This window comes from Cupriavidus sp. GW823-FHT07A04, from assembly GCF_058794615.1.
Genome location: NZ_JBXAHA010000017.1, coordinates 113989 through 213627 on the forward strand (window position 1 = coordinate 113989; position 99639 = coordinate 213627).

Below are 99639 nucleotides of genomic sequence, written 5' to 3' on the forward strand. Positions count from 1 at the left end.
CACCTGCACCACGTCCTTGCCGAGCTGACGGCTCACGTCGACCTGGTTGATCACCAGCATATGGCCCAGGTAATCGGGCCGGCCCTCGCAATAGGTGCGGATCAGGTCTTCCATCAGGGGCATGGTGGCGTAGGACGCGGCGTCCGGCAGCGACACCATCAGGCACAGCAGCGCGCATGACAGTGCCTGGCGCATGTATGGCGACGGGCCCGGCGGCGTATCAATCACAACGACATCGTCGCGGCCCAGGCCAAGTCCGGCAAGCTGGGCGCGCAGCCATCCCGGATGGGTAGAGAGGTGCGCTTCAAACGCAGAGCGGTCCGTCTCGTTGAGCGAGCCGAACGGCATGACCAGCACACGGGAGCGGCCCTTGTACATGCTCTGCTGCCATGCTTCTCCGGCCAGCGTGGCGCGCGCATGCCCGGCAACTTCCTGCGGCGGCATGCCGAAATGCAGGCGCAGCGCATTCTGCGGATCCAGGTCCACGGCGAGTACGTTCTCGCCGGCAACCGCCAGCGCTTCAGCCAGGTTGGCCGACAGCGTGGTCTTGCCCACGCCGCCTTTGGCCGAGACAACAGCAATGATCTTCACGAGCGATTCAGCCGATCTAGAAAGGAGCGGCGCGCGGGTGCGCGCTCGCTGGTGGTGGCCGGCTCCTGGCGGCCTTCGAGGCGGGCGAACACCTTGGATAATTCGGTGTCGGCGGCGCGGGCTGGCTCAGCCGCCGACACCGCGGGCGCCGCCGGGGACCAAATGCGGGCCGGCTCGGGCTCGGGGGCAGCGACCGGGTTCGCTACGGCTGCGGGTTGGGGCGACGCTGCGGCAACTTCCGGCGTTGATCGCGGCATCGAGGCCGACGCCACCGGCGCCATGCCTTCCGGCGTGCGGAAACGCGGCATCATCGCCGAGGCGGCCGCGCCCGTTGCCGCCGGTGCGGCCGGGGGAGCAACCTGAGCGGCAGGAGCCTCGGCGGCGCGAGCCGGCTCCGCGGCAGGTGGAAGCTCGCCTGCCGGCAGGGCCGCGCGCCACAATGGCGCAGGCGGCGCGGCCGGCGCCGCTGCCGTGCCGGCAACGTCATGCGCAGGCGGCGCGGCGGGCTGCACAGGTGGCACCACGGCAGCGCGGTCGACCCGCACGGACGTCAGCAGCGGCCAGCGCTCGCGCGCCTGCGTCGCCGCGTCTTCGCGCACGATCTCTTTATATGACTCCGCCTTGCCGCCGAAACGCTGGAACAGCTTGGACAAATCGTCGGATTGACTCATGGGATCTCACTCACGCAAGGCAGTACGCCGGCGCGAAAACTGCCGCAAACGGCGGACGGCACTTCAACGCCCGAACCGGAACTCCACGCATCCGGTAGCATCGATCGGTGTACTTTGGCTGACCCGCAGGGTCTCGGACGAGCCGAGCATACGGAACCAGTGCTGGTACGCCCCCTCCAGAAATGCCGGCGACCAGGTGTCGGCTCCGTCTCCAAGCGCCGCGTTCAGCGGCGCGCAGAAATGCCGGACCACCAGGGCCCCCCCCACATCCTCGATGCTGGTCCAGCCCCAGTCCACATCCAGCCAGATCTGGGCGACGGCGCGCTCCAGCTCGGCAAGCGTCGCGCAGGCGCCAGGATCGAAACGCTTGGCAAAACGCGCGCCAACGCGCCACATCACGGCGCGCAGGCCGGCCACGTCCATGGACTCGGATAGTTCTTCGGCGAGCGCCGACAGTACATCACGCCATTGCGACGAGCAATGCCGCTCAGTGAGATATTGCAGAATTGCTTGATTCACCCCGAGATCCTGTTTTAATTGCTTACAGTCAATACTCTTCTTATTGTTGGAGCGCCATTTTCTTACCAACCCGGCGATCTGGGCAAATGCTTTGCGAGCGACAATGGCTATGTCCCATCCTCGCAACATCCACAACGGCAGCCCCCATGCCCCGATCCGGACGATTTCCCGCGCGGGTAGGCGCCACGGCCTTTCGCGGGCAGCCCAAGCCTGACAGTTTCCACGTCATGAGGGAACCCACCCCCTTCTGAAGCGGGGAACACTTCACATTGCCAGCCAAATGTCTCTACATTATCCGGTAAGGCGCTGTTGCCGGGCAGCGATGACCGCTCGCAGTGCCATTCTGGCGCGATAAATTGCAGACCAGTGCATGTTCTCCCAGCGGGGATATCGCGCGGCTTAGGGCGAGAAACGATAGGACAGGGCCCGAGGCAGTAAAGCAGGCGGCTGCGGACTAGTCCGGCATGACCTGCGCGCCAGGGCGGGCCGCGGCGACGAATGCATCGATCAGGCGCGCGCCGCGCCGTTCGCGCAAAAAATAAAGATACTCACTCATTTCCTCGCTACTATCCTCAAAATCCAGCATTTTCAGGTGTGGATGGCTTGGCACCTCGTGGCGGGCAATGACGGATACGCCGAGTCCGCGAATGACCGCCTCCCGGATCGATTCCCGGCTGCCGATTTCCATCGGCGTGGCAGGCACCACGCCCGCCCGACGCCGTAGGCCTCCTCCAGCGCACGGATCTGGGCGGTGATGGTCGGCTGCGGCAGGCCGAGCCGCTTGGCAGCCTGGGTCACGCTGCCGATGCGGGCGACCATGAAGAAGGACTTGAGCTGGGCAATGAGCATGCTGGAGACGCGTGGTGATAGCGCAGGTGAATCGGGCGCTGGGCCTCGGTGGCCGCGCCCGGCGCCAGGGATGACGCCGTTGCGGCCGGGGGCGTATTCTAAGGCGCGGGGATCTGTTGCCACGCCGCTTTCGACCGAACAGGAGAATGCCATGCCCGAGCGCAAGCAGGACGCCACCCGGATCGAGACCGACAGCCTGGGCGACATACCAGTATCAGCCCGGCACCTGTGGGGCGCGCAGACCGAGCGCTCGCGCCAGAACTTCCGCATCGGCAGCGAGACGATGCCGCCCGCGCTGATCGAAGCATTCGCCATCCTCAAGCTCTGTGCCGCGCGTGCCAACCGAGAGTTGCGCGTGCTCACGCCGGAACTGGCCCACGCCATCGAGGCGGCGGCGCAGGAGATCATCGCCGGCAAGTGGCCCGGGGAGTTCCCGCTCTCGGTCTGGCAGACCGGCTCGGGCACGCAGACCAATATGAACCTGAACGAGGTAATTGCCAACCGCGCGATCCAACTGCTGGGCGGCGAGCCGGGCGCGAAGCAGCCGGTGCATCCCAACGATCACGTCAACGCCAGCCAGTCTTCAAACGACAGCTTTCCCACGGCGATGCATATCGCCGCCACCCGGGCGATCCAGCTGCAACTGCTGCCCGCGCTGGAGCGCTTGCAGCAGGCGCTCGGGCGCAAGGTGGACGCGTTCAGCGACATCGTCAAGGTGGGCCGCACGCACTTGCAGGACGCCGTGCCGCTGACGCTCGGCCAGGAGTTCTCCGGCTACGAAGCCCAGGTGGGAGATGCCCAGTCGCGCCTGCGCCAGGCCATGCTGCGCGCCATGCCGGTGCCGCAGGGCGGCACCGCGGTGGGCACCGGGCTGAATGCGCCGCATGGTTTTGCCGCGGCCTTCGCGCGCGCGCTGTCGGACTACACGGGCCTGCCGTTCGAGCCCGCGCCGAACCGCTATGCGCTGCAAGCCTCGCACGATGCGCTGGCCGACCTGTCGGGCGCGCTCAATACCACGGCATCGTCCTTCCTGAAAATAGCGCGCGATTTCATGCTGCTCGGCTCCGGCCCGCGCGCGGGCCTTGCCGAACTGATCCTGCCGGCCAACGAACCTGGCTCTTCGATCATGCCGGGCAAGGTCAATCCCACCCAGGCCGAGGCGCTGGCCATGGTGTGCTGCCGGGTGATCGGCAACCACACCACCGTCACGCTGGCCAATGGTCTCGGCACGCTCGAGCTCAACGCGTACAAGCCCGTGATCATCTACAGCCTGCTGCAATCGGTCACGCTGCTTGCCGATGCCGCCGCGAGCTTTGCCGAACGCATGGTGCAAGGGGTACAGGCGGATCGCGAGCGCATCGCCGAGATGCTCGGGCGCTCGCTGATGCCCGTGACGGCACTCAACCCGTACATCGGCTACGACCGCGCCGCCGAAATCTCCAAGCTGGCGGTCACGCGAGGCCTACCGCTGCGCGAGGCGGCGCTTGCCTCCGGACATGTCACGGCGGCCCAGTTCGATGCATGGATCGACCTGAAGGGAATGACCAAGGAAATATGAGGCGCCGCTTAGCGCTGGCCCATCTCGCACACGGCGCAGACGGTAACGGCCGCACCACAGGTGAAGACCAGCATCACCAGCACCATCAAGGCGTCGACAAAGCTCATGCTGCCCGGCGCAATCACGCTGACCAGCCGCCAGCAGATCCAGGCGATCCATCCCAGCGCCGCGATGGCACTGCAGACCGCCAGGGTTGCACAGGCACGGTGCGTCAACCGGCGCCAGGAGGCAGCAGGAGCGGGAGCGCTTTCGTTATCGGATATGACAGTCTGCATCCGGATTCTCCTTAGCCAAGCCTTGCGGCCTTGGCAGAAAACGCCGGGGCCCGCATCGTATGCGCCTAAGAAGAGCCCAGCGCGGCGAGGCGCGCACGGAGCTATGAGGACGCATTGGGCCGCATTCGACAATCAGCGTGAGTGCCGCCAGAGTGCCGCCCGGACTGAGTATGGTTCGGCGAAAGCCGGTTGCCTATCGGTGGCCGTCTGACAAGGTGTCCGGGCCGGCTTTTGTTGCCGAAAGGCAAAAGCGTACCCGTTTCTGCGTGCCGTCAAACCCACCTGCAACGGCCAGGAAGGGGCTCGCGCCTACTTGCCCGCAGCCTTCTGCCGATAGCGCGCCAGTTCGGCGCCTAGCCACGGTGCGCTCTGCACCGGCTGGGCCTGGCCGCACTTGACCAGGTAAGGCTTGCCGCTGACGCTGCTCTTGCTCGCGCCCAGTTCGATAAAGCTCTCGCTGGTGCTGATGACGCCCTTGTCGGCCAGGTAGTCGTACTTCTTCTTGAGGTGGGCGGCCGCATCTGGCGCCGAATACCAGCTGCCATTGCGGTTGAACTGGCAATTCGAGCCCGCCAGGTAGCCAAAGAGATGGGTGACCTCGGCCTGCGTGGCGGCGGGCGGTGGCGCGGCGGCGGCGGGGGCCATGGGGGCCGCCAGCGCAGTGGCTAGCAGCAGGACGGACAGGAAGGCAGGCTTCATTTTCACGGAGTCGATAAGTCGCATCCGCTGCATTAGAGCGGTATTCCCGCTCCGGTTCAAGGCTTGACAAGCGGCCAGAGCGCCCGCCGCGCGGGCGGAACCAACTGCCGGCGCGGCAAAGCGTACCCGTTTCTGCGTAGCAATCCGGAGCGTCAGCCGATCGCGCCGCCGCCATCGAGCAGCACCGTCGAACCCGTGGCAAAGCCCGTCCCGGCCAGGTAAAGGATGGCCTGCGCCACGTCTTCTGGCTGGCCGATGCGCTGCGCCGGGAGCCGCGCGGCCACGTTTTCGAACATGGCCTTGCGCGCGGCGCCGTCCAGCTTGTCCCACAGCGGCGTGGCGATCAGGCCCGGAGAGACGGTGTTGACGCGCACCGGCGACAGTTCCAGCGCCAGCCCGCGGCTGAGCGCGTCCAGCGCGGCATTGATGGCGCCCTGCAGCACGGATGCCTTGCTCGGCCGCACGCCCAGGAAGCCCGAAACCAGCGTCAGCGAGCCATGCGCGCTGATCGGCACCAGGCGCGCCACGCGATAGGCGCCCCAGAACTTGCTGTTCATCGCGGCGTAAGCATCGGCCAACGGCAACTGGCGCACCGGACCGGTGGGCGTCTGCGCGGCGGAGATCACAACGTGGTCCCACGGGGTGGCGCCGTCCATGAACTGCGCCACGCTGGCGTCGTCGGTGATATCGACCGTGGCGCCGCTGACCGTGCCGGCGCTGGCCAGCGTGCGTACAGCGGCATCGACTTTTTCCTGCGAGCGCGAGGCGATCGTGACGCTGGCGCCGCGCTCGGCAAAGGCAGCCGCGGTGGCCAGGCCGATGCCGGAACTGCCGCCAACCACCAGCACCCTGGCGTTCTTGAAATCGGGAAACATGGCAAGACTCCTTGAATTTCCTTCAATGGCCAATCCATGCGGCAGGAAGGAAGGCCGCATGCTTGCCAGCCATTATGGTCACGGCGCGCCGGCGGATCATCCACCCAGGATTGGAAGCACTCTTGGCAAGCATTTGATAATCGATGGCGCGCCGGAGCACGCCAGCAAGCCCGGCGCGCCGCCGCTACAATGCTGCGGTGCAGCTTAGGCCTCGTCCCGGGGCCGCTCACCCTCCTCCCAGCCGTCGCCAACGGCCCCGAAACAATCTCCTGCCCATCATGAAGCCGCTCCTGCTCGTCCTCAGCCACGTCAGCGCACAGCATCTGTCCTCGATTGCCGAACAATACGAGGTGCTCTACGCGCCCGACAGCGCGGCCCGTGCCACGCAGGTCCGGGAGGCCGGCGCCCGCGTGCGCGCGGTGCTGACGATCGGCACGGTCGGCCTCACCGCCGCGGAGATCGACGCCATGCCCGCGCTGGAGCTGGTGTGCGCGCTGGGCGCGGGGTACGAGAACATTGCCGTGGCCCACGCCCGCGCGCGCGGCATCGTCGTGGCCAACGGTGCCGGCACCAACGACAGCTGCGTGGCGGACCACGCCATGGCGCTGCTGCTAGCCACCGTGCGCGCCATCCCGGCGCTGGACCAGGCCACGCGCGCCGGCAAGTGGCGCACCGCGCTGCCGCTGCAGCCCAATGTGTCGGGCAAGCGCATGGGGATTCTCGGCCTCGGCACCATCGGCCAGCGCATTGCGCAGCGCGGCCTGGGCTTCGACCTGGAGGTGGGGTATCACAACCGGGCCCCGCGCGACGACGCGCCGTATCGCTATTTCGACAGCCTTGGCGCGCTGGCCGAATGGGCCGACTACCTGATCATCGCCACGCCCGGCGGCGCGGGCACCCGCCACCTGGTCGACGCCAAGGTGCTGGCCCAGCTGGGCCCGGGCGGCTTCGTGGTCAATATCGCGCGCGGCAGCGTGCTTGACACCGCGGCGCTGGCGGATGCCCTGCGCGCCGGCAAGCTCGGCGGCGCCGGACTTGACGTGTACGAGACCGAGCCCGAGCCACCCGCCGAGCTGTTCGACTGCCCCAATGTGGTCCTGACCCCGCACGTGGCAGGCAGGTCGCCGGAAGCCATCGACGCTTCAGTGCGGCAGTTCCAGGAGAACAGCCGGCTGCATTTTGCCGGCGAGCCTGTGCTTACACCGGTCGGCTGACGAGAGGCCCCGCCGCGCGCTCAGGCGACGGGAAACGCCACCCGCACGCGCAGCCCGGGCGCGGCGTCTTCCAGCGAGACGCGCGCGCCGTGCGATTGCGCGATCTCCGCCACGATGGCCAGGCCCAGCCCGCTGCCCCCGGTGGGCGCTTCCGGCACCCGGTAGAAGCGGTCGAACACGCGCGCGCGCTCGGCGGCGGGAATTCCCGGCCCGTCGTCCTGCACGATCAGTTCCGCGCTCTGCGTATCCGATTCTCCTCCGCCCGTCATGGCCCGTCCCCGGCCAACCAGCACATCGACCCTGCCGCCTGCCGGCACATAGCGCAGCGCATTGTCGACCAGGTTGGTCAACAGGATGCGCAGCGCATCGACGTCGCCGCGCACCATGGCCGGCCCGGCCGCGGCGTCGAGCCCCAGGTCGATGTGGCGGTCGAGCGCGGCCTGGGTCATCTCCGCCACCACGCTTTGCGCCAGCGCGCGCAGGTCCACCGGCTCATGCGGGGGCGCTGCCGCGCCGGGCTCCTGGCGCGCCAGCGTGAGCAACTGGGCCACCATGTGCGTGAGCCGCTCCAGCCCCTGGCGCAGCTTGCCCACGGCCTCCTGCCGCTCCTCGGCCGTATCGGCGCGCTCCACCAGCTGGGCCTGCAACTGCAGCGCGGCCAGCGGCGTGCGCAGCGCGTGCGCGGCGTCAGCCACGAAGGCGCGCTGGGTATCGATGGCGTGGGACAACCGCGCCAGTAGCTGGTTGAGCGCCTCGGTCAACGGCGCGATCTCGTCCGGCATGCTGCTGACCGCCAGCGGGGCCAGGGCGTTGGCGTCACGCTGGCGCACCCCGGCGGCGATCTCGCGCAAGGGCCGCAGGCCACGTCCCACGGCCACCCACACCAGCCAGCCGATCAGCGGCAGCAGCAATAGCAGGGGCGCCACGGTGCGCAGCGCCATGCGCGCGGCTACCTCGCTGCGCGCCGACATCGGCTGGGCAATCTGCACCACGCCGAGCCCGAGCTGCACGCTGTAGATCCGCCATTCGCCCTGCGCGGTCTTGACGTTGGAAAATCCCAGCTCGGCGCGCGGCGGCAACGCGGGATGCGCGTGCGACAGATACAGGCTGCGGCCGGAGCCATCCCAGATATGGATCACGACGTCTTCATCGGCATGGAACAGGCTGTCGCTAGGCGAGCCCGGCGCGCCGGGCGACTGCTGCGCAACGAACGGCGGCATCACCGGATCGGCAAACTGGCTGGGCAGCGCGGCGGCCACCTGCTTCATCTGGTAGTCGAACAGTGCGTTGGCTTCCTGCCGGGCCTGCCCGTAGATCAGCGCAGTGGCAATGGCGATGCCGGCCAGCAGGCCCAGGGCAAGCCACCACAGCAGGGTTCTCTGGATGGAACGCATCAGCCCGCGCCCCCGGCTTCGAGCTTGGGCACCACATAGCCCACGCCACGGATATTGCGGATCAGCCCCGCGCCGAATTTCTTGCGCAGCGCGTGGATGTAGACTTCCACCGTGTTGCTGCCCACTTCATCGCCCCAGCCGTACAAGCGCTCCTCCAGCTGCGCCACCGACCACACCTTGCCGGGCCGCGCCAGCAGCGCCGAGAGCAAGCCGAACTCGCGCGCCGACAAACGCACCGCCTCACCGTCAAGGGTGGCCTCGCGGGTCACGGGATTGATCACGATGCCGCCGTAGCGCAGCAGCGGCTCCGCCCGGCCTTCGGCGCGGCGCACCAGCGCGTGCATGCGCGCGGCCAGTTCCTGCAGGTCGAAGGGCTTGACGAGGTAGTCGTCGGCGCCGGCGTTCAGCCCCGCCACGCGATCGGCCACGGCGTCGCGCGCGGTCAGGATCAGCACCGGCGTATTCACGCCACGCGCGCGCAGCGCGGCGAGCACCTCCAGCCCGGAGCGGCGCGGCAGGCCCAGGTCGAGCAGGATCAGCGCATAGCAGGCCTCGCCCTCGGGGCCGCCCGACTGGGTGGCCGCGGCCAGGCCGGCCTCGCCGTCCTGCACCCAGTCCACCGCGAAGCCTTCCTGGCGCAGTGCCAGCTTCACGCTATCGCCGATCATGGCGTCGTCTTCCACCAGCAACACTCGCATGGTCAGGTCCGGATCAGGCAGGGTTAGGTTGGTTGGCCGGGTTGGCTTGGCTGGCACCATCGCCATCGCCGTCGACGCCATGCGTGATCGCTTCGTCCAGCGCCTGCGCCAGTCCGGGCAGCGCCGGGTATTGCGCGTTGATGACGTAAACCGGCAGGCTTTCCAGGTACGCGCTCAGCCGCCCCTTGGCGGTAAAGCGCGCGTTGAACGCGGAGTTGCGCAGCGCGGGCACGAAGCGCGGCACGATGCCGCCACCCAGGTAAACACCGCCACGCGCACCCAGTACCAGCGCAATATCAGCCGCCACGGAACCCAGCAAGCCGCAAAACACGGCAAGCGCGCGCTCGCAGAGCGGGTCGTGCCGGTGGATCGCGCCTTCGGTTACCTCTGCCGGCTCGAGCTGGCGCGCCAGGGGCGTACCCGTTTCTGCGTGCAACGCGGCATGTATCAGCGACAGCCCCATGCCCGACAAAAGACGCTCGGCGGAGACACGGCCGAAGGCCTGGCGGGCCGCGCGCCACGCGGTCCATTCGTCTTCGGTCTCAGGCATCAGCTCGATATGGCCGCCCTCGCCGGCCAGCGCCACGGCCGGCCCGGAGCGCGCGGGCACCAGCCCGGACACGCCCAGCCCGGTGCCCGGGCCCACCAGCGCGAGCGGCGCACCGGCCACGGCCACGCCCTGGCGCATCAGCGTCAGGTCCTGCGCGCCAAGGTGTGGCAAACCCAGTGCCAACGCGGTGAAATCGTTGATGGCCAGCAGCAGGTCCAGGCCCAGCGAGCGCTGCATCTGCGAGATGGAAAACGCCCAGGCGTGATTGGTCAGCTTGACGCGATCGCCGGTCACCGGGTTGGCGAGGCCAACGGCCGCGTGGCGCGGCCTGGCGCTACCGGCCGGCAAGCCGCCGAGGTAATGCTGCATGGCAGCCTCGAGCGAGGGGAAATCGGCCACTTTGAGCGCGGTCACCGGGCCGATGCGCTGCGGCGCGGTTTCCAGCGCAAAGCGCACATTGGTGCCGCCGACATCGCCCAGCAGGCGTGGAAAGTTCTGCATGGCATCAAGCCGAGAAGACATCGGTGCCATGCCGGTGCCGGCTCAGCACCAGGCTGATGGGCAGCGCCGGGATGGGTCCCTTGCAGGCGCGTGCGAACACGGCTGTCTTGACGGGTCCCGCGAACGACAGGAAGACGCGCTCGGCGGCCAGTAGCGCCGCCAGGTTCAGCGTGATGCGCGCGTGCGGCGCCTCGCGCGGATGCGTCACCATATAGCCCGGCTGCGGCTCGGCAAGAGCCTGCTGCAACTCGGGCGCCTCGGGAAACAGCGAGGCGGTGTGGCCATCCTCACCCATGCCCAGCACGATCACGTCGGGCTGGCGCCAGGCCGCGTTCAGCCGGGCCACCGCGCTGGCCGGGTCGGCCGCTTCGGCGGCGTCGGCCACCAGCGGCACGAAGGCCGCCTTGCCAGCCGCCTCGCGCAGCAGGTGGCGGCGCACCAGCGCGCCATTGCTGTCGTCATGGTCGGGCGGCACCACGCGCTCGTCGACCAGCGTGATGGTGACCGCGTCCCAGCGGATGGTGCGATGGCGCAGGCGCTCGAACATCGCCACCGGCGAGCGGCCGCCGGACACCGCCAGCACCGCCCAGCCGTTCACGCCGATGGCGATCTCCAGCGCGTGGGCTACCGAGATCGCCATTGCTTCGGCCAGGTCCGCCTCGGAGGTATGTTCGTAGCGTCGCATGGGCAGTGTCTCCTGTTCGAATGAGGGTCTATCAATGATCAACGGGCGCGGCTCACACCTCTTCGTGCCAGAGCGAGCCGTCGCGCGACATCAGTGCGGACGAGGAAGCCGGGCCCCACGTGCCGGCGGTATACGCCTTGGGCGGCACGGTGCTGCCTGCCCACGTATCGATGATGGGCTCGACCCAGCGCCAGGCCTGCGCCTGTTCGTCGCGCCGCACGAACAATCCGAGGCGGCCGCGAATGACATCGAGCAGCAAGCGCTCGTAGGCGCCCGCGCGGCGCACCTTGAAGGAGTTGGCGAAGTCCAGGTCGAGCGAGGTGCCCGTGAGCGCCACCGTATCGCCGGGCTGCTTGACCAGGAAATACAGGCGGATGCTTTCCTCCGGTTGCAGCCGGATCACCAGCCGGTTCTGCGGCGACAAGGTCAGCGGGCGCGGGAAGATGGCATGTGGCACATCGCGGAAGTGGATGACGATCTCCGCCACGCGCGACTGCATGCGCTTGCCGGTGCGCAGGTAGAACGGCACGCCGGACCAGCGCCAGTTGGCGATCTCGGCCTTGATGGCGACAAAGGTCTCGGTATGGCTGTCGGGCGCGATGCCCTTCTCGTCGAGGTAGCCCACCACCGGCTTGCCGCCCACGGCGCCGGCCCGGTACTGCCCGCGCACGGTTTTCTCGGCCACGTCCTGCGGCGTGATGGGCTTGAGCGCCTTGAGGATCTTGATCTTTTCGTCGCGGATCGCATCCTCGGACAGGCTGGAGGGCGGCTCCATCGCCACCATGCACAGCAGTTGCAGCAGGTGGTTCTGCACCATGTCGCGCAGCGCGCCGGTGTTGTCGTAGAACTCGCCGCGCGTTTCCACGCCAAGCTCCTCGGCGATGGTGATCTGCACGTCCTGCACCCATTCGCGGCGCCACAGCGGCTCGAACAGCGCGTTGCCGAAACGGATCGCCATCAGGTTCTGCACCGACTCCTTGCCCAGGTAGTGGTCGATCCGGTAGATCTGGTCTTCGGCGAAGTACTGCGCCACGGCCGAGTTGATCGCATCGGACGAATGCAGGTCGTGCCCGAGCGGCTTCTCCAGGACGATGCGGACATTGGGATGATTGAGCCCGGTGCGCGCGAGCTGCTCGCAGATGGGGACAAAGATATGCGGCCCGGTGGCGAGATAGCACACCACCACCTCTGGCGAGCGCTGCAGCACCTTGGCCGCCAGCGCGTCGAAGTGCTCGGGCACGCGGGCGTCGGCCTGCACATAGCTGATGCGCGCAAGGAAGGTGGCCCAGGCTTCGGGCGGTGCATGCTCAAGACCCGGCCGCACGCTCTGCTCCAGCGAGCCGACGTAGTCTTCGGTGGAAAGGGGATGGCTGCCGGTGGCAAGAATGCGGGCGTTGGGATGAAGCAAACCCGCGCGGTGTGCATCGAACAGCGCCGGCAGCAGCTTGCGCCGCGCCAGGTCCCCGGTGCCGCCGAACAGCACCATGTCGAAATCGGGCATGCTCACCCTGTACTCCTTGTCTTGGCCAACGTGGGTGCGGCGCAAGAGCCCGGCGGGGCCTGCGGGGTTCCAGGAACACCAGCGCGCGTCACTTTACTGAGTGCCGCGGTGCGCCGCATAAGTTCCGGCCAGTTTAGTTGAGTCGCTGCCGCTTGGCGAGGCGTGGAACGCTTGCGCCACCCGGCGCGGAACCCGAGATTTGCCGCCTGCGCGCACTAGCCGGCCAGCAGATCCACCCACAGGCCGCGAGCCTGGAGTTGGTAGGCGCGCGTGGCCTCGATCAGGGCGCGGCGGGGCGCCGGGTCCATGATGGCCTCGGGCAATAGCGGATCGCGCACGATGGCGCGGATGATGGCACGGCCCACCAGCATGGCTTCGCGCGCGCCGGCATCCGGCGCCATGCGCGCCAGCTTGGCCCGGCTGCGCTCAAGTTGCGCCAGCGCGCGGCGATAGGCGGATTGCAGTGCCGGCACGTCCCACAACTGGGGCATGCGCGCGGCGGCATCGGCATCGAACTCGCGGCCCACGAATAGCAGGCCGGCGCTGGCCATCCCGAGGCGGGACAGCGCGGCGCGCATGGCCGGGGCACCGCCCGCGAGATTGTCCGGGCGCACGTTGATGCCGGCGGCCAGCACCCGAAAGCCGGACAACGACAGCGCGCGCGCATGGTGGCGCCAGGCGGTCTTCTCGCTGCGCGCCACGGCGGCGTCCTGCACCACCAGCCAGTCGCCGCCCCAGTGCCCCAGCCGGCTCTCTTTTTCAAACCAGTGCTCGACCTCATCGTAGACCGGGTTGCCTTCCGGCAACACCGCGTAGCAGCCGCGCTCCGTCTTGACGATGCGGCCCTGGCGCTGCAGGCGCGTCAGCGCCACCCGCACGCTAGGCGTGCCGATGCCCATCACCTCAGCGCCGCGCGCCAGCGCCTGCACCGGCAGGGTACGCTCCGGATGGCCGTAGAGCAGGTCCAGGACCAGGTCGGTCGCCGAGGGCTCGCGGATTTCTATTTCATGCATGGGTCGAAAGCGGGAGCAACGTGGGCGGTAAAGGATGCCGCGAAGGGTAAACCAGAAATATTTCTTTTCTTGGCATAAATATATCATTCGGCGAAATATTTATGCATGTGGAAAAACACCTAGAAAGTACCCGATTCGTACAATTCACCCTTGCCAGGCGCAGGCACCGAGGATACGAGCATGGATAGTAAGCCCAGTCAGCCCAACCAGTATGTCAGGACCGAAACGTCCGGCCCGGTCCTCACCATCATTCTGGACCGCGCCGACAAGCGCAACGCCGTGGACGGCCCGATGGCGCTGGCGCTGCGCGAGGCATTCACCCGGTTCGAATCCGACCCGGCGCTGCGCGTGGCCGTGCTGTGGGGCGCGGGCGGCCATTTCTGCGGCGGCGCCGACCTGTCGGCGGTGAGCGACCCGGCGCGCCGTCACGAACTGGATCCACAAGGCGGTGGCTCGGGCCCGATGGGCCCGAGCCGGATGGCGCTGTCCAAGCCGCTGGTGGCCGCGGTCAGCGGCTATGCGGTAGCGGGCGGGCTCGAGCTGGCGCTGCTGGCGGACCTGCGCGTGGCGGAGCGCGATGCGGTCTTCGGCGTGTTCTGCCGGCGCTGGGGCGTACCGCTGATCGACGGCGGCACGGTGCGCTTGCCGCGCATCGTCGGCATGGGCCGCGCGCTCGACATGATCCTGACCGGCCGCCCGGTGCCCGCCGAGGAAGCGCTCGCCATGGGGCTGGCCAACCGCGTGGTCGAGCCAGGCCAGGCCCGCGCCGCGGCCGAGGCGCTGGCGCATGCGCTCGCCGCCTTCCCGCAGCGCTGCATGCTGGCGGACCGGGCCTCCGCCTACGGGCAATGGGACCTGCCGCTAGCCGACGCACTGCGGGCCGAAGGCGCCAACGGCACGCCGATCGTGTTCGAGGAGGGCATCCCGGGCGCCGCCCGCTTTGTCGGGGGTGCCGGCCGCCACGGCAATTTCTCCGGCTAGGCAGGCATCGGGAACGGGGACGGGAACGGGCCAAACACGCCCCGGCTCGACAAAGCGTACCCGTTTCTGCGTAGCTGAACCGGGACGCAATGGCCATGGAATCAGCCCTGTGCCGCCAGCGCCGAACTCAGCCCACCATGCATGGCCGGCCCGGCAGCCACGATCCCCTGGCACCCCCAGGTAAACGGCTTGCCATCCAGCGCGGTCACCACACCACCCGCCTCGGTTACCAGCAACGCGCCTGGCAACCAGTCGTAGTAGTCCTGCCCGCACTCCCAGTAGCCATCTAACGCGCCACCGGCAACCAGCGCCAGCAACAACGATGTGGGACCGTATACGCGCTGCCCAAACACCTGCGGCAACAAACGGCCAAAGCGATCCAGAAAGGCCGCGGTATCGCTACGCACCTGCCCTGGCCAGTTGGGATGCGCCGTGGAGATCAGCGCCGAGGCCAGATCTCCACGCGCATTGGCCCGCAATGGCGCCCCGTCGCAATCGGCGCCCTGGCCGGCCACCGCCCGATACGTCCGCCCGGTGGCCGGGTCATGCACCAGCGCCAGTGCTGGCACCCCCTCTATCACCAGGCACAGCGCAATGGTCCAGCCCGGCATGCCGCTCAAGTAGTGCAGGGCACCATCGATGGGGTCGCAAACCCAGTAAGCGTCGGCATGCTCCGGTGCCTGCTGCTCGCCGCTCTCCAGTTCCTGGTCGGAGAACGGGATCTGCGGCCAGCGCTCCAGCAAGGCCCTTTTCAGCGCCGAGCCGACGGCGCCGCTGTGCTGGTCGAACGCCGCCCGCAGGGCCTGGAAGTCAGCGGGGGCGCTGCGTGGCTGCTGCGTGCGCAGCCGCCGGCCTTGCTGGGCAAGCAAGGTGCTCAGGCTATCGAGCACAGCCACCACGGGCTGGCCGAGACGTTCGGAAAGGGGCTGAGTGTTGATGTTGGTGTTGGTGTTGGTGTTGACGTTGGCATTCACGATGCATCGCTCCTGGCTGGGTTGGAGCAGCCAGTCTAGGCAGTTGCCGCGTTGCCATCTAACGATAGAATGCCAACTTATATTCGAAACGGGCCAAACCGATGTCGCTACGAGAAATCCGGCCGATCGCGCATGAAGCCGCCCGGGAACAGGTGCCGCATGCGCATGCCGAGGGCCAGCTGTTCACCGTGAAGTCCGGCGTGGTCAGCATCGAGGCCGGTGGCGGGCGCTGGCTGATGCCAACCGGCTGCATCGGCTGGGTGCCGCCGTATACATCGCACGGTGCGCGCATCCATGGCGCGATGACCGGAATGAGCCTGTATTTCAACGAGGCATGGAGCCGCGCCGCCATGCCGGAAACCCTCAAAGTGGTACGCCTGTCGCCGCTGCTGGCCGCGCTGCTCGACACGCTGGCGCAAGCCGAGCCGCCGTCCGGGCCGGTGCGCGAGCACTACCTGGCGGTCTTTGCCGATGACTTCATCCGCCAGCCGGCGCAAACACTGTTCCTGCCCATGCCCCAGGAGCCGCGCCTGCTGCGCATGGCCACCGCCTTGCTGGCCAGCCCGGACGACAACACCGGCCTGGATGGTTGGGCGGCGCGCATCGGCATGGCCCGCCGCACGCTCACCCGCCACTTTCAGGCCGACACCGGCTGGAGTCTGGCGCAATGGCGACAGCAGTTGCGCATGCTGGCGGCCATGGAGCGGCTGGTGGCAGGCGAAAGCGTCACTACGGTCGCGCTCGGCCTGGGCTACGCCAGCGTCAGCAGCTTCATTGCCCTGTTCCGCCGTTACACCGGCACCACGCCGCGTGCCTACCTGGCACTGGGCAAGGACTAAGGTACGACAGGCACGGAGCGCCTCTCGCGGGTGCAGCAAGCGCCAACCCACCCGCTCTTGTATGCTACGGCTATTGCCGCCGAAGAAGCCTGACCGCGCCATGAGCCACAAATCCCGCAGCCTCCTGCAGTCGATCTTCAGTCACCCGCTCAGCAACAACATCCACTGGCGCGAGGTGGAGTCGCTGCTGCAACAACTCGGCGCGAAGGTCGAGCCGATCCAGGGCGCCCGCTTCAGGGTGGTGCTCAACGAGTATGAGTTCTACCTTCATCACCCGCACCATGGCAATGTCTGCGCCAAGCAGGAGATCAAGCACCTGCGCGATTGCCTGGTCGCCGCCGGCGTCAGCCCTCCCGACGGCGACGACAAGCCGAAGTGACCCGGCGCTTGACCGGGCAGGCCCCGCGGCAAACCCCGGCACGGCCATCCTCTTCGGCCGCCAAGGCCAACCATTGCCCCAGCCCATCCATTCCTACGGATTTCCATGACCAATCTTTCCGCCTTCCTCGTTACCAATAAGTGGCCCGCCTTGCGCCCGGAGCGAATCCAGCTCTATTCGCTGCCCACGCCCAATGGCGTCAAGGTCTCGATCATGCTCGAGGAAACCGGCCTGCCGTACGAACCGCACCTGGTGCGCTTCGACACCAATGACCAGTACACGCCGGAATTCCTCTCGATCAGCCCCAACAACAAGATTCCCGCCATCCTCGACCCGAACGGCCCCGGCGACCAGCCGCTGGCCCTGTTCGAATCCGGCGCGATCCTGCTCTATCTCGCCGACAAGAGCGGCAAGTTCATCCCGCAAGATCCCGCCGGCCGCTACGAGACCATCCAGTGGCTGATGTTCCAGATGGGGGGCATCGGGCCGATGTTCGGGCAACTGGGATTCTTCAACAAGTTCGCCGGCAAGGAATACGAGGACAAGCGCCCGCGCGACCGCTATGTCGCGGAAGCCAAGCGCCTGCTGGCCGTGCTCAACGGACGCCTCGCGGACCGCGCCTGGATCATGGGCGACACCTACACCATTGCCGACATCGCGACCTTCCCCTGGGTGCGCAACCTGATCGGGTTCTACGAGGCCGGCGAGTTGGTCGGCATCCAGGACTTCCCCCACGTCACGCGCGCGCTCGAAGCCTTCCTGGCGCGTCCCGCGGTGGCAAAGGGCCTGGATATCCCGAAGCGCGTCTAAACCAACCCGGAGCCACACCAGTGCCGCTGATTCAGCTTGACGACCTTGCCGCCGCGCTGCCCAGCGCATGGAAGTCCACAGTCTTGGGCCAGGTCGGCCCCGCCCGCATCAAGGTTCTGCGCATGGATGAACAAGCGTATGAAGCGGAGACGCACGACTACAACGAAGGCCTGCTCGTGGTGAGCGGACGGCTCATGTTGCAAGTGCAAGGCGAAGCCGGCACGGTTGTCGTCGAGCCCGGGCAGATGTACCTCGCCCTTGCCGGCATCCCCCATGCCGTGCTGCCCGGCAGCCACGGCACGCTGGTGATCGTCGACATCTGAGCGAGCCTGTGCGCCCCGGCGGATGATGCCGCGCCGGTGGCCAAGGGGCGGGCACCCACGCGGCGCCCGCCCGATTGCAGCTGCCGTCAGACTCAGCCAGCCATCTCCACCACCGCCGCGGCTGGTGCCGCGGCATAGTGATCGAGCTGCATGGCAAAGCTGGCGCGGCCCGAGGTCAGCGCGCGCAGGCTGCCGATGTAGCCGAACAGGCTGGCCAGCGGCACATGCGCCTCCACCACCGTGGTGTTGCCGCCACCGCGTTGCGATTGCCCGCGCACCATGCCCCGGCGCCGGTGGATATCGCCGATGACGTCGCCCACATGATCGGCGGGCGTCACCACTTCCATGCACATCACCGGCTCCAGCACTACGGGCGCAGCCTGCCGCGCGGCTTCGCGGAAGGCGGACGCGGCCGCGGTCTCGAAGGCCAGGGCCGAGGAGTCGCGCTCGTGATAACTGCCGTCCAGCAAGATGGCCTGGACATCCACCACCGGGTAGCCCGCGAGCACGCCCTGCGCGGCCGCGCGCCGGATGCCGGCCTCCACCGCCGGCACGAACTCGCGCGGCACCGCGCCACCGCTGATGCGGCTCTCGAACCGGACGCCCTCGCCACGCGCCAGCGGCTCGAAGCGCAGCACCACTTCCGCGTACTGTCCCGGGCCACCGCTTTGCTTGCGATGCAGGTAGCGCGCGTCGGCGGCGCGGGTCAGCGTTTCGCGATACGCCACCTGCGGGCGGCCTACCGTGACCTCCACATGAAAGCGCGTGCGCAGCTTCTCCAGCGTGACCTCCAGCTGCAGCTCGCCCATGCCGGACAGCAACGTCTGCCCGCTCTCCGGATCCTGGCGCAGGCGCAGGCTCGGATCTTCCTGCAGCAGCACTTGCAGGCCGCGCGACAAGCCGGCCTGGTCGGACTGGCTCTTCGGCTCGATGGCCACGTCGATCACCGGCTCGGGCGCGTCGATCGTCTCCAGCACCATGGGGTGCGCGGGATCCGTCAGCGTGTCGCCGGTGATGGTGGCCTTGAGGCCCGCTATCGCCACAATATCGCCGGCCACGGCGACCCGCAGTTCCTGCTTGCGGTCCGCGTGCATCTCGTACAGCCTTGCCACCCGCTCGCGCTTGCCATTGCCCGCGTTGAGCACGATGTCGCCGGCAGCGAGCCGTCCGCGATACACGCGCACGAACGTCAGCGTGCCGTGCGCGTCGTGCACGACCTTGAAGGCGAGCGCCACCAGCGGCTGGTCCGCGTGCGCGCTCACTGCATGACGGCCCGCTTCGCCAGGTGCAGGCAGGTACGCTGTCACCGTATCGAGCAGCGGCTCCACGCCCTTGTTCTTGAAGGCGGAACCCGCCAGCACGGGCACCACGGCGCCGCTGATGGTCGCGCGCCGGATGGCTGCGCGCAAGGCGTCACTGGCTGGCTCGCGGCCCGCCAGGTAGTCTTCCAGCAAGGTATCGTCCTGCTCGGCCAGCGTTTCCAGCAAACGCTGGCGCCAAGCCGCGGCCTGCTCCGCCAGCGCCTGCGGCACGGCATCGGTCACGTAGCCCGTGCCGCCTTGCCATAGCAGGGCCTGCATGGTGACGAGATCGACCACGCCGTGGAAATCGCCTTCGCGGCCGATCGGCAACTGCAGCACGAGCGGCACCACGCCGAGGCGTTCCTCGATCATGGCGACCACGCGCAGGAAATCCGCACCGGTGCGATCCAGCTTGTTGATGAAGGCCAGGCGCGGCACGCGGTAGTGGTCCGCCAGGCGCCAGTTGGTCTCCGTCTGCGGCTCCACGCCGGCCACGCCGTCGAACACCACCACGGCGCCGTCGAGCACGCGCAGCGAGCGGTTCACCTCGATGTTGAAATCGATGTGGCCCGGGGTATCGATCAGGTTGATCTGGTGTCCGCGCCAGAACACGGTGGTGGCCGCGCTGTTGATGGTGATGCCGCGCGCCTGCTCCTGTGGATCGAAATCCATGGTGGCGGCGCCGTCATGCACCTCGCCCAGCCGGTGGCTGGCACCGGTGTAGAACAGGATGCGTTCCGACGTGGTGGTCTTGCCCGCGTCCACGTGGGCAATGATGCCGATGTTCCTGAGATTCCTGCTTTCCTTCCTGCTTTCGTTTCTGCTTTCCATGATGGGCTGCCTGAATGCAAACACCCTGGCGGGTGCGTGCCTGCCAGGGTGCTTGTGGTCCCTGGGAGGCGATCTACGAGGCCTCCCGGACTGCATGTGCAGCCAGGAGGCTATGGGATCGCTTGCGAGGCGGCGCCAGCATGCCGCATGCGGCACGCAATGGTCTCGGTGACTACGCCAGACGACGCCGTTACCGCACCAAGGGACGAGCGCAAGCCCCCGTTCCCTTGGCCGGTTTGAATCGTGGCAATCAACTTGTCGTAGGTACGCATGGCGTGTCAGATGGTGGCGAAACAAAAAAACAAAACCCCGGCGGGCCTGCGGGCCGTCCGGGGTTGGCGATGATCGGTTTCGTCGTTCCCGGAACTGGCCTTGCAGCCTTCCGGGCGGGACGCTCGGAAGACTAGACGTGAATAGCCAGCAGCACGCGTTCACCGTGAGGTGCCGCGGCAAACGCTGCGATGGCGGGGCGTTGCGCTGCTTGCTTCATGTCGTTTGAACTCCAGAGAATGCGGCGGAGTCTAGCACTTGTGGAGAAAACGTGCAGCGGCTCATACTGGCGCCAAGCACGCACCAACCGCGCACCAACCGTGCGCCCCTCCCCAAAGTGCACTAGGCTAAAAAAGGCACCCACGCAGGAGATCCCCATGCCAAGTCACCCAGTCCTGGAACGGGTCACCGCCCGCATCGTCGCGCGCAGCGCCGCCACCCGCCAGACCTACATGGATCGCACCCGCGCCATGGCGGGACAGAAGGTGGAGCGCGCGCACCTCTCGTGTACCAACCTGGCGCACGCCGTGGCGGCCATGCCTGAGCAGGCCAAGATCCGCCTGAAAGCGCAGGAGCGCCCCAACCTCGCCATCGTCTCCTCCTACAACGACATGCTGTCGGCGCACCAGCCCCTGGCGGAGTATCCGCAATGGCTCAAGGAAGCCGCGCTGGAGGCGGGCGGCACCGCGCAATTCGCCGGCGGCACGCCCGCCATGTGCGATGGCGTGACGCAGGGCCAGGACGGCATGGATCTCTCGCTGTTCTCGCGTGACGTGATCGCGCTATCCACCGCGGTGGCGCTGTCGCACCAGATGTTCGACGCCGCGCTGTACCTCGGCGTGTGCGACAAGATCGTGCCGGGGCTGGTGATGGGCGCGCTGTCGTTCGGCCACCTGCCCGCCATCTTCGTGCCAGGCGGCCCCATGACCACCGGCATCGGCAACGAGGAAAAGGCGCGCGTGCGCCAGCGCTATGCCGAGGGCAAGCTCAGCCGCGCGGAGTTGCTGGAGGCAGAGAGCCAGTCGTATCACGGCCCGGGCACCTGCACCTTCTACGGCACCGCCAACTCCAACCAGATGCTGATGGAGATCATGGGCCTGCACCTGCCCGGCACTGCCTTCGTCAATCCCAACACGCCGCTGCGTGAAGCCCTCACGCGCGAATCCGCGCGTCAGGCGCTACGCCTTGTGCATGGCGGCGATCGCTATACGCCGGTGGCGGACGTGCTCGACGAGCGCGCCTTCGTCAATGGCATCGTCGGCCTGCTGGCCACTGGTGGCTCCACCAACCATACGTTGCACCTGGTGGCAATGGCGCGCACTGCGGGCATCGTGCTGGGCTGGGACGATTTTGCCGAGCTATCGGAAGTGGTACCGCTGCTGGCGCGCGTGTATCCGAACGGCAGCGCGGATGTGAACCAGTTCCAGGCCGCCGGCGGACTCGGGCTGGTGATTCGCGGCTTGCTGCAGCTTGGCCTGCTGCACGACAACGTGACCACCGTGGTCGGCAAGGGCCTGGCCGACTACACGCGCGAGCCGGTGCTGCGCGATGGCCAGCTCACCTGGATCGACGGGCCCGAAGCGCCGCTGGACGACACCATCGTGCGCGCCGCCGGCCAGCCATTCGCGCCGGAAGGCGGCATCAAGCTGCTCGACGGCAATATCGGCCGCGCCGTGCTGAAGATCTCGGCGGTCAAGCCCGAGCACCACATCGTGCAAGCCCCGGCAATGGTGTTCCACACGCAAGACGCGCTGATCGAAGCGTTCAAGCGCGGCGAGCTGGAGCGTGACTTTATCGCGGTGCTGCCATGGCAAGGGCCAGCCGCCTGCGGCATGCCGGAGCTGCACAAGCTCACACCCACGCTGACCGTGCTACAAGACCGCGGCTTCCACGTGGCGCTGGTGACGGACGGACGCATGTCCGGCGCGTCGGGCAAGGTGCCTGCCGCCATCCATGTGTGCCCCGAGGCATTGAGTGGTGGCGGCATCGCCCGTGTGCGCGATGGCGACCCCATGCGCGTGGACGCGCATGCGGGCGTGCTCACGGTGCTGGTGCCCGAAGCGCAATGGGCCGCGCGCTCGGTGACGCCGCCCGACCTCTCGGCCAACCGGCACGGCGTGGGACGCGACCTGTTCGCCAATTTCCGGCGTCATGTGAGCACGGCGGAGGCGGGGGCCTGCTCGCTGTTTGCCGAGGAAGGCTGACGGGAGGTAGCTTGTGCGCGGCTTAGAAGCCATGGCTGATGCCGGCACCGAATCCGGTGCCGCCAGCTGCGTAGCGACTGTGGCGATACGACACCGCGCCATACAGCGTGGTGCGCTTCGATAGCGCATAGTCCACGCCGCTGGTGACGTAGTCGGTCCCGCCCGCCGTGCCATAGCCCTGGAAATCGCGCGCGCCCGAGAGCTTCAGCGTATAGGCGCCCACGCGCCAGTTCACGCCAAGCGTGGCGGCGCTGCGCCTGGCGCTGGCGTCGCCGAGGAAGGCTTGGCTCGCGGCGCTTAGACGGGTCTGGCTGTACGAGGCCATCAGCCGCACCTTGGTGAACGCGTAGGCCAGCCCCGCGAACCACGTGTTGTCATCAGCCGAATTGCGCTCCGCCGTCAGCATGGCCGACCAGGGCCCGGCATCGTAGTTGAGCGAGGCCGCCAGCGGCCGCGTGCGGTCCCGGTTGCCGGCGGCGTCCGGCGTTTCGTTCTTCTCCACGCCGGCGGATACGTGCACGTGCATCCCGCCCCATTTCGGCGAGTCGTAGAACACGCCGTTGTTCAGGCGCGAGTATTCGCCCGCGGGGCCATTGTGATACGGATCGGTGCGATAGGACGGGTGGTACACGTACCACGCCACGGAACTCACGCGATTGAAATTGTCCCAGCTGTCGTACTGCCAGTCGTATTGCCACATCGGCGTCAGCGCACGGCCAACGCGCAGATCGCCGTAGGGCGACTGGATGCCAATAGTGGATTCGCCCTGGAAATACGGCGTGGCGCCGCTGGCTTCGAGCCGGCCATTGCCCATGTCGAAGCGCGTTTGCAGGTTCAGGGTGGCGGCCCAGCCGGGGGCCAGGGTCTCGCTGCCGCGCAGGCCGATGAAGCTGCGCTGCATGGTGCCGAGCTGAATGGGCTGGCCGGGCGCGGGGCGGAAGATGCCGACGTCGGCAAACCCATACAGCGTGAGGCCGCCCTGCGCATGCGCCGCCGGCGCGGCGGGAGCAAGCACGGCGGCGCAGGCCAGCGCAGGCAGGCACCGCGCGAGGCTTGCGCGCGGCGCACAGAGCGAGACGCCTTTGTTTGCGGGAGAGACTTTGCGCAAGCTGAATGGCTTCCGGGCGATGGGGTTCAGTTCGAGCTTGTGTGCAGACAGCAAATCCAATTCCAGAGATTGAAGGCATGCCGTGTTCCGCCGCGTGGCGCAACGAAACGCGGATGCCGGTGAAGAACCCAAAGGGACGAGAGAAATGGATTGGCCAATGGCGGCGCAAGCGCTCGCCACCAGACAGGATCGCCGCCGGGGTGCTTGCGCACTGCGGCGGCGGGAGCTGAAGAGGTTGGTTCGTCAGCTCAGGCGATGCGAGGGACTTGGCGCGACGGGCGCGGCCGCTTGCGCGTCCTCGGACACGCGCCACTCCTGCACCGGCACGGCGATGGCGCAACCGGCAGCTTCGAGGACCAGCTTGATGCGGTGGTAGAAAGCGAAGCGCACGTTCCAGTAATCCCCGGCGGCAACCCAGCAACGCACGTTGAGCGTCACGCCCTGCGCAGCGTAGTTGATCACCATGGCCTCGGAGGCCGGGTCCGCCAGGATGCGCGCCTCAGCCGCAAGCATGGCGCGCAGCGCATCGAGTGCGGCCTGGATGTCGGCGCCAAAGGTGATGGTGACTTCGATATCGAGCCGGCGGGTGGGATTCTCGCTGTAGTTGGTGATGGCGCTGCCCCAGATCTTGCCGTTGGGCACGCGCAGGCAAACCCCGTCGAAGGTGGTCAGCTCGGTCATGAACAAACCCGTCTCGCGCACCGTGCCGGCCACGCCCTGCGCATCGATGTACTGGCCCACGCGAAACGGCCGCAGCAGGACCAGCATGATGCCCGCGGCAATGTTCTGCAGCGTGCCCTGCAACGCCAGTCCGATGGCCAGGCCGGCGGCGCCGAGCATGGCGATGATGCTGGCGGTCTGCACGCCAAATTGCGACAGCACCAGCACCACCGTGATCACGCGCACGATCCACTGCGTGACGCTGGCCAGCATCGGGCGCAAGGTGGCGTCCACGCGCGGGCGGTCAAACGCGCGCAGCACCGCGGCGCGGGCGCGCCCGGAGAGCCACCAGCCCAGGATCAGGATCAGCATGGCGGCGATGCAGTTCAGGCCTTGCTGCACCACCAGTTGCAGCAGGTACGCCCAGGCTGCTTCCAGCTTGTGGGGCTCGATGAAGTTCAGGTTCATGGATTCGACTCCGGCGATCAGTGTGGAAAAGCTGGACATGCGCGGCTCAGGATGCATCGTCGTTGCGGCGGCGGTGCGCCGGTCCTCCGGCGTCCGGCAGCGGCGTTTCGCTGCGCGCAAGCTGGCCCGGATCGAGCTGGTGCGAGAAGCCGGCCACCGAGCCGATGCGGCGCTGGCGGTCCTCCGGGAAGGTCGGCCCGCTCTGAATATAGACGGTGAGCCATTCCGCAAGGGGCGCCGGCACGGACATGCGTGTGCGCTCGTAGCCATGCGAGGCGTCGGCGCCAAAACAGAGCAACGCGGTACGCACATCGTGCTCGGCACTCACCGCCGCGCCTGCGTCGGAATGATAGAAGCGGAACACGTCCCGATGGCTGGGAATGCCGTGCTTGTCGCACAGGCGCGGCAAGCACAGCGGCAACTCCGCCTTGTTGTCGAGATGGCGCGAGACGATAAGGCCGTTGTCGACGATCTCGGGGTTGGCATCGAAGGCGACGAAATCGCCCACCTGTATGCCGATTTTGCGCGGCGCCTGCGGCGTGGTCTTGAGGTAAAGCGGGTCGATCTTCAGTGTCTGCATGCGGGCGGATTCATGGTTCGGTTCGAAGAATTTCAGGAAGAGGTTGGTACGCTATTGGTCGCGAAGAGGTTGGTACGCACGAGCGTGGCATCACGTGGCATCAGGCCGTGAACGGGAACAGCAGGTCAACAAAGCGCTCGGCAGTCGGCTGCGGTCGAAGAAGCCGCGCCGGTGAGTGATGACGGCGCCGCCAGCATCCGTGTTCGCGGCCAGCGGCGAGTACCAGTGGTGGCCGCCCACGGTTTCGAAGCCGAAGGCGTAGGTGCGCAGGTCGGGCGTACCCGTTTCTGCGAGCAATCCGGTGATCAGGCTGGAGTCCGTGCCGCCCGACAACAGCACGCTCATCGGCACCTCCGCCACGGTGCGGCGATGGCCGAACACGCGCGCGCCCAAGCCGAACAGGCCCTCTGCGTCGGGGCCACGCCTGGCCTGATCGCGGTTCATATCGGCAACGGCGTGCAGGTCGGCCATGACCCGATCAAAGCGTAGTTCTCCAGCAATGCCACACATGTTTGTGTCACTCTCCTGTCACTGGCAGTGTCCGGCCTGCCAGAGCCGGCGATGGCCTGACTTGATGTCACACGATTGCCGGCATTTGATTGAAATTGAGGATACTTTCAGGACAAATGACAGGGGAATTGGTTTCCCCCGGGTGCGCGGGAACAGCTGGGCGAATCGGCGCCAGCCCTGCGTGGGCAAGGGCTGGCCCCGAATGAAAAAATTTCGCCCGAGTAGGCTTGGGAGTACTTTCTATGAGGGGAGAATCGTGCGGCACCCCTGCGTGGGAGCACGCAGAATTGGGTACGCTTTGGTGCGCAGGAAGAACGGGTGCCGCACCCGGCCGGTGCTCGGACCGGCCGGTTTGGACCTTATTTCAGGCCGTGACGGGGTGATCGTGCAAGCGGTCGCGCGCGGCTAGCGAGGGGAACAGGCGCATCCATACCGCCACCACCACCAGCGTGCCGATGCCGCCAAGCAGCACCGCGCCAACCGGCCCGAACAGCGCGGCCGTCACGCCGGACTCGAACTCGCCAAGCTGGTTGGACGCGCCGATGAAGACCGAATTGACCGCGCCCACGCGCCCGCGCATATCGTCGGGTGTATCGAGCTGGACCAGCGTGGAGCGCACCACCACGCTGATCATGTCGGAGGCGCCAAGCATGACCAGCGCCGCCATCGACAGCGGCAGCCAGTGCGAGATGCCGAACACCATCGTCGCCACGCCGAAAACGGCCACTGCGCCGAACATCACGCGGCCCACGCGGCGATTCATCGGATGGTGGGCGAGCCACAGCGCGGTCGCCAGCGCGCCGATGGCGGGCGACGAGCGCAGCAGGCCCAGGCCCCAGGGGCCGGTATGCAGGATGTCGCGTGCGTAGATGGGCAGCAACGCGGTGGCGCCGCCCAGCAGCACGGCAAAGAGATCCAGCGAAATCGCGCCAAGCAGCACAGGCCGGCCGCGGATATACGAAAACCCCGCAAACAGCGTAGCGATGCTGACCGGCGTGGTCAGCCGCTGCGCGGCCTGGCGCAGCTTGAGCGCGGTGACCAGGCAAGCAGCCACGGCGAACAGCGTGGCGCTGATGGCGTAGACGACGCCCGGGCCGGCCACGTAGGCGAAACCGCCCAGGGCGGGGCCGATGATGATGGCGGTCTGCGTGGCGGAGCTGGACAGCGCCACCGCGCGCGGAAACATGCGTGGCGTGACCACGCTGGGCAGCAGCGCCTGCAACGTCGGCGTCTCGAAGGCGCGGGTGGCGCCGATCAGGGCCACGAACACGAAGATGTGATCGCGCGTGATCCAGCCCGACAAGCTCGCCACCGCCATCGACACCGCGATCAGCGCTTCCAGCGTCTGGCAGGTGCGCACGATCAGGCGCCGGTCGAAGCGGTCGGCCACATGGCCGGACATCAGTAGCAGCATCACCGAAGGCAGGAACTGCACCAGCCCCACCATGCCAAGCATGAACGGGTCGCGGGTGAGATCGTAGATCTGCCAGCCTACCGCCACAGTAAAGATCTGGTAGCCGATGGTGGTGCATAGGCGAGCAAACCAGAACAGCCGAAATGAAGGGTCGCGAAAGACTGAGTCCGGCTCGGGGGCCGGAACGGAAGCAGGGGTCGACATGGATGGCGGTGATGACAGGACGGGCGGCGGGGCAAAGCTGGCACGAATTCTATCCGAGCCGCGGCGTGCATGCAGGCGCATGCATCACGTTCCACCCCGTTCCATGTATCAACAATGATGCATTGTCGCAACAGGCAAGACACACACAGTGAAATCGAGAATGATTCGCATTTATAATGCGAGCCCTCGATGCGGCGGACGCACGGATCCCCGCCAGCGCTTCCCAGGAATTCCATTTTGCAGCCCACCTTCAAGCTCTCCAGCGCCGCCATCGGCGCTGCCCTGCTTTGCCTGACCCTGTGCGTGCATGCGGCCGGCCCGCAGCCCGCGGCCGCGCCGGCAACCGCCCCTGACGCGCCAACCCCAGGTGCTTTCAGCGCCGAAAGCACCCTTAACGCCGTCACGGTGGTCGGCAACTGGCTGGAGAGCCCGAACGAGGCCAAGGTGCTGGAGCACCCCGGCGCGCGGACCATCGTCGACCGCGAGACCATGGTGGAAAGTGGCGCGAGCAATGTGCGCGATGTGCTGCGCCGGGTACCTGGCGTGCAGGTCCAGGACAGCAACGGCACCGGTGGCAGCGACATTTCGCTGAACGTGGGCGTGCGCGGGCTGGCCTCGCGCCTGTCGCCGCGCTCCACCATCCTGCTCGATGGCGTGCCGCTGGCCGTTGCGCCCTATGGCCAGCCGCAGTTGTCGATGGCCCCGGTGTCACTGGGCAACCTGGAAGCGGTGGACGTGGTGCGCGGCGCGGGCTCGGTGCGCTATGGCCCGCAGAACGTGGGTGGGATCATCAACTTCGTCACGCGGCCGATCCCCAAGACCTTCGCGGCAAGCGCCTCGGTGGAGTCCGACATCTACAGCCATGGCGGCGGCGTGAAGACCATTCCGAGTGCTTTCATCGGCGGCACCAACGAGCAGGGGCTGGGCGGCGCGCTGCTGTACTCGGGCGTGCACGGCAACGGCTACCGGGCCAGCAACGACCACGTCAACATCGACGACCTGATACTCAAGGGCGCCTACCGCATCACGCCGGCGGACGAGCTCACCGGCAGCCTGCACTACTACGATGCCACCGCCGGCATGCCCGGCGGCCTGACCTCGGCGCAGTACGCGGCCGACCCATTCCAGTCGGTGCGCCCCTTCGACAACTTCAGCGGACGCCGCAAGGACATCACGCTCAAGTACGCGCACAACGACAACAACCGCAAGTTCGAGGTGCTGACCTACTACACCGAGAGCTTCCGCGGCAGCAATATCGAAAGCGAATCCGGCAACCAGCGTCGCCTGGTCTCGTACCCGCGCAACTACCACACCTTCGCCGTCGAGCCGCGCTACTCGCAGCTGTTCCGGGGCGAGAACGTGAGCCACGAAGTGGGCGTGGGCTATCGCTTCCTGCGCGAGGCCAGCGACGAGCAAGCCTCGCGCACGGCCTTCTATCGGCCAGGCACCGGCTTTGACGCACCCAACGCGCCGTCCACGCTGTACCAGTCACGCACCGGCGGCACCACCGCCAATGCGGTGTACATCGACGACACCATCAACGTGGGCAACTGGACCATCACCCCGGGCCTGCGCTACGAAATGATCCGCTCCTACGTCACGGACAACCTCACCAGGCTGCGCAACGACGTGAAGTCCGAGGAGCCGCTGCCCTCGCTGGCGGTGATGTACCACGTGACCGACCAGTGGAAGCTGTTCGCCAACGCTGGCGTGTCCTTTGGCCCGCTGCAGTATTTCCAGATCGCGCAGACCACCAACGGGCTGACCCCGGAAAAGGCCAAGACCTATGAGATCGGCACGCACTTCGACAACGTCAATGGCTGGGGCGGCGAACTGACCCTGTTCAACATCGACTTCGATGACGAACTGCAACTGCGCGGCGGCACCAGCGGCAGCCCGGACGCCTGGACCAACCTTGGCGCGACCACGCACCGCGGGGTCGAATCCTCGTTGCGCTACGACTTCGCCAAGCTGACGCCGACGCTCGCCGGACTCTCGGCTTACGCTACCTACACCTTCACCGACGCCACCTATAACCAGGGCAACTTCGCCGGGCGCGACCTGCCGTTCTATTCGCGCCACGTCGCCACGCTAGGCATGCGCTACCTGCGCAACCGCTGGATGCTGAACGTGGATGCCTTCGCGCAATCGAAGCAGCGCTCGCCGGGCGACCCGGCAGTCGCCAATGCGCAATACCAGACCGCGGAAAGCGCCAACGGCGCGCTGGGCGATATCCCCGGCTATGCACTGATGAACCTGCGCCTGGGCTACGACTTCGGCAAGGCGGCGCAAAACCTGAAGATCGCGGTGGGCGTGAAGAACCTGTTCGACCGCCGCTACTTCACCCGCTCCACCGACAACAACGCGGGCAAGTACGTGGGCATGCCGCGCACGTTCTACGTCCAGGCCTCGCTGGCCTACTAGGGCACTAAGGCTGCTAAGGCCACTAAGGCGACCAAGGCGACTACCGAGGCGACAGCGCCGCGCGCAGGCTCTGCGCCAGCGCCGCGGAGGCTGGCGCGGCGTCGCGGCGCGACAGCAGCAGCACGCGCGTATCACAACGCGTATCACCGCCGGCATCGGCCAGCGGTACGCACCGCACGCCCGGCGGTGCCAGGCGACTGAGCGAAGCCGGCACCAAGGCCACGCCAAACCCTGCCTCCACCAGCGCCAGCTGCGACAGCTTGCGCGAGATCGCCGCCGCCGCGCGCGGATAGAAACCGCGCTCCAGGCAGCACTGCGCCACGCGATGGCTCAGGCCGCCCCGGTCCGGATGCGGCAGCGACACGAAGGGCTCTTCCCGCAACCTCTCCAACGCCACGCTTTCCTCGTGCGCGAGCGGATGCGCGCTACATACCGCCAGCACCAGGCGCTCTTCATAGAGCGAGTCCACCTCGACGCCGGGAAGCCGGCGCAGCAGCGGCTCGCGCGCCAGGCCCAGGTCGGCGCGGCCCTCCTCGATCTCCATCGCCTGCTGTTCGCTGGATGCCTGCGAGATCTCGAAACGGATCCCGGGGTGCTCTGCCTGGTACTCGCGTAGCACCGCCGTGCAGGCCGGCGTCAGCGGCACCGAGCTGGAATGCAGCAGGCGCACCGTGCCTTGCTCGCCGCGCTCGACCTGACGCGCCTGCGCCGAGGCCTCGGTCAGCTCGGCCAGGATGCGGCGTGCCGCCTCCAGGAAAGCGCGGCCGGCCGGCGTGGTCTCTACATGGCGCGGCTTGCGCACCAGCAGCACCACCTGCAGCATGCCCTCCATCTCCTTGATCTGCCGGCTCAGCGCCGACTGCGCGATAAAGAGCCGCTCCGCGGCCAGGCTGAAGCTGCCGGCATCGACAATTTCAACGAAGTAGCGCAACTGCTTGAGGGACGGACTCATTGAATGGGCGGGCTCATGGGACGCACGGGCTGACATCGGCCTGGATCGTGCGCGCAAGTGTGCCATGGCGCGCGCGCCGCGCCCAGCACGCTGCCATGCCGCTTTGCGATGGATCGCGGGGCGCTTTGATATTGGTCCGCGCACGCGCGCGTGCCTATGCTGTGGGGCACGCAACCCTGATGCCAATGCCCGTGGACCTGACCGCCCTGCTGCCCGATGTTTCCCTGCCTGCCTACCTCGCCATGTGCGTGGCGATCGCCGGCGCCTATGTGATCTTCGGCATGGCGGGCTTCGGCACCGCGTTGGTAGCGGGGCCGCTTCTGGCTTACCTGATGCCAGTGAGCCAGATCGTGCCGCTGCTGGCGCTGATGGACTGCACAGCCGCAGCCTTTGCCCTGCTGCGCGATGGCCGCACCGCCGACCGCGCAGAGCTTGGGCGGTTGCTGCCCTGCATGCTGGCCGGCAGCCTGGTAGGTGCCGCACTGCTGCTCAAGCTGCAGTCGGACCTGCTGCCGCTGCTGCTTGGGGTGTTCGCCATGGGGTATGCGATCTGGGCGCTTGGCGGCAAGCGACCCACCGGCTTTACGCCACGCGCGGCGCTGCCCTTTGGCCTGGGCGGCGGCGTGTGCTCGGCCATGTTCGGCAGCGGCGGCTTTCTCTATGCGATCTACCTGTCCGGCCGGCTGGGCAAGGACGCCATGCGCATGACGCAGTCCACGCTGATCGGCGTGAGTACGCTGACGCGGCTGGTGCTATTTGCCCTGGCGGGAGTCTATGCGGGTGCGGCCATCATCAAGCTGGCGCTGCTGCTGGCGCCAGCGATGGCGCTGGGCCTGTGGGCCGGGCGCAGGATCACGCTGCGCTTGTCGCGCGAGCAGTTCCTGCGCATGGTCAATGCGGTGGTGCTGTGCTCCGGCGGCGCGCTGGCCCTGCACTACCTGCTGCGCCTGGATTAAACGCGCCGCCCGAACGGGCGGCGCTTGCGCCAGATCGCTCCGGCAGCGCGAAAATCAAACGATTTCGCGCGTCTCCATGAACTGCAGCTTGGGGAAGCGCTCCTGCGTCAGGCGCAGGTTGACCATGCTGGGCGCCAGGTAGACGTGGTCGCCGGCGCCGTCGAGCGCCACATTGTGGCCCGCCTTCTCGATCAGCTTCTCGATCTCCGCGGGGTCGCCCTTGAGCCAGCGCGCAGTGGCGCAGTCGTGCGACTCGAAGATCGCGTCGACACCGTACTCGTGCTCCAGGCGGTGCGCCACCACGTCGAACTGCAGGATGCCGACGGCGCCCAGCACCAGGTCATTGGAGGCGATCGGGCGGAACATCTGCGTCGCGCCCTCTTCCGCCAGCTGCTGCAGGCCCTTTTGCAACTGCTTGACCTTGAGCGGGTTGTTCAGCCGCGCGCGGCGGAAGAACTCAGGCGCGAACGACGGGATGCCGGTGAACTTGAGCGCCTCGCCCTCGCTGAACGCATCGCCCAGCCGGATGGTGCCGTGGTTGGGCACGCCAATGATGTCGCCGGCGTAAGCCTCTTCGGTCGTATTGCGGTCCTGCGACATGAAGGTGATGGCGTTATTGATGGCCATGGTCTTGCCGGTGGACACATGCTGCACCTTCATGCCGCGCTCGAAGCGGCCCGAGCAGACGCGCACGAACGCGATGCGGTCGCGGTGGCGCGGGTCCATGTTGGCCTGGATCTTGAACACGAAGCCAGTGAACCTGGGCTCCTGCGGCTCCACCGCGCGCGACTCGGCATTGCGGCCCTGCGGCGGCGGCGCCAGCTCGCACAAGGCGTCGAGCAGAGATTGCACGCCAAAGTTGTTGACGGCCGAGCCGAAGTACACAGGCGTCTGCTTGCCGCTGAGGAACGCGTCCTTGTCGAAGGCATGCGATGCGCCGCGCACGAGTTCGATCTCGATGCGCAGCTCTTCCGCCTGGGTGCCCAGCACGCGGTCCAGCTCCGGGTTGTCCAGGCCCTGGACCATGGCCGAGGTGCCCTTCTCGCCGTGCGGGTCGAACAGCTGCACGCGGTCGTCGATCAGGTGGTACACACCGCGGAAGGCCTTGCCCATGCCGATCGGCCAGGTCATCGGCGCGCACTGCATCTTCAGCACGTCCTCGATTTCGTCGAGCAGCTCGATGGGCGAGCGGCCTTCGCGGTCGAGCTTGTTGATAAAGGTGATGATGGGCGTATCGCGCAGGCGGCAGACGTTGAGCAGCTTGATGGTCTGCGCTTCCACGCCGTTGACCGAGTCGATCACCATCACCGCGGAGTCCACCGCGGTCAGCGTGCGGTAGGTGTCTTCGGAGAAGTCCTCGTGGCCCGGGGTGTCGAGCAGGTTGATGATGTTCTCTCGGTACGGGAACTGCATCACCGACGAGGTCACCGAGATGCCGCGCTGCTTTTCCAGCTCCATCCAGTCGGAGGTGGCGTGGCGGTCGGCCTTGCGCGCGCGCACTTCGCCCGCGACCTGGATGGCGCCACCGAACCACAGCAGTTTTTCGGTCAGGGTCGTCTTACCCGCGTCAGGGTGCGAAATGATGGCAAAGGTGCGACGACGCGCAATTTCGGATACGAGCGAGCTCACGGCAGTGGATTCGGCAAACAGAAGATGGAAAAGGGGCCCGGGGCGCAGCGGACCGGCGCCAGGGGCCGGCGCGACCATCAGCTTGCGGTCGGGGGCCGGGCACTGCGGGCATGCACGAAGGGAATCGGGCCGTATTTTACCGGTTCGCGGGACCGGCCGCGCGCGGATCGGGCGGCGGGCTGATGCTTTGCCCTTGCAAGCTGCCGAATTGCAGCGCGTATTGGCGGGTCAGCTCGGCACCGAAGAAGAAAATTTGTGCCGAATAGTACACCCATAACATCAGTGCGACCACAGAACCCGCAGCCCCATAGGACGAAGCCACAGCGCTATTGCCCAGGTAAAGGCCGATCAGCCGCTTGCCCACCGAAAACAGCAGGGCGGTGATGATGGCGCCCATGACCACGTCACGCCAGGCGATGCGGGCATTGGGCAGCATCTTGAAGATCACGGCGAACAGCAGGGTCACCACGCCAAATGAAAATGCTGTTTAAAGCACGTCCGCCACCGGCGCAAACCACGATTGCGTCCACATCTGACCCCAAAACCGGTCGACTACCGCCAACGCGGCATTGACGATCAGCGACACCAGCAACATGAAGGCCAGCACCAGCACCAGGCTGAACGAGAGCAAGCGGGCGCGCAGCAATTGCTGCCAGCCGGCGCCCTGTGGCGCCGGTGTCTCCCAGATCTCGTCGAGGCTGCCTTTGAGTTCCGCGAAGGCGCTGGTTGCGCCGACAAACAAGATACCGGTGGCGATGGCCGCGGCCAGCCCGCCACCACCCGAGCGGTGCGTGGCGGCAAGGATTTCCTGGATGGCAGCCGCGCCCTGGGCACCGACGAGGCCGTCGATCTGAGCGAAGATCTCGCCCCGTGCCGCTTCCGCGCCAAAAAAGATGCCGGCAATCGAGATCACCAGCACCAGCACTGGCGCCAGCGAGAAGAGCATATAGAAGGACAGCGCCGCGCCCTTGCTGGCGGCTCGGTGCGCCAGCCATGCGCTGACCGCGGCCAGCACCACCCTGGCCGTGCGCGTAGCGGTATGGCGATCGGGCAGCCAATGGCCGATGCCGCGAGCGCGTTGCTTGGGCGGCGTGCGGTCCAGGGACTGGTCGGGGGAATCGGCCGGATTCAAGCGTGGATCCCGTTGTTGGCTGGGCGACTAAAGGGTCCGGCGACCTGCCCTAGCCCCGGTCTTTGCTCAGGCCCCAAATCAACGACACCGCGCACAGCACGAGGAAGATGATGAAGAGGATCTTGGCGAACTCCGCCGCCGCGGCGGAGATGCCGCCGAAGCCAAACACGGCCGCGATCAAGGCGATGACGAAGAAAACCACGGCGTAGCGCAACATGATGGGACTCCAATGAAGCCTTCTCCCGTTTTGTTATCCGTTCCAAGGTTCATGATACAGCCCATCCCGCGCTTTTCCCAAGCCGCCCGGGCGCGGCTCGCGCCCCGGGTTCCGGCCCTGTCCGGGCGGTGACCGGCTAGACTGAAGACGGGCTACGCGCCGTCTCGCTGCGGGTGACCGGCGCCACCGGGGCGGTTGGCCGCAAGCACCAGCCGTCCAGGTACCGTCCTCCCGCACACAACCTTTCGACAACCAGAAGGAGGCACCATGAACCGGAAATCCCTCCGCCGCCTTGGCACCGCCGTCTTCCTGGCGCTCGGCCTGCTCGCCGCCGCCGGCTGCGAACGCAGCCAGCCGGGACCCAAGCCCATCTCCGGTGCACTGGCCGAGCAAGCCTCCGGCACCGCGCAGGCACCCCTCGCTCCATCAGCCTTGCCCGTGCTGCCGGCCTGAGCGCCAACAGCTTCGCAACGGCGCGCCCAGGCCAATGCCGCCGACCCAGGCATCACGCTCCTGCAAGCCCGGAGCGTACCCGTTTCTGCGTACAGAGCCGCGCGCCGGGCGACGCGCGTAAAGCGGCGCAGACGAGACGCAAACGGCCTGGGCCGCCCGCCTTGCCGCCGATACCAAAGACGGGGCGGCACACTTGCCGGCCCCTGCCCTGTTTCAGCGATGCAACCAGCACCGGCCTGCCCTTGCGGGCGCTCATGGCGCGTCATCGTGCCTGACTGAGCATGGCCGCGCGCCCAATCGGCGATCGCTTTCATCCAGCGCCATCGGCAATGCCGCGTTACAGCGCTGCAACCAAAATGTTCTTCCTCTATCAGGGAACTTCCGCGCGCTCTTGCGCACCACCCGCAAACCGTTGACAGCGCTCAATTGCAGGGTATTGGCACGCTTGTCGCTCTGTTCGCCACAGGGAGACATGAAAAAATGACGCGACGAGTCCTACAACGCGGGAGTGAGTTCAGCCATGCGTCAGCCGCCAGCGCGAATGACGGCACGGAGGCGTTCGTATCGACTGGCGCGGCCTGCGCCATCGGTCTTGCAGCTTTTGTCGCCGCCCTTGCTTCCTTCCCCGCGATTGCAGACCCAGGCGATATCGTCGTTCTGCGCAGCGTCGAGCCGCGTATTGCCTATCGCGGCATACCGCAGGGGGACATGCCGATAGCCGCCGCTGTCGAGCCGTTTCCGTCCGCACGTTTCCAGCAGTCCACCGCCGCCATCGCCAGCGACCTGACCGACAGCGATCTCGCTGCCGCGGTAGGCCGCAGCGCGGCCGGCGCCGCCGTGTCCGGTGCCAGCCAGTCCGCCACCGGGCGGCTGGCCCTGGCGCCCAGCCAGATCGAGGGCCTGGCTAGTGGCAGTGGCGCTGGGAGCGTTTCGGGCGGCATCGCCGGCCAGGTCGCGCAGGCTACCGGCAACATGACTGGCGCCTTGATGCACGGACTGGCGCCGCTCGCGGTGGGAGGCCGGCCATGACATGCGTCCACACCACACGCGGCAACCACGCTGCCTGGCTTGCCGGCCTGATGCTTGCCTGCCTGCCGCTCCACGCGCAGGTCCAGGGTGCGGCCACCGACAGCACCCGCATCGATGCCGGCGCGCTCACCGGCGTTGCCGGTCGCGCCGCCGTGAACCTGGCCGCTGGCAGCGGCAACGCGCAAAGCAACCAGGCCGCCATCGCGAGTGGCAGCGCGGACGTGCAATCGCTGCAGCGTGCCGGCGCCACCGCGCCCGCGACAGGCGCCGTCAGCCAGATCGGCGGCGGTGCCTTCGCCAATGGCAGCGGGCTGCTTTCGGCAAACGTGGCCAGCGGCAACGGCAACGTGCAAATCAATGCGGCAGTGCTGGCGCCGGCCGCCAGCGTAAAGATCGAAGCCATCTCCGACGGCTTGCTAGCCGCGGAATCGGCCGGAGGAAGTCGCCCGGGTTCAGCGGGCCACGCAACGGGTCCGCGCGAGGCAGTCATCCAGCCAGATGCCTACCGCAACGCAACGGGCCTGGTGCAGCTGAACCAGACGGCAGGATCGGGGAATGTCTCGTCCAACGTTTTTGTGCTCCGTCCCCCGGCGGGCACTTTTTTCTAAGCAGGGAAGGAGAAAATCATGAGAACGAAAATCCTCGCCATCGCAGCGGGCATTGCGCTTTCAAGCAGCGCATTCGCGGGCGGCTTCAGTTACTTCGACCGGCCGGACGACGCCGATATCTACAGCCAGACAGCGATCAGCAACGACATCTATGTCCGTGGCTTCGGCTTTGCCTGGGGAGATATCCACTTCAGGTCCGAATCGGGCGCGGTGGTCAACAGCCAGCAAAGCGCGCGTGACAATAGCGTGCGTATCGGCCCGTCCACCAACAGTGCATTCGGCGGCGGCAACGCGCTGGTCAATGCGCAAGGCAATATCGGCGTGAACATATCCGCGGGCGTGGGCAACGGCCAGTCCAACCAGGCCGCGCTGGCCAGCATCGATGCGTCGGATGTCTTCGCCTCGGCGCAGGTGTTCTCCAGCCAGAAGACCGGGGATAACGGCATGCACATGGTCGGCGCCGCAAACAGCGCCAGCATGGGCGATAACATGCTGGCCGGTGCCAAGGGCAACGTCGGCGTGAACATCGCGGCAGGCGCCGGCAACCTGCAGAGCAACGCGCTGGCGGCCTCGGTCAACATGGGCAGCGGCCGCGACGGCAGGCAGCCCGTCGGCGCGCTGGCCAAGGCAACCGCTTCCAATGACCAGACCACCTACGGCAATGACCTGTCGATGTGCGGCTGCAGGCCGAACAATGCCGCCACGCTCAACGGGGGCGCCCTGGCCAATGCGGTCGGCAACATCGGCGTGAACATCGCCGTCGGGGCCGGCAACGCACAGAGCAACGGGCTCGCCATTTCCACGGCGACCCACTGAGCATTGCGGCAACAGCACGAACGCGGCAGGAGAGCCGGGACCCGGGGGTCGCCGGCTCAACCCGCCCAAGGGGGAGTGTCATGCGCGCGCTATTCCGCGTGACCGGGGCATGCATGCTGCTGGCAGCGGCATTCAGTGCCAATGGTCAGAGCACGATGACGATCGACATCGACGGACAGCCGATGCTCAGGAAGCCCGTCAAGAGCATGCTCGAGATGCGCTACCAGAACATGATGCGCCAGCAGCTTGACTTCAGTTGCGGCGCGGCCGCGGTCGGCACGCTGTTGCGCTACGGCTACGGCTATGACCTGGCGGAGCCCAGGATCGTCGAGGACATGTTGCGCATCTCCGACGCCGACACCGTGGTCAAGAACGGCTTCTCCATGCTCGACATGCGCAATTACGTCGAAACGCTGGGCTTGCGCGGGCGAGGGTTCCGCGTGGACTACAGCGCCCTGCGGCAACTCAAGATCCCGGTCATCACCTTGCTCGACGTCAACGGCTACCTGCATTTCGTGGTGGTGCGCAAGGCCATCGACGGGCGCGTGTTCGTAGCCGATCCGGCGCTGGGCAACCGCATCATCAAGGAGGAGGATTTCGCGGCGAACTGGAACGGGCTGGTGTTCGCCATCGTCGGCCGGCCGTTCGATCCGAACTCGCCCCTGCTCGATATCGCCGCGCCCGCCTTGCGCGACCGGACCAACGCCGCGCTGGCCGGGGGCATGGTGCCCGCGGCGCTTGACTTTGGCCTGATACGGATGGACTACTTCTGACATGGACACCGCACAGCGCCTCCTCTGCCTGAGCTGCACCGCCGGCATGGCGCTGGTCACGCCAACGCTTGCGCTAGCATCCGCCGTGGCTGACGATGCCAGCGACGTGATGGCCTCGCCAGCAATGGCGGAGCTCGTCTCCGACGCGGAGATGGCCGGCGTGCGCGGCAAGTACCTGGGCGCGAGCCTGGTCAGCGGCTTTGTGGTGGAGATGGTTTCACGCTGGCAGAACGATACGGCGATCGCCACCGCAACCGCCCGCGTCGCCGCCGCCAACCTCGCCGCCAACAGTGCGGTGGCGCAGGCCACGGCGAGCCTGTCGGCTCGCGTCCAGAGCCTTGCCCCGGGCAATGTGCAAGGCAATGGCGGCACTGCCAGCTCCGCGGTGCAGGTGGCGGGCGTGGGCCAGGTCGCGCAGATCGCCGGCGATGGCAATTCGGCCAGCAACGTCAGCACCATCACGACCCAGACCACACCCATCGCGGCGGCGCCCACGGCAAGCGTGGCAAGCAGCAACCCGGCAGCACAAGTGGCACACGGCAACGGCATCACCGCCAGCGCCACGGTCGCGCCAGGCGGCGGCGTGTCGCTGGCCATCCAGTCGGCCGCGGGCAGCGCCACGCAGAATGCGCAAGGCGGCAGCCTGATGCAGGCGGCACGCATCACGGGCGATGCGCAGCAAGTGCTCAACCTCACCAACATTACGCTGCAGGTGCAGCAACTGACGATCCGGCAACTGACGCAATCCAGCATGCGGGACGCACTAGCGGCGATCGCCACGATGCGACGATAATCCAGCATACGCAGGGCTGGCGCACCCGCTTCGCGCCCATTCAGATTTCCGGGGGGAAAGATGAAGACCGAACTCGCTCTGATGGGTACCCTGGCGGGTACGCTGATCTCGGCCGGCGCGTGGGCGCAGGTCAGCGTCCAGCCCAGCGCCGACGAGCGGATCGAACGGCTGACAAAACTGGTCGAGCAACAAGACAAGACCATCAAGGCTCTCGAACAGCGCCTGAACGACCTGGAAATGGTCGGGGCGCGCGGGCGGGGGGTAGTAGCAGGAACGGGGAGCAGTGCCAACGGGAACGCCGGTGGCGGAATGACCGCCGCCGGCGTTCCCTCCTTGGCACAAAGCGCAAGCCCTGCCGCGGGCAGCACGGCCACCGCAGCGCCCGCCGGCGACACGCCGGTGGTGGGCTCGGACGCGCGCGAGACACAACAACAGGCGCGCGTGCAGAGCAAAGACCTGGTCTACCAGAGCGAGCATGCGCCACTGTTCGAGCGGCGCCTGACCATCGACAGCGGCTTCATCTACAGCTACTACGACCGGCGCGCGCTGTCGCTGTCCGGCTTCCTGGCGCTGGACGCCATCTTCCTCGGCACCATCAACCTCAACCAGACCAAGTCGCACACGCTCACGTACGACACCATCGCACGCTACGGCCTGTCCGACCGCCTGTCGATGGACTTCGATCTGCCGGTGATGTACCGCAACACCAACTTCATCTCCGGCGGTGCGGGCGGCTCCGCTTCGAGCCTGTCCGATGCCACGCTGAGCACGACGGCGCCGGGCGATATCAGCATGGGCCTGTACTACCAGTTCCTGCGCGAAAGCGGCGCCGCGCCCGATGTGGTCGGCAGCATCCGCGTGCGCGCGCCCACCGGGCGCTCGCCGTTCGGCATCAAGCTGGTGTCGGCGAATGCCAATAACAACAACCTGAATATCGCCGACCAGTTGCCCACGGGCAACGGCGTATGGGCCGTGACGGCCGGGTTGTCGCTGCTCAAGACCTATGACCCAGTGGTGTTGTTCGTCAATGCCAGCTACACCTACAACATCAAGCGCTCGGTGAGCGATATCTCCTCGGTGCAGGGACAAGTCACGCCGGCCGATGTGAAACTGGGCGACACCATTGGGTTCGGCGGCGGCCTCGCGCTCGCGCTCAACGACCGCACGTCGATGTCGATGGCCTTCAATGCTGCCATCTCATCGAGCACGCAAGTCACCACTGCGGGTGTCACGCAGACTGTGATCGGCAGCCGGGCCAACGTAGCCACCATGACATTCGGCTTCAATCACGTGATCACCAAAGGCTTGTCTGTGAGCACCGCGATCGGCCTCGGACTCACCCCGGATGCGCCGAACTACACGGTGACGCTGCGTTTTCCCTATACATTCTGAGCGCCCCAAGGCCGGACAAGAAAAGCGGGCCGCAGCCCGCCTGTCCTTCGCTGGCCGGCTATTCGCCGGCGCCGGGATGCGCTTCAATCCGGATATTGTGCTTGTGCATCAGCCGGTACAAGGTGACACGCGAGACGTTGAGCTCGCGCGCGGCGGGCACCACGTGAAAGCCGTGGCTCGCCATCACGGTACGGATCGCCTCGCGTTCCGCCTCCTCGCGGATCGCGTCCAGGGTCTTGCGTGGCGAGTCGCTGCCGCCGTGCAATTGCAGGTCCTCCGCGGTGATCTTGCGGTTATCGGTCATCACGATCGCGCGCCGTACCCGGTTGATCAGCTCACGTACATTGCCCGGCCACTCGTATTGCATCATGGCCTGCGTGGAACATGGCGAGAATCCGCGAATGCGCCGATGGGCCTCGTGGCCATGCTCGGCAAGCACCGAGTTGGCCAGCAGCAGGATGTCCTCGCCGCGCTCGCGCAATGGCGGGATCGACAGGGTCAGAACGCATAGCCGGTGGAACAGGTCGGCACGGAAGCGTCCGTCGGATTGCGCCGCCACCAGGTCCACGTGCGTCGCCGAGATGATGCGCAGATCCAGCGGAATCGACTGGTGCCCGCCGAGCCGGGTGATGGTGCCTTGCTGCAAGAAGCGCAACAGGGCGACCTGGCTTTCCAGCGGCAGGTCGCCGATTTCATCGAGAAACAACGTACCACCCTGCGCCTGCTCGATCCAGCCGATCTTGCGCTGGTTGGCCCCGGTGAACGCCCCCTTTTCATAGCCGAACAGCTCGGATTGCACCAGGTGCGGGGGAATGGCGCCGCAGTTGATCGCCACGAACGGGCCTTTGCGCCGGCTCGAGGCTTCATGGATGGCTTGCGCCGCCAGCTCCTTGCCGGTGCCGGACTCGCCGGAGATAAAGACGGGCGCCTCGTTGTGCGCGACCTTGGCGAGCGAGCGGAACATGCTACGCATCACCGCGCACTCGCCGATCATGGGGCCGTGGCCGACCAGTTCGTGGCTGCGCGCGCCATGCAGGCAGGCCATGCCGTGGGCATGTTTAAGCGTGTAGAGCAGTTCGCTGAACGAAAACGGCGTGCGCACGTAGTCCACGCAGTAGTCGCGTATCAGCCGCCTCACGCGTTCGTCCTCCAGCATGCGCGACGACGTGATCGCCACCCACATCACGTGCAGGTACTGCAAGCTCTGCTCGAGCTGCATCAGCTCGGCATCGCTGTATTCGGTCTCGAGATCGAGCACGCCAGCCATTGGCGCGCTGCCCCGCACCACCCGGCTAAGGTCCCGGATCTGCTGGATGTGGCGAATCTCCCAGCCGGAGCCGAACTGGGCCGGATCAAATCCATAGGGTTCGTGGCGAGATACGACCAACACCTGTGCGGTGCGTGTCGCCGCCTTGCACAGTCGGTCCATAACGTTCTCCCTGACATTGAGCATCTTGACCATTCCGGCTTGCACCGCGGTCCCGCTCTCGTGCGGGCGCTGTGCGCGGTCAAGCTGAGTCGGTTGGGGGAGTTCCCCCACGCGCAACGTCGGCATTACGGCTTGGACAGACTGCGGGACTGCTCGCCAAGAATGGCGGTGTGGTCGCTGCCGGCATGGAGCTGGTCGCGAATACGCCGGCGCACCTGGTCTTTTTCGCGCATCAACTCAGTGCGTGGCGCTTCGGGCGATTGCCCCGAATACCGGTAATAGAGCGCCTTGTAGGTCAACTGGCTGAGAATCCATTCCTGCAGCAGCGCGCGCTGGCGGGACAGCTCGCCATCCATCGATCGCTGCCGCTGCAGCAACTGTTCGATCGCGGCACGCACGTAGGCCGGCAACGCCTGGTCCTGGCTCAGGAACGCTTCGACGGTAGTGGCGGCAGGGTCGCCGCGCTCGCTGACGCGGCTTCGGCGCGGTGGCTCGGCTGCGGCTTCTCCCAAAGCCGCCCAGGCACGGTGAATGGAAAGACTGGCGGACTCGCTGATGGGCCCCATGGCGGGTCGCCGGATTTCTCCTGCAGTCATGATTGATCCCCGTTGAACAACACCCCCGGCACTACACGTTCGCGATTACCACTTTTGTTTAGTCTTATTGTTTGCTCTTGTCGGGCGGGCGTGTCTCCGCGCGCTCCTTTCGTGGTGGCGAAGCCATCTTGGCGATGGTCTGCTCATTCAGTCCCTGCCCTCTTACTTGAGGTGGACTTGTTGTTGTCGCTATTGCAGGCCTGAAGGCGCTGAGCCAGCTGGCGCGGCCCCGGAGTGCCGGAGTCAAGAAGGGGCGCCCTGAAGCGCCCCGCAATCTGCCACGCCTCTAGTTCAGTGCATTTAGGCCAGTTTGTCCAGCCCTCAGTATGGGTACTCAGCCGAATATCATCCTTTAGTATGAGCATCTTGGCACACACATTCTGCCACACGAGGTAATTGGTCACTTACATTCCGCGCAGAAATGGGTACGCGAGTCTTATCCCGCGGTGTGCGCCGGCTACGCAGAAACAGGTACGCCGCCGTCCGGAGGGAAGGACAGGAGGGCCACGCCTGGACGCGCAGAAACGGGTACGCTTTTCTCGTCACCCGGCAGACGCTCGCCATTGCGGTCCCTCAAGCGGGCGCCAGGCTCAATGCCCCGGCAGGTAATAGAACTTGAAGATGAAGACCGCCGCGATGATCCAGACCATGAGCGGGACGCTCCTGGCACGTCCGGTCAGGAGCTTGAGCCCTGCATAAGTGATGAAGCCGAAGGCCACGCCGTTGGCCACCGAATAGGTGAAAGGCATGCCAAGCGCCGTCAGCACGGCCGGCACCACCTCGGTCGCATCGCTCCAGTCCAGTTCCACCAGTTCGCGCAGCATCAAGCAGGACACGTAAAGCAGGGCCGGCGCCGTGGCATAGCCCGGGACGGTCCCCGCGAGCGGCGAAATGAACAGGCATGCGAGAAAAAGCACGCCCACGGTGACGGCGGTCAACCCGGTACGCCCGCCTGCCTGCACGCCGGAGGCGCTCTCGATGTAAGCGGTGGTGGAGGAAGTGCCCAGGAACGAGCCCGCCATGATCGCCGTGCTGTCGGCCATCAGCGCTTTGTTCAGCCGGTCCATCTTGCCCGCCTTGAGCAGCCCGGCGCGGTTGGCCACGCCCATGAGAGTGCCGGTGGCATCGAACAGCTCGACCAGAAAGAACACCAGCACAACGTTGATGATGCCGATCGACAGTGCGGCTGAGATATCCAGCTTGAACAGGGTCGGCGCTATCGAGGGCGGGGCGGAAAACACGCCATGGAAGGTGTTATCGCCCACTGCGAAGCTAAGGAGGGTGGTCACCAGGATGCCGATCAGGATGGCGCCTTTGACCTTGAGGTGGTCGAGCGCGACGATCACGAAGAAGCCGACGATCGCCAGGATGGCAGGGGTCCGGTGCAAGTCGCCAATGGTGACAAGGGTAGCGGGGCTTGCGGTGACGATGCCGGCGTTCTTGAGCGCGACGATGGCAAGGAAGAGCCCGATGCCCGCGGTAATCGCCACCCGGATCGAGTGCGGGATGCCATTGACGATCATCTCGCGCACGCGGAACAAGGTGACGAGCAGGAACAGGCAGCCGGAGATAAAGACGGCGCCCAGCGCGGCCTCCCAGGGAAATCCCATGCCCTTGACGACCGTGTAGGCAAAGTAGGCGTTCAGTCCCATGCCCGGCGCCATCGCGATCGGGTAGTTGGCATACAGGCCCATGATGAACGTGCCGATCGCGGCCGCCACGCAAGTTGCGACGAATACGGCGTCCTTCGGCATGCCGGCATCGCCCAGGATGCTGGGGTTGACGAAGATGATGTACGCCATGGTCAGGAACGTGGTCAGCCCCGCCAGGAGCTCGGTACGCACGTCGGTCTGGTGCTCGCTGAGCTTGAACCAGCGTTCCGCCAGCGAAGTGCCGGCGGCGGCGGGTGGCGTGGGTTGGCTGATGGGTTCCTGTATCGGCATGGGGTCTCCTGTTATCGTGGTCGCGGCCGTGTTTCTGGCATGCACATGCGGCTGGGGTTGCGTGCCGTGCACACAGGCCCTGCCGAGCGTACTGTCGGGCAATTTCCGCCTCGATGCAGCACTAGCGGCGAATAGGAATCATCTGAAAAACGTGATGACCCGACGATGGCTCGCAGTGGATCCAGGCAGACATCCAGAATGACCCTACCTTGACGCTGACGCTAATCCGCCGTATAAACCCCGCTAGATTCAAGCGACGAGGCAACAGCACATTCGTTAGCCACCGTCATGGTACTTCCGTTGTCCATGGTGTCCTTTCCTTGAGTTGCTTTGCTCGGATATGCGTGAGCTATCCGTTTCTTTTAAATTTTTCCCAGGAAAAGCAATACCATGCAAACCGGTATCGTTAAATGGTTCAACGACGCCAAGGGCTTCGGTTTCATCAAGCCGGACGCTGGCGGTGACGATCTCTTCGCGCACTTCTCTGAAATCCGCTCCGACGGTTTCAAGTCGCTGCAGGAAAACCAACGCGTGTCGTTCGAAGTCAAGAACGGCCCGAAGGGCCTGCAAGCTGCGAACATCACGCCGCTGTAAGCAGTAGACTGGCACCCCACTAGGGGTGCGCCCAGTCAGGAAAACCCCGCCTCTCGAGGCGGGGTTTTTTTGTCCGGCAATCCTCCTGGCCTCGCGCGGATCCTGCATCGCAGCGGAATCGCCGCAGGGACGGCGCCGCTGATCCCACCTGGCAACGTCGTCTCCCCCCCCAAAAAGCACGCAGAAACGGGTACGCCCCGCTCTCTGTGACCATTTCGATTCCAGAAAGCCTCCGAATCCCCGCGCAGAAATGGGTACGCACCCTCCGGGAACCGTGATTTCTTTAACCCGTAGTCGCCTCTCCTGACGTCAGGCAGCAGCCAGGCACGCAGAAACGGGTACGCATGGCGTGAAATTCCACCGCGCGTCGGCATTCGGGCGCTGTGAGCACCTCCGCGGGCCTCTCGCAAGGGGCTGAGTGACGCAATATCACAACGCAGAAACGGGTACGCCAAGTTTTTTTTCTTCTCATCGCCCCAGTAGCTCAAACACCTGAAATCGCGCAGAAACGGGTACGCGCGATGGCCGGAATCGCGTTTTCCGGTATTCAGCCGGCCCCTTCACGCGGCCCCTCGACCGCATTCCACGTCTCTTCCCCTCCTAAAGTCCTCGCCCCGCAAGGACTTTGCCCTTTTCCCGCAGAAATGGGTACGCATAGCGCCATTTTCGGCCCTGCCACGGCCGCAGAAACGGGTACGCACACCTGACCGGTGCTCGCCGCAGATTCTCGCGCCGGCGCCAGCCCGATCAGACGCTTACGCAGAAACGGGTACGTCTGCAAAAGTCCTTTTATTTATTTGCTCTTTTTGAGTGCAAGCACTCGCTTTCGATATAAGTCTTGTGTATAATAGAAAGAAGAGAATTTTCTGCACCAGATAACTAGTTCTAAGGCCGCAGAAACGGGTACGCGAGGCGGAAAACGAGGTCGCAACGAGCACGCAGAAACGGGTACGTTTTTGGCTCCGCGCGGATCTGAATGCGGGTTCGCAGAATTGGGTACGCCGCAGAAACGGGTACGCTGCGGGTCGGCGAACCCCCGAAAGCCGGTTTTCAAATGCCGCAGCGCAGAATTGGGTACGCAAATGGAACGGAAGGGGCCTTCGCCACGCAGAATTGGGTACGCAAGGCAACAGGAGGGGCTTTGGTAAACCTGGGGGCGTACCAATTTCTGCGGGGATAACTACTCCGGAATGCCGGTTTACGCGGTATACGTGATGAAAGGCGCTCGGCGCGCGCAGAAACGGGTACGCTTTTGGTGTCCCCAGCTGTGGAAAAGCCTGTGGGAACAGGGAGTTATCCACGCAGAAACCGGTTCGGGCTTTGCGCTGAAACGGGTTCGGTATACCGCAGAATCTGGTACAGCACTTCGCAGAATCGAGTACGGTTTCACGCAGAATCGGGTTCGCAGAGGGTGATTTTCCTCATACGAATCAAGGGCCTGGGTCTCCCGTATACGGTTTACAAGTAGTTAACCCATACTCTTAACGTTTACCGGTAGCTGATGGCTGGCCTCCCGTGGACAACCCTTCGGGATTGCCCACCGTAGCCCACCATGCAATCAGCCATGAGACCCAGCACACCCAAAACACGCGGCATTGCAGGAAATTCGTCTACCGAACCCGTTTCTGCGTGACAAGGCGGATTGCTTCGCGTAAAAAGTCGTGTATTCCGAAGCACGCCAATATGCCCATCAAACGCAACCAGACCATCCTTGGGTCCCGCGGTCCAGCCGATATGGACAGTGAGCCCTCCCGCATCATCGTTCCCGGCGACGAGAACAGTCTGGTTCCGTCCGAGAAATTCCAGCGCCTGTTCGACGAAGCCCAGGCCATGGAGCGGGAAGATGCCTGGCAAAGTGGCGAAGTCGGCTTTTTGAGCCGGGCCAGTGTGCAGGTCACCTTGCCTTACCGGGCGCCAAAGGGTGCACCACCCGTATGGACGCGGACCAGCGGAAATATTTCGTTGATGATCCAGCCCGGGTATTTCACCCAGCAGCGTTCAGAAAAGGCCAGCAACGGTCGCCAGAAACTGGTGTCCGAAACGGTTTCGCTCGGCTATCCCTATGGCTCCTATCCGCGCCTGATGCTTGCCTGGATCGGCAAGGAGATCATGGCAAAGAAAAAGCGCGGCGAGTTTACCGGGACGGTCGAGGACCGCCGCATTTCATTGGGCAATTCGCTGTCCGAGTTCATGTACAACCTGGGCATTCCAATGGCCACAGGTGGCAAGCGCGGCACCATGACGCTGGTGCGGCAGCAGATGATCCGCCTGTTCTCCGCCACCATTGCCATCGTTCAGAACAAGTCCACGCCGAGCCAGAATCAGAACCAGAGCCATGAGCCGCTTTCGATCGATCGCGTCGGCTATCTGCTGGCAGACCAGCTGTCGACCTGGTGGGATCCCATGCAGCCGGGGCAGGGCTCGATGTTCGAGAGCTTTGTGGTGCTGTCCGAGCCATTTTTCAATGAGCTGGTTAACCGCCCGGTTCCGGTCGACATGCGCGCGCTGAAGGCACTCAAGCAGTCGCCGTTCGCGCTGGACGTATACTCTTGGCTGACCTACCGTTTCTTCACGATCCAGCGGCGTACCGAGATTCCGTGGGAGGCCTTGCAGATGCAGTTCGGCACCGAAACCGAAAGTGAGCGGAAATTCCGTGCGCTGTTCCGCAAAGCGCTCAAGGATGTGCTGGTTGTCTATCCTGGCGCCAAGGTGGATGCGGATTCGTCCAAGGCCCTGATCCTGCAACCTTCCCGTACGAGCGTTCGCAAGCTCGCCTGAGCCTGGGCGCATGCATTGCCGAACCCGCCTGCTGAATGAGCTGGCGGGTTTTTCGTTGGGCCTCCTGGAAATGGCGCGAAGGGGCCTGGATGCAGAGCAGACGTTGTCGCATCGCAAAAGACACAAAAGGCAAGCGTGAAACGCTTGCCTTTTGCTTTACCTACCACGTCAGGCCCTAGAGCCCGACGTAGTCTGCGATTTCGGCGTGATTCGTGAGATCAGGCCGGCTTGATGGCGGAAGCCTGCAAGCCCTTCGGGCCCTGCTTTACTTCAAACGTGACGCGCTGACCATCCTTGAGCGTCTTGAAGCCCGAACCCTGGATTTCGGAGAAGTGCGCGAACAGATCCGCACCGCCGTCGTCCGGGGTAATGAAGCCAAAGCCTTTGGTCTCATTGAACCATTTGACCGTACCGGTTGTCATGTGAATTTCCTTTCGAAGCAAGTTCTTGTACACAACGCAAACAACGCTAACAACCGTTCAAGCACGCTAAGTTCTCGTAGTTACCGAACGGACGCCGACGAGGTGACACGACTTGACTCGACTGTTGCGGGCATCATAACCAGTTTGTCTAGTTGTGTCATGTGCGCCGAAAGACGCACTATCGCTACTTTAGGCGTATTCCGTGTCGCATTTCAAGTGGAAATCTTTCGTTTCCATAACGCGAAATATTCTCTCTAATATTATATTTAAAATATAAATTCAAAAAACAGTTGAGCCAGCACGTCACTTTGACTAAAGTTGCGGCTAGCGATAATCGCGCTTTCAGCGCTGAAAGAGAGGTCGTAGTGCCAGCTAAAATCATCACGGTCTTCAACCAAAAGGGCGGGTGCGGAAAGACCACGGTCAGCATGCATCTCGCAGGTACGCTCGGATTGCGCGGCGCGCGGTCGATGCTTGTCGATATGGACGAGCAGGGCACGGCAACGCGCTGGGCCGCGCAAGCAAGCGACGAGCGGCCTTTTCCTGCGTCCGTGATCGGCCTGGCGCCGTCCGGTGGCGCAATGCACCGCGAAGTCAGGAAATTCATCCAGGACTACGATTACATCGTGGTCGATTGCCCTCCAGCAGTACATTCGGCTGCACCATCGAGCGCCCTGCTGATTTCCGATCTGGCAATCATCCCGGTCGTCCCATCACCCCCCGACCTTTGGGCGGCGGTGGCCGCGAAGACCCTGGCCCAACACGCTCAGGTCCAGAACGAAACGCTGCGTATCCGCGTCATGGCAAACATGGTGCAGCGGCGCGTTTCCATTGCGCGCCAGGCGATTGAGATTCTGGGGGACGATCTGGAGATCCCCCTGATGCAATCGATGATCGGTTCGCGCTCGCCGTTTCGCGAATGCCAGGCGATTGGATGCACCGTGCACGGCGTGGCCGGTGCGCGCGAGTCCGTGCAGGAAGTCGACATGATGGTCGACGAAGTATTGTCTTTGATTGAGCACTAGGTATGGCAACAAAATTGAAAAGCCTCAAGGCAGGCATGTTGGCGGGAATGGCGGCAGAAAAAACACGAGGGGACGCGATCGATCGCTTTGCCCGCGCCGAAGCGGCAATTTCACAGCACCCCAACGGATTGCTCCAGGTGCGCGCCCGAGAGCCGAGCCCCATTTTCAGCGCTGAAAGTGAGTCCGAGGAGGAAGGCGGCCGAATCCTGTTGAAGGTGCCGCTGGCGCAGCTCCACGACAATCCGTTCAATGCCCGCCGCATCTACGACCCTGTAGTGGTGCAGGAACGCGCGGCTTCGATTGCCACCCACGGCCAGAAAACACCGGGCCTGGCTACGCCAGATCCGGCCCGGCCGGGGCACTACATCCTGATCGATGGCCACTACCGCAAGCGGGCGTTGGCCTCCGCGGGCAAGCTCGAGATGGAATGCTTCATCGAGAGCAACCTGAATGACCTGGATTTCTACCGGCTGTCGTTCCTGCTCAATGAGCAACGGTCCGACCAGTCGGCGCTGGACAACGCGATTGCCTGGCGGCAACTGCTGGACGAAGGCAAGGTCCAGAAAGAGGAAGACATCTGCGAACTGACAGGCATGTCAGCTGGCACGGTTAACAAGACACTGGCGCTGCTGAGGCTGCCCGAATCGGTCCTGGGCGTCATGCGTGAGCGTCCCAGCGCAATCGGGATTGCAACCGGCTATGAGCTGACGCTCTATTGCAAGATCGTTGGAGAGGACCGCACACGGGACCTGGCCACGCGCATCATGGCAGAGGGCTTGTCCAGCCGTGAGGTCGAGGCGATTCGCAAGCACGCGCAAGAAGGCAAGGCACGCAAGATCAAGGAGATCAGCCGCCAGTACAAGATCCGCAGCGACACCGGGCAGTTGATGGGCACGATCAAGGAGTGGGATTCCGGGCGCGTGGTGCTGGACGTGCAAGTGAGCGACCGAGGCGCACGCGAAGCGCTGGTCGAGACCCTCAAGGCGCGCTTCGGCCTGGAAAAGACCGCTAGCTGACAGCTTGCATAGCCATAGTCGAGAGGGGAGGGCAGCGATCACCCACCCCACCCGGTCACTCCAGGGCCGGAACGACATGAACATGATCCACGGTGCTGGCCCCGGAAGCCTCAGGGGCCATGACTCCCGCCCCGCCCGCCTCAATACGTTTCACCCGGGTTCTTCGCCCCGCAAGGTCGCGCGGCGAGCGGGCCGCAAACTCGGCATCCTCGGCCTGTCGATACCGTTCGATCACCTGGCTCAGCAAGGCATGCAATCCCCTGACTGAGTAGCCTGCACCCGGCGACCTCTCCGCCTTGCGCCTGGCACGGCCGGTGGGCGGAAGCCGGGGAGGGCCGACGAGCACGATCGGCTGGCCAGCCTGTCTGCTCCAATCCAGCCCGCGGTCGTGCCAGTGACGCTCCAGTGAGCTGCGAGCAGCTTGGCTAAGACCCTCCCCCTCGCGGGGCCCATCCCCGGCAGGGGCCGTACCAACTTCTTCATGCGTACCAACTTCTTCGTGCTCGCCAAGCTTGTCGCGCGTGAACGTCGCCAGGCTAGCAAATCCGATGGGCTGCTCCTGCAACAAGCGAACTGCTGCTTCGGCGGCGCGATAGCGAATGCCTTCGGGATCCCGGCCCTGGGCCGCTAGCCAGGCAAGGAATCTGGCCAGCGATTCGGGCTCGAGGGTGGTCCCGGCGGCCACGGGCACAGCCATGCGCAGCGCCATCCTCTTCGATTGGCTCTCGGGCTGCCAGACGTGCTCCGCCACATGTCCCTGGTCTTGCAGCCATTCAAACAGCGCGCCCAGGATGCGCGAAGCATGGAGCACGCTGCTCTCCGACAGCGGACCGGTGAACGGGCGCCATGCCGCCGACTCCCTTGGCGCACGCGGCCCGACCCACAATCGCACGGGAGCAGGATGGCGAAGGAACGCCAAATAGTCCTGGCGATCCTGCCGATCCAGCATGGCCAGCGGCTTGCATCGCTCCATCGCCGTCCAGAGCAAAAGTCGTTCGGCCTCCTTGCGGTAGGCCAGCCAGGTACTTTGCTGCGCCTGATTCGCTGCGAGCCAAGCCCGAACGGCGACGAGATCGCTTTTATAAGAGACTCTTAGATCACTATCAGGCGAAATCGCTGTCGCCGTACCCGATTCTTCTTCGCGCATCAGCTCAAATGGCACCAATTGGCGCAAGCGCGGGCCAAGCGTGGTTTCGGCCAGGCGGCCCCGCGCGAAAACGTGGTCCCGCAGCAAAGGTTCGCCCCGCTCATCCCGGACGACATCACGATGATCGGCCAGCCACCGGTTGATTGCCGCTCCGGCAAGGGCGCCGATGCGGGGCACCGAACGCCACCACGCATTGCCATGGCGGTTGGCAAGATCCACCAGAATATGCAGATTAGATATCTTCTGTGCCCGCAAGCGCCTTGCAAGGGCGGGGGAAAACCAGAGCTCGATGCCATGATCAGCGCGGGGCTGGGCAGTACCAAGCCGTTCCAGCTCGGCCAGCGCTTCGACCCGGCGGTCCATGCCCCGGTTGGAGCGCCCGGGGCCACCTTCCAGCAGTTCAGCCAGATCCTGCCGGCTATGCAGGTGCGCCAACTGCACCATGCGGTCGCGCAGCCCGAGCAACAGCCGCAAGGCGGATTCGCCACCGGCGTCATCGTCGTCGTTGTCGTCAACGAGGTAGCGCCCGGCTACCATGGCGGCCGGCATGCCTTGCACGTAGGCCCGCACAGCGGCAAATTCGCTGCGGGTAAGACTCAGGCTAGGGGCTTTACCGGGTTGCATGACAACGTTCGATTTGGTCGCTAAGATCTTGATTCATAAGGCACTTAATCAATCGCTAAATGCATCCGGGTGTAAATGCATAGTGGAATTCAATGCCGATAATTATACCGGCAAAGCCCCCTGCTTTCGCCGGTCAGCCGCCTGTGGCGGGCCGATCCGGCTGCGCAGTCCAACGCCGTTGGTCATGCACTACACGCTTCGCCGGGTGTAACCCTGACTTGCATTCACCCCCGCCAGTGCATATCCTGAGACCCAGAGTTAGATTTCTTTAACTCTGAGTTAAGAAACATCTACAGCGTAAAAAAAGCGCAAACGGGGCGATTCGATAGCGACTCCACGGGATGGTCAGTCGGGCAGCGGGACCTTGACGGGTACGCAGCCACGGCCTGGAGGCGAAACGGATCGTATGGAAATGCAACCGCAGCATAGTGGGGCATTTCCGTTAGCATGTGCGGGTTGTCGCGGGGCTCGCCATGCCGTAACAAAAAAAGAGAGCGGCCATGGCCACAATCCTCTTGATCGAGCCTCATCCCCTCCTGCGCCTGGGTCTGCGCCATCTGTTGACCCAGGCCGGCCTCCACGGCGACCTCGTCGATATCGATCCCGGTGCCCTGCCATATCCAGCCGAGTGGCTCTGCCATGCCGACCTGATGATCTACGGATTGTCGGCGGACCCGGTGTTGAGCTGGCAAGAACTGGATCAGTCTTGCCAGACACTGATGCCGAAGCGGGTCCTGGTGCTGTCCGAGCAGATTTTGTCGCCGCAGAACGGTACCCCCATGCCCGACAGCGTGCGCGGCCTGTTGTCCAAGGCCTGCAGCGCCGACATGCTGGATGCGGCGATCCGCCTTGTCCTTGCCGACGGCGAGTGCTTTCCCGCCCGGGCCCAGGCGGCGCACGCCGATGCGAGCCCTGTGCCGTGGCCCTCGGTCCCGGCCAGGCCGTCGCTGGCCACGCTGCATATGCACGCCGGACCGACCCAGGTCGATGGCGAACGTGAGGCAGCCGCCCACCCGGCACAGCACCTGCCGGGCGCCGATGCCCCAGAGCCGGAAACGCCTTCGGCCGGATCGCACCTGCTTAATATCACCGAGCGCCAGTACGAGGTGCTGGCGCTGCTGGCGCGCGGCTATCCGATCAAGACCGTCAGCCGCTTGCTGAACATCTCGGTGGCTACCGCCAAGACGCATGCATGCACCCTTTACCAGCGCCTGCACGTGCGCAACAAGGGCGAGGCGGTCTACGTAGCGCTGCAGCGTGGCGCGAAGCTGAGTTGGCCGGGCCCGGCAACCGCTGCCGTGCCGATTCGCGGCGCGGGGCTGTCGCCGGTCGAGCTGGCCGGTGTCTGCCAGGCGGCCTGATCGTTAGTCCCTCCGAGCGCGCGCAGTGGCGCCCGGCGGCCCAAAGCACCAGTGACTCCAGCCTCTGCAACACGCCGCCTCATCCGAATGCACGAGGCGGCGTAGTGCTCTACTTGCTACCCTGATCAACAAACAAGTGGCTCTCGCGGGAAGCCGGTCCTGGCACTCGCTGGCTTAGCGCACCCCGCGCAACCAACGCAACCAACGCAACCCGCTGTCGCCCACAGCCGATGACAACGCTCCTGCTTGCCCACAACATGATGCTGCGACGAGGTGTGCTGCGGCACCTCCGCGAGCTTGCCGCGCTCGCCCCCGTGCTATCGCAGACCCCCGAATGGCTGCTGGAGGCGACCCCAGCCGAATTACCTCCGGGTCCCATCGAGTTCGCGCTGCTTGACTGCAGCGGCACCGATACCGATCCGTTCCGTCTGCTCGATGCACTGCACTCCCGTCTGGCGCCCCGGCGCTGGCTGGTCATGAGCGAGACCCCCGACCCCGAGTTCGCGCGCTACGCCGCTGGCCTCGGCGCTGGCGGCTGCCTGCCGGTGCCAGCCTCGCCCGAGCAAACGCGGGCCGCGGTGGCGCTGGTGCGTGCCGGGGGCCAGTGTTTTCCGCGCAGGGCCTTTGCCATGCCACCGCCCTCCCCCATCGGTTCAGGTGGGTCTACGGCAAGGGGATGATGCGCGCGCCAATGCGGCTACCTATGCTGATAGTGCGCGGATAACGAAGCCGGGACGCTCAATGTCAAGCCGGCCGCCGCGCGCTGCACAGGGGGTCATATGGAAAACGGGCTGGATATCCTGGTCGTGCGCGGCTTTGCCGTGCCGGAGGGCCGGGGCAAGTGGGCGTGCTGCTACGAAATCAGGCTGACTACCGGGCGCGACGAGCCGCTGCTGTACCGCGGAGAGTTGCATGGCAGGCGCTACGCCTGCGAGGCTGCTGCGATCGCGGCAGCTACCTTTGCCGGTGAGCAGGAAGCACGCAGGCAGGTGGCATCCGTGCGGGCCGGACTACTCGCTCGCCACGAGTACTGCGTGGTGGTGGCGAGCGAACCGGCGCTGGAGCGCGTGCATGAGCCGGCGGCCGGCTAGGCCGCGGCCGCTAAGCCAGGGCATCCCGGCAGCAGTGCGGGATGCCACCGGCTGCTCATCCGCGGCAAGACAACGAGAGTAAGGCAAGAGGGGGCGACGACGAGCGCGTGTTCGGGGGACCGGAGATTTTCCGGTGCGCATGCCGGCAGGGATGCGCGCACGCGTGTTTCGGTCGCAGCACATGCTGCGCCGGATCTTGATGGCCACGGTCGAGCCGGCTGGCAGAGGCGGCAAACCGTGGCCTGTTTCTTTTCCTGCCTGCGATGGCTGCCCGCAAAATTGCCGAAATCCAAAGGCGCCGCACAAAAAAAAGAGTCCGCCGACCGGGGGACCATGCGGACTCTAAAGTGGCCAGCTCGATTCCGCTCGGCGGGCCACTCTCCGACGATAGCCAAACACCCGCGGTAGCTGTATCGACCAGAAGATGCATCTGCCACATGGCTGAAGGGCAGGCCCCCCAGTTCCCAGGGAAACCCGCCAGCCCAGTGCGTGCTTCGCATTGCCGCATGGCCCGCGGGTGGCACCGTGGCCGCCTCATGCTTCTGGTTGGGTTGAGGCCAGCCCGAAAGCCCGCGCAGCGGGCAAGCCTGCAGGCAAGCCTGCGGAGAAGCCATTGTGCAACTGTGTTACTTTGCTCGCGTGCTCGACCCTCCAACAGCCATCATGATTCCCTGGCACCTCATCTCCCGCTTCGGCGAAACCTCCCTGCTGCTGCCCTGCGCCGTGTTGATCGCCGCATGGCTGTTCCATGCCGGCGCCGTTGCCAGCGCGCGCCGCTGGGTGCTGAGCTTCGGTGTGACCGCAGCAGTGGTGCTGGCCTCCAAGCTGGCCTTCATGGGCTGGGGCATTGGCTGCGCGGCGCTCAACTTCACGGGGTTTTCCGGGCATAGCATGATGTCGGCGTCGGTATTGCCGGTGCTGTTCTACCTGATCGTGTCGGCGCGGCATCCTCGTCTTGCCGTTGGCGCCGGCGGGATCGGCCTGTTGCTGGCGTTGCTGGTGGGCGTCTCGCGGCTGAAGCTGCAGGCGCATTCAGGCTCGGAAGTGCTGAGCGGGCTTGCGCTCGGATTTGCCGTCAGCCTGAGCTTCATCTTCTGGGGCCGGCGGCCGGCCCGCTCGGCACCGGCCCTGGCAGGCGTGCTGGTGGTCGTCCTGATGCTGGGCGTGCCGGCGGTTGGTGTCGCCGCGCCCACGCATCACTGGCTCGAAATCCTTGCCGCCCGGCTGGCCGGGCGTGACAAGCCGTTCCAGCGCGGGCAATGGCGCGAATGGGCTGGCCAGCGCGAGGGATCCGCTGTGCTGGCTTGCCTGTCCCCCGCCACGCCGCGCTGAGGCGGGAGGCCCGGCCCGCCAGCACGCGTCCAGAGCCCGTCTGTGCGCAAGCAAACAGACGGTAGCGCTGCCGCGGCGTAACCATGATCTGCATAACAAGTCCGGCTCGCCGGATGGAGGCAGATCATGTCGACGGTTCGCGCATTCGTTGCCGAGAGGCAGGCCGCCCTCCAAATCCTGTATCGCTTCGCCGATGCGGCCATCGTTGCCGCCTGCGGCGCGGTGGTTGGCGAACTGCTGTTTCCCCAGGGCCTGCGTGGCGCCGCTCCGGTCCATGGCTTCATCACCGTGTTGTGCTCGGTCAGCACCTTGCTGGTGTTCCCCGCCTGTGGCCTGTACAACTCCTGGCGCGGCCGCAGCCGCGCCGCGTTGGCGGTGCGCACGCTCGCGGCCTGGGGCGCGGTGTGCATGCTGGGCTTGGTCACGGCGTACCTGATGCACCAGTCGGCCGCGCTGTCCCGGCTTTGGTCGATGAGCTGGGTCCTGAGCGTGGCCGTCATGCTGCTGGCCTCCCGGGTGGTGCTCTACGGCATGCTGGGCAGCGTGCGCGAGCACGGCATCAATGCCAAGCGTGTGGTGATCCTGGGCTACGGCTCGCTTGGCCACGAGATGTACCAGCGCGTACGGAACAATCGCGGCGCGGGATACGACGTCGCCGGCATCTACGACGAAGGCACGGAGCAGCCGGTGCCCGCGGGCGTAACGCGGCTGGATTCGCTGCAGCAGGTTTGCACGTTCGTGCGCAACAATGGCGTGCGCGAAATCTGGCTGACGCTGCCGATGGCTGCGTGCCGCGATCTCTATGACGTGGTCTCCCACTTCCGCAACGACCTGATCGACATCCGCTGGGTGCCCGACATCATGGCGGTCGAACTGCTCGGCCATCGCTTCAGCGACTTCCTCGGCCTGCCGGTCATCGACCTGAACAGCCCACCGCAGTCGGGCATCACAGGATTGCTCAAGGGCAGCTTCGACCGCGTTTTCGCGCTGGCGGCGCTGGTCGGGCTGTCGCCGCTGCTGCTGCTGATCGCGGTGCTGGTCAAGCACTCGTCTCCCGGCTCTGTCCTGTTCCGCCAGGCTCGCCTGGGCATGGATGGCCGGCCATTCCACGTCTACAAGTTCCGCACCATGGTGCAGCACCAGGACGCGGGCAGCGTGACCCAGGCCGTGCGCGGCGATGCACGCGTCACGCGCATCGGTGCCTTCCTGCGCCGCACCAGCCTGGATGAGCTGCCGCAGTTCGTCAACGTGCTGCGTGGCGAGATGTCGGTGGTGGGCCCGCGCCCGCACGCCATCGAGCACAACGAGATCTACAAGGAAGTCATCGATCGCTACATGCTGCGCCACCGGGTCAAGCCCGGCATCACCGGCTGGGCGCAGATCAACGGCTTTCGCGGCCAGACCGACACGGTAGAGAAGATGCGCCAGCGCATCGAGTTTGACATCTTCTACATCCGCAACTGGTCCTTCCGCCTGGACCTGCACATTATCTTGCGCACGGCGCTGCATGGCTGGACGGGACGCGAGGTGTTCTGAGTTCTTCACCCTCCAGGACACCCGGGCCGCCAGCCGACATGCAAAGTTGGTGGGCCAGCGCACCGAAGCCGGCCAGTAGCTGCGGCCCAATGATGAAACCCGAGCATCCTCACCGAGGAGAACCAGAGATGAAGGCAACCATTCGACAGATTCTTGCCGAGGTGGCGCGGCTCGACGTGTCGGTAGACGCGCTCGATGACCAGGCCGATCTTTACGAAGCCGGATTGTCATCGCTTGCCACCGTTCATGTGATGCTGGCAATCGAAAACGCATTCAATATCGAGATCCCGGATGCCATGCTGACCCGGCAGCTCTTTCGCAGCGTCAACTCGCTGGCAGCGGCGGCCGAACAGCTAAGACAGCAACAGGAGGCAGCATGAGCCCCCCCTTAACCAGCGTGGACCTGGCACGCCCGATGACTGAGCACACCACCGCCACCGAGCTGATGGCGGCGGCGCAGCTTGCGGCGCTCGAAGCGGCCAAGCACGCCGATCAGGTTGACCGCGATGCGGCGTTCCCGCACGACGCGTTTGCTGCAATCCGGCAGCACCGGCTGCTTAGCGCCATGGTGCCCGCGGCGCACGGCGGCGCAGGCGCGTCGCTCGACACGGTCGCGGCCATCTGCCGCGTGCTGGGCGCGGCCTGCTCCTCGGTGGGCATGGTCTACGCCATGCACCAGATCCAGGTGGCCTGCATCGTCGAGCACGGAACGGGCAACCCCTGGCATGAGCAGTTGCTTCAACGCATTGCCTCAGAGCAATTGCTGCTTGCCTCGGCCACCTCCGAGGAAGCGATCGGCGGTGCCCTGCGCAACAGCGGCTGTGCCGTCAATGTCGAGAACGACCGATTCCATCTGCTCAAGATGGCGCCCACGATTTCCTACGGCGCGCAGTCCGACGCCATCCTGGCCACCGCGCGCCGCCATGCCGATGCCTCGCCCTCGGACCAGGTCATGGTGTGCCTGCTCAAAGACGATTTCACGCTGCAGAGCCTCAGCGCGTGGGACACCCTTGGCATGCGTGGCACCTGCAGCAACGGCTTTCGCCTGGAAGCGCGCGGCGCCTGCGAGCAGATCCTTCCGGTGGCGTTCGGCGAGATCGCGGACGGCACCATGACGCCGGTTTCGCACATCCTGTGGGCCGCCTTGTGGACCGGCATCGCCGGTGATGCCGTGCAGCGCGCCAAGGCCTTCTTCCAGGGGCAGGCGCGTGCGCGCCCGGGCTCGCTGCCGCCTTCGGCCACGCGGGTGGCCGACGCGGTGGCGATGGTGCAGATGATGGAGGGGCGGCTTGAGCTCGCATTGGAGCACCAGCGCCAGCGTCACACGGGCCTCTCGGTGTCGGCACTGTTCTCGCTCGCCGCGGAGATGAACGGCCTGAAGACCAGTGTGAGCACGATGGCGATCGAGGTGGTGCAGCAGGCGATGATGATCTGCGGCATGGCCGGCTACAAGCAAGGCACGCCTTACAGCCTCGGGCGTCACCTACGCGATCTCTGGTCCGCGCCGCTGATGATCAACAATGACCGGATCCTGACCAATACCGCTAGCTTGCTGCTGGCCGAGCGTTCCAGCTAAGGAGCACGACATGGATGCCAACGTCAGCGTGGAAGATCGCGCCAATTCCGCGCCCGCGGACGCAGCCGCCGCTTCGGCCGCTACGCCTTCGTACGGCGATCCGCAGGCAGGCCAGCGGCGCTACCAGCAGGCATTGATCGAGGCGGGCCTGCTGATCCCGAGCGGGGTCGACGGCGTTTATGGCCGCAGCGCGGTGTTCGAGGCCATCGCGGACGGCCTGAACGTGGCCGTCACCGCGCTCGGCGCCGACCAGCGCGCGGAAGTGATGCGCTTTCCGCCCGCCATGTCGCGCGAGGATTTCGAGGCTAGCGACTACCTGAAGAGCTTTCCACAGCTAGCCGGCACCGTGCACAGCTTTTGCGGCAGCGATCGCGACCATCATCGCCTGCTTGCGCGGATGGAGGCGGGCGAGGAATGGGCTGACGAGCAGCGGCCGACCCGCGTGGTGCTAACGCCGGCCGCGTGCTACCCGATCTATCCGGCGGTGGCGCGGCGCGGCCCGATGCCGCCGCAGGGGCTGGTGGTGGATGTGATGTCGTATTGCTTCCGCCACGAGCCTTCGATCGATCCGGCGCGCATGCAGATGTTCCGCCAGCGTGAGTATGTGCGCCTGGGCGATGCCGGGCAGATCATCGCCTTTCGCCAGTTGTGGATGGAGCGCGGCCAGCAGCTGGCCACCATGCTCGAGCTTCCGCACGAGGTGGACGTGGCCAATGACCCGTTCTTCGGGCGCGGCGGCAAGATCGTGGCGGACAGCCAGCGCGAACTGAAGCTCAAGTTCGAGTTGCTCATCCCGATCAACGAGGGCGCCCCGCCCACGGCGTGCATGAGCTTCAATTACCACATGGACCACTTCGGCCAGGTGTGGGCGCTGCGCACCGCCGACGGCGAGCCGGCGCACACCGGCTGCGTGGGATTTGGCATCGAGCGCCTGACGCTGGCGCTGCTGCGCCACCACGGCTTCGACCTGTCGCTGTGGCCCAAGGACGTACGCGCCACCCTGGGAGGGCTGTAATGCTCGTTGACCCGCGAACCCTGGAGCGCGGCATGCACGTGTCGCACGCCTTGCACAATGGCAATCCCGTCTGGCCGCAGACCAACTGCTATGTGGACTTGTGGATCGAACTGCTGCACGGCTGGGAGCTGGACCCGGTTGCGGCGCTCGGGTTCACCGTGTCGCAGGATTTCGAGGGCGATCAGTTCACCTTCTTCAAATACCCGCCGGACGATCTCGAACGTCTCTACGGCGTGGTGGTGCAGGAGCTGTCGCTATATGAGTCGATGGAAGACCGCGTCGCCGGGCAGACCTGCCGCGGCCACGTGGTACTGCTCGAGGTGGATGGCTTTTACCTGCCGGACAACCGGGCTACGTCGTACCGGCGCGAGCATACCAAGACCACCATCGGCATCGATGTGATGATGCCCGAGGCGCAGTCCGTGGGTTACTACCATAACGAGGGCTATCACGTGGCCACCGGCGAGGACTACGCCGGGCTGTTCCGTCGTCTGCCCGCGCTGGCGGACGACGTGAACCTGCTGTTCCCCTACGCCGAGGTGGCGCGCCGCCGGTTCCCCGCGCTGGAAGGGGCGATGCTGGTGCGCGCGTCGCTGGCGCTCCTGCGCAAGCACCTGGCGCGCCGTCCGCGTCAGAATCCCATCACGGCATTCCGCACGGCGTTTCCCGCGCATCAGGAAGCACTGATGGCCGGTGGCGAGCAAACCTTCCATCCCTACGCCTTTAGCGTGCTGCGCCAGCTCGGCGCCAACTTCGAGCTGCTCGGGCAGTACCTGCGCTGGCTGGCGCAGCATGGCCAGCCGATGCCTGAGAGCATTGCGGGCGCGTGCCAGAAGCTCGCGTCCGAGGCCATGGTGATGCAGTTCCGCCTGGTGCGCTCCATCATCAGCCGCCGCGTGGATCGCTGCCAGGATTGCCTGGACCAGCTCGAGGCCTCCTACGAGCTGGCGGTGCCGGCGCTGGCGGGCTACGTGGGCGAAGCCGAGTACTGAGGGGCGCCTGCCATGCATGCGCCGCCTGGCTTGACACCCGTCCCTGGGCGACCCGTGCACCGGCACCCGCTCGCCGGCGACTGGGCCTTGCTCGAGACGCCCGCCGGCGCCGTGGCATCGCCCGCGGCGCTGGCCGGGCGCGGCCCGTGGATGGCGGCCCAGGTGCCCGGGACGGTGGCGCAGGCGCTCCAGGCTGCGGGGCAATGGCAGGCGGCGGCACCGCGGCCGCTGCACGATCACGACTACTGGTACCGCGTGACGGTGTCCGGCACGGGCGCGTACCGGCTGCGCCTGCACGGCCTGGCTACCGTGGCCGAGGTCTGGCTCGATGAGGTGCGCGTGCTCGACGCGCAGAACATGTTTACGGCGTTCGAGGCCGAGCTCCATCTCGATGGCGAGCATGTGCTCTGCCTGTGCTTTCGCTCGCTGCACCGCTGGCTGCGCACGCAGCGCGGCCCGGTGCGCTGGAAGCCGCGCATGATCACGCCGCCCACATTGCGCCTGGTCCGCACCACGCTGCTGGGCCACATGCCCGGCTGGTGCCCAAGCGTGCATACGATCGGGCCCTGGCGCGGCATCGACCTGCTGGCGCTTGCCACCGACGCGAGCCCGCTGCTGACGGCGCGCCTGGACCTGCAGGCAAGCCTGGCCGCCGATGCGGCGCAGGGTGGCGTCATCCGGCTGCGCCTGCGCGACGTGGCACCGCTGCCGCCAGCGATGACGATCATGCTGTGCGTCGATGGCCGCGAGGCACCCATGAAGGCAGTGGACGCCACCGGCACCGGCGGCATCGCCTACGAGGGCGAGCTGGCCGTGCCCGAGCCGCGCTTGTGGTGGCCGCACACGCATGGCGCGCCCGAGCGCTATGCGGTGCATCTGCGGCTGGGCGAAGAGCGCATCGCGTGTGGGCAGGTCGGCTTTCGCCGCATCGAGCTCGACCGAACCATCCATGGCAGCACCGACGGCCTGGCGGACCACGAAGAGGATGCCCAGGGGTTTGCGCTGCGCATCAACGGCGAGCGCATCTTTTGCCGCGGGGCCTGCTGGACCAGCCACGACCTTGCCGGCCACGCCGATGCGTCCGACGAAGTGCGCAAGTGGCTCGCGCTGGCGCACGGCGCGGGCATGAACATGGTGCGCGTGAGCGGTGTTACCTGCTACCAGGGGGAGGCCTTCTTCGACGCGTGCGACGCGCTTGGCCTGCTGGTCTGGCAGGATTTCATGTTCGCGAACTTCGATTACTCGGCCAGCGCCGAGGCCGTGCGCCCGCTGATGGCGCAGGCCACGCGCGAGGTCAGCGAGTGGCTGGCGGCGCATCGCCATCATCCCAGCGTGGCGGTGCTGTGCGGCGGCAGCGAAGTCGAGCAGCAGGCCGCGATGATGGGCACGCCCGCGGCCACCTGGCGCCAGCCCTTGTTCGACGAGATCATTCCAGCGTGCATTGCAGCCTGGCATCCCGACGCGGTGTATGTGCGCAACTCGCCGTGCGGCGGTGCGTGGCCCTTCCAGGCCGACAGCGGCGTGACGCACTACTACGGCGTGGGCGCCTACCAGCGCTCGCTTGACGACGCGCGCCGCGCCAATGTGCGGTTTACCTCGGAGTGCCTGGCGTTTTCCAACGTGCCTTGCGCGCGTACCGTGTCGGACGCGCTCGCGGTGCCGCCCGTGCATGATCCACGCTGGAAGGCCCGTGTGCCGCGCGATGCCGGCAGCGGTTGGGACTTCGAAGATGTGCGCGACTTCTATTTGCGCGAATTGTTCAAGGTGGACCCGCCGCGCCTGCGCTACGAGGACACAGCGCGCTACCTGATGTTGTCCCGCGCCGTGGTGGCGGAGTTGATGACCGACGTTTTCAGCGAATGGCGGCGAGCGGGCTCTACCTGCTCGGGCGGCCTGGTGTGGCAGTTGCAGGACCTGCTGCCCGGCGCGGGCTGGGGCATTGTCGATGCGCTGGCCCGGCCCAAGTCGGCCTGGCATGCCTTGCGCCAGGTGTGGCAGCCGCTGCAGGTGCTGATCACTGACGAAGGCCTCAATGGCATTCACCTGCACCTGATCAATGAGCGCGCCACGCCGCGCAATGTGCGCCTGCAACTGCAATGCTGGCGCGACGGCGAGACCGCGTTGCTCGATGTCGCGCACGATGTGTGCCTGGCCCCGCGCTCCACGCGGCGCATCAGCGGCGCCGCGCTGGCGGGTGCCTTTTTTGATTTCACATACGCCTATCGTTTCGGGCCGCGCCTGCACGATGTGGTGCGCGCCGCGTTGCTCGATCCCTGCGACGGCGCCCTGCTGAGCCAGGCCTGCTACCTGCCCGAGCGCAGCGCGGCCGCGCTCGAGCCGCCGGAGCTGACGGTCGGCGTGGCGCGCGAGGACGGCGATTGGTGGCTCACGGTGTCGACCCGGCGCTTTGCGCGCTGGGTGCACATCGACGATATCGCCTTTCGCGCGGAACACGACTGGTTCCATCTTGCGCCCGGCAGCCAGCTGCGCGTGAAACTCTTGCCCGATAACGGCCAGCAAGGTGGAGGCCGCGAAGGCGCGCAGGGTGTAGGCCTTGCGCAGGCAGATCCCATCCCGATGGGGGAGGTCCATGCACTCAATGCGCGCCGCGCGATTGCCTACAGCGCGCCAGGCGCCTGAAGAGGCGGAAAAACGCCAGACGATGACGGCGCGAAGCGCCGCCTGGCCGTCATTGCCGCGCACCGGTGATGCGGCCCGGCCGCGCTCTCACACCTACCGAAGGATGATCAGGTTTCAGCCGTGCGGCTACTGTTGGCAGGGCCACATATGGCACTTAATACAAGCACAAATGCCGTGCGAACCAGGGTCAAAGAAAAGGTGGTCGGCGCGGGTCCTCCGGAGCTAGGTGGGCCGGCTTCGGTCGAGGTATTCGTACGGCTGGTCACGGGGAGAGAGTAATGATCAGTCAGCGTTCGGATCTGCACGTCAATCATGTGCTTGGCGCCTTGCCGCGCAAGGATTGGGAATTACTGTCGTCGCATCTTGAGCTGGTACGCATGCGCGCCGGGCAGTTGCTGACCGATTCCGGCCAGCGCATCCATCATGTCTATTTCCCCACGACGGCCATCGTCTCGATGCTGTCGCTGCTGGAGGACGGCGCCACCGTCGAGATCGCCGCCATCGGCAATGAAGGCCTCGTCGGCATCCCGGTGCTGACCGGCGGCGACACCATGCCCTGCCGCGTCGAGGTACGCACGCCGGGCTTTGCCTACCGCCTTTCCGCCGCCACGCTCAAGCAGGAATTCACGCACTCCCCGGCCATCCAGCGCGTCACCCTGCTCTATGTGCAGGCCGTGCTCACCCAGATCGCGCAGACCGCCGTGTGCAATCGTCACCACTCGCTCAACAAGCAGCTTTGCCGCTGGCTGCTGCTGGCCCTCGATCGCATGGCGTCCAACGAGCTGGTGATCACCCAGCAGGTCATCGCCAACATGCTGGGCGTGCGCCGCGAAGGGGTGACGGAGGCCGCCGGCAAGCTGGAGGACCTGGGCCTGATCCAGCATAGCCGCGGGCACATCACGGTGCTCGACCGGCATGGGCTGGAGGCACATTCCTGTGAGTGCTACAAACTCGTCAAGCGCGAGTTCGATCGTTTGCTGCCGGCGCTTGCCAGTGCTTGAGGCGGGAGCGGGGTTGGGTCAGGGAGATTGCCGTGAAAAGGTTGACCTTTGCCGGTGCGTCGCCGGCTGCAAATGAGCCGGCGCAGCCGCGAGCGCAGGGCTCGCGCGCACTAGTCGATCACCTTGGCTGGATCGTTGCGCTGACGCTCGCCGGTGGCGCCATCGGTGCGCTGGTTGCGTTGTCCATGCCGCAGCACTATCGCGTCGAGGCGCTGGTGCAGGTGGAGCCACGCGACGCAGGCCAGAATGCCGGCGCGCGCGGCGCGGCGCAGGCCGGCCCCGCCGCCCCGTTCGATGCCGGCATGCTCACCAGCCGCGCGGTGGTCGGGCCCGTGGTGGAGCGGCTGCACTTGGACGTCTCGGCGGTGCCGTTGCGCGCGCCGCTGGTGGGTGCGCTGGTGGCGCGCTTTGCCGAGCCCGGGCAAGCCATGGCCCCTTGGCCGGAAAGCCTGGGCTACGCCTGGGGCGGCGAGCGCATCCAGATCGACAGCCTGGCGGTGCCCGAGCGCCTGCTTAACGTGCCGCTGATGCTGGAGGTCCAGCCGCAGGGCCACTATCGCCTGTATGCCGGCAATGCGCTGCTGTTCGAGGGCGTGGCGGGCGAGCCGGCTGCGGGCAACGATGTGGAACTGCAGGTGGCCAACCTCGATGCGCGGCCGGGCACGCGCTTCGAACTGATCCGCCATGATCCGCTTTCCACCGTGGATGCCATCTCGCGCGAGCTGGTGGTGGACGAACACACGCGCGACGCCGGCACTGTGCGCATCGCCTGGCGCTACCCCGATCGCAAGCTGGCCGCCGCGCTGGTCAATGGCGTGGCGCAAGCGTATATCGACAGCCAGACCACCCAGCGCCGCGATGATGCGGCCGGCAGCCTTGCCTTTGTCACCGGCGAGCTGCCGCGCGTGCAGGGCGAGCTGGAGCGCGCCGAGGCCGCGCTCACGCGCTACCGTACCCGTAGCGGCACCATGGCGCCGACCCAGGACGCGCAGTCGTACCTGAACGGCAGCATGGACTACCAGCGCCAGATCGCCGCGCTGCGGCTGGAGCGTACCCGCCTGCTGCAACGCTTTACCACCGACAGCAATGAAGTGCGCACGGTCGACACCCAGATCCAGGAGCTCAGCAAGGTGCGCCGCGACATGGATTCGCGCATGCAGAACCTGTCGGAGACGGAGCGCGAGTCCGTGGCGCTCACGCGCGACGTGAAGGTGGCCGAGGACATGTACATGACGTTGCGCAACCGGGTGCAGCAGCTCTCGCTGGTGCAGTCGGATCGCTCCAACAACATGCGCATCGTCGATGCGGCGCTTGCGCCCGCCCGGCCCGACGGGGTTGGCCCGTGGCCGCTGACCGGCGGCGGCGCGCTGCTTGGGCTGTGCCTCGGGCTTGCCGGCGTGGCCGCGCGCCAGCGCTACAGGCCTTCGGTGGCCGACGCCGCCGATGCCGAGGCGCGGCTGGGCATGCCCATGCTCGGCGAGATCGCGTTCAGCAGCGAGCAGACCGAGCTCGAACACCAGTCCGAGGTGCATCGCCGCCTGGGCATGATGATGGGCTTCGCCGCCCAGCCCACCCCGCGCCTGTATGCGCCCGCGCCTGGCAGCGCCTTGGCCGAACCCGGCGGGTTCTCCACCGGCGAGGCCGAGCGGCTGCTGCGGTGCGGGCTGCATGACCGCTTCTTGCTGGCGCGGCGCTCGCCGCACGCGCTCGCGGTGGAGGGCCTGCGCAGCGTGCGCGCGGCTTTGCATTTCGCCGTGCGCAACGCGCCCGATGCGGTGCTGGCCGTGACCAGCCCGGCGCCGGGCACCGGCAAGACCTTTGCCTCCGTTAACCTGGCCGTGCTGTTCGCCGAGGCTGGCCAGCGCGTGCTGCTGATCGACGCCGACCTGCGCCGCGGCAAGATCGCCAACTGGTTCGACCAGGCCGCCGAGCCGGGGCTGGCCGAATTGCTCGCGGGCCATGCCGAGCTCGCGGCGGTGATGCGGCCCACCGTGGTGTCGGGGCTTTCGGTGATCACCGCCGGATCGATGCCCCCCAATCCCTCCGAGCTGCTGATGATGCCGGCGCTGGCCGAGACGCTGCAGGCCTGCAAGGCGCGCTTCGACCTGATCATCATCGACACGCCGCCGGTGTTGGCCGTGGCCGATGCCACCCTGGTCGCCAACCTGGCCGGCTCGACGCTGCTGGTGGTGCGCGCAGATGTCACGCCCGCCGCGCAAGTGGACGAGGCGCTAAAGCGCCTGGCTCGCGCCGGGGCGCGGCTTGCCGGTGGCATGCTTAACGGCGTCACGCCCCGGCGCAGCAACCGCGCGGACTTCGCCGCGATGAGCCCGTACCTGGGGCTGCCGCTGCCGGCCGCGCGGCCTGAAACGCTGGCGCTGGAGTCGCGCCCCGCGCCGGCCGGCTCGGCAGAGCAGCAGGCAGGCCATGGCTCCATGCCAGCCGCCTGATAGCCGGGGACGCCAGGGAAATCTCCATGAGCGTACCCGTTTCTGCGTGCGCCCGGGCCTTGTGAAACGCCTCCTCGCAACCTGCGCGCAACGTGCCCTGCACGTTGCGCGTTGTCATGAAAATCGCGGCCTGCGGTGGCCAATCAGGGCCGTTGGGCGGGCCGCGACACGGATTTCGATGGGTTATGCCAGGCCGGGAGCCGCCGGCGGGCATGGCGCACGAACACGAACCAACAACATCAGAAGGCAAAGCGTACCCGTTTCTGCGTGCGCCAATGCCTGGGGCCAACGCCCCATTTCTCGCTGGGAGAGGTCATGAAACCGGTCTTGTTCGAGGGCTGTGCCGGCTGGCTGCACGAGGCCGCAGGCACCACGGGCGTGGTGCTGTGCAACCCGCACGGCCACGAGGCGATGTGGTCGCACAGGGCGTTTCGCCACCTGGCCGCAGATCTCGCCGCCGCGGGTTTGCCGGTGCTGCGCTTCGATTATCCCGGCACCGGTGACTCCGCCGGCACCGATGCCGATGGCGAGCATATTGCCTGGTGTGTGCATGGCATCCTGGCCGCGGTAACCACGCTGCGCGAGCAGGCTGGGGTGAGCCGGGTCGTGCTGTGCGGCCTGCGCCTGGGGGCCACGCTGGCCGTGCTCGCCGCCGAGGCAATGGCCGCGCGCGAGCCCGGTACCGTGGCCGGCCTGGTCCTGCTGGCGCCGGTGGTGAGCGGGCGCGCCTATCTGCGCGAGCTGCGCGCGTTGCACACCAGTTGGGTCAACAACGTCATCCCCGACATCGAGCTCACGCCGCCCACCAACGGGTCGCTCGACGTGCTGGCCTATCGTTTCCAGCCCGACACCGTGACGACGCTCGAAGGCCTGCGCCTGGCCCGCCGCAAGGGCTGCCCCGCGCCGCGCGTGCTGCTGCTCGACGCTTGGCCGGGGGCCACCTCCCCCGTCGCAGAAATGGGTACGCTTTATCGCGGCTCGGGGGCCGAAGTCACGCTGGGCACCTTTGGCGAGTACCCCGGCATGATGCAAGCCGCCGAGTGTGCGCAGGTGCCTGAGAGCGCCTGGCAAGAGGTGCTGGCCTGGGTGCGCCCGGCCGTCGTCGCAAGGCGCCGCGGCGCCGCGCCCGGCCTGCCTGCGCCAGGCAATGAGAGTCCTGCGCTGGAATGCGAGGTGGACGGCGTGCGCGAGCAACGGGTATGGCTGGATCGCGGGCGCCAGTTCGGCATCCTTTGCCAGCCCGCGCGGCGCGGCGCGAGCGATGTCGCGGTGCTCTTTCCCAATACCGGCGGCAACCACCATGTGGGCGACGGGCGGGTCTTTGTGAGCTTGTCGCGCGAATTGGCTCGGCACGGCGTAACCGCATTACGCCTCGATCTCTCTACGCTGGGCGATAGTCCGGCCCCGGCACGCCAGATGAGCATTCCCGCGGTATACGCGCAGAGCGCCTGCGACGATGCCAGTGCCGCCGTCGACTGGCTGCGCGCGCAGGGGTACAAGCGCATCGTCATGTCCGGGGTTTGCTCGGGCGCGTTCATCAGCCTGCACGTGGCGTTGCGCAATCCGGCGGTCAACGGCCTGGTCCTGGCCAACCTGGCGAAATTCCGCTGGGACGATGCCGACACCGCCGCCGTGAACGAACGGGTGCAGTCCATGCGGGGCTACGTGGCGGCCGTGCGCCGCGCGCAGAACTGGCAGCGGCTGTGGCGCGGCCAGGTCAAGGTCTGGCCGATCCTGTCCGGCTTCGCACGCCGATGCGCGCGGCGCGCGATGCAACGCGGCGCCGCCGCCATGGCGCGCTGGCGCGGCGGCGGCGACACCACCACCGTGACCGGCTTCGCGCGGGCCGCCATGCGGGAGCTCGACCGGCGCGGCGTGCAGACGGACTTCCTGTACGGGATGAGCGATATCGGGCTGGAAGAAGCCAAGGACCGCTTTGGCGGCAACCTCGAAGCGCTGCAGGGCCTGGGCAACATCCGCGTGCGCACCCTGCCCACGTTCGATCATTCGCTGTTTCTTGCTGACAGCCGCGCCGCGCTGGCGGCGCATCTGGTGCGCTACATCGAGGTGCAGCTGGCGCGCGGCGAGCCGGCCGAGGTGAGCGAGGCGAGCGAGGCGAACGAGGACAGCGCCGGCGCGCTGGCGGATGCGGTGTCAGGCACGGCGAGCGCCTGAGCGTGGGCGGCAAGCCGGCCGCGCACGACAAAAAAGAGGCGCCGGAATCCCGGCGCCTCAGATTGCGCGCTACGCGCGGCAGCCCTACCGGCTCTGCACCGTATCCACGTCCTGGTACCGATAGTTCAGATACCGGTACTTGCCGAAGTTGTAATGCGCCCGATACCAGCGCCCTTGCACATTCAACCCGTTGAACAGCACGCCCTTTACTTCCCCACCCACCTGCCTGATCGCCCTGCCCGCGGCTTCCAGTTCATCCACGGTAGTCGAGTCCGCACGGGCCACCATGAAGACCGCATCTGCCTTGGTAGCGAGGATTCCGGTATCCGAGGCGGCCAGCACTGGCGGCGTGTCGATCAGCACGATGTCGTAGTTCGCCTTTAGGGCATTGAGCAGCGCGTCCATCGCGGGACTCAGCAGCAGGTCCGCGGGATGCTCGGGCAACGTCCCGGTGGGAATGAAATCCAGCCCGGGCACAACCTGCCTGCGAACGGCGGGCTCTACCGGCGCGCCCTGCAGCAGATCGGTCAGGCCGGGGCCACGGTCGGTGTCGAAGCGCCGGTTCAGGTTGCCCCGCCGCAGGTCGGCGTCGATCAGCACCACGCGCTTGCCGCCGGCGGCGAGCACCGCGGCGAAGTTGGCGCAGATGAAGGACTTTCCGACACCCGGCGCCGGGCCCGTCACCAGCACCACCGGATGGCGGTTGCCAAGTAGCGAGAACTGCAAGGCGGTGCGGAAGCTGCGCAAGCTCTCCATGGCGGGATCGTCAGGCATCCGGCAGGCCAGCAGCGCGGCTTTCGGGTTGCCCTGCGTGGCCAGGCGCGACTGTTCCGGGCTGAACGGGATGGTGGAGTACACCGTGAACCCCGTCAGGTTTTCGATATCGTCGGCCTCGGCGACGCCGCCGTCCAGCATGTGGCGCAGGCACACGACGATCAGCGCGCCCACGGTGCCAAGCATGGCCGCGAATATCACCAGCAGCGACCGGTTGGGCCGCACGGGCTGCAAGGGCACTTCGGCCGGGTCGACCATGCGCGCGGTCCCCACCTTGCTGGCCTTGGTCAGCTTGAGTTGCTGGGCGTCGTTGAGCAGCGACTGGTAAAGCTCGGTGCTGACCTTGACATCGCGCAGCAGGCGCAGCACGTTTTGCTCCACTTCGGGCAGTTTCTGGATACGCGTGGTCACGCCGGCGAGCGCGGCATTCAGGCTGCCGATCTGCTCGTCGATGATGCCGATGCTGGGATGGTTGCCGGTAAAGCGCGTCACCAGTTCCTGGCGTTTCGCGCGTAGCTCCTGCAGGCGTGTCTGGATCTGCACGGATTGCGAGAGGATCAGCTTTGACTCCTCGCCCAGGTCGATCGTGCCGCGCTGGTTGCGCAGCGCGTTATAGCGCGTCTCGGCGGTTTCCACCTGCTGCTTGACCTGCGGAAGCTGCTGGTCGAGGAAGGCCAGGGATTTCTCGGCCTCTTCCGCCCTGCGGCGCACGTTCTGGTCGACATACTCGCTGCCGATCTCGTTGAGCGTTGCCGCGATCAGGTCCGGGTCCGGGCCTTCAAGGGTGATGCCGATCACCCCGCTCGACTTGCCGCGCTCGGCAATCTGCAGCGATTGCTGCAGCTGCGCGATGGCAATGGCCCGAGGCAGCCGCGTCACATTGAAGCTGGCGCCAGGGTTGCCTTCCAGTTCCGTAACGAGGATCTCGACGTTGCCGCGTGAGGTTGGCACGACCAGCGGCTGGCCGACGGTGCCTGTTGCCATGGTCTGCTCGCCCTTGACTTTCAGCCGGTACCGTTTGCCGTCAAGGGCTGTCACTGTCATCCTGGTGCCTTCCAGCCGCGTTGGCATGTCGAGGCGGCCTACCGTAATGCGCTCGTCGCCCCAGACGAAGCCGCCCCAGCCGAAGAGGCCGGGTTCCGACAGGCCAGGGTTGTAGCGTGCCAGCGCCTGGCCGATCACCGGAAAGTAGCTCGGCCTGGCATCAATGAACAGCTTCAGGCTTTCCACCGCCTTGCCCACCACCATGCGCGAGTGCAGCAGCTCGATTTCCGCGGCGGCGGCCGGCTTGACGTCGAAGACCGGCGCCACGCTGCCCGCGAGCTTGCTGTTGGTGCTGCTCCCCGTGTCCTCCACTTGCACCACGATGTCGGTACGGTAGACGGACTTGGTGAAGAACGCGTAGGTCGCGCCCAGGGCGAAGACCGTGCCCGCGATCAGGATGAAGGTCCAGCGGTAGCGCATCAGTATGTCGAGATAGCCGGTCAGGTCGATCGATTTTTCCCGCTGAGCGCGTCCCACCGGCAATGCCTCGTTTGGATTGAACGTGTTCATGCGACCTCCCCATGACATTGATCCCGTGCAATGGCGCGAATGCGCACCGACCATGAATCGACCCCTTGCTTGATCAGCCCCAGCACGATCCGGAACATATTCTGCGAACAGCCATAGGGGTCGGGCACGTCAGCGTGCATGAATTCGCAAAGGCGGTAGACCTTGCCGCGTGCCTGCGGATACTGGCGCTCAAGCGCCTCTCTTTGTTCCGTGTCCATCACCAGCACCAGGTCGGCGCCGTTGATCATGTCCCCGTCCACGGTGCGCGCGCGGTGCCCTGAGAGATCGAGGCCGTCCTCCTCGAGCAGGCGCACCGTATGCGGATCGGCGGCGGCGCCCTCCAGCGGGGCCAGCCCGGCGGAACTCACCGTGCAGCCGGGCAGCGCGTGGCGCAGCAGGCCCTGTGCCATGGGGCTGCGGCAGGTATTGCCGATGCACACAACCAGGATCGAGCGGATCATCGCGGCCTCGCTTACTTGACCACGCTGGCGGCGCTGAACGCACCGCTCGTCGATGGCAGCAGCAGGTTGACCACGCGGCTCCAGCGCACCAGTTCGCGCGCGTCGACATACACCACGTCCTTTGCCTCGAGTTCGAAGCCTTCGGCAATGGCCAGCGCCACGGGCGACGTGCCATCCAGGTGATACACCTTGGGCTCGCCGTCCGCCGCCTTGCGGATCACGAAGATCTGCTCCGCGTTGGCGGTGTTCGGGTTCACGCCGCCAGCGTCGCCAATGGCCTCATTCAGCGTCATGCGGCCATTGCGCATCAGCAAGGTGGTGGGGCGCACCACCTCGCCGGTGACGAAGATCTTGCTGTCCTCGCGCTGTTCCACGCGCACGATGTCGCCGTTCTTGAGCATGATGCGCGAGGGATCGATGCCGCGCGCGAGCAGTGCCGGGATGTTGACATGCCAGCTGCGCTCGCCGCGCGTGATGCGGATGCGGCTGTTGTCGCCTGTCAGGTTGAGCACGCCACCCGCACGGTTAAGCGCCTCGATCAGCGTCATCGGCGCGTCGTCGATCGGTTGCATGCCAGGCGTACGCACTTCGCCATCCACATAGATGCGCTGGCTGCGGAACGCGAGCACGCGCACCGTCATCTGGGGATCGCGCACCACGCGCGAGAGCACCTTCGCGATCTGGTCGCGCACGTCGTTCGCCGTCCTACCGGCGACCTTCATCACGCCAGCGTAGGGAAACTGGATATCGCCCTGCGCGCTCACCACATAGCCGGGCACATTGGAGCCGCCGCCCACCGCGGGGATTTCATACGCGGCGCCGATGCTGTAGGTCTGGTTGGGGAAGACCAGTTCCGGGTGATCCCATACCACCACCGAGACGATGTCGCCCGGGCCGATGAGATAGGGCTGCGGCTTGCCATAGAGTTCGTCCAGCTTCTCGACCTCGCGTTGCGCCATGGTGCGCTGGTTGCGCACCACCTCCAGCGTGATCGGCGTGATGTTGGGCATGGCATCGGGTCCGACCGCGCCGACGGGCGCCTTGGGGTCGAAGTGCATGCCTGGGGAGCTTGCGCAGGCGGCGAGCATCAGGGTCGCGCATAGCATGGCAAGGCATGCCAGCGGCCGGCCTTGGCGTTGCGCGTTCCTGTGTTGCCCGTCATGGTCGGTGATCTCGTTCACGGCAGCCTCCGGCATTGGGCGACAGGGACATCGCAACCGCTGCGACAGTCCCCCGATGCTCCCATCCTAGGAGGCCGACGGGGGCCAATCGGTGCGCTTTCACACATTGCACTGCGATGCCGGAACCAGCGTGCGCGAGGCGCCAGGGCGAACGGGGGCGGCTTGCTTTTGGGACAAGCAAGGCACACAACGTATGCGGGAAAGCGTGCCCCGCGGCCCCGCATAAAAGACAACGGCGGCAGGCTTGCGCCTGCCGCCGCCGGTTGGCTGCGCCGCAAGCGCGCCTCAGCGCATCGCGGCGGAAGCGCCCGTGCCGTACTCCGCGACCGTGCGTGCCGGCCTGGCGGCGGCAGACGGCGCGTTGCGCACCGCCGTGCGCGGCGCGGCCTCGTCGCCGCTGACCCATTCCAGCGACGCGCCGCGCTGGAGCGCCGCGTAGACCGCCTCGCCCTTGTTGCGCACCTTGAGCCGCTGGTACAGGGTGCAGGCATGGCTCTTGACGGTCGCCACCGAGATATTGAGCATGCGGCTCACGGTCTTGATGGGATGTCCGCGCGCCAGCAGCACCAGGACCTCATATTGCCTCGGGGTGATCTGCAGCATCTCGGCTTCGTCGTACGCGGTCTCGCTGTGCCCGCCGGTGCCACCGGCATCGGCCGGAACAGCGCCCGGGCGAGACACGGCGGCCAGGGACTCGCGCGAGGATGGCGCGGCGTGGACGCGCATGCCCGCGGGGTTGCACTGTGCGCTGTCGGTCAGCGGTGCCAGCACGGGAATGCGTCCACCTACTGGATAGTTGCCGGCCGACAGACCCGGCGATCCGCTGCTTGACGCGCCGGCTTGGCGGTTGTTCTGGCCGCGCACGTATTGCCCGCCAACCATGGCCAGGCGGATGCCAGCTTCCAGCACCGCCAGCGAAGCGGATTTCGGCAGGCAGCCGCAGATCCCTTGCGCCATGGCGAGCGCCGGAATCTGCAGCGGGATCATATCGGCGAGCAGCAGCAAGCGATCGGCCGAGAGCACGGAGCGCACCTTGTTGAGCAGATGCCATCCGGCGTCGGTGTCGGCCGGCATGCCGAACACGAGCAGGTCGCAATGATTGCCTTCCAGCAGGGCGACGTCGGCCGGGTCGACGGTGATGACGTGGTCGACGCCATGAATACGCTCGAGCATTTGCAGCAACCCGAGACGCAGCAGTGGGTGACCCTCGATGAGCAGTGCGTTCATGTTGTTATTCCCCCCGTATGATTGCGGTAGGAAACAGGTTGAACGCAGCGGAATAATGACCTGCGCGACCCTCGTGGTGCTCCACGCGCGCCGCCCCTATTTATCCCCGTACCACCGCCAAGCCGGACCGCCCGTTCTTATTGCCGGGAACTGACCGCGAGCCGGAAGGCTGACCCCCTGAACCCACCCCAAAATGCCATTCGTCTTAAAACGAATTAAGGTCATATTATGGTCTGATCTGCACGAAATCAAGTTGCTTTGGCGGCGCTCCAATTAGGTTGGAGAGGTTTGTTCTCATCATCCGGAAAGCCTTGATGGTGGCCGCATGGCGGGTTACCCGAACGGGTGATGGATAATCGACGGGATTATGTTTCAAGACTGAAACAGTTATTGGTCGATAAAGTTTCACCGCTGCAACGGAAAAGGGGTGTTGCTAGCGCATTTATGGCTTTTCCGGGTGGCGCGCCCGGGTGGCGAACCAATCTTGAAACTCGCGCCGAGGTGGAGTCCGCGATCCACTTGCGCCTTCGGCATGAGCCTTGGGCGAGCGCCGCGCGACAAACGGATGAGAGCTATCTCAGCCATCAGGATGAGGGGAGAGCGGCAGCCGGCACGCGAGCATGCCCACGGTGCCGGATGCCCCCTTGCGCTGCTGGAAAGCGATGCTGGCGATACCCCGTCGCCGCGCCTGAAGCGGGCCCCGCAGATGCCTCGCAGCGCACGCCGATCTGCCAGTTCCCGGCGTCCCGACCCGTGTGTGGCAACGTACAGAAACCTGAATCCCGCGCCGGCATCCTCACTGCAGGCAGACCGGTCATCCGCCCGGCAAGGCATGCCAGCGGCATGGCTGCGCTTTGGTCCAACGTTGCTCATCTTCACGAGGATGTCATGGCTTCAGGCACGGCGCAGGATCGCATCAACCAACACGCATGGCGTAGCTGGGGCGCGCGCCGGTGGTTCGGCACCGCCAGCGATTGGACGGACCCTGGCGAGGCTGCGGCGATTGCCTGGGTGGCGGACGAAGTGCGGGGCCAGCCCATCCTCGACGTTGGCGTGGGCGGCGGGCGCACCGTGGCGCTGCTGCGCACGCTGAGCGACGACTATACGGCAGTCGACTACATGCCCGAGATGGTCGAGATCTGCCAGCGCAATCATCCCGGCGTGCGGGTGATGCAGATGGATGCGCGCAACATGTCGCGCTTTGCGGACAACAGCTTCGCGCTGGTGATGTTCAGCTTCAACGGCATCGATGCGGTCGACTACGCGGGGCGCGTCGCCATCCTGCGCGAGTTCGCGCGCGTGCTGCGTCCCGGCGGCCTGATGCTGTTCTCCACGCACAACATGCGTGGGCCGAGCTATCGCGAGACTCTCTCGCGCTTCGTGCGGCTTCCGCATCTGTCGGCCAACCCTATCGCGGTTGGCATCGATACCGCGCGGGTGATCTGCAACCTGCCGATTGCCACCTTCAACTACCTGCGGCACTCGCGGCTGAACCGCGAGTTCGATGGCTATGCCATCCGGGTTTGCGCCGCCCACAAGTTCGGCATCGTGATCGTCTATACCGAGTTCGCCGCGCAGAAGCGCGCGCTCGCGGAGCTGGGGCTGCACACCGATGTGGTGTTCGGCAACCTGAACGGCGAGCCGGTGCGCGAAGGCCAGGACCTGCGCGACGTGTACTGGTTTCATTTCATTGCGCGCAAGGCCGCGGCCGGCGACTCGTCACCGGCGGCCCCCGGAGCCCGGCCATGAAGATCCTGCACGTGATCTCGTCGATCGATCCGGGTGGTGGCGGCCCGATCGAGGGTGTGCGCCAGCTGCGCGCACCCTTGCGTGAGCGCGGCGTACAGGTGCAGGTGTGCTGCGGCGACGCGCCCGATGCGCCCTGCGTGCGCGACAGCGAGCTCGACGTCATCGCGTTGGGGCCGTCATCGCTCAAGTACGGCTTCAACCGGCGCATGGTGGCCTGGCTGCGCGCGCATTGCGAAGCGTACGATGCGGTCATTGTCGAAGGCCTGTGGCAGTACCACGCGCTGGCCGTGTGGCTGGCGCTGCGTGGCAAGCGGGTGCCGTATTTTGTGTTCACGCACGGCATGCTGGACCCCTGGTTTCGCGACCACTATCCGCTCAAGCATCTGAAGAAGAGCCTCTACTGGCTGGTCGGGGACTATTGGGTCTTGCGTCATGCGCGCGGCGTGCTGTTCACGTGCAGCGAGGAGAAGCAGCGCTCCAGCGGTGCGTTCTGGCCATACCGGTGCCGGGAGGTGGTGGCAAGCTACGGCACGGCGCAGCCGCCGCAGGACGGCGCGCCGTTGCGTGAGGCCTTTCTTGGCGCCTTCCCGGAGGTGCGCGGCAAGCGCATCGCGCTGTTCCTCGGCCGAATCCACGAGAAGAAGGGTTGTGACCTGCTGGTCGACGCCTTCGCCGGCGTGGCCGCGGCGCATCCCGCGCTGCATCTGGTGCTGGCCGGACCGCACGACACCGCGCTGCGCGCGATGCTGGAGCAACGCATTGCCGCGCATGGGCTGTCCGCGCGCGTGAGCTGGACCGGCATGCTCAAGGGCGAGCTCAAGTGGGGCGCGTTTCACGCGGCCGAGGTGTTCTGCCTGCCTTCGCACCAGGAGAATTTCGGCGTGGCGGTGGCCGAGGCGCTCGGCTGCGGCGTGCCGGTGCTGATCTCCGACAAGGTCAACATCTGGCGCGAGATCGTCGCCGACGGCGCCGGGCTGGTGGGCCCGGACACCGCGCAGGGCGCCGCTGCCTGCCTGCGGCAATGGCTGCAGGCCGAGCCCGCCGAGCAGGCACGCATGCGCATTGCCGCGCGGCAGTCCTTTGCCCGGCGCTTCCATGCCGGACAGGCCGCACAGCGGCTGCTGGACATCATCCATGGCGCGACCGAGGCTGCGCAGCCTGTCCACCACGCGGCGGCGGGATAGAGGAGGAGAGGCCATGGTCGCGCCGTCATGCCACAGCGTCATTGAGCGGGGAGCGGGAGCGCCGTGAAGCTGCTCAGATTCCTCGTCTATGCGGTGCTTTCGCAGGGGATCGGCGCGATCACCGGCCTGCTGCTGGCCCGTTGGCTTGAGGTGGGCGACTACGCCATCTACACCGTGGTCGGCCTCATCATGGGCGCCATCGCCATCGTCACCAAGGGTGGCATCCAGCTTGGCCTGAACGCGCTGCTGGGCAAGACCTGGCCGGACCGGGAGCGTGCCGCGGAACTGGCCTGCGCGGCCATGGGCCAGCGCTGGAAGCTCTCCGCCTGGCTGTTGCCGGTGGTGCTGGCGATCGCCGCGTGGCTGCTGTATCGCAACCATGCCAGCGTGATCCTGATCGTGCTGCTGCTGGCGCTGTTGCTGGCGACCTGGTACTTCGACATGCAATCGCGCGTCGTGGACCAGGTGCTGCTGTTTGCCAACCGCGCGCCCGCGCTGCAGGCGCTGGATACCGGCTTGTCCGTGGGGCGCCTGGTACTGTCGTCCGCGCTCTACGCGCTGGGCCTGCTCGGCGTGTTGGGCGCGACCCTCGTCAACGTGCTGTTCGCGGGACTGCGCGTGCCGTTCGTGCGGCGCTGGATCGCGCGTGAGATACCGCTGGCGGCGCATGCCGGCAGCGCGGGCAAGGCGGAAGACAGCCAATACATCGGCCGCATCATGCGGCGGCAATTGCCGCTGGAGGCGTTCTACTGCGTCCAGGGGCAACTGGTGTTCGCCATCGTCGCCTATCACGGCGCGGTCGGGCAAACGGCCTCGCTGGGCGCGCTGTCACGCATCGGGCAATTGCTGATGCCGGTGGGCGCCGTGGTGGCCGCGTACGTGATTCCGCGCTTCGCGCAAGCGCGCGACGGCGTGCTGCGGCGCTTTGCCGGCTGGGTGGCGCTGGCTTGCCTGCCTGCCGCCGCGCTGGTGCTTCTGGCCGTGACATGGCCGGGGTTGCTGCTGTGGCTGGTGGGGCCGAACTACGCATCGTTGGGCGCCGAACTGGTGATCGCCTGCCTTGGCGCGGGCTTTGCCAGCGTGGTCGGCATCGCCTGGCAGTTGCTGGCCAACCGTGGCCTGAATCATTTTGCCTTCGTGCAGGTGCCGGTGGTGCTGGCCTGGTGCGCGGCCGCGCCGCGCTTTCTCGATCTCACCACGCTTGATGGCGTGCTGTGGTTCCAGCTCGGGCTGTCGTCGGGGCTGGCCGCGGCCATCGTCTGCGAACTCGCCGCGGCCGTGCGTGCCGGGCGCCTGCTGCCAAGCGACGAGCGCCTTGCCCCCCATGGAGGAAGCACGCAATGAGCGATGCGCCCAGCGTTACGCTGATGGTCCCGACCTACCGGCGCCCGGACATGCTCCAGCGCTGCCTGCAGGCTGCCGCCGCGCTCGTGCCGGCGCCGGTTCAGCTGATCGTGGTCTGCCGCGGCGCGGACGATCCCGACACGGCGGCGTGGCTGGCAAATACGGCGCAGGTTCGCTATCCGGCGTTGCAGGTAGTCAAGGTGACCGAGCCTGGCGTGGTGGCTGCCATGAATGCCGGCCTGCTGCACGCAACCGGCGAGCTGCTCGCGATCCTGGACGACGACGCGCTGCCGCGCGCGGACTGGCTGGCCTGCTTGCTGCCCCACTTTGCCGATGCCACGGTGGGCGGTGCCGGTGGCCGGGATGTCGTGCGCAGCGCCGATGGCGCGCCACTGGCCGTGCCGGATCTGCCGCTGGCCGGCTATCGCGACGGCTGGGGCAGGATCATCGGCGAGACGCATCGGGTGTGCGGCGCGCCGCGCGCGGTGGAAACGCTCAAGGGCTGCAACTGGATCCTGCGCCGGGCGGCGCTGGGCACGGCGCGCTTTGACGAGCGGCTGCAGGGGCAGGGCGCGCAGCCCGGCAACGAGACGTGGATGTGCCAGATGCTGCGGCACGCAGGATGGCGCCTGGTGCTCGATCCCGGCGCCATCGTTGATCACTATCCGGCCGCGCGCTACAACTACGAGCGCCAGAGCTATGCGCACAGGCGCTGCTTCGAAGAGACCTGCAACATGACGGCGATCTCGATGGCATATGCACCGCCCGCGATGCGCCTGCGGCTGGTGTTGTTCCAGCTGCTGGTGGGGTCGCGCAGTTGCCCGGGCGCTTACTTCCTGGCGCACAGCCTGCTCAAGCGTCCACGCAGCCTGCCCGGGCAATTGCTGGGTGGCTGGGGTGGCTTCGTGCAGGGCGTGCGCCTGGCGGGCACGCTGCGCATGCAGCCGCCCGGGCGGCCCACGCGCTGCGCCGGGCCGCCCGCGCAAGCCGTGTCCGCCGGAGCGAGGCTCGATGGCCCCCCACGGGGGAGCGAAGCATGAAAGCCCTCGTCACGCATCCCGGCCTGCAGCATTCGCACCAGATGGCACAGGCGCTTTATGAGCACGACATGCTCAAGCAATACTGGTCCGGCGTGCCGGTGCGCGCCCCGGGCGAGGCGCCGCCATGGTGGCTGCCGGCCGGATATCACGCCAAGGTGCGCGAGGTCGCCATCCCCAAGGCGCTGCGGCGGCACCCGGTGTTTTTTCCCGGTGTGCTCAAGCTTGGCCTCAATCGCTATGTCGGCCGCTCCGGGGCAGCTTACGCGCACCGGATCTTCCATCTGTTCGACCAATGGGTGGCCGCCCGGGTGGAGGCGGTGCGCCCGGATATCGTGGTCGCTTACGAGAATTCTGCGCTGCGGACCTTCCTGGCGGCGCGGCGCATCGGCGCGCGCTGCGTGCTGGAGGCGCCGGCCGTGCATCATCGTGCGGCCGAAGCCATGGTGCCGGTCGAGGACCGCACCTACCTTGCGCAGATCAATGCGCAAAAAGATGCGGAGATCGCGCTGGCGGACATCATCATCACCTGCTCGGAGTTTGCCGCGCGTACCTATATCGACGCCGGCGTGCCCCCCGCCAAGCTAAAGACGATCCTGCTTGGCGCAACGCTGCCGGACGACGTCCGCCGCCAGCGGCTCGCCGGCGGCCCGCGCTTTGTGTTCGCCGGGGCGGTGCGCGTGGGCAAAGGCATCGACCTGCTGCTTGACGCGTTCGCGCGGCTGCGGGAGCGGGTGCCGGAGGCGGAGCTGGCGCTTGCCGGCGCGCTCGTGGAGCAGGAGCTGGGCGGGCGCATCGCTGCCATGCCGGGCGTGCTTCAGCTTGGCGCGTTGCCGCAGCCGGCGCTGTTCCAGGTATTTGCCGATGCCGATTGCTTCGTGCTGCCGTCGCGCTTCGATTCCTTCGGCATGGTGGTGGCTGAGGCCCTGGCATGCGGCACGCCGGTGCTGCTCTCGGATCGGGTTGGTGCGAAAGAAATCATCGATGAATTCCCGCAGGCCGGGTGGGTGGTGCCGCTTTGCGCGGACGCGCTGTACCAACGCATGCTGGCCCTGGCGACAGATCGCGCGCAGCTGGAGCGCGCGCGTGCCCATGCCCGTATCGCCGGGCAGAAGTACACCTGGGCGAGGTATCGCCTGAGTGCAGCCGAAACGGTAGGCGCGCTATGCTGAGCCATTCCCTTCCCTATGCAAAACCTGCCGTGCCAGCCCACCTGGCGCGCGTCACCGTGTTCGGGCGGATCTTCATCACGGTCTTCGTGATTGCCGTGTTCGAGGGCGCCGCGCGCAAGTGGGTCTCGGATTCGCTCACCATGCCGCTGATCCTGCTGCGCGACCTGATGGTGGTGTATGCGCTGTACCACGCGGTGCGCTATTCAGGCTTTACCCCGGCGCGGCGCACCGTGCGCATGCTGCTGTGGTGGTCGGCCATTGTTTGTTTCTGGGGCTTGCTGCAGCTTGTTGCGGGCATCAACTCGCTGCCCATTTTCCTGATCGGCGTGCGCTTCTGGCTGCTGTACCTTTGGTTTGCCTACGCCGCGGCCGAGCTGCTCGAGGAGCAGGACCTGGAAGCCATCTCCAAGGCCGCGCTTGCCATGCTGCTGTTCATGGCTCCGCTGGCACTGGTGCAGCATTTTCAGTCGCCGGAGAGTTTCCTCAATCGTCAGATCGAGGGCGATCCGGATACGGTCTTCCGCGTGACGGCCGACGTGGTGCGCACCACGGGCACCTTCTCGTTCACGCTGGGCTACACCCTGTTCCTGGCGATCGTCAGCCCCTTCGCGCTGGAGGCCGTGCTGGGCGAGCAGAAGCCGGGGCTCCGGGGCAAGCTGCATTCGCTTGCGGTCATCGGCAGTCTGTTCATCGCCTCGCTGGTGAGCGGGTCGCGTTCGGCCATCCTGCTTTTGCCGATCGTGTTTGGCATCGCGCTGCTGGCAAGCTTGCGCTACGGCAAGGGAAAGCGGCGCAGGGCGGCGTTGTCGTGGGGCATTGTTTCCATCCTCATGAGCGTGGTCATCGTGCTGTTTGTCAGCTCGGCGGTGGACGCGACCTTGGAGCGCTTCAGCTCCGCGGCGGAGTCGGAGAGCTTCGCCGACCGGGTGGAGTCGATGTTCTTCGGTGTCAACGATGTCTCGGCCGAACAGAGCCTGCTTGGCAGCGGGCTCGGGCTTGGCAGCAACCTGGCCAACTATTTTCTGCAGACCGGCCTGCTGTTCGTGATCAGCGAAACCGAGACTGGCCGCGTCATCGGCGAGATGGGCCTGGTCGGCTATCTGAGCATCTTGCTCAAGGCGCTGATCTTCATCAACGGCATGTGGCGCGCCTTGCGTGTGGCCAGGCGCACCGGCAACTCTTTTCTCATCCTGATGTGGACCATTGCCATCTTCGGGCTGACCTCCTGGCCGGTAGTCGGGCAGCTGACAGCCAACGCGCTTGGCTTCGTGTTTGCCGGCATAACGCTGGCGGCCACGCGGCAAGCGAGCCAACGCTTGTATCACCCTGGCGTTCAATCACCATGAAAATCATCTTGTTGGGTCACCCCGCCTTTTTTGGCAGCCACAGCATGGACCGCTTTGCCGCGATGATCATCGACGGCATGCGCGCGCGCGGCCACCAGGCTGAACTATGGACCCCCGCCGCCGTGATGTGCCGGCTGCCGGCGCGCGGCGGGCTGCGTAAATGGCTGGGCTACATCGACCAGTACATCCTGTTCCCGATGCTCGCGCTATGGCGTCTGCGCAAGGTCGACAAGGACACCTTGCTGGTGCTGGCCGATCATGCGCTGGGCATCTGGATGCCGCTGCTGCGCCATCGTCCGCACGTGGTGCATTGCCATGATTTCATTGCCCTGCGCACGCTCGCCGGCGAGTTCCCCGAGCACGGGCTCTCGGCCAGCGGGCACACCTACCAGTCGCTGATCCGTTGGGGCCTGTTGCAGGGAAGGGCGTTTATCGCCGTCTCCAACAAGACCATGCGCGACCTGCGGCGGCTGCATCCGTGCGCGCCCGAGGCCGCGTGGGTGGTCTACAACGGAATGAACTATCCGTTCCACAGGATGGGCACCACCGAAGCGCTGGCCTGCCTGCAGCGCGCTGGCGTGCCGGCCGATCCGCAAGGCATGCTGGTGCATATCGGCGGCAACCAGTGGTACAAGAACCGCGAAGGCGTGCTGGCGCTCTACCTGGCCTATTGCCAACGGTGCCGCGTGCCGCGGGCGCTGTGGATGATCGGTGGCGATCCCACCGCGGAAATGCGCGAGCAGGGCGAACGGGCGAGCCCCCTTGGCGGCAGCGTGCGCTTTCTGACGGGGCTGCCCACCGAGGCGGTGCAGGCAGCCTATTCGCTAGCCGCCGTGATGCTGTTTCCGAGCCTGGAGGAAGGGTTTGGCTGGCCCATCATCGAAGCCATGGCATGCGGCGCGCCGGTGCTCACCACCAACCGCGCGCCGATGACCGAGATCGGCGGCGACCAGGTGCAGCTGCTCGAGCCGTTGGCTAGCAGTGACATGGATGGCTGGGCGCAACGCGGCGCGGACGTGCTGGCCGGGATGCTCGCATGGCCGCAAGCGCGGCGCGCCGAAGTGGCCGCGCGCTCGATCGCGTGGGCCGGGAACTTCTCCGCCGAGAAAGCCATCGACCAGTACGAGAGCATCTATCTCACGGTGCTGGCGGCGGCTTCGGTGGAAGATCGCGTGTCGGTGGACGCCTGAACGTCTGAACGTCTGAACGCCTGAACGGTGGCGTGTGCTATTCGCTGCCGACCCCGGCGGTGCTGGGCGCGCCGGCGGGCTGGTGCCTGATCAGCGCGAACAGCGCCTTCTCCAATTCGCCCAGCACCATGTCGAGGTCCAGGTGCTGCTCGGCCCAGCGCCGGCCGGCGCCGCCCAGGTGCGCGCGCAGGGCGGGCTGCGCAGCCAGCATGTCGATGGCGGCGGCCAGCGCGGCCGCGTCGCCAGGCGGCACCAGCACGCCGCATTGCGCAACCACGCGGCCAAGCTCCGTGTCCGGCTCCGCGGTGGCGACCACCGGGCGAGCGCTGGCCAGCATGCCGGTCAGCTTCGAGGGCATGACCAGGTCGGCGGCGCCGGCGCGTTGTGGCAGCAGGTGAATGTCGGCCGCGGCCAGCAGCGAGGCAAACATGGCGGCGGGCTGCAGGGACAGGAAGCGCACCTGTGGCAGCCCCGCGCAGGCGGCCTCCAGCGCGGGGCGCCCGGCGCCGTCGCCGCAGAAGATGAAGTGCAGGCGTTCATGGCCATCGAGCAGGCGGGCGGCATCGGCCATGACATCCAGCCCCTGCTTGGCGCCCATATTGCCTGAGTACAGCGCCACCACGGCATCAGCTGGAATGCCCAGCGTGCGGCGCGCCAGCATGGCGCTGCCGGCGCCGATTTCCCACAGGTTGACCCAGTTGGGCAGCAAGGCCGCGCGCTCAGGCTCCGTGCCCTTGCCACGCGCCAGAGAGACCATGGCCTGCGAGATCGACGAGACCCGGTCAAAACGCGTCATCAACTGATGCTCCACGCGCCGCGCCACGCGGCGCAGCCAGGGCCGGCGGAGCAGCCCCAGCGCAAAAGCCGCGTCGATCTCATAGTCCTGCACATGCAGCCAGGTCTTGCAGCCGCTCCAGTGTGCGAACAGCAAAGCGGCCGGCGCGCACATCAGGGGAGGCTCCACCACGAACAGCACATCCGGGCGCCAGCGCAACTGGGCCATCAGGCTGGGCAGGCTGGATACGGCAAAGCTCGCCAGGTGCAGCAGCCGCGTGATGCCGCCCGGCTTGCGCGGTACCCACAGCGGCGCGCGATACACCTCCACCCAGCGCCGCCGCTCGCGGCTGTATTGCCACGCGCGATAGCCCTCGCCCACGCGCCACGCCGGATAGTACGGCGGTGCGGTGACTACCCGCACCTCATGGCCGCGCGCGGCCAGCCACTCGGCCTGCTCGCAGGTGTACTTGCCGATGCCGGTCAGCTCGGGCGCATAGTTCAGGCAGTACATGAGTATCTTCATGGCAACGGTAAAGTCAGTGGCGTCGATGCTCTGTCTGGGGTACGCAGCTGTCGCGCCCGCTGCGGCGTGCGTCTAGTCCGCGGCCATGATCCGCACGCAGCCAGCCGCCATGGCCCTGCCCGCGGAGGCGGGAGAGTCCTCCAGCGCGGCGGCCTGGCAGCGCTCGGCGGTGGCGGCGGCATCCGCAAAACGCGTGGGCACCTGCACCAGGCACCTGGCCAGCGCACCGGCGTCGCCCGCCTTGAAATACAGGCCGGTGACGCCGTCGCGTATCAGTTCGCCGGCGTCGTCGTTATTCACGCTCACCACCACCGGGCAGCCGTAGCTCAGTGCCTCGCGCACCAGCGGATGCCAGCGCTGCGCGGCATCTGGCAGCACCAGGCAGCTCGCCTTGCGGTACTCCACGGCGAAGTCGGCCGGCGCCATCGCGCCCAGGAAGCGTACCGACGGCCCCAGCCCGAGCGCGTCGGCCATGGTGCGCAGCCGGCCATAGGCGCGGCCCGTGCCCACCAGCGATAGCGTGGCCGCCGGCCACGCCTGCCGCGCGCCGGCAAAGGCATAGAGCAGCAGCACCAGGGCCGGATCGTGCGTGAGGGCGCCAACATGCAGGAAATGCGGCGCATGCGGCGGTGCAGCGTGCTCGACCCGCTCGCGCCGTTCGGCGGCAGCATCGAAGCCGTCCGGCAGCACGGCTGGCGGGCGGCAGGCAAAGATCTTGCGCGGGGGAACGTCGGCGGCAATGGCGCGCGCGCAGCCGCGCTCGCTGCCGACGAATACGCCCTGGCAATGGCGCAGCAATACCGCGTCTGCCAGCGCGCCAACTCGCCCAGGCACGCTGGCAAAGGCGGCCCCGTGGAAGAAGGCCGCGCGTCGCCGCCCCAGCGCCATGCTGGCCAGCAGCATGGCCCAGTTCTCCAGCCGGCTCTGGCCCGCCAGCACCACCAGCGCGCCGGGACTGAGCGAGATGGCGCGCATCTGCTGCAGGCAGCGCCGCCACAGGCCCGCATCCGCGCTGCCCGTGGGAAAGATGACCTGTCCGGGCCAGAGCGCACCGGGACTCGCTGCCGCGCCGCTGGCGGCCGAGGTTGCCGAGGTAGCCGAGGTAGCCGACGTTGCGGACGCAGTGGCCTGAGGCCGCGCGCGCTTGTCGGGATGGCGGAGCAGGGGTTTCATGTCAGGTCTCCACGTGTTGTGCCGGTGCTGTGCCATGCGCCAGCCTTCCGCTCTGCAGTGCATCCAGGTAGGCCAGGCGCAGGCCGTCGCGCAGCGCCACGGCCGGTTGCCAGCCGGTGGCGGCAAGGGCCGTGCAGTCGAGCCGCTTGCGCGGTGTGCCGTCGGGCTTGCCGCTGTCGAAGACGATGTCGCCGCGAAAGCCCACGGTCTGCGCCACCAGCCCCGCCAGTTCGCGCACGCTGACTTCCTCGCTGCTGCCCACGTTCAGGAATCCGGCCGGCGCGGTCTGGCGGTACACGTCCTCGGCCAGCGCCATCACATGCAGGCATGCCGCGGCCAGGTCGTCCGCGTAGAGGAACTCGCGCAGCGGCGTGCCGCTGCCCCACACCGGCACGTGCTGGGCGTGGGCCATGCCGGCTTCGTGGAAGCGCCGCAGCAGGCCCGGTATCACGTGGCTGTTGTCGGGGTGATAGTTGTCGCCCGGGCCGTAGAGGTTGGTCGGCATCACGCTGCGGTAGTCGGTGCCGTACTGGCGGTTGTAGCTCTCGCACAGCGCAATGCCTGCGATCTTGGCCAGGGCGTAGGGGGCGTTGGTGGGCTCCAGCGGCCCGGTAAGCAGCGCGGCCTCGCTGATGGGCTGGGGTGCGAACTTCGGGTAGATGCAGCTCGATCCGAGGAATAGCAGGCGCTTCACGCCCGCGCGCCAGGCTTCGTGGATGACGATGGCGGCGATCATCAGGTTCTGCTGGATGAACTCGGCGGGAAAGGTATGGTTGGCGTGGATGCCGCCTACGCGCGCGGCTGCCAGGTAGACCGTGTCGATGCCCTGGGTGGCGAAGAACGCGCGCACCTGCTGCTGGTCGGTGAGGTCGAGCTCGGTGTGGCCGCGCGTGATGATGTCGGCCTGGCCACGCGCGTCCAGCGCACGCACGATGGCCGAGCCGACCATGCCGCGGTGGCCCGCCACGAACACCCGCGATTGCCGCGTTGGCAAGGATGCGGATGACGGCGTGGGGTCGCTTGACACTGCGGTGCCGGCGTCACTCATGATGGTCATAGGCCCGGAAGCCAGCCAGCTTGACGAACGCATCGCGCCGCGCCGCGGCAAAGTCCGCTTCCATCATTTCCCGCACCAGCGCCCCAAAGCTCGTGCGCGGCGACCAGCCCAGCTGTTCGCGCGCCTTGCTGGCGTCGCCCAGCAACGTCTCGACTTCGGTCGGTCGGAAGTAGCGCGGGTCCACCCGCACAATCGTGTCGCCTGGCTTGCAGCGCGCTGCCACCGGGCAGGTGGCGGCATCAACGTGCGCCACCACGCCCACCTCGCCGGCGCCTTCGCCCTCGAAGCGCACCGCGATGCCGAGCTCCAGGGCGGCCAGCTGCACGAACTCGCGCACGCTGTGCTGCTCGCCGCTGGCGATCACATAGTCCTCGGCTTTGTCCTGCTGCAGCATCAGCCACTGCATTTCCACGTAGTCGCGCGCGTGGCCCCAGTCGCGCAGGGCCGACAGGTTGCCGAGATAGAGCGTGTCCTGCAGCCCCAGCACGATGCGCGCCATCGCCCGCGTGGTCTTGCGCGTGACAAAGGTCTCGCCGCGCACCGGGCTCTCGTGGTTGAACAGGATGCCGTTGCAGGCATACATGCCGTAGGCCTCGCGATAGTTCACCGTGATCCAGTAGGCGTACAACTTGGCGGCCGCATAGGGGCTGCGCGGGTAGAACGGCGTGGTCTCCTTCTGCGGTGTTGCCTGCACCAGGCCGTACAGCTCGGATGTGGACGCCTGGTAGAAGCGCGTTTGCTTCTCCAGGCCAAGGATGCGCACGGCTTCGAGCAGGCGCAGCGTGCCCAGCGCATCCGTGTTGGCGGTGTATTCCGGTTCCTCGAACGACACCTGCACGTGGCTTTGCGCCGCCAGGTTGTAGATTTCGTCAGGTTGCGATTGCTGTACCACCCGCACCAGGCTGGCGGTGTCGGTCATGTCGCCGTGATGCAGGATCAGGCTGCGCCTGGACGCTTGCGGATCCTGGTACAGGTGGTCGATGCGCTCGGTGTTGAACAGCGAACTGCGGCGCTTGATGCCGTGCACCTCGTAGCCTTTGGCAATCAGCAGCTCACACAGGTAGGCGCCGTCCTGGCCGGTGATGCCAGTGATCAGCGCGCGGCGCGGGCGTTGCGCCCCGCCGCTGCCGGTGTTGCCGCTGGCTTCGGGCTGCAGCTCGGTGGTCGCAAGCCGGCCGAAGGGTTCGAGATCATGTGCGCCCATAGATATCTGCCATCCGGATGATGTCGTCTTCGCCAAGGTAAGAGCCGGACTGGATCTCGATCAGTTCGAGCGGGATCCGGCCGGGGTTTTCAAGGCTGTGCGCCTCGCCGATCGGGATATAGGTGGATTGGTCTTCGGTCAGCAGGTACTCGACGTCTCCGCGGCGCACGCGCGCCGTGCCGGAAACCACCACCCAGTGCTCGGCACGGTGGTGATGCAGTTGCAGCGAGAGCTTGGCGCCGGGTTTGACCGTGATGCGCTTGACCTGGTAGCGCGTACCGTGGTCCACCGCGTCGTAGGCGCCCCAGGGCCGGTAGACCTTGCGATGCTGGGTGGCCTCGGGGCGGCCCTGGGCGCGTACCGTTTCCACCAGTTGCTTCACGTCCTGGCAGTGATCCTTGTGGACCACCAGCACCACGTCCGGCGTTTCCACCACCATCACGTCGTCCAGGCCGGCGACCGCCACCATTCGGTGCGAGGCGTGGACGAGGCAGCCCCGCGCGTGGTGCGTGACCACGTCGCCGATGGCCACGTTGCCATCGGCGGTCTTCTCTGCGGCCTTCCAGACCGCATCCCAGGAGCCCACGTCGCTCCAGTCGGCGGACAGCGGGGCCATTTGCGCGTCACGCAGGTGCTCCATCACGGCGTAGTCGATCGAGTCGGAGCGGCAGGCGGCGAAGGCGTCCGTGTCGAGCCGGAAGAAGTCCAGGTCGCGGTGGCCGCGCACCATCGCTTCCTGCGCGGCCAGCAGGATGTCGGGGGCGAACCGCTCCAGCGCGGCGAGATAGACGGAGGCGCGGAACAGGAAAATGCCGCTGTTCCAGAAGCAGTTGCCTTCCTGCAGGTAGCCGGTGGCCATTTCCAGCGAGGGCTTCTCGACGAAGCGCGCGACCGACAGCAAGTCGGCCGTATTGCTGGGCACTGCCTTGATATAGCCGTAGCCGGTGGCGGCAAACGTGGGCACCACGCCCAGCGTCACCACCACGCCCGTTGCGGCCACGGCGCTGGCCTGGCACACGGTCTGCGTGAAGGCGGCGCGGTCGCGGATCAGGTGATCGGAAGGCAGCACCAGCAGCACCGGGTCCGCGCCGCCGCTGCGCGCTTGCAGCGCGGCCACCGCCGCGGCGGGCGCGGTATTGCGCGGATGCGGCTCGAGCACGATGGCGGACAACGCGCAGCCAGCCTCCCGCGCTTGCTCGGCCACCACGAAACGGTGCGCTTCGTTGCTGACCAGGATTGGGGCTTGCGCACCGGGAATCTCCCGCACCCGCAACAGGGTGTCCTGCAGCAGCGAGTCTTGTCCGAGCAGGCGCAGGAACTGCTTGGGATAGCCGTCGCGCGACAACGGCCACAGCCGCGAGCCCGCTCCGCCACACAGGATGACCGGTACGATCTGCTTGTCGTCTGCCATGGCATGTCTCCTTCACGCAGCACGAAGCCTGGCTCGCGTTCGTGGCGAGCCGGGTGACGGGTAGTGAAGTGACTGTAATGCCGGGCCACAGGGGGGGACTGTTGGCTAGCACACACTCGATGGCGCGCTGGCGCGGCGTGACGGGTGCGCTATGCAAGCACAAAAAAAACGCCGTCCGCGCGCAAGGCGGGACGGCGTACGTGGCTACCTTGCCGGGACGGCTCGGCCGGTTTAGCGGGTCCAGTAGCCGGGCCGCATCACCCAGCCGCCGTGCGGGCTTTGCACCCAGCGCTCGGGCACATAGCGGTGACCCGGGCGTTCGCGCTGCCAGTAGCCGCCGCGCCAGGCATAGCTGCCGCCGTTGGCGTTCCAGTGTCCCGGCACCCATGCCTGGCCAGGGCGGCCCGGCGGGCGCGGTTCATAGCGCGGCGGGGGCGGCGCGGGGCGCATGTGCGGGCTGCCGTGGTAGCCCGGGGGATAGGCCTGGGCCTGGGCCGGCGAGATCAGGCCAAGCGCGGCGCCGGCGGCAAGGGTAGTGAGGGCGAGCAGCAGTTGGCGTTTCATGGTTCAACTCCAGGGGTGCGAGCGATGCATTGGATTTCGGGGGCGGCGCGTGCGTGTTACCTGCAGCCGCTCAATAGCGGTCGTGGTAACGGTACGGCGGCGGGCCGCCACGCGGGGGCACCACGATGCAGGCGGACAGCAGGGACGCTGCGGAGCAGAGCAGGACAACCAGGGCGATGGCGCGTTTCATGTTGGGGACTCCGTGACTGGCTTCGCGTTGAACATGGCCTCACTGTAGCCATCGGGCCCGCGCCGGTGTGCTTGCACTTGTAAGGCGCAATCACACTTTCAAGGGCCTCGGCTTCACCTTTGGCGAGGCTTTCCGGGCCCTTGCACGTCACCCGCCAGGCCTTGCCGGCATTGGGCGCACGGGTGATGGCGCGGGGCCGGCCGCAGCCTCGAAAAGAAAACGGGACCGTGGCCGGTCCCGTAATGTGGCGTTACATCGGAAATAACTCTCGCAAAGATTTGCCTGTGCAGCGGCCCGTTTGCACGCGTCTCAGCGTGCCCGCACCTCGCGCTGGAACACTGCCAGCGCATGCGCGCGGGTGGCGATGAAGCGCGGATCGGCCACCGCCTGCGCATCGCGCGGGCGCGGCATGTCGAAGTCGATCGCCTCGGCCACGCGCGTGGGCCGGCGCGTCAGCAGCAGGATGCGGTCGGCCAGGAAGACTGCGTCTTCCAGGTCGTGCGAGACGATCACCATGGTGGTGCCCTCCGCCAGCTGTACCTCCTGGAGCTTGTCGCGAATGAACAGGGTGGTCTCGAAATCCAACGCAGAAAAGGGTTCGTCGAGGAACAGCACCTCGGGCCGCGGCGCCAGCGCGCGCATGATGCAGATCAGCTGCTGCTGCCCGCCCGAGAGCTCATAGGGAAAGCGGTTGACGTCGAAGCGCACGTCGAAGGTGCGCAGCAGCTCCTCGGTGCGGGCCTTGGCCTGTGCCTCCGGCATGCCTTTGCGGCGCAGTGGGTAGGCCACGTTGTCGCGCGCGGAGATCCACGGCAGCAGGGCGTCCCGGTAGTTCTGGAAGACGTAGCCGATCACGGTCTGGCGCAGCGTCTTGCCATCGAACAGCACCTCGCCCCGGTCGAACGGCAGCAGGCCGGCCACCATGTTGATCAGCGTCGACTTGCCGCAGCCATTGGGCCCGAAGATCGAGACGATCTTGCCGCGCGGCAGGTCCAGGTCGAGATGCTGGTACAGCGGCACGCCGCCGAAGGCCTTGGACAGGCCGCGGATGGTGACATGGACCTCGCGCCCGGCCGGAGCGGCCACCAGCGCCGATGGCGGCGGCGCGTCGGCCACGCCGGCGCCCGATTGCAGGACTCTCATTTGCCGCTCCAGTGGACAAAGCGCTTCTCCAGCATGAAGAAGGCCAGGTTGAGCACGTAGCCAAGCGCGCCGGTGACCAGGATGGCGGCGTACATGCTGCGGATATTGAAGACCTGCTGCGCATCGATGATGCGGTGGCCAAGGCCTGTGTCCGAGCCGATGAACATCTCCGCCACGATCACGATCACCAGCGACATCGACACGCCGGTGCGCAGCCCGACAAAGGTCTGCGGCAGGCTCTCCATCAGCAGCACGTCCTTGAACACGTGCCACTTCGATACGCCCATGGCCTGCACCGCCAGCACGCGCGTCTTCCTGGCGTTCATCACGCCATACGCACTGTTGAACAGGATCAGCAGCACCGCCGCGAAGGCGGCAATGGCGATCTTGTTCGCATCCGACAGGCCGAACAGCAGCATGAACAGCGGGATCAGCGCGGATGACGGCGTGGAGCGGAAGAAGTCGATCAGGAATTCCACGCTGCGATAGGCCGGGACCGAGCTGCCCAGCGCCACGCCCAGCGGCACGCCGATCACCGCGGCGATCGCAAAGGCGTAGAAGGTGCGCGACACGGTGGCCAGCAGGTCCGCGTTGATGGACCCGTCGGCAACGCTTGTGAACAGTACCCCGAGCGTTGCCGCCGGCGATGGCAGCAGCACCGGGTTGACCCATTTGGCCGACACCGCTGCTTGCCACAGCGCCAGCAGCGCCAGTGGGCCGATCAGCGGCAGCAGCCGCGGCGCCAGGTTGGATGCACGCATGTCAGCCCCGGTAGAGCATGTCCGCCACCGGCACCCGGCGGGCAAACAACTTGCGGTCGTGGAAGACGTCGAAGAATTTCTGGAAGGCCTCGATATCGGCCGGCTTGAACTCGTTGTAGAGCGTGAAGCCGGGCAGCGGCACTTCCCTGGCCAGCTGGTCGTCGATGCTGGTGTAGCCCTTCAGGAAGGGGCGCACCTTGACGGGGTCCTTGCGCACCATGTCGATGGCCTGGCCGTAGGCGGCGATAAAGCGTTTCGACAACTCAGGGCTGGACGAGAGGAAGGCCGAGGTCAGCGAAGCCGAGCCGCCAAACCACGGCAGGCTGGCGTTGCCCAGCACGTAGCGCGAGATCACGCCGTACTCCAGCGCGCGGCAGGTGCCGTTGAGGCGGCCCACGGTGCCGGTGGGTTCCAGCGTGTAGACCGCGTCGAGCTGGCCCGCGGCGAGTGCGGCCACGTGCTGGCCTACCGGCAACTCGACGGGTTTGACGTCGGCGTAGCCGTTCTTCTCGAAGATCACCTTGGCCAGCGTCACGTTCTGGATGCCGGGGCCGCAGCCGATGCGCTTGCCCTTGAGCTCGGCCAGGGTCTTGAAGGGGCTGTCCTTGGCCACCAGGATTTCATCGAGCAGCAGCGTAGCGTTGGACGGGTTGGCGGCAAAGATCTTGCACAGGCCGGGCGAGGTGATCTCGCCCAGGCCTAGCGCCGCGGAAGCCGTGCCGTTGGCCGAGCCCTCGATGCGCCCGGCGATCATGGCTTCCACCACCTGCTGCGCGCTGGCGAACTTCACGGCCTCCACCTCCAGGCCGGCCCGCTTGAACAGCCCCGTCTCGATGCCCGCGTACAGCGGGATGCCGCCGGCGATCGGCCAGAAGCCCAGGCGGATCTTCGGCGCCTGCGCGCGCACGATGGCAGGCGCGGCCAGCATCGCGCCGGCGGCAAGGCTCTGGCGCAGGGCGAGGCGGCGGCGTGGGTTGAAGCGTGAATCGGTCATGTTGATCTCGCGACGAAAGGAGTGGAGGGACAAAATCGGGAGACGCCGGGGAGTGCCGCGCCTATGCGGTGCTATCTCGGTGCATGTCAGGCGCGTGCGCGCGCGCCGTCGGTGCGTATCGTCTGCAAGCGGTGCAGCGTGATCTTGCGCACTTCGGCGCGGCTTTCTTCAATATGGCTGGACAGCAGCAGCACGGCCTGCTCCGCGCGCTGGCGCTGGATCTCGCGCAGGATGGCGGCGTGCTCGTCGTAGGTGGCGGTCACGCGCGCGGCGTAGGTGAAATCGAGCCGGCGGATGATGCGGATGCGCTCGGTCACCTGCCGGTGCACGCTGGCGATTTCGCGATTGCCCGCCGCCGCTACCAGTGCCGCGTGAAAGGCCTCATCGTGCTGCGCCACCAGGCGGCCGTCGTCCAGGCGCGCGTCCTGCGGCACCTGCCAGAACTGCGCAAGCTGGGCCAGCGCGCCGTGATCCACCGTGGGCGTGGCGTGCGTGCACAGCATGCGCACGGCGTTGACCTCGATCAGCTTGCGCAGCTCGTAGAGCTCGTCGAAACGTGTGAAATCCAGTGGCACCACCTCCCAGCCGCTGCGGAAATACACCTGCACCAGCGCGTCGGATTGCAGCCGCAACAGCGCCTCGCGCACCGGCGTGCGCGACACGCCCAGGCGCTGGGCGATCTCGCCTTCGGTGAAGCGGTCGCCGGGAAGCATCCGGAACTCGAAGATGTCGTCGCGCAGCTGCGCGTAGACCGCTTCGGCGCGCGAGACCACACGGACCTCGGCGCCGCTCATGCCGCGGCCCGCGCGAGCAATGCGGATGGCCTCGGGCACGCCGCCACGCCCACGGCCTCCAGCGCCTGGGCGGCGGCAAAGGCCAGGTCCTCGCGCCACGGCGGCGCGATCAGTTGCACGCCTAGCGGCAGGCCGTCGGGGCCGGCCAGCGGCACCGTGAGCACCGGCAGGCCGATGCACGAGATGGGCTGGGTCAGCAGGCCCAGGCTGGCGCGCGCTGGCAGCACCTGGCCGTTGATCTCGATGTTCTCCTGTCCGGCCAGCGGCGCAGCCACCGGCGTGGCCGGGGCGATCAGCAGCTCGGTGCGCGTGAAGGCGTCGAGCAGTTCCTGGCGAAAGGCCGCGCGCACTTGCTGTGCGCGCACATACCAGGCGGCCGGCAGCACCAGTCCGGCGGCCAGGCGGTCGCGCGAGAGCGGCTCCATCTGCGCGTACTGGTGCCGCAGATGCTCGCGGTGCAGGTGCCCGCCCTCGGTGCCGGTGATGACGAAGGCGGCCGAGCGCGCGGCTGCCGCGCCCGGCAGATGGATCACGCCCGTGGCTTCAAGCGCATCGGCCACGCGCTGCGCGGCGGCGCGTGCATCGGCTCCGGCCATGTCGTCGAAGTAGCCGCCCAGGCGTGCCGCGCGCACGCGTATCGGCGCCTGCCCACTGACCGCTTCGAGCGGGCGGCGCGCACAGGCCGGATCCCGGGTGTCGGCGAACTGCAGCATATCGTAGGCCGCCGCGAGGTCCGCCACCGAGCGCGCGAAGGGGCCGACGTGGTCCAGGCTGTGCACGAACGGATAGCTGCCGCGGCGGGACAGCCGCCCATAGGTGGGCTTGAGCCCGAAGATGCCGGTGAGCGCCGCCGGCACGCGGATCGAGCCATTGGTGTCCGAGCCGAGCGACAGCGGCACCAGGCCCGCGGCCACCGCCGCCGCGCTGCCGCCGGAGGAGCCGCCCGCCACCCGGGCCAGGTCGTGTGGATTGCGGCAGGTGCCCCGATGCGCGTTCTCGGTGGTGAAGCCGTAGGCGAACTCGTCCATGTTGAGCGTGCCCACCAGCACCGCGCCCGCCTCGCGCATGCGCGAAACCAGCACCGCGTCGCGCCGGGCCGGTGCGGCGCCGGCCAGCACGCGAGAGCCCGCCAGCGTGGTGAGGTCCGCCACGTCGAACAGATTCTTCACTGCATAGGGCACGCCCGCCAGCGGCGGCAGCCGCGCGCCCTGGGCGCGCAGCGCATCGACGCGGCGCGCCTCGCCCAGCGCGCGCTCGCGCGTCACGGCGGTGAAGGCGTGCAGCAGCGGGTCGCAGGCCTCGATGCGCGCGAGCGTGGCGGTGGCCACATCCAGCGCGCTGCGCGCGCCGGTGTCGATGTCACTGCGGATCGCCAGCGCGGATTCGAACACGGGATCGCGCGCGCTCATGGCCGGTACACCGGAGCTGGCTCATCGTGCGCATCCAGCGGGTGCGCCAGCATGGGCGCTGCTATCGCGGCCACGCGCAGGAATTGTTCGATCACGCGCGTCTCGGCGTCCTTGGGCAGCTCCAGCCCGTGCAGCTTGAGCGCGCTGCGGGCGTAGTGCGCCAGCGTCTCGTCGCAAAATTGGGTCATGGCGTTTCTCCGGGAATTCGCGGGTCTCAGGCTGCGGCCGTTGTGCCCTGCTTGTATGCGATCTTGTATGCAAGCAATGGCTGTGCCACGTGCGGCGCGACGCGATGCACGGCGTGCGGCAGGATTCCACCCGCCGCGCTGCACCGCTTGGGGGCGAGGGTGCAATGCCAGGTGCGCACGCGCGGCGTGATTCACCGCGGCAGTGCGTGCGCCGCAGCGGCCTTGGTGCGCCTGTGCGTAGCGCCTGCGCTTGCAGGCACCACCTGGCGAGGCGTCCAGTGTCCTGCGCAGTGGCATGAACCTTGCGCGGAGCGCTTTGTCACGGAGGGCGCGCGCGTGGTCATTCTGGTGATGCGCGCACCGATCCACACTGGCACGCGGTGACATTGCCTGATGTGTGCCTGAGGCGTGCCGGACGCGTCACCATCTAGTGCGCGTGAACCTGTGGAGGTGCGATGCCGATCCTTCTTGTCGTGTTGGCGCTGCAGGCCCTCGTGCCGGGTGCTACGTCCTTTGCCGCGCTGGTGCGATACGACAACGCGCGCACCGCGGTTTGCACGCGGCTGGACGGGCTTCCCTGACATCGTCCGGCGCTAGTGCCGCCCCGTCTTGGCATCCGTCCCCCCAAAAGTCCCCCCAAAGCCAATCCAGAAACCAGAGGAGCACAAATGAATCGCAGCGATATCACCGACCTGATCATCGAAGCCAAGGTCACCAAAGGCATCAGGTGGTCCGATGTGGCCGAGAAGGTCGGCAAGAGCAAGGAGTGGACGACCGCCGCGTGCCTGGGCCAGATGGCCTTCGACGCGCCCGGCGCGCAGGCCGTGATGGAGATCTTCGGCTTGCCGCCGGAGGCCGAGCCGTGGCTGCGCACCGTGCCATACAAGGGCTCGCTGCCCACTCCCGTGCCGAGCGATCCGCTGATCTACCGCTTCTATGAACTGGTCAGCATCTACGGGACGACCTTCAAGGCGCTGATCCATGAAGAGTTTGGAGACGGCATCATGAGCGCGATCGATTTCCGCATGGACCTGCAGCGCGAGGCCGATCCGAATGGCGATCGCGTGAAGATCGAGATGTCGGGCAAGTTCCTGCCCTACAAAACCTACTGACCGGGGCTGGCACCCAGGCGCCTTGCGCCACGCAGAAACGGGTACGCCCCCTGTTCCGGCCTGCTGAAAATCACGCAGAAACGGGTACGGAGCGGGTTCTGTGGATCACGCAGAAACGGGTACGCTTTGCATTTGCGGCCCGTTTTTGCGCATGGCTTTCGCCCTATGCCCCATACAGTTGCGCTGCTGTCATCCCTGCCGGCAGGCGGGTGAGCGGCAGCGGCGGCGGATCCAGCGGCAGGCGCAGCGCCTGGTAGGCGGCCTCGCTCGAAAGCCCGTAGGGCGCGGCGTCGGCATTGTCGAAGGCGTAGTACACCGCCTGCACGCCGGTCATGATCAACGCGGCCAGGCACATCGGGCACGGATGGCCGCTGGCGTACACCACGGCACCCTTGAGGCTCGGCCGGCCGAGCTTGCGGCACGCGGCGCGGATGGCCTGCATCTCCGCGTGCGTGGTGGGGTCGAAGCTGTGCACGATGTCGTTGACGCCGGTCGCCACCTGCTCGCCATCGAGCGTGAGCACCGCGCCAAAGGGGCGGCCGCCGCGTGCGCGATTGGCGTGTGCCAGGCGTACAGCTTCCCGCAGGTGTTGTTCATGCATAGACATGGGGGATCTCCGGGAGGGGGAGTGTGGCTAGGGCAGAAGCAGACCGCCCTTTACCGCACGCGATGCGCGTAAATATGAAACCTGGCGCATCATGGTATTTGAAAAAAATGATATACAATGGCGACGCTGAATCCCGCCATTGCGCCTGCCCAAATCCTAGGCTGGCGTGCCAGGGCCGACCTGCAAGGTCACCACCAGCGACTGCAGCACGGACATCGGGATTGGCTTGGAAAAGACACGGATATGCCCGGGAATACCGCCGCGGTCCGCAATGGCATGCTTGTCCAGCGAGGTCACCACGACGATGCGTGTGGCGGCAAACTCCTGCTGCGCGTCGATGGTCCTGCACAGGCGGAAGCCATCGATGCCAGGCATGATCAGATCCAGGAGGACAAGGTCGGGTTTGCTGCTGCCAATGAGCAGCAGGCCGTCGTATCCGTTCGTGGCCTCGAGTATTTCGACCGACGGGTTGAGGGTTTCCAGCGCCATGCGGTAAATCTGCAGCAGGTGCTCGTCGTCTTCCACCAGCAGTACGCGAAACGCCCTTCCCGCCGGGGCGGCTGCCGCTGTCGTGGGTGCGGCGGTCTGGCTGCGCTGGTCGGCCACCATGCGGTCGACCGAATCGGCCGGGATCCTGCGATGTCCGCCGTCAGTCTTCCACGCGGGCAGCCGGCCATTTTCGACCCAGAGCTGGACCGTGCGCAGGGAGACGCCCAGCATCTCGGCAGCGGTCCTGGTGGAATAAAAGCGCAGATCGGTCATATGGCCTCTTCAACTGACGCAACGCGCGCCGGGCGAGGCTGCGGCGTTACGTATCGTATTGTTTTCATTATTCTTCGGAAAGCTGCCTAAGCGCAACTTAATGCCAGGAAAACACGCAATTATGATAAAGCCTCGCTGAACCGTTGAAGTTAACGCTTCGCGATGCACCTGGCCGGCTACGCCGGATATCCCGGGGCGATGGGCCAGTGCGAGCGGACTGGCGCAGCCGAATAGATCATACTGTGAAGTTTTGCCGCAAGCAGGCTGCCTTCAGGCAGCGGCACCCGGGGGGTGCGCGGGGCGCACGCACGCGCTGACTAGTATCGAAGGCTGCGATTCACGGCTGTGATGAACAATATATTCGTTTTTTGGTAGCTTTCCCATGAGGCTGGAAATCTACCGACAGGTATTGGCAGGTGCGCATCGCTCCGCGAGACGCCCGTTCTGGTCAGGCATTGTCATCGTGGCCTGCATCTGGTGCGCGCTCGCCGGCTTGGGGCTATGGGACCGCGCGGCCGAATTGCGGCACGTGCATGCCGGCCTGGCCCGCGTGGCCGGGCTGCTCGGCGAGCACGCCGAGCGCACGCTGGCCGAGGCCGACCAGATCGCATCGCTCGTTGGTGGCGCCGTGGTGGAGCGCGGGCCCGCGCTGCCGCTGGCGCAATGGAAGCGTGGCGGCTACCTTGCCGTCGCCCCCTTTCTCGAAGTATCCGTGCTCGACCGCGCCGGCAGGCTGCGCGCATCCACCAGCGCGGGCTTCGAGTCGGCGGACCTGAGCGACCGCCAGTATTTCCGCGTGCACGAGAGCCGCGCGCTGCCGTCGCTGTATGTCGGCATGCCCCTTGTCGGGCGTGTCAGCGGCCACTGGTCCATGCCATTGTCCCGGGGCATCGTGGGCGCCAAGGATGGCCGCTTCTCGGGCGTGGTGGTGGTGTCGCTCGACCCCGGCTACCTGTCGAGGGTCTACGCCAAGGCGGGCCTGGGGGAGTCCGGCACCGTGCTGCTGGCGGGCACGGACGACTTCGTGGTGCGCGCGCGCTGGAGCCAGGAAAGCAGCCAGCCGGGTCAGGTGCTGATGCCCGGCTCCGCGTTGCGCGGGGTGCTGGCCAGCGCGCAGGACAGCCTCATCACAGCCGTTGGCGGGTTGGATGGCGTTCGCCGTATCTACGCTATCCAGCGCTTGCCCGGGCGCAATCTCGCGGTGCTGGCAGGCATCAGCAGCGATGCGGCCCTTGCCAGCTATCACGACCGCTTGCGCGCCGGGATCGCGATCGCCGGCATGGTCACCGTGCTGGTGATGTTCTTCCAGGTCAGGCAGTTCATCGGGGGGGGACAACTCGCCGCATCGGCCGAACAAGGAAAAATGGTGGGGGGGGTTCCTGCCG

General features: G+C 66.6%; 88 protein-coding genes and 4 pseudogenes (1 of these 92 only partly in view). 44 read left to right on the top strand and 48 right to left on the bottom strand.

Annotation, left to right across the window (positions count from 1 at the left end; all coding sequences use genetic code 11):
• The 5 genes and pseudogenes from bcsQ to AC1Q7Q_RS27580 form a co-directional block, all read right to left on the bottom strand.
• Window positions 1–591, bottom strand: the 5' portion of a protein-coding gene (bcsQ, locus tag AC1Q7Q_RS27560) for a cellulose biosynthesis protein BcsQ (RefSeq protein ID WP_492371941.1). Its footprint begins 183 nt before the window's first position; the window shows 591 of its 774 coding nt (coding positions 1–591); it begins with the start codon at window positions 589–591; the stop codon falls past the left edge of the window.
• Window positions 588–1262, bottom strand: a complete 675-nt coding sequence (gene bcsP / locus AC1Q7Q_RS27565) for a cellulose biosynthesis protein BcsP (RefSeq protein WP_492371940.1) — start codon at window positions 1260–1262, stop codon at window positions 588–590. The genes bcsQ and bcsP overlap by 4 nt, the downstream gene beginning before the upstream one ends.
• A 63-nt stretch (window positions 1263–1325) precedes the next feature.
• Window positions 1326–1781: a cellulose biosynthesis protein BcsD gene (gene bcsD, locus AC1Q7Q_RS27570; protein ID WP_492387238.1), complete on the bottom strand. Its 456-nt coding sequence runs from the start codon at window positions 1779–1781 to the stop codon at window positions 1326–1328.
• 454 nt (window positions 1782–2235) lie between these two features.
• Window positions 2236–2496: pseudogene (locus AC1Q7Q_RS27575) on the bottom strand (LysR substrate-binding domain-containing protein); the annotation flags it as partial.
• Between the two features lie 59 nt (window positions 2497–2555).
• Window positions 2556–2900 (bottom strand): annotated as a pseudogene (locus AC1Q7Q_RS27580) (hypothetical protein); the annotation flags it as partial.
• Between AC1Q7Q_RS27580 and AC1Q7Q_RS27585 the strand changes: the two are divergent.
• Entirely contained in the window at window positions 2782–4188 is a 1407-nt protein-coding gene (locus AC1Q7Q_RS27585) for a class II fumarate hydratase (RefSeq protein ID WP_492371938.1), read from the top strand. The pseudogene AC1Q7Q_RS27580 and the gene AC1Q7Q_RS27585 overlap by 119 nt on opposite strands.
• Window positions 4189–4196: 8 nt before the next feature.
• Here the strand turns inward: AC1Q7Q_RS27585 and AC1Q7Q_RS27590 are convergent, their stop codons facing one another.
• The 3 genes from AC1Q7Q_RS27590 to AC1Q7Q_RS27600 all read right to left on the bottom strand — a co-directional run bounded on the left by AC1Q7Q_RS27590 (window position 4197) and on the right by AC1Q7Q_RS27600 (window position 6037).
• Window positions 4197–4463 (bottom strand): hypothetical protein, encoded by a 267-nt coding sequence (locus AC1Q7Q_RS27590; RefSeq protein ID WP_492371937.1) that lies wholly within the window; start codon window positions 4461–4463, stop codon window positions 4197–4199.
• A 309-nt stretch (window positions 4464–4772) separates the two neighbouring features.
• Complete coding sequence (locus AC1Q7Q_RS27595; protein WP_492371936.1) at window positions 4773–5162, bottom strand: YfeK family protein; 390 nt, start codon at window positions 5160–5162, stop codon at window positions 4773–4775.
• A 152-nt stretch (window positions 5163–5314) separates the two neighbouring features.
• Window positions 5315–6037, bottom strand: coding sequence for an SDR family oxidoreductase (locus AC1Q7Q_RS27600; protein WP_492371935.1), 723 nt, complete (start codon window positions 6035–6037; stop codon window positions 5315–5317).
• A 278-nt stretch (window positions 6038–6315) separates the two neighbouring features.
• Between AC1Q7Q_RS27600 and AC1Q7Q_RS27605 the strand changes: the two genes are divergently transcribed.
• On the top strand, window positions 6316–7251 hold the full coding sequence (locus AC1Q7Q_RS27605; protein ID WP_492371934.1) for a 2-hydroxyacid dehydrogenase: 936 nt from the start codon (window positions 6316–6318) through the stop codon (window positions 7249–7251).
• Between the two features lie 20 nt (window positions 7252–7271).
• Here AC1Q7Q_RS27605 and AC1Q7Q_RS27610 read toward each other — a convergent pair whose 3' ends face one another.
• The 6 genes from AC1Q7Q_RS27610 to AC1Q7Q_RS27635 form a co-directional block, all read right to left on the bottom strand.
• On the bottom strand, window positions 7272–8645 hold the full coding sequence (locus AC1Q7Q_RS27610) for an ATP-binding protein (RefSeq protein ID WP_492371933.1): 1374 nt from the start codon (window positions 8643–8645) through the stop codon (window positions 7272–7274).
• Window positions 8645–9343: a response regulator transcription factor gene (locus AC1Q7Q_RS27615; RefSeq protein ID WP_174425788.1), complete on the bottom strand. Its 699-nt coding sequence runs from the start codon at window positions 9341–9343 to the stop codon at window positions 8645–8647. The genes AC1Q7Q_RS27610 and AC1Q7Q_RS27615 overlap by 1 nt, the downstream gene beginning before the upstream one ends.
• A gap of 13 nt (window positions 9344–9356) precedes the next feature.
• Window positions 9357–10415 carry a glucokinase gene (locus AC1Q7Q_RS27620; protein WP_492371932.1) on the bottom strand — a complete coding sequence of 353 codons (1059 nt, stop codon included), beginning with the start codon at window positions 10413–10415 and terminating at the stop codon, window positions 9357–9359.
• Window positions 10399–11079: a 6-phosphogluconolactonase gene (gene pgl, locus AC1Q7Q_RS27625; protein ID WP_492371931.1), complete on the bottom strand. Its 681-nt coding sequence runs from the start codon at window positions 11077–11079 to the stop codon at window positions 10399–10401. Before pgl ends, AC1Q7Q_RS27620 begins: the two co-directional genes overlap by 17 nt.
• 52 nt (window positions 11080–11131) lie before the next feature.
• Window positions 11132–12580 (bottom strand): glucose-6-phosphate dehydrogenase, encoded by a 1449-nt coding sequence (gene zwf / locus AC1Q7Q_RS27630; RefSeq protein WP_492371957.1) that lies wholly within the window; start codon window positions 12578–12580, stop codon window positions 11132–11134.
• Window positions 12581–12795: 215 nt separating this feature from the next.
• On the bottom strand, window positions 12796–13593 hold the full coding sequence (locus AC1Q7Q_RS27635; protein WP_492371930.1) for a PaaX family transcriptional regulator: 798 nt from the start codon (window positions 13591–13593) through the stop codon (window positions 12796–12798).
• Window positions 13594–13773: 180 nt separating this feature from the next.
• On the opposite strand from AC1Q7Q_RS27635, the gene AC1Q7Q_RS27640 reads away from it, so the two are divergent.
• Window positions 13774–14574: a crotonase/enoyl-CoA hydratase family protein gene (locus AC1Q7Q_RS27640; protein ID WP_492371929.1), complete on the top strand. Its 801-nt coding sequence runs from the start codon at window positions 13774–13776 to the stop codon at window positions 14572–14574.
• Window positions 14575–14675: 101 nt separating this feature from the next.
• On the opposite strand, the gene AC1Q7Q_RS27645 is transcribed toward AC1Q7Q_RS27640, so the two are convergent.
• Entirely contained in the window at window positions 14676–15548 is an 873-nt protein-coding gene (locus AC1Q7Q_RS27645; protein ID WP_492371928.1) for an inositol monophosphatase family protein, read from the bottom strand.
• 101 nt (window positions 15549–15649) lie between these two features.
• On the opposite strand from AC1Q7Q_RS27645, the gene AC1Q7Q_RS27650 reads away from it, so the two are divergent.
• From AC1Q7Q_RS27650 to AC1Q7Q_RS27665, 4 genes are all read left to right on the top strand, one after another.
• The gene (locus AC1Q7Q_RS27650) at window positions 15650–16387 is read left to right on the top strand and encodes a helix-turn-helix domain-containing protein (protein WP_492371927.1); all 738 of its coding nucleotides are present in this window, start codon (window positions 15650–15652) and stop codon (window positions 16385–16387) included.
• A 100-nt stretch (window positions 16388–16487) separates the two neighbouring features.
• Window positions 16488–16766, top strand: coding sequence for a type II toxin-antitoxin system HicA family toxin (locus AC1Q7Q_RS27655; RefSeq protein WP_174425730.1), 279 nt, complete (start codon window positions 16488–16490; stop codon window positions 16764–16766).
• A 105-nt stretch (window positions 16767–16871) separates the two neighbouring features.
• Window positions 16872–17576: a glutathione S-transferase N-terminal domain-containing protein gene (locus tag AC1Q7Q_RS27660; protein WP_150989243.1), complete on the top strand. Its 705-nt coding sequence runs from the start codon at window positions 16872–16874 to the stop codon at window positions 17574–17576.
• A 20-nt stretch (window positions 17577–17596) separates the two neighbouring features.
• Window positions 17597–17899 (top strand): cupin domain-containing protein, encoded by a 303-nt coding sequence (locus tag AC1Q7Q_RS27665; protein ID WP_492371926.1) that lies wholly within the window; start codon window positions 17597–17599, stop codon window positions 17897–17899.
• A gap of 92 nt (window positions 17900–17991) precedes the next feature.
• On the opposite strand, the gene fusA is transcribed toward AC1Q7Q_RS27665, so the two are convergent.
• The gene (gene fusA, locus AC1Q7Q_RS27670; protein ID WP_492371925.1) at window positions 17992–20031 is read right to left on the bottom strand and encodes an elongation factor G; all 2040 of its coding nucleotides are present in this window, start codon (window positions 20029–20031) and stop codon (window positions 17992–17994) included.
• A gap of 647 nt (window positions 20032–20678) precedes the next feature.
• Between fusA and edd the strand changes: the two genes are divergently transcribed.
• Window positions 20679–22505: a phosphogluconate dehydratase gene (gene edd / locus AC1Q7Q_RS27675; RefSeq protein ID WP_492371924.1), complete on the top strand. Its 1827-nt coding sequence runs from the start codon at window positions 20679–20681 to the stop codon at window positions 22503–22505.
• Window positions 22506–22527: 22 nt separating this feature from the next.
• Here edd and AC1Q7Q_RS27680 read toward each other — a convergent pair whose 3' ends face one another.
• The 5 genes from AC1Q7Q_RS27680 to AC1Q7Q_RS27700 all read right to left on the bottom strand — a co-directional run bounded on the left by AC1Q7Q_RS27680 (window position 22528) and on the right by AC1Q7Q_RS27700 (window position 27449).
• Window positions 22528–23667, bottom strand: coding sequence for a porin (locus AC1Q7Q_RS27680; protein ID WP_492371923.1), 1140 nt, complete (start codon window positions 23665–23667; stop codon window positions 22528–22530).
• A 189-nt stretch (window positions 23668–23856) separates the two neighbouring features.
• The gene (locus AC1Q7Q_RS27685) at window positions 23857–24741 is read right to left on the bottom strand and encodes a mechanosensitive ion channel family protein (protein ID WP_492371956.1); all 885 of its coding nucleotides are present in this window, start codon (window positions 24739–24741) and stop codon (window positions 23857–23859) included.
• 46 nt (window positions 24742–24787) lie between these two features.
• Window positions 24788–25321 (bottom strand): hypothetical protein, encoded by a 534-nt coding sequence (locus AC1Q7Q_RS27690; RefSeq protein WP_492371922.1) that lies wholly within the window; start codon window positions 25319–25321, stop codon window positions 24788–24790.
• Between the two features lie 90 nt (window positions 25322–25411).
• Window positions 25412–25792: an asparagine synthase-related protein gene (locus AC1Q7Q_RS27695; protein ID WP_492371921.1), complete on the bottom strand. Its 381-nt coding sequence runs from the start codon at window positions 25790–25792 to the stop codon at window positions 25412–25414.
• Between the two features lie 403 nt (window positions 25793–26195).
• Complete coding sequence (locus tag AC1Q7Q_RS27700) at window positions 26196–27449, bottom strand: MFS transporter (protein WP_492371920.1); 1254 nt, start codon at window positions 27447–27449, stop codon at window positions 26196–26198.
• 237 nt (window positions 27450–27686) lie between these two features.
• Here AC1Q7Q_RS27700 and AC1Q7Q_RS27705 point away from each other — a divergent pair, with 237 nt between their 5' ends.
• Window positions 27687–29873: a TonB-dependent receptor family protein gene (locus tag AC1Q7Q_RS27705; protein WP_492371919.1), complete on the top strand. Its 2187-nt coding sequence runs from the start codon at window positions 27687–27689 to the stop codon at window positions 29871–29873.
• Between the two features lie 40 nt (window positions 29874–29913).
• Here the strand turns inward: AC1Q7Q_RS27705 and AC1Q7Q_RS27710 are convergent, their stop codons facing one another.
• Complete coding sequence (locus AC1Q7Q_RS27710; RefSeq protein ID WP_492371918.1) at window positions 29914–30825, bottom strand: LysR family transcriptional regulator; 912 nt, start codon at window positions 30823–30825, stop codon at window positions 29914–29916.
• Window positions 30826–31004: 179 nt separating this feature from the next.
• Here AC1Q7Q_RS27710 and AC1Q7Q_RS27715 point away from each other — a divergent pair, with 179 nt between their 5' ends.
• Window positions 31005–31781: a sulfite exporter TauE/SafE family protein gene (locus tag AC1Q7Q_RS27715; protein ID WP_492371917.1), complete on the top strand. Its 777-nt coding sequence runs from the start codon at window positions 31005–31007 to the stop codon at window positions 31779–31781.
• A gap of 54 nt (window positions 31782–31835) precedes the next feature.
• Here AC1Q7Q_RS27715 and AC1Q7Q_RS27720 read toward each other — a convergent pair whose 3' ends face one another.
• The 3 genes and pseudogenes from AC1Q7Q_RS27720 to AC1Q7Q_RS27730 all read right to left on the bottom strand — a co-directional run bounded on the left by AC1Q7Q_RS27720 (window position 31836) and on the right by AC1Q7Q_RS27730 (window position 34759).
• Complete coding sequence (locus tag AC1Q7Q_RS27720; protein WP_492371916.1) at window positions 31836–33410, bottom strand: peptide chain release factor 3; 1575 nt, start codon at window positions 33408–33410, stop codon at window positions 31836–31838.
• Window positions 33411–33546: 136 nt separating this feature from the next.
• Window positions 33547–34512 (bottom strand): annotated as a pseudogene (locus tag AC1Q7Q_RS27725) (YihY/virulence factor BrkB family protein).
• 79 nt (window positions 34513–34591) lie between these two features.
• Window positions 34592–34759: a DUF1328 domain-containing protein gene (locus AC1Q7Q_RS27730; RefSeq protein ID WP_492371915.1), complete on the bottom strand. Its 168-nt coding sequence runs from the start codon at window positions 34757–34759 to the stop codon at window positions 34592–34594.
• Window positions 34760–35026: 267 nt separating this feature from the next.
• Between AC1Q7Q_RS27730 and AC1Q7Q_RS27735 the strand changes: the two genes are divergently transcribed.
• The 7 genes from AC1Q7Q_RS27735 (at window position 35027) to AC1Q7Q_RS27765 (ending at window position 40623) form a co-directional block, all read left to right on the top strand.
• Window positions 35027–35212, top strand: coding sequence for a hypothetical protein (locus AC1Q7Q_RS27735; protein ID WP_492371914.1), 186 nt, complete (start codon window positions 35027–35029; stop codon window positions 35210–35212).
• A gap of 480 nt (window positions 35213–35692) precedes the next feature.
• Entirely contained in the window at window positions 35693–36241 is a 549-nt protein-coding gene (locus AC1Q7Q_RS27740; protein ID WP_492371913.1) for a FapA family amyloid fibril periplasmic chaperone, read from the top strand.
• Window positions 36238–36849, top strand: a complete 612-nt coding sequence (locus tag AC1Q7Q_RS27745; protein ID WP_492371912.1) for a FapB/FapC family functional amyloid domain-containing protein — start codon at window positions 36238–36240, stop codon at window positions 36847–36849. Before AC1Q7Q_RS27740 ends, AC1Q7Q_RS27745 begins: the two co-directional genes overlap by 4 nt.
• An 18-nt stretch (window positions 36850–36867) precedes the next feature.
• Window positions 36868–37665 (top strand): FapB/FapC family functional amyloid domain-containing protein, encoded by a 798-nt coding sequence (locus tag AC1Q7Q_RS27750; RefSeq protein WP_492371911.1) that lies wholly within the window; start codon window positions 36868–36870, stop codon window positions 37663–37665.
• 80 nt (window positions 37666–37745) lie between these two features.
• Entirely contained in the window at window positions 37746–38438 is a 693-nt protein-coding gene (locus tag AC1Q7Q_RS27755) for a C39 family peptidase (protein ID WP_492371910.1), read from the top strand.
• Between the two features lies 1 nt (window position 38439).
• Window positions 38440–39231, top strand: a complete 792-nt coding sequence (locus AC1Q7Q_RS27760) for a hypothetical protein (protein WP_492371909.1) — start codon at window positions 38440–38442, stop codon at window positions 39229–39231.
• A 60-nt stretch (window positions 39232–39291) separates the two neighbouring features.
• On the top strand, window positions 39292–40623 hold the full coding sequence (locus AC1Q7Q_RS27765; RefSeq protein ID WP_492371908.1) for a transporter: 1332 nt from the start codon (window positions 39292–39294) through the stop codon (window positions 40621–40623).
• Between the two features lie 58 nt (window positions 40624–40681).
• On the opposite strand, the gene AC1Q7Q_RS27770 is transcribed toward AC1Q7Q_RS27765, so the two are convergent.
• The 3 genes from AC1Q7Q_RS27770 to AC1Q7Q_RS27780 all read right to left on the bottom strand — a co-directional run bounded on the left by AC1Q7Q_RS27770 (window position 40682) and on the right by AC1Q7Q_RS27780 (window position 44591).
• The gene (locus AC1Q7Q_RS27770; protein ID WP_441632568.1) at window positions 40682–42052 is read right to left on the bottom strand and encodes a sigma 54-interacting transcriptional regulator; all 1371 of its coding nucleotides are present in this window, start codon (window positions 42050–42052) and stop codon (window positions 40682–40684) included.
• Between the two features lie 125 nt (window positions 42053–42177).
• A complete protein-coding gene (locus AC1Q7Q_RS27775) occupies window positions 42178–42648 on the bottom strand; it encodes a hypothetical protein (protein ID WP_492371907.1) in 471 nt (156 codons plus the stop codon).
• Window positions 42649–43238: 590 nt separating this feature from the next.
• Entirely contained in the window at window positions 43239–44591 is a 1353-nt protein-coding gene (locus AC1Q7Q_RS27780; protein WP_492371906.1) for an NCS2 family permease, read from the bottom strand.
• 390 nt (window positions 44592–44981) lie between these two features.
• Between AC1Q7Q_RS27780 and AC1Q7Q_RS27785 the strand changes: the two genes are divergently transcribed.
• On the top strand, window positions 44982–45185 hold the full coding sequence (locus AC1Q7Q_RS27785) for a cold-shock protein (protein WP_006159057.1): 204 nt from the start codon (window positions 44982–44984) through the stop codon (window positions 45183–45185).
• Between the two features lie 1683 nt (window positions 45186–46868).
• Entirely contained in the window at window positions 46869–47963 is a 1095-nt protein-coding gene (locus AC1Q7Q_RS27790; protein WP_174425750.1) for a replication protein RepA, read from the top strand.
• A gap of 218 nt (window positions 47964–48181) precedes the next feature.
• Here the strand turns inward: AC1Q7Q_RS27790 and AC1Q7Q_RS27795 are convergent, their stop codons facing one another.
• On the bottom strand, window positions 48182–48385 hold the full coding sequence (locus AC1Q7Q_RS27795) for a cold-shock protein (RefSeq protein WP_043352637.1): 204 nt from the start codon (window positions 48383–48385) through the stop codon (window positions 48182–48184).
• Between the two features lie 365 nt (window positions 48386–48750).
• On the opposite strand from AC1Q7Q_RS27795, the gene AC1Q7Q_RS27800 reads away from it, so the two are divergent.
• Window positions 48751–49410: an AAA family ATPase gene (locus AC1Q7Q_RS27800; RefSeq protein ID WP_006159055.1), complete on the top strand. Its 660-nt coding sequence runs from the start codon at window positions 48751–48753 to the stop codon at window positions 49408–49410.
• A gap of 2 nt (window positions 49411–49412) precedes the next feature.
• Window positions 49413–50426 (top strand): ParB/RepB/Spo0J family partition protein, encoded by a 1014-nt coding sequence (locus tag AC1Q7Q_RS27805; RefSeq protein ID WP_492371905.1) that lies wholly within the window; start codon window positions 49413–49415, stop codon window positions 50424–50426.
• Window positions 50427–50481: 55 nt separating this feature from the next.
• Here AC1Q7Q_RS27805 and AC1Q7Q_RS27810 read toward each other — a convergent pair whose 3' ends face one another.
• On the bottom strand, window positions 50482–52197 hold the full coding sequence (locus AC1Q7Q_RS27810) for a phage integrase family protein (protein ID WP_492371904.1): 1716 nt from the start codon (window positions 52195–52197) through the stop codon (window positions 50482–50484).
• A gap of 500 nt (window positions 52198–52697) precedes the next feature.
• On the opposite strand from AC1Q7Q_RS27810, the gene AC1Q7Q_RS27815 reads away from it, so the two are divergent.
• The 13 genes from AC1Q7Q_RS27815 to AC1Q7Q_RS27875 all read left to right on the top strand — a co-directional run bounded on the left by AC1Q7Q_RS27815 (window position 52698) and on the right by AC1Q7Q_RS27875 (window position 69366).
• On the top strand, window positions 52698–53558 hold the full coding sequence (locus AC1Q7Q_RS27815) for a response regulator transcription factor (protein WP_492371903.1): 861 nt from the start codon (window positions 52698–52700) through the stop codon (window positions 53556–53558).
• 230 nt (window positions 53559–53788) lie between these two features.
• Window positions 53789–54238 (top strand): DNA-binding response regulator, encoded by a 450-nt coding sequence (locus AC1Q7Q_RS27820; RefSeq protein WP_492371902.1) that lies wholly within the window; start codon window positions 53789–53791, stop codon window positions 54236–54238.
• Between the two features lie 99 nt (window positions 54239–54337).
• Window positions 54338–54649 (top strand): hypothetical protein, encoded by a 312-nt coding sequence (locus AC1Q7Q_RS27825; RefSeq protein ID WP_492371901.1) that lies wholly within the window; start codon window positions 54338–54340, stop codon window positions 54647–54649.
• A gap of 663 nt (window positions 54650–55312) precedes the next feature.
• Window positions 55313–55981, top strand: a complete 669-nt coding sequence (locus AC1Q7Q_RS27830) for a phosphatase PAP2 family protein (protein WP_492371900.1) — start codon at window positions 55313–55315, stop codon at window positions 55979–55981.
• Window positions 55982–56107: 126 nt separating this feature from the next.
• Window positions 56108–57517, top strand: coding sequence for an undecaprenyl-phosphate glucose phosphotransferase (locus AC1Q7Q_RS27835; protein ID WP_492371899.1), 1410 nt, complete (start codon window positions 56108–56110; stop codon window positions 57515–57517).
• A 128-nt stretch (window positions 57518–57645) separates the two neighbouring features.
• Window positions 57646–57897 carry an acyl carrier protein gene (locus AC1Q7Q_RS27840; protein WP_017225097.1) on the top strand — a complete coding sequence of 84 codons (252 nt, stop codon included), beginning with the start codon at window positions 57646–57648 and terminating at the stop codon, window positions 57895–57897.
• Window positions 57894–59093: an acyl-CoA dehydrogenase family protein gene (locus tag AC1Q7Q_RS27845; RefSeq protein WP_492371898.1), complete on the top strand. Its 1200-nt coding sequence runs from the start codon at window positions 57894–57896 to the stop codon at window positions 59091–59093. The genes AC1Q7Q_RS27840 and AC1Q7Q_RS27845 overlap by 4 nt, the downstream gene beginning before the upstream one ends.
• Window positions 59094–59103: 10 nt before the next feature.
• Window positions 59104–60108 carry an amino acid--[acyl-carrier-protein] ligase gene (locus AC1Q7Q_RS27850; RefSeq protein WP_492371897.1) on the top strand — a complete coding sequence of 335 codons (1005 nt, stop codon included), beginning with the start codon at window positions 59104–59106 and terminating at the stop codon, window positions 60106–60108.
• Window positions 60108–61100, top strand: coding sequence for a DUF1839 family protein (locus AC1Q7Q_RS27855; protein WP_492371896.1), 993 nt, complete (start codon window positions 60108–60110; stop codon window positions 61098–61100). Before AC1Q7Q_RS27850 ends, AC1Q7Q_RS27855 begins: the two co-directional genes overlap by 1 nt.
• Before the next feature lie 30 nt (window positions 61101–61130).
• Complete coding sequence (locus AC1Q7Q_RS27860; RefSeq protein ID WP_492371895.1) at window positions 61131–63740, top strand: glycoside hydrolase family 2 protein; 2610 nt, start codon at window positions 61131–61133, stop codon at window positions 63738–63740.
• A 278-nt stretch (window positions 63741–64018) separates the two neighbouring features.
• Window positions 64019–64741, top strand: coding sequence for a Crp/Fnr family transcriptional regulator (locus AC1Q7Q_RS27865; RefSeq protein WP_492371894.1), 723 nt, complete (start codon window positions 64019–64021; stop codon window positions 64739–64741).
• A 41-nt stretch (window positions 64742–64782) separates the two neighbouring features.
• A complete protein-coding gene (locus AC1Q7Q_RS27870) occupies window positions 64783–67191 on the top strand; it encodes a polysaccharide biosynthesis tyrosine autokinase (protein WP_492371955.1) in 2409 nt (802 codons plus the stop codon).
• Between the two features lie 315 nt (window positions 67192–67506).
• A complete protein-coding gene (locus AC1Q7Q_RS27875) occupies window positions 67507–69366 on the top strand; it encodes an alpha/beta fold hydrolase (protein ID WP_492371893.1) in 1860 nt (619 codons plus the stop codon).
• Between the two features lie 84 nt (window positions 69367–69450).
• Here AC1Q7Q_RS27875 and AC1Q7Q_RS27880 read toward each other — a convergent pair whose 3' ends face one another.
• From AC1Q7Q_RS27880 to AC1Q7Q_RS27895, 4 genes are all read right to left on the bottom strand, one after another.
• Window positions 69451–71694, bottom strand: coding sequence for a polysaccharide biosynthesis tyrosine autokinase (locus tag AC1Q7Q_RS27880; protein ID WP_492371892.1), 2244 nt, complete (start codon window positions 71692–71694; stop codon window positions 69451–69453).
• Window positions 71691–72155 carry an arsenate reductase/protein-tyrosine-phosphatase family protein gene (locus AC1Q7Q_RS27885; RefSeq protein ID WP_492371891.1) on the bottom strand — a complete coding sequence of 155 codons (465 nt, stop codon included), beginning with the start codon at window positions 72153–72155 and terminating at the stop codon, window positions 71691–71693. Before AC1Q7Q_RS27885 ends, AC1Q7Q_RS27880 begins: the two co-directional genes overlap by 4 nt.
• An 11-nt stretch (window positions 72156–72166) precedes the next feature.
• Window positions 72167–73261: a polysaccharide biosynthesis/export family protein gene (locus AC1Q7Q_RS27890; protein WP_492371954.1), complete on the bottom strand. Its 1095-nt coding sequence runs from the start codon at window positions 73259–73261 to the stop codon at window positions 72167–72169.
• Window positions 73262–73621: 360 nt separating this feature from the next.
• The gene (locus AC1Q7Q_RS27895; RefSeq protein WP_492371890.1) at window positions 73622–74563 is read right to left on the bottom strand and encodes a response regulator transcription factor; all 942 of its coding nucleotides are present in this window, start codon (window positions 74561–74563) and stop codon (window positions 73622–73624) included.
• Window positions 74564–75451: 888 nt separating this feature from the next.
• Here AC1Q7Q_RS27895 and AC1Q7Q_RS27900 point away from each other — a divergent pair.
• The 7 genes from AC1Q7Q_RS27900 (at window position 75452) to AC1Q7Q_RS27930 (ending at window position 83585) form a co-directional block, all read left to right on the top strand.
• Window positions 75452–76312, top strand: a complete 861-nt coding sequence (locus AC1Q7Q_RS27900) for a class I SAM-dependent methyltransferase (protein ID WP_492371889.1) — start codon at window positions 75452–75454, stop codon at window positions 76310–76312.
• Complete coding sequence (locus AC1Q7Q_RS27905; RefSeq protein WP_492371888.1) at window positions 76309–77496, top strand: glycosyltransferase; 1188 nt, start codon at window positions 76309–76311, stop codon at window positions 77494–77496. The genes AC1Q7Q_RS27900 and AC1Q7Q_RS27905 overlap by 4 nt, the downstream gene beginning before the upstream one ends.
• A gap of 63 nt (window positions 77497–77559) precedes the next feature.
• Window positions 77560–78840, top strand: coding sequence for a hypothetical protein (locus AC1Q7Q_RS27910; RefSeq protein WP_492371887.1), 1281 nt, complete (start codon window positions 77560–77562; stop codon window positions 78838–78840).
• A complete protein-coding gene (locus AC1Q7Q_RS27915) occupies window positions 78837–79880 on the top strand; it encodes a glycosyltransferase family 2 protein (protein ID WP_492371886.1) in 1044 nt (347 codons plus the stop codon). Before AC1Q7Q_RS27910 ends, AC1Q7Q_RS27915 begins: the two co-directional genes overlap by 4 nt.
• On the top strand, window positions 79877–81049 hold the full coding sequence (locus tag AC1Q7Q_RS27920; RefSeq protein WP_492371885.1) for a glycosyltransferase family 4 protein: 1173 nt from the start codon (window positions 79877–79879) through the stop codon (window positions 81047–81049). Before AC1Q7Q_RS27915 ends, AC1Q7Q_RS27920 begins: the two co-directional genes overlap by 4 nt.
• Window positions 81050–81078: 29 nt before the next feature.
• Entirely contained in the window at window positions 81079–82395 is a 1317-nt protein-coding gene (locus AC1Q7Q_RS27925) for a hypothetical protein (protein ID WP_492371884.1), read from the top strand.
• On the top strand, window positions 82392–83585 hold the full coding sequence (locus AC1Q7Q_RS27930) for a glycosyltransferase (protein WP_492371883.1): 1194 nt from the start codon (window positions 82392–82394) through the stop codon (window positions 83583–83585). The genes AC1Q7Q_RS27925 and AC1Q7Q_RS27930 overlap by 4 nt, the downstream gene beginning before the upstream one ends.
• 37 nt (window positions 83586–83622) lie before the next feature.
• On the opposite strand, the gene AC1Q7Q_RS27935 is transcribed toward AC1Q7Q_RS27930, so the two are convergent.
• The 12 genes from AC1Q7Q_RS27935 to AC1Q7Q_RS27990 form a co-directional block, all read right to left on the bottom strand.
• Window positions 83623–84885, bottom strand: coding sequence for a glycosyltransferase WbuB (locus AC1Q7Q_RS27935; protein ID WP_492371882.1), 1263 nt, complete (start codon window positions 84883–84885; stop codon window positions 83623–83625).
• A 72-nt stretch (window positions 84886–84957) separates the two neighbouring features.
• Window positions 84958–86058: a glycosyltransferase gene (locus tag AC1Q7Q_RS27940; protein ID WP_492371881.1), complete on the bottom strand. Its 1101-nt coding sequence runs from the start codon at window positions 86056–86058 to the stop codon at window positions 84958–84960.
• Between the two features lies 1 nt (window position 86059).
• Window positions 86060–87106: a GDP-L-fucose synthase family protein gene (locus AC1Q7Q_RS27945; RefSeq protein ID WP_492371953.1), complete on the bottom strand. Its 1047-nt coding sequence runs from the start codon at window positions 87104–87106 to the stop codon at window positions 86060–86062.
• The gene (gene gmd, locus AC1Q7Q_RS27950; RefSeq protein ID WP_492371880.1) at window positions 87099–88319 is read right to left on the bottom strand and encodes a GDP-mannose 4,6-dehydratase; all 1221 of its coding nucleotides are present in this window, start codon (window positions 88317–88319) and stop codon (window positions 87099–87101) included. The genes AC1Q7Q_RS27945 and gmd overlap by 8 nt, the downstream gene beginning before the upstream one ends.
• Window positions 88306–89730, bottom strand: a complete 1425-nt coding sequence (locus tag AC1Q7Q_RS27955) for a mannose-1-phosphate guanylyltransferase/mannose-6-phosphate isomerase (RefSeq protein ID WP_492371879.1) — start codon at window positions 89728–89730, stop codon at window positions 88306–88308. The genes gmd and AC1Q7Q_RS27955 overlap by 14 nt, the downstream gene beginning before the upstream one ends.
• Window positions 89731–89961: 231 nt before the next feature.
• Entirely contained in the window at window positions 89962–90294 is a 333-nt protein-coding gene (locus tag AC1Q7Q_RS27960) for a hypothetical protein (protein ID WP_492371878.1), read from the bottom strand.
• Between the two features lie 499 nt (window positions 90295–90793).
• Window positions 90794–91627: an ABC transporter ATP-binding protein gene (locus AC1Q7Q_RS27965; protein ID WP_492371877.1), complete on the bottom strand. Its 834-nt coding sequence runs from the start codon at window positions 91625–91627 to the stop codon at window positions 90794–90796.
• Window positions 91624–92388 carry an ABC transporter permease gene (locus tag AC1Q7Q_RS27970; RefSeq protein WP_492371876.1) on the bottom strand — a complete coding sequence of 255 codons (765 nt, stop codon included), beginning with the start codon at window positions 92386–92388 and terminating at the stop codon, window positions 91624–91626. The genes AC1Q7Q_RS27965 and AC1Q7Q_RS27970 overlap by 4 nt, the downstream gene beginning before the upstream one ends.
• Window position 92389: 1 nt before the next feature.
• A complete protein-coding gene (locus AC1Q7Q_RS27975) occupies window positions 92390–93382 on the bottom strand; it encodes an ABC transporter substrate-binding protein (RefSeq protein WP_492371875.1) in 993 nt (330 codons plus the stop codon).
• Window positions 93383–93468: 86 nt separating this feature from the next.
• Window positions 93469–94176 (bottom strand): GntR family transcriptional regulator, encoded by a 708-nt coding sequence (locus AC1Q7Q_RS27980; RefSeq protein WP_492371952.1) that lies wholly within the window; start codon window positions 94174–94176, stop codon window positions 93469–93471.
• Window positions 94173–95585 carry an AtzE family amidohydrolase gene (locus AC1Q7Q_RS27985; protein ID WP_492371874.1) on the bottom strand — a complete coding sequence of 471 codons (1413 nt, stop codon included), beginning with the start codon at window positions 95583–95585 and terminating at the stop codon, window positions 94173–94175. The genes AC1Q7Q_RS27980 and AC1Q7Q_RS27985 overlap by 4 nt, the downstream gene beginning before the upstream one ends.
• Window positions 95582–95773, bottom strand: coding sequence for a DUF4089 domain-containing protein (locus AC1Q7Q_RS27990; RefSeq protein WP_492371873.1), 192 nt, complete (start codon window positions 95771–95773; stop codon window positions 95582–95584). The genes AC1Q7Q_RS27985 and AC1Q7Q_RS27990 overlap by 4 nt, the downstream gene beginning before the upstream one ends.
• A gap of 455 nt (window positions 95774–96228) precedes the next feature.
• Between AC1Q7Q_RS27990 and AC1Q7Q_RS27995 the strand changes: the two genes are divergently transcribed.
• Entirely contained in the window at window positions 96229–96354 is a 126-nt protein-coding gene (locus tag AC1Q7Q_RS27995) for a hypothetical protein (protein ID WP_492371872.1), read from the top strand.
• Between the two features lie 87 nt (window positions 96355–96441).
• Window positions 96442–96885 (top strand): cyanase, encoded by a 444-nt coding sequence (cynS, locus tag AC1Q7Q_RS28000; RefSeq protein WP_492371871.1) that lies wholly within the window; start codon window positions 96442–96444, stop codon window positions 96883–96885.
• 163 nt (window positions 96886–97048) lie between these two features.
• Here the strand turns inward: cynS and AC1Q7Q_RS28005 are convergent, their stop codons facing one another.
• Window positions 97049–97492, bottom strand: coding sequence for a nucleoside deaminase (locus tag AC1Q7Q_RS28005; RefSeq protein ID WP_492371870.1), 444 nt, complete (start codon window positions 97490–97492; stop codon window positions 97049–97051).
• Between the two features lie 156 nt (window positions 97493–97648).
• Window positions 97649–98254, bottom strand: a complete 606-nt coding sequence (locus tag AC1Q7Q_RS28010) for a response regulator (RefSeq protein ID WP_174425785.1) — start codon at window positions 98252–98254, stop codon at window positions 97649–97651.
• 463 nt (window positions 98255–98717) lie between these two features.
• On the opposite strand from AC1Q7Q_RS28010, the pseudogene AC1Q7Q_RS28015 reads away from it, so the two are divergent.
• Window positions 98718–99639: pseudogene (locus tag AC1Q7Q_RS28015) on the top strand (ATP-binding protein); the annotation flags it as partial.

Bases quoted from the DNA above. Each gene is read 5' to 3' on its own strand.
- bcsP (WP_492371940.1), bottom strand. From the start codon at position 1,262: ATGAGTCAATCCGACGATTTGTCCAAGCTGTTCCAGCGTTTCGGCGGC.
- AC1Q7Q_RS27585 (WP_492371938.1), top strand. From the start codon at position 2,782: ATGCCCGAGCGCAAGCAGGACGCCACCCGGATCGAGACCGACAGCCTG.
- AC1Q7Q_RS27590 (WP_492371937.1), bottom strand. From the start codon at position 4,463: ATGCAGACTGTCATATCCGATAACGAAAGCGCTCCCGCTCCTGCTGCC.
- AC1Q7Q_RS27595 (WP_492371936.1), bottom strand. From the start codon at position 5,162: ATGAAGCCTGCCTTCCTGTCCGTCCTGCTGCTAGCCACTGCGCTGGCG.
- AC1Q7Q_RS27600 (WP_492371935.1), bottom strand. From the start codon at position 6,037: ATGTTTCCCGATTTCAAGAACGCCAGGGTGCTGGTGGTTGGCGGCAGT.
- AC1Q7Q_RS27605 (WP_492371934.1), top strand. From the start codon at position 6,316: ATGAAGCCGCTCCTGCTCGTCCTCAGCCACGTCAGCGCACAGCATCTG.
- AC1Q7Q_RS27610 (WP_492371933.1), bottom strand. From the start codon at position 8,645: ATGCGTTCCATCCAGAGAACCCTGCTGTGGTGGCTTGCCCTGGGCCTG.
- AC1Q7Q_RS27615 (WP_174425788.1), bottom strand. From the start codon at position 9,343: ATGCGAGTGTTGCTGGTGGAAGACGACGCCATGATCGGCGATAGCGTG.
- AC1Q7Q_RS27620 (WP_492371932.1), bottom strand. From the start codon at position 10,415: ATGTCTTCTCGGCTTGATGCCATGCAGAACTTTCCACGCCTGCTGGGC.
- pgl (WP_492371931.1), bottom strand. From the start codon at position 11,079: ATGCGACGCTACGAACATACCTCCGAGGCGGACCTGGCCGAAGCAATG.
- zwf (WP_492371957.1), bottom strand. From the start codon at position 12,580: ATGCCCGATTTCGACATGGTGCTGTTCGGCGGCACCGGGGACCTGGCG.
- AC1Q7Q_RS27635 (WP_492371930.1), bottom strand. From the start codon at position 13,593: ATGCATGAAATAGAAATCCGCGAGCCCTCGGCGACCGACCTGGTCCTG.
- AC1Q7Q_RS27640 (WP_492371929.1), top strand. From the start codon at position 13,774: ATGGATAGTAAGCCCAGTCAGCCCAACCAGTATGTCAGGACCGAAACG.
- AC1Q7Q_RS27650 (WP_492371927.1), top strand. From the start codon at position 15,650: ATGTCGCTACGAGAAATCCGGCCGATCGCGCATGAAGCCGCCCGGGAA.
- AC1Q7Q_RS27655 (WP_174425730.1), top strand. From the start codon at position 16,488: ATGAGCCACAAATCCCGCAGCCTCCTGCAGTCGATCTTCAGTCACCCG.
- AC1Q7Q_RS27660 (WP_150989243.1), top strand. From the start codon at position 16,872: ATGACCAATCTTTCCGCCTTCCTCGTTACCAATAAGTGGCCCGCCTTG.
- fusA (WP_492371925.1), bottom strand. From the start codon at position 20,031: ATGGAAAGCAGAAACGAAAGCAGGAAGGAAAGCAGGAATCTCAGGAAC.
- edd (WP_492371924.1), top strand. From the start codon at position 20,679: ATGCCAAGTCACCCAGTCCTGGAACGGGTCACCGCCCGCATCGTCGCG.
- AC1Q7Q_RS27685 (WP_492371956.1), bottom strand. From the start codon at position 24,741: ATGAACCTGAACTTCATCGAGCCCCACAAGCTGGAAGCAGCCTGGGCG.
- AC1Q7Q_RS27690 (WP_492371922.1), bottom strand. From the start codon at position 25,321: ATGCAGACACTGAAGATCGACCCGCTTTACCTCAAGACCACGCCGCAG.
- AC1Q7Q_RS27695 (WP_492371921.1), bottom strand. From the start codon at position 25,792: ATGGCCGACCTGCACGCCGTTGCCGATATGAACCGCGATCAGGCCAGG.
- AC1Q7Q_RS27700 (WP_492371920.1), bottom strand. From the start codon at position 27,449: ATGTCGACCCCTGCTTCCGTTCCGGCCCCCGAGCCGGACTCAGTCTTT.
- AC1Q7Q_RS27710 (WP_492371918.1), bottom strand. From the start codon at position 30,825: ATGAGTCCGTCCCTCAAGCAGTTGCGCTACTTCGTTGAAATTGTCGAT.
- AC1Q7Q_RS27715 (WP_492371917.1), top strand. From the start codon at position 31,005: ATGCCAATGCCCGTGGACCTGACCGCCCTGCTGCCCGATGTTTCCCTG.
- AC1Q7Q_RS27730 (WP_492371915.1), bottom strand. From the start codon at position 34,759: ATGTTGCGCTACGCCGTGGTTTTCTTCGTCATCGCCTTGATCGCGGCC.
- AC1Q7Q_RS27735 (WP_492371914.1), top strand. From the start codon at position 35,027: ATGAACCGGAAATCCCTCCGCCGCCTTGGCACCGCCGTCTTCCTGGCG.
- AC1Q7Q_RS27740 (WP_492371913.1), top strand. From the start codon at position 35,693: ATGACGCGACGAGTCCTACAACGCGGGAGTGAGTTCAGCCATGCGTCA.
- AC1Q7Q_RS27745 (WP_492371912.1), top strand. From the start codon at position 36,238: ATGACATGCGTCCACACCACACGCGGCAACCACGCTGCCTGGCTTGCC.
- AC1Q7Q_RS27750 (WP_492371911.1), top strand. From the start codon at position 36,868: ATGAGAACGAAAATCCTCGCCATCGCAGCGGGCATTGCGCTTTCAAGC.
- AC1Q7Q_RS27755 (WP_492371910.1), top strand. From the start codon at position 37,746: ATGCGCGCGCTATTCCGCGTGACCGGGGCATGCATGCTGCTGGCAGCG.
- AC1Q7Q_RS27760 (WP_492371909.1), top strand. From the start codon at position 38,440: ATGGACACCGCACAGCGCCTCCTCTGCCTGAGCTGCACCGCCGGCATG.
- AC1Q7Q_RS27765 (WP_492371908.1), top strand. From the start codon at position 39,292: ATGAAGACCGAACTCGCTCTGATGGGTACCCTGGCGGGTACGCTGATC.
- AC1Q7Q_RS27770 (WP_441632568.1), bottom strand. From the start codon at position 42,052: ATGGACCGACTGTGCAAGGCGGCGACACGCACCGCACAGGTGTTGGTC.
- AC1Q7Q_RS27775 (WP_492371907.1), bottom strand. From the start codon at position 42,648: ATGACTGCAGGAGAAATCCGGCGACCCGCCATGGGGCCCATCAGCGAG.
- AC1Q7Q_RS27780 (WP_492371906.1), bottom strand. From the start codon at position 44,591: ATGCCGATACAGGAACCCATCAGCCAACCCACGCCACCCGCCGCCGCC.
- AC1Q7Q_RS27785 (WP_006159057.1), top strand. From the start codon at position 44,982: ATGCAAACCGGTATCGTTAAATGGTTCAACGACGCCAAGGGCTTCGGT.
- AC1Q7Q_RS27790 (WP_174425750.1), top strand. From the start codon at position 46,869: ATGCCCATCAAACGCAACCAGACCATCCTTGGGTCCCGCGGTCCAGCC.
- AC1Q7Q_RS27795 (WP_043352637.1), bottom strand. From the start codon at position 48,385: ATGACAACCGGTACGGTCAAATGGTTCAATGAGACCAAAGGCTTTGGC.
- AC1Q7Q_RS27805 (WP_492371905.1), top strand. From the start codon at position 49,413: ATGGCAACAAAATTGAAAAGCCTCAAGGCAGGCATGTTGGCGGGAATG.
- AC1Q7Q_RS27810 (WP_492371904.1), bottom strand. From the start codon at position 52,197: ATGCAACCCGGTAAAGCCCCTAGCCTGAGTCTTACCCGCAGCGAATTT.
- AC1Q7Q_RS27815 (WP_492371903.1), top strand. From the start codon at position 52,698: ATGGCCACAATCCTCTTGATCGAGCCTCATCCCCTCCTGCGCCTGGGT.
- AC1Q7Q_RS27820 (WP_492371902.1), top strand. From the start codon at position 53,789: ATGACAACGCTCCTGCTTGCCCACAACATGATGCTGCGACGAGGTGTG.
- AC1Q7Q_RS27825 (WP_492371901.1), top strand. From the start codon at position 54,338: ATGGAAAACGGGCTGGATATCCTGGTCGTGCGCGGCTTTGCCGTGCCG.
- AC1Q7Q_RS27830 (WP_492371900.1), top strand. From the start codon at position 55,313: ATGATTCCCTGGCACCTCATCTCCCGCTTCGGCGAAACCTCCCTGCTG.
- AC1Q7Q_RS27835 (WP_492371899.1), top strand. From the start codon at position 56,108: ATGTCGACGGTTCGCGCATTCGTTGCCGAGAGGCAGGCCGCCCTCCAA.
- AC1Q7Q_RS27840 (WP_017225097.1), top strand. From the start codon at position 57,646: ATGAAGGCAACCATTCGACAGATTCTTGCCGAGGTGGCGCGGCTCGAC.
- AC1Q7Q_RS27845 (WP_492371898.1), top strand. From the start codon at position 57,894: ATGAGCCCCCCCTTAACCAGCGTGGACCTGGCACGCCCGATGACTGAG.
- AC1Q7Q_RS27850 (WP_492371897.1), top strand. From the start codon at position 59,104: ATGGATGCCAACGTCAGCGTGGAAGATCGCGCCAATTCCGCGCCCGCG.
- AC1Q7Q_RS27855 (WP_492371896.1), top strand. From the start codon at position 60,108: ATGCTCGTTGACCCGCGAACCCTGGAGCGCGGCATGCACGTGTCGCAC.
- AC1Q7Q_RS27865 (WP_492371894.1), top strand. From the start codon at position 64,019: ATGATCAGTCAGCGTTCGGATCTGCACGTCAATCATGTGCTTGGCGCC.
- AC1Q7Q_RS27875 (WP_492371893.1), top strand. From the start codon at position 67,507: ATGAAACCGGTCTTGTTCGAGGGCTGTGCCGGCTGGCTGCACGAGGCC.
- AC1Q7Q_RS27880 (WP_492371892.1), bottom strand. From the start codon at position 71,694: ATGAACACGTTCAATCCAAACGAGGCATTGCCGGTGGGACGCGCTCAG.
- AC1Q7Q_RS27885 (WP_492371891.1), bottom strand. From the start codon at position 72,155: ATGATCCGCTCGATCCTGGTTGTGTGCATCGGCAATACCTGCCGCAGC.
- AC1Q7Q_RS27890 (WP_492371954.1), bottom strand. From the start codon at position 73,261: ATGCTATGCGCGACCCTGATGCTCGCCGCCTGCGCAAGCTCCCCAGGC.
- AC1Q7Q_RS27895 (WP_492371890.1), bottom strand. From the start codon at position 74,563: ATGAACGCACTGCTCATCGAGGGTCACCCACTGCTGCGTCTCGGGTTG.
- AC1Q7Q_RS27900 (WP_492371889.1), top strand. From the start codon at position 75,452: ATGGCTTCAGGCACGGCGCAGGATCGCATCAACCAACACGCATGGCGT.
- AC1Q7Q_RS27905 (WP_492371888.1), top strand. From the start codon at position 76,309: ATGAAGATCCTGCACGTGATCTCGTCGATCGATCCGGGTGGTGGCGGC.
- AC1Q7Q_RS27915 (WP_492371886.1), top strand. From the start codon at position 78,837: ATGAGCGATGCGCCCAGCGTTACGCTGATGGTCCCGACCTACCGGCGC.
- AC1Q7Q_RS27920 (WP_492371885.1), top strand. From the start codon at position 79,877: ATGAAAGCCCTCGTCACGCATCCCGGCCTGCAGCATTCGCACCAGATG.
- AC1Q7Q_RS27930 (WP_492371883.1), top strand. From the start codon at position 82,392: ATGAAAATCATCTTGTTGGGTCACCCCGCCTTTTTTGGCAGCCACAGC.
- AC1Q7Q_RS27935 (WP_492371882.1), bottom strand. From the start codon at position 84,885: ATGAAGATACTCATGTACTGCCTGAACTATGCGCCCGAGCTGACCGGC.
- AC1Q7Q_RS27940 (WP_492371881.1), bottom strand. From the start codon at position 86,058: ATGAAACCCCTGCTCCGCCATCCCGACAAGCGCGCGCGGCCTCAGGCC.
- AC1Q7Q_RS27945 (WP_492371953.1), bottom strand. From the start codon at position 87,106: ATGAGTGACGCCGGCACCGCAGTGTCAAGCGACCCCACGCCGTCATCC.
- gmd (WP_492371880.1), bottom strand. From the start codon at position 88,319: ATGGGCGCACATGATCTCGAACCCTTCGGCCGGCTTGCGACCACCGAG.
- AC1Q7Q_RS27955 (WP_492371879.1), bottom strand. From the start codon at position 89,730: ATGGCAGACGACAAGCAGATCGTACCGGTCATCCTGTGTGGCGGAGCG.
- AC1Q7Q_RS27960 (WP_492371878.1), bottom strand. From the start codon at position 90,294: ATGAAACGCCAACTGCTGCTCGCCCTCACTACCCTTGCCGCCGGCGCC.
- AC1Q7Q_RS27965 (WP_492371877.1), bottom strand. From the start codon at position 91,627: ATGAGAGTCCTGCAATCGGGCGCCGGCGTGGCCGACGCGCCGCCGCCA.
- AC1Q7Q_RS27970 (WP_492371876.1), bottom strand. From the start codon at position 92,388: ATGCGTGCATCCAACCTGGCGCCGCGGCTGCTGCCGCTGATCGGCCCA.
- AC1Q7Q_RS27975 (WP_492371875.1), bottom strand. From the start codon at position 93,382: ATGACCGATTCACGCTTCAACCCACGCCGCCGCCTCGCCCTGCGCCAG.
- AC1Q7Q_RS27980 (WP_492371952.1), bottom strand. From the start codon at position 94,176: ATGAGCGGCGCCGAGGTCCGTGTGGTCTCGCGCGCCGAAGCGGTCTAC.
- AC1Q7Q_RS27985 (WP_492371874.1), bottom strand. From the start codon at position 95,585: ATGAGCGCGCGCGATCCCGTGTTCGAATCCGCGCTGGCGATCCGCAGT.
- AC1Q7Q_RS27990 (WP_492371873.1), bottom strand. From the start codon at position 95,773: ATGACCCAATTTTGCGACGAGACGCTGGCGCACTACGCCCGCAGCGCG.
- AC1Q7Q_RS27995 (WP_492371872.1), top strand. From the start codon at position 96,229: ATGCCGATCCTTCTTGTCGTGTTGGCGCTGCAGGCCCTCGTGCCGGGT.
- cynS (WP_492371871.1), top strand. From the start codon at position 96,442: ATGAATCGCAGCGATATCACCGACCTGATCATCGAAGCCAAGGTCACC.
- AC1Q7Q_RS28005 (WP_492371870.1), bottom strand. From the start codon at position 97,492: ATGTCTATGCATGAACAACACCTGCGGGAAGCTGTACGCCTGGCACAC.
- AC1Q7Q_RS28010 (WP_174425785.1), bottom strand. From the start codon at position 98,254: ATGACCGATCTGCGCTTTTATTCCACCAGGACCGCTGCCGAGATGCTG.